This window comes from Brevibacillus sp. HB1.4B, from assembly GCF_013284285.1.
GTDB classification, from domain to species: Bacteria; Bacillota; Bacilli; order Brevibacillales; family Brevibacillaceae; genus Brevibacillus; species Brevibacillus porteri.
Genome location: NZ_JABSUT010000013.1, coordinates 55504 through 170846, shown reverse-complemented (window position 1 = coordinate 170846; position 115343 = coordinate 55504). Strand labels below are relative to the sequence as shown.

At 48.6% G+C, this 115343-nt stretch carries 105 protein-coding genes, 1 pseudogene and 4 riboswitches (2 of these 110 only partly in view); of the genes and pseudogenes, 77 read left to right on the top strand and 29 right to left on the bottom strand.

Features of this window, described 5'->3' with window-relative positions:
• On the bottom strand, positions 1 to 167 hold the start of the coding sequence (locus HP398_RS26695; protein ID WP_017247165.1) for a MarR family winged helix-turn-helix transcriptional regulator. 280 nt of this gene lie to the left of the window's left edge; the window shows 167 of its 447 coding nt (coding positions 1-167); its start codon is at positions 165 to 167; its stop codon lies beyond the left edge, outside the window.
• A gap of 187 nt (positions 168 to 354) precedes the next feature.
• Between HP398_RS26695 and HP398_RS26690 the strand changes: the two genes are divergently transcribed.
• The 8 genes from HP398_RS26690 to HP398_RS26655 all read left to right on the top strand — a co-directional run bounded on the left by HP398_RS26690 (position 355) and on the right by HP398_RS26655 (position 10475).
• Positions 355 to 1455, top strand: coding sequence for a carbohydrate kinase (locus HP398_RS26690; protein WP_017247166.1), 1101 nt, complete (start codon positions 355 to 357; stop codon positions 1453 to 1455).
• A 3-nt stretch (positions 1456 to 1458) separates the two neighbouring features.
• The gene (locus HP398_RS26685) at positions 1459 to 2385 is read left to right on the top strand and encodes a pseudouridine-5'-phosphate glycosidase (protein WP_017247167.1); all 927 of its coding nucleotides are present in this window, start codon (positions 1459 to 1461) and stop codon (positions 2383 to 2385) included.
• A gap of 698 nt (positions 2386 to 3083) precedes the next feature.
• Positions 3084 to 5504, top strand: coding sequence for a heavy metal translocating P-type ATPase (locus HP398_RS26680; RefSeq protein WP_173624137.1), 2421 nt, complete (start codon positions 3084 to 3086; stop codon positions 5502 to 5504).
• A 64-nt stretch (positions 5505 to 5568) separates the two neighbouring features.
• Positions 5569 to 5769 (top strand): cation transporter, encoded by a 201-nt coding sequence (locus HP398_RS26675; protein WP_017247169.1) that lies wholly within the window; start codon positions 5569 to 5571, stop codon positions 5767 to 5769.
• A gap of 755 nt (positions 5770 to 6524) precedes the next feature.
• Positions 6525 to 6671, top strand: a riboswitch (cyclic di-AMP (ydaO/yuaA leader).
• Positions 6672 to 7065: 394 nt separating this feature from the next.
• Positions 7066 to 8292 carry a quaternary amine ABC transporter ATP-binding protein gene (locus tag HP398_RS26670; RefSeq protein ID WP_017247170.1) on the top strand — a complete coding sequence of 409 codons (1227 nt, stop codon included), beginning with the start codon at positions 7066 to 7068 and terminating at the stop codon, positions 8290 to 8292.
• Positions 8276 to 9115, top strand: coding sequence for an ABC transporter permease (locus HP398_RS26665; RefSeq protein WP_069851933.1), 840 nt, complete (start codon positions 8276 to 8278; stop codon positions 9113 to 9115). The genes HP398_RS26670 and HP398_RS26665 overlap by 17 nt, the downstream gene beginning before the upstream one ends.
• Positions 9112 to 10047 (top strand): glycine betaine ABC transporter substrate-binding protein, encoded by a 936-nt coding sequence (locus HP398_RS26660; RefSeq protein WP_173624135.1) that lies wholly within the window; start codon positions 9112 to 9114, stop codon positions 10045 to 10047. The genes HP398_RS26665 and HP398_RS26660 overlap by 4 nt, the downstream gene beginning before the upstream one ends.
• A 17-nt stretch (positions 10048 to 10064) precedes the next feature.
• Entirely contained in the window at positions 10065 to 10475 is a 411-nt protein-coding gene (locus HP398_RS26655; RefSeq protein ID WP_017247173.1) for a hypothetical protein, read from the top strand.
• A 56-nt stretch (positions 10476 to 10531) separates the two neighbouring features.
• Here the strand turns inward: HP398_RS26655 and HP398_RS26650 are convergent, their stop codons facing one another.
• The gene (locus tag HP398_RS26650; RefSeq protein WP_017247174.1) at positions 10532 to 10900 is read right to left on the bottom strand and encodes a Na-translocating system protein MpsC family protein; all 369 of its coding nucleotides are present in this window, start codon (positions 10898 to 10900) and stop codon (positions 10532 to 10534) included.
• Positions 10901 to 11067: 167 nt separating this feature from the next.
• Here HP398_RS26650 and kdpB (HP398_RS26645) point away from each other — a divergent pair, with 167 nt between their 5' ends.
• From kdpB (HP398_RS26645) to HP398_RS26575, 15 genes are all read left to right on the top strand, one after another.
• A complete protein-coding gene (gene kdpB, locus HP398_RS26645) occupies positions 11068 to 13068 on the top strand; it encodes a potassium-transporting ATPase subunit KdpB (RefSeq protein ID WP_069851937.1) in 2001 nt (666 codons plus the stop codon).
• Between the two features lie 37 nt (positions 13069 to 13105).
• Positions 13106 to 14431, top strand: a complete 1326-nt coding sequence (locus HP398_RS26640) for a methyl-accepting chemotaxis protein (RefSeq protein WP_173624134.1) — start codon at positions 13106 to 13108, stop codon at positions 14429 to 14431.
• 9 nt (positions 14432 to 14440) lie between these two features.
• A complete protein-coding gene (locus HP398_RS26635) occupies positions 14441 to 16378 on the top strand; it encodes a putative bifunctional diguanylate cyclase/phosphodiesterase (RefSeq protein ID WP_173624133.1) in 1938 nt (645 codons plus the stop codon).
• 161 nt (positions 16379 to 16539) lie between these two features.
• Positions 16540 to 16686: riboswitch (cyclic di-AMP (ydaO/yuaA leader) on the top strand.
• 559 nt (positions 16687 to 17245) lie between these two features.
• Positions 17246 to 17323 carry a K(+)-transporting ATPase subunit F gene (gene kdpF / locus HP398_RS31455; protein WP_111914364.1) on the top strand — a complete coding sequence of 26 codons (78 nt, stop codon included), beginning with the start codon at positions 17246 to 17248 and terminating at the stop codon, positions 17321 to 17323.
• Positions 17324 to 17381: 58 nt separating this feature from the next.
• Entirely contained in the window at positions 17382 to 19055 is a 1674-nt protein-coding gene (gene kdpA, locus HP398_RS26625; RefSeq protein WP_017247180.1) for a potassium-transporting ATPase subunit KdpA, read from the top strand.
• 210 nt (positions 19056 to 19265) lie between these two features.
• A complete protein-coding gene (kdpB, locus tag HP398_RS26620) occupies positions 19266 to 21305 on the top strand; it encodes a potassium-transporting ATPase subunit KdpB (protein ID WP_017247181.1) in 2040 nt (679 codons plus the stop codon).
• Positions 21306 to 21340: 35 nt separating this feature from the next.
• Positions 21341 to 21904 carry a potassium-transporting ATPase subunit KdpC gene (gene kdpC, locus HP398_RS26615; protein WP_106834889.1) on the top strand — a complete coding sequence of 188 codons (564 nt, stop codon included), beginning with the start codon at positions 21341 to 21343 and terminating at the stop codon, positions 21902 to 21904.
• 21 nt (positions 21905 to 21925) lie between these two features.
• Positions 21926 to 24256 carry a universal stress protein gene (locus tag HP398_RS26610; RefSeq protein WP_017247183.1) on the top strand — a complete coding sequence of 777 codons (2331 nt, stop codon included), beginning with the start codon at positions 21926 to 21928 and terminating at the stop codon, positions 24254 to 24256.
• Positions 24257 to 24268: 12 nt separating this feature from the next.
• Complete coding sequence (locus tag HP398_RS26605) at positions 24269 to 24994, top strand: hypothetical protein (protein WP_173624132.1); 726 nt, start codon at positions 24269 to 24271, stop codon at positions 24992 to 24994.
• Between the two features lie 50 nt (positions 24995 to 25044).
• The gene (locus HP398_RS26600) at positions 25045 to 25899 is read left to right on the top strand and encodes an arginase family protein (RefSeq protein ID WP_173624145.1); all 855 of its coding nucleotides are present in this window, start codon (positions 25045 to 25047) and stop codon (positions 25897 to 25899) included.
• Positions 25900 to 26056: 157 nt separating this feature from the next.
• The gene (locus HP398_RS26595) at positions 26057 to 27388 is read left to right on the top strand and encodes a DUF4179 domain-containing protein (RefSeq protein ID WP_173624131.1); all 1332 of its coding nucleotides are present in this window, start codon (positions 26057 to 26059) and stop codon (positions 27386 to 27388) included.
• A gap of 122 nt (positions 27389 to 27510) precedes the next feature.
• Positions 27511 to 28077 (top strand): RNA polymerase sigma factor, encoded by a 567-nt coding sequence (locus tag HP398_RS26590; protein WP_173624130.1) that lies wholly within the window; start codon positions 27511 to 27513, stop codon positions 28075 to 28077.
• Positions 28070 to 29716 carry a DUF4179 domain-containing protein gene (locus tag HP398_RS26585; protein WP_254476389.1) on the top strand — a complete coding sequence of 549 codons (1647 nt, stop codon included), beginning with the start codon at positions 28070 to 28072 and terminating at the stop codon, positions 29714 to 29716. Before HP398_RS26590 ends, HP398_RS26585 begins: the two co-directional genes overlap by 8 nt.
• A 191-nt stretch (positions 29717 to 29907) precedes the next feature.
• Positions 29908 to 30474 carry an RNA polymerase sigma factor gene (locus tag HP398_RS26580; RefSeq protein ID WP_017247189.1) on the top strand — a complete coding sequence of 189 codons (567 nt, stop codon included), beginning with the start codon at positions 29908 to 29910 and terminating at the stop codon, positions 30472 to 30474.
• The gene (locus HP398_RS26575) at positions 30467 to 32119 is read left to right on the top strand and encodes a DUF4179 domain-containing protein (RefSeq protein ID WP_254476387.1); all 1653 of its coding nucleotides are present in this window, start codon (positions 30467 to 30469) and stop codon (positions 32117 to 32119) included. Before HP398_RS26580 ends, HP398_RS26575 begins: the two co-directional genes overlap by 8 nt.
• Before the next feature lie 59 nt (positions 32120 to 32178).
• Here HP398_RS26575 and HP398_RS26570 read toward each other — a convergent pair whose 3' ends face one another.
• On the bottom strand, positions 32179 to 32808 hold the full coding sequence (locus tag HP398_RS26570; protein WP_173624127.1) for an HXXEE domain-containing protein: 630 nt from the start codon (positions 32806 to 32808) through the stop codon (positions 32179 to 32181).
• Between the two features lie 19 nt (positions 32809 to 32827).
• Positions 32828 to 33418, bottom strand: coding sequence for a TetR/AcrR family transcriptional regulator (locus tag HP398_RS26565; RefSeq protein WP_017247192.1), 591 nt, complete (start codon positions 33416 to 33418; stop codon positions 32828 to 32830).
• 166 nt (positions 33419 to 33584) lie between these two features.
• Between HP398_RS26565 and ytaF the strand changes: the two genes are divergently transcribed.
• The 4 genes from ytaF (at position 33585) to HP398_RS26545 (ending at position 39023) form a co-directional block, all read left to right on the top strand.
• Complete coding sequence (gene ytaF / locus HP398_RS26560; protein WP_017247193.1) at positions 33585 to 34277, top strand: sporulation membrane protein YtaF; 693 nt, start codon at positions 33585 to 33587, stop codon at positions 34275 to 34277.
• 108 nt (positions 34278 to 34385) lie between these two features.
• A complete protein-coding gene (locus HP398_RS26555; protein ID WP_017247194.1) occupies positions 34386 to 37190 on the top strand; it encodes a calcium-translocating P-type ATPase, SERCA-type in 2805 nt (934 codons plus the stop codon).
• Between the two features lie 30 nt (positions 37191 to 37220).
• The gene (gene yunB / locus HP398_RS26550) at positions 37221 to 37922 is read left to right on the top strand and encodes a sporulation protein YunB (RefSeq protein ID WP_017247195.1); all 702 of its coding nucleotides are present in this window, start codon (positions 37221 to 37223) and stop codon (positions 37920 to 37922) included.
• A 126-nt stretch (positions 37923 to 38048) separates the two neighbouring features.
• Entirely contained in the window at positions 38049 to 39023 is a 975-nt protein-coding gene (locus tag HP398_RS26545) for a copper amine oxidase N-terminal domain-containing protein (RefSeq protein ID WP_017247196.1), read from the top strand.
• A 47-nt stretch (positions 39024 to 39070) separates the two neighbouring features.
• Here the strand turns inward: HP398_RS26545 and HP398_RS26540 are convergent, their stop codons facing one another.
• The gene (locus HP398_RS26540; protein ID WP_017247197.1) at positions 39071 to 39586 is read right to left on the bottom strand and encodes a GNAT family N-acetyltransferase; all 516 of its coding nucleotides are present in this window, start codon (positions 39584 to 39586) and stop codon (positions 39071 to 39073) included.
• 161 nt (positions 39587 to 39747) lie between these two features.
• Here HP398_RS26540 and HP398_RS26535 point away from each other — a divergent pair, with 161 nt between their 5' ends.
• The 5 genes from HP398_RS26535 to HP398_RS26515 all read left to right on the top strand — a co-directional run bounded on the left by HP398_RS26535 (position 39748) and on the right by HP398_RS26515 (position 44023).
• Positions 39748 to 40818 carry a PAS domain-containing sensor histidine kinase gene (locus HP398_RS26535; RefSeq protein ID WP_026042944.1) on the top strand — a complete coding sequence of 357 codons (1071 nt, stop codon included), beginning with the start codon at positions 39748 to 39750 and terminating at the stop codon, positions 40816 to 40818.
• Positions 40793 to 41449, top strand: a complete 657-nt coding sequence (locus HP398_RS26530) for a response regulator transcription factor (RefSeq protein WP_069851973.1) — start codon at positions 40793 to 40795, stop codon at positions 41447 to 41449. The genes HP398_RS26535 and HP398_RS26530 overlap by 26 nt, the downstream gene beginning before the upstream one ends.
• A gap of 226 nt (positions 41450 to 41675) precedes the next feature.
• Positions 41676 to 41843 (top strand): hypothetical protein, encoded by a 168-nt coding sequence (locus tag HP398_RS26525; RefSeq protein ID WP_017247199.1) that lies wholly within the window; start codon positions 41676 to 41678, stop codon positions 41841 to 41843.
• A 23-nt stretch (positions 41844 to 41866) separates the two neighbouring features.
• The gene (locus HP398_RS26520) at positions 41867 to 42334 is read left to right on the top strand and encodes a cytochrome c oxidase subunit II (RefSeq protein ID WP_017247200.1); all 468 of its coding nucleotides are present in this window, start codon (positions 41867 to 41869) and stop codon (positions 42332 to 42334) included.
• Between the two features lie 15 nt (positions 42335 to 42349).
• On the top strand, positions 42350 to 44023 hold the full coding sequence (locus tag HP398_RS26515) for a b(o/a)3-type cytochrome-c oxidase subunit 1 (RefSeq protein ID WP_173624126.1): 1674 nt from the start codon (positions 42350 to 42352) through the stop codon (positions 44021 to 44023).
• Between the two features lie 222 nt (positions 44024 to 44245).
• Here the strand turns inward: HP398_RS26515 and HP398_RS26510 are convergent, their stop codons facing one another.
• The gene (locus HP398_RS26510) at positions 44246 to 45001 is read right to left on the bottom strand and encodes an SDR family NAD(P)-dependent oxidoreductase (RefSeq protein ID WP_173624125.1); all 756 of its coding nucleotides are present in this window, start codon (positions 44999 to 45001) and stop codon (positions 44246 to 44248) included.
• Positions 45002 to 45128: 127 nt separating this feature from the next.
• Here HP398_RS26510 and HP398_RS26505 point away from each other — a divergent pair, with 127 nt between their 5' ends.
• Positions 45129 to 45761 (top strand): nitroreductase family protein, encoded by a 633-nt coding sequence (locus HP398_RS26505; RefSeq protein WP_017247204.1) that lies wholly within the window; start codon positions 45129 to 45131, stop codon positions 45759 to 45761.
• A 112-nt stretch (positions 45762 to 45873) separates the two neighbouring features.
• On the opposite strand, the gene HP398_RS26500 is transcribed toward HP398_RS26505, so the two are convergent.
• From HP398_RS26500 to HP398_RS26490, 3 genes are read right to left on the bottom strand one after another with little or no spacing between them, the layout of a single operon-like run.
• Positions 45874 to 47268, bottom strand: a complete 1395-nt coding sequence (locus HP398_RS26500) for an ATP-binding protein (protein ID WP_026042945.1) — start codon at positions 47266 to 47268, stop codon at positions 45874 to 45876.
• Positions 47255 to 47962: a response regulator transcription factor gene (locus tag HP398_RS26495; protein WP_017247206.1), complete on the bottom strand. Its 708-nt coding sequence runs from the start codon at positions 47960 to 47962 to the stop codon at positions 47255 to 47257. Before HP398_RS26495 ends, HP398_RS26500 begins: the two co-directional genes overlap by 14 nt.
• 37 nt (positions 47963 to 47999) lie before the next feature.
• Complete coding sequence (locus HP398_RS26490; RefSeq protein ID WP_026042946.1) at positions 48000 to 49364, bottom strand: VCBS repeat-containing protein; 1365 nt, start codon at positions 49362 to 49364, stop codon at positions 48000 to 48002.
• Between the two features lie 254 nt (positions 49365 to 49618).
• On the opposite strand from HP398_RS26490, the gene HP398_RS26485 reads away from it, so the two are divergent.
• The 6 genes from HP398_RS26485 (at position 49619) to HP398_RS26460 (ending at position 56056) form a co-directional block, all read left to right on the top strand.
• Positions 49619 to 50575 carry a hypothetical protein gene (locus tag HP398_RS26485; protein WP_173624123.1) on the top strand — a complete coding sequence of 319 codons (957 nt, stop codon included), beginning with the start codon at positions 49619 to 49621 and terminating at the stop codon, positions 50573 to 50575.
• Positions 50576 to 50824: 249 nt separating this feature from the next.
• Positions 50825 to 52039: a GTP-binding protein gene (locus HP398_RS26480; protein WP_017247209.1), complete on the top strand. Its 1215-nt coding sequence runs from the start codon at positions 50825 to 50827 to the stop codon at positions 52037 to 52039.
• Positions 52040 to 52063: 24 nt separating this feature from the next.
• Positions 52064 to 52213: a 50S ribosomal protein L33 gene (rpmG, locus tag HP398_RS26475; RefSeq protein WP_007726139.1), complete on the top strand. Its 150-nt coding sequence runs from the start codon at positions 52064 to 52066 to the stop codon at positions 52211 to 52213.
• A gap of 137 nt (positions 52214 to 52350) precedes the next feature.
• Complete coding sequence (locus HP398_RS26470; RefSeq protein WP_173624122.1) at positions 52351 to 53478, top strand: glycosyltransferase family 4 protein; 1128 nt, start codon at positions 52351 to 52353, stop codon at positions 53476 to 53478.
• A gap of 2 nt (positions 53479 to 53480) precedes the next feature.
• Complete coding sequence (locus HP398_RS26465; RefSeq protein WP_017247211.1) at positions 53481 to 54479, top strand: phosphotransferase; 999 nt, start codon at positions 53481 to 53483, stop codon at positions 54477 to 54479.
• A gap of 17 nt (positions 54480 to 54496) precedes the next feature.
• On the top strand, positions 54497 to 56056 hold the full coding sequence (locus tag HP398_RS26460; RefSeq protein WP_173624121.1) for a glycosyltransferase family 4 protein: 1560 nt from the start codon (positions 54497 to 54499) through the stop codon (positions 56054 to 56056).
• A gap of 27 nt (positions 56057 to 56083) precedes the next feature.
• On the opposite strand, the gene HP398_RS26455 is transcribed toward HP398_RS26460, so the two are convergent.
• Together HP398_RS26455 and HP398_RS26450 are read right to left on the bottom strand one after the other, a co-directional pair.
• Positions 56084 to 57217, bottom strand: coding sequence for a glycerate kinase (locus tag HP398_RS26455; protein WP_173624120.1), 1134 nt, complete (start codon positions 57215 to 57217; stop codon positions 56084 to 56086).
• A 91-nt stretch (positions 57218 to 57308) separates the two neighbouring features.
• Positions 57309 to 58472 (bottom strand): cation:proton antiporter, encoded by a 1164-nt coding sequence (locus HP398_RS26450; RefSeq protein WP_017247214.1) that lies wholly within the window; start codon positions 58470 to 58472, stop codon positions 57309 to 57311.
• 230 nt (positions 58473 to 58702) lie between these two features.
• Here HP398_RS26450 and HP398_RS26445 point away from each other — a divergent pair, with 230 nt between their 5' ends.
• Entirely contained in the window at positions 58703 to 59047 is a 345-nt protein-coding gene (locus tag HP398_RS26445; protein ID WP_017247215.1) for a cupin domain-containing protein, read from the top strand.
• 50 nt (positions 59048 to 59097) lie between these two features.
• Here HP398_RS26445 and HP398_RS31260 read toward each other — a convergent pair whose 3' ends face one another.
• From HP398_RS31260 to HP398_RS26435, 3 genes are all read right to left on the bottom strand, one after another.
• Positions 59098 to 59232, bottom strand: a complete 135-nt coding sequence (locus HP398_RS31260) for a hypothetical protein (RefSeq protein ID WP_017247216.1) — start codon at positions 59230 to 59232, stop codon at positions 59098 to 59100.
• Between the two features lie 26 nt (positions 59233 to 59258).
• Complete coding sequence (locus tag HP398_RS26440; RefSeq protein ID WP_017247217.1) at positions 59259 to 59549, bottom strand: hypothetical protein; 291 nt, start codon at positions 59547 to 59549, stop codon at positions 59259 to 59261.
• A 98-nt stretch (positions 59550 to 59647) separates the two neighbouring features.
• Positions 59648 to 60061 (bottom strand): Lrp/AsnC family transcriptional regulator, encoded by a 414-nt coding sequence (locus HP398_RS26435; RefSeq protein ID WP_173624119.1) that lies wholly within the window; start codon positions 60059 to 60061, stop codon positions 59648 to 59650.
• Positions 60062 to 60179: 118 nt separating this feature from the next.
• Here HP398_RS26435 and HP398_RS26430 point away from each other — a divergent pair, with 118 nt between their 5' ends.
• From HP398_RS26430 to HP398_RS26395, 9 genes and pseudogenes are all read left to right on the top strand, one after another.
• Positions 60180 to 60938 (top strand): MBL fold metallo-hydrolase, encoded by a 759-nt coding sequence (locus HP398_RS26430; protein ID WP_173624118.1) that lies wholly within the window; start codon positions 60180 to 60182, stop codon positions 60936 to 60938.
• Between the two features lie 151 nt (positions 60939 to 61089).
• Positions 61090 to 61683, top strand: a complete 594-nt coding sequence (locus HP398_RS26425; protein WP_173624117.1) for a winged helix-turn-helix domain-containing protein — start codon at positions 61090 to 61092, stop codon at positions 61681 to 61683.
• Positions 61680 to 61937: a hypothetical protein gene (locus HP398_RS26420; protein ID WP_069851996.1), complete on the top strand. Its 258-nt coding sequence runs from the start codon at positions 61680 to 61682 to the stop codon at positions 61935 to 61937. Before HP398_RS26425 ends, HP398_RS26420 begins: the two co-directional genes overlap by 4 nt.
• A gap of 35 nt (positions 61938 to 61972) precedes the next feature.
• Positions 61973 to 62554 (top strand): ATP-dependent Clp endopeptidase proteolytic subunit ClpP, encoded by a 582-nt coding sequence (clpP, locus tag HP398_RS26415; RefSeq protein ID WP_017247222.1) that lies wholly within the window; start codon positions 61973 to 61975, stop codon positions 62552 to 62554.
• Positions 62555 to 62570: 16 nt separating this feature from the next.
• Positions 62571 to 63584 carry an NAD-dependent epimerase/dehydratase family protein gene (locus HP398_RS26410; protein WP_173624116.1) on the top strand — a complete coding sequence of 338 codons (1014 nt, stop codon included), beginning with the start codon at positions 62571 to 62573 and terminating at the stop codon, positions 63582 to 63584.
• Between the two features lie 140 nt (positions 63585 to 63724).
• Complete coding sequence (locus tag HP398_RS26405) at positions 63725 to 65410, top strand: methyl-accepting chemotaxis protein (protein WP_173624115.1); 1686 nt, start codon at positions 63725 to 63727, stop codon at positions 65408 to 65410.
• 291 nt (positions 65411 to 65701) lie between these two features.
• Positions 65702 to 65897 (top strand): annotated as a pseudogene (locus tag HP398_RS31050) (IS200/IS605 family element RNA-guided endonuclease TnpB); the annotation flags it as partial.
• 157 nt (positions 65898 to 66054) lie between these two features.
• On the top strand, positions 66055 to 66417 hold the full coding sequence (locus HP398_RS26400) for a cupin domain-containing protein (protein WP_173624114.1): 363 nt from the start codon (positions 66055 to 66057) through the stop codon (positions 66415 to 66417).
• 89 nt (positions 66418 to 66506) lie between these two features.
• Positions 66507 to 66941 (top strand): metal-dependent hydrolase, encoded by a 435-nt coding sequence (locus HP398_RS26395; RefSeq protein WP_173624113.1) that lies wholly within the window; start codon positions 66507 to 66509, stop codon positions 66939 to 66941.
• A gap of 134 nt (positions 66942 to 67075) precedes the next feature.
• On the opposite strand, the gene HP398_RS26390 is transcribed toward HP398_RS26395, so the two are convergent.
• The gene (locus tag HP398_RS26390; RefSeq protein ID WP_026042948.1) at positions 67076 to 68722 is read right to left on the bottom strand and encodes a DUF6583 family protein; all 1647 of its coding nucleotides are present in this window, start codon (positions 68720 to 68722) and stop codon (positions 67076 to 67078) included.
• Between the two features lie 213 nt (positions 68723 to 68935).
• Between HP398_RS26390 and HP398_RS26385 the strand changes: the two genes are divergently transcribed.
• The 9 genes from HP398_RS26385 to HP398_RS26345 all read left to right on the top strand — a co-directional run bounded on the left by HP398_RS26385 (position 68936) and on the right by HP398_RS26345 (position 79534).
• Positions 68936 to 69850, top strand: coding sequence for a LysR family transcriptional regulator (locus HP398_RS26385; RefSeq protein WP_026042949.1), 915 nt, complete (start codon positions 68936 to 68938; stop codon positions 69848 to 69850).
• 97 nt (positions 69851 to 69947) lie between these two features.
• The gene (locus tag HP398_RS26380) at positions 69948 to 71036 is read left to right on the top strand and encodes a DUF418 domain-containing protein (RefSeq protein ID WP_254476385.1); all 1089 of its coding nucleotides are present in this window, start codon (positions 69948 to 69950) and stop codon (positions 71034 to 71036) included.
• Positions 71037 to 71135: 99 nt separating this feature from the next.
• Positions 71136 to 72239: a citrate synthase/methylcitrate synthase gene (locus HP398_RS26375; RefSeq protein ID WP_017247230.1), complete on the top strand. Its 1104-nt coding sequence runs from the start codon at positions 71136 to 71138 to the stop codon at positions 72237 to 72239.
• Positions 72240 to 72888: 649 nt separating this feature from the next.
• Positions 72889 to 73917 (top strand): NADH:flavin oxidoreductase/NADH oxidase, encoded by a 1029-nt coding sequence (locus HP398_RS26370; RefSeq protein ID WP_173624112.1) that lies wholly within the window; start codon positions 72889 to 72891, stop codon positions 73915 to 73917.
• Positions 73918 to 74064: 147 nt separating this feature from the next.
• Positions 74065 to 74655 carry a TetR/AcrR family transcriptional regulator gene (locus HP398_RS26365; RefSeq protein WP_026042950.1) on the top strand — a complete coding sequence of 197 codons (591 nt, stop codon included), beginning with the start codon at positions 74065 to 74067 and terminating at the stop codon, positions 74653 to 74655.
• A gap of 73 nt (positions 74656 to 74728) precedes the next feature.
• A complete protein-coding gene (locus HP398_RS26360) occupies positions 74729 to 76108 on the top strand; it encodes an MFS transporter (protein WP_173624111.1) in 1380 nt (459 codons plus the stop codon).
• Positions 76109 to 76178: 70 nt separating this feature from the next.
• A complete protein-coding gene (gene pdxR / locus HP398_RS26355; protein ID WP_017247234.1) occupies positions 76179 to 77564 on the top strand; it encodes a MocR-like pyridoxine biosynthesis transcription factor PdxR in 1386 nt (461 codons plus the stop codon).
• Positions 77565 to 77667: 103 nt separating this feature from the next.
• Positions 77668 to 78426 carry an HAD-IIB family hydrolase gene (locus HP398_RS26350; protein ID WP_173624110.1) on the top strand — a complete coding sequence of 253 codons (759 nt, stop codon included), beginning with the start codon at positions 77668 to 77670 and terminating at the stop codon, positions 78424 to 78426.
• A gap of 415 nt (positions 78427 to 78841) precedes the next feature.
• Entirely contained in the window at positions 78842 to 79534 is a 693-nt protein-coding gene (locus HP398_RS26345) for a M24 family metallopeptidase (RefSeq protein WP_173624143.1), read from the top strand.
• 68 nt (positions 79535 to 79602) lie between these two features.
• Here the strand turns inward: HP398_RS26345 and HP398_RS26340 are convergent, their stop codons facing one another.
• The 10 genes from HP398_RS26340 to HP398_RS26295 all read right to left on the bottom strand — a co-directional run bounded on the left by HP398_RS26340 (position 79603) and on the right by HP398_RS26295 (position 90721).
• On the bottom strand, positions 79603 to 80418 hold the full coding sequence (locus HP398_RS26340) for an ABC transporter permease (RefSeq protein WP_017247237.1): 816 nt from the start codon (positions 80416 to 80418) through the stop codon (positions 79603 to 79605).
• Positions 80415 to 81401: an ABC transporter ATP-binding protein gene (locus tag HP398_RS26335; protein ID WP_017247238.1), complete on the bottom strand. Its 987-nt coding sequence runs from the start codon at positions 81399 to 81401 to the stop codon at positions 80415 to 80417. The genes HP398_RS26340 and HP398_RS26335 overlap by 4 nt, the downstream gene beginning before the upstream one ends.
• A 17-nt stretch (positions 81402 to 81418) precedes the next feature.
• Positions 81419 to 82228, bottom strand: coding sequence for an ABC transporter permease (locus HP398_RS26330; RefSeq protein ID WP_173624109.1), 810 nt, complete (start codon positions 82226 to 82228; stop codon positions 81419 to 81421).
• 1 nt (position 82229) lies between these two features.
• The gene (locus tag HP398_RS26325) at positions 82230 to 83327 is read right to left on the bottom strand and encodes an ArsR/SmtB family transcription factor (RefSeq protein ID WP_173624108.1); all 1098 of its coding nucleotides are present in this window, start codon (positions 83325 to 83327) and stop codon (positions 82230 to 82232) included.
• Positions 83328 to 83479: 152 nt separating this feature from the next.
• Positions 83480 to 84793: a DUF4129 domain-containing protein gene (locus HP398_RS26320; protein ID WP_254476383.1), complete on the bottom strand. Its 1314-nt coding sequence runs from the start codon at positions 84791 to 84793 to the stop codon at positions 83480 to 83482.
• Positions 84794 to 84804: 11 nt separating this feature from the next.
• Positions 84805 to 85995, bottom strand: a complete 1191-nt coding sequence (locus tag HP398_RS26315) for a DUF58 domain-containing protein (protein WP_173624106.1) — start codon at positions 85993 to 85995, stop codon at positions 84805 to 84807.
• A 4-nt stretch (positions 85996 to 85999) separates the two neighbouring features.
• Positions 86000 to 86938: an AAA family ATPase gene (locus HP398_RS26310; protein WP_173624105.1), complete on the bottom strand. Its 939-nt coding sequence runs from the start codon at positions 86936 to 86938 to the stop codon at positions 86000 to 86002.
• Positions 86939 to 86986: 48 nt separating this feature from the next.
• Complete coding sequence (locus tag HP398_RS26305) at positions 86987 to 88213, bottom strand: MFS transporter (RefSeq protein WP_173624104.1); 1227 nt, start codon at positions 88211 to 88213, stop codon at positions 86987 to 86989.
• Complete coding sequence (locus tag HP398_RS26300; RefSeq protein WP_017247245.1) at positions 88210 to 89259, bottom strand: ArsR/SmtB family transcription factor; 1050 nt, start codon at positions 89257 to 89259, stop codon at positions 88210 to 88212. The genes HP398_RS26305 and HP398_RS26300 overlap by 4 nt, the downstream gene beginning before the upstream one ends.
• Positions 89260 to 89416: 157 nt before the next feature.
• Positions 89417 to 90721, bottom strand: coding sequence for a homocysteine synthase (locus tag HP398_RS26295; protein WP_173624103.1), 1305 nt, complete (start codon positions 90719 to 90721; stop codon positions 89417 to 89419).
• Positions 90722 to 90810: 89 nt separating this feature from the next.
• Positions 90811 to 90917, bottom strand: a riboswitch (SAM riboswitch).
• Between the two features lie 312 nt (positions 90918 to 91229).
• Between HP398_RS26295 and HP398_RS26290 the strand changes: the two genes are divergently transcribed.
• Together HP398_RS26290 and HP398_RS26285 are read left to right on the top strand one after the other, a co-directional pair.
• On the top strand, positions 91230 to 91541 hold the full coding sequence (locus tag HP398_RS26290; RefSeq protein ID WP_173624102.1) for a rhodanese-like domain-containing protein: 312 nt from the start codon (positions 91230 to 91232) through the stop codon (positions 91539 to 91541).
• Between the two features lie 81 nt (positions 91542 to 91622).
• Positions 91623 to 92249, top strand: a complete 627-nt coding sequence (locus HP398_RS26285; RefSeq protein WP_238144610.1) for an SCO family protein — start codon at positions 91623 to 91625, stop codon at positions 92247 to 92249.
• On the opposite strand, the gene HP398_RS26280 is transcribed toward HP398_RS26285, so the two are convergent.
• A complete protein-coding gene (locus HP398_RS26280; RefSeq protein ID WP_173624101.1) occupies positions 92246 to 92584 on the bottom strand; it encodes a YqzG/YhdC family protein in 339 nt (112 codons plus the stop codon). The two genes, HP398_RS26285 and HP398_RS26280, sit on opposite strands and share 4 nt — an antisense overlap.
• Before the next feature lie 103 nt (positions 92585 to 92687).
• On the opposite strand from HP398_RS26280, the gene HP398_RS26275 reads away from it, so the two are divergent.
• The 4 genes from HP398_RS26275 to HP398_RS26260 all read left to right on the top strand — a co-directional run bounded on the left by HP398_RS26275 (position 92688) and on the right by HP398_RS26260 (position 96558).
• The gene (locus HP398_RS26275; RefSeq protein ID WP_173624100.1) at positions 92688 to 93458 is read left to right on the top strand and encodes a hypothetical protein; all 771 of its coding nucleotides are present in this window, start codon (positions 92688 to 92690) and stop codon (positions 93456 to 93458) included.
• A gap of 98 nt (positions 93459 to 93556) precedes the next feature.
• Positions 93557 to 95227: a ribonuclease J1 gene (gene rnjA / locus HP398_RS26270; RefSeq protein WP_017247251.1), complete on the top strand. Its 1671-nt coding sequence runs from the start codon at positions 93557 to 93559 to the stop codon at positions 95225 to 95227.
• An 80-nt stretch (positions 95228 to 95307) separates the two neighbouring features.
• Positions 95308 to 95736 carry a BrxA/BrxB family bacilliredoxin gene (locus HP398_RS26265; protein WP_017247252.1) on the top strand — a complete coding sequence of 143 codons (429 nt, stop codon included), beginning with the start codon at positions 95308 to 95310 and terminating at the stop codon, positions 95734 to 95736.
• A 120-nt stretch (positions 95737 to 95856) separates the two neighbouring features.
• On the top strand, positions 95857 to 96558 hold the full coding sequence (locus HP398_RS26260) for an SDR family oxidoreductase (RefSeq protein ID WP_173624099.1): 702 nt from the start codon (positions 95857 to 95859) through the stop codon (positions 96556 to 96558).
• A gap of 89 nt (positions 96559 to 96647) precedes the next feature.
• Here the strand turns inward: HP398_RS26260 and HP398_RS26255 are convergent, their stop codons facing one another.
• The gene (locus tag HP398_RS26255) at positions 96648 to 97898 is read right to left on the bottom strand and encodes an MFS transporter (RefSeq protein ID WP_173624142.1); all 1251 of its coding nucleotides are present in this window, start codon (positions 97896 to 97898) and stop codon (positions 96648 to 96650) included.
• A gap of 346 nt (positions 97899 to 98244) precedes the next feature.
• Here HP398_RS26255 and HP398_RS26250 point away from each other — a divergent pair, with 346 nt between their 5' ends.
• Positions 98245 to 98748 (top strand): hypothetical protein, encoded by a 504-nt coding sequence (locus tag HP398_RS26250; RefSeq protein WP_173624098.1) that lies wholly within the window; start codon positions 98245 to 98247, stop codon positions 98746 to 98748.
• Positions 98749 to 98807: 59 nt separating this feature from the next.
• Here HP398_RS26250 and HP398_RS26245 read toward each other — a convergent pair whose 3' ends face one another.
• The gene (locus HP398_RS26245; protein ID WP_173624097.1) at positions 98808 to 100040 is read right to left on the bottom strand and encodes an MFS transporter; all 1233 of its coding nucleotides are present in this window, start codon (positions 100038 to 100040) and stop codon (positions 98808 to 98810) included.
• A 186-nt stretch (positions 100041 to 100226) separates the two neighbouring features.
• On the opposite strand from HP398_RS26245, the gene HP398_RS26240 reads away from it, so the two are divergent.
• The 8 genes from HP398_RS26240 to HP398_RS26205 all read left to right on the top strand — a co-directional run bounded on the left by HP398_RS26240 (position 100227) and on the right by HP398_RS26205 (position 109773).
• Positions 100227 to 101213: an LCP family protein gene (locus tag HP398_RS26240; protein WP_017247258.1), complete on the top strand. Its 987-nt coding sequence runs from the start codon at positions 100227 to 100229 to the stop codon at positions 101211 to 101213.
• A 71-nt stretch (positions 101214 to 101284) separates the two neighbouring features.
• Positions 101285 to 102736, top strand: coding sequence for a spore germination protein (locus HP398_RS26235; protein ID WP_173624096.1), 1452 nt, complete (start codon positions 101285 to 101287; stop codon positions 102734 to 102736).
• Between the two features lie 11 nt (positions 102737 to 102747).
• The gene (locus tag HP398_RS26230) at positions 102748 to 103872 is read left to right on the top strand and encodes a GerAB/ArcD/ProY family transporter (protein WP_173624095.1); all 1125 of its coding nucleotides are present in this window, start codon (positions 102748 to 102750) and stop codon (positions 103870 to 103872) included.
• Positions 103872 to 105032: a Ger(x)C family spore germination protein gene (locus tag HP398_RS26225; protein ID WP_173624094.1), complete on the top strand. Its 1161-nt coding sequence runs from the start codon at positions 103872 to 103874 to the stop codon at positions 105030 to 105032. Before HP398_RS26230 ends, HP398_RS26225 begins: the two co-directional genes overlap by 1 nt.
• A 106-nt stretch (positions 105033 to 105138) precedes the next feature.
• A riboswitch (SAM riboswitch) is annotated at positions 105139 to 105255 on the top strand.
• A gap of 101 nt (positions 105256 to 105356) precedes the next feature.
• Entirely contained in the window at positions 105357 to 106370 is a 1014-nt protein-coding gene (locus HP398_RS26220) for a methionine ABC transporter ATP-binding protein (RefSeq protein WP_106834825.1), read from the top strand.
• A complete protein-coding gene (locus HP398_RS26215; protein WP_017247263.1) occupies positions 106371 to 107036 on the top strand; it encodes a methionine ABC transporter permease in 666 nt (221 codons plus the stop codon).
• Positions 107037 to 107095: 59 nt separating this feature from the next.
• On the top strand, positions 107096 to 107935 hold the full coding sequence (locus tag HP398_RS26210; RefSeq protein ID WP_017247264.1) for a MetQ/NlpA family ABC transporter substrate-binding protein: 840 nt from the start codon (positions 107096 to 107098) through the stop codon (positions 107933 to 107935).
• Between the two features lie 188 nt (positions 107936 to 108123).
• Positions 108124 to 109773 (top strand): peptide ABC transporter substrate-binding protein, encoded by a 1650-nt coding sequence (locus tag HP398_RS26205; protein WP_017247265.1) that lies wholly within the window; start codon positions 108124 to 108126, stop codon positions 109771 to 109773.
• A 56-nt stretch (positions 109774 to 109829) separates the two neighbouring features.
• Here HP398_RS26205 and HP398_RS26200 read toward each other — a convergent pair whose 3' ends face one another.
• The gene (locus HP398_RS26200) at positions 109830 to 110279 is read right to left on the bottom strand and encodes an SRPBCC family protein (protein ID WP_017247266.1); all 450 of its coding nucleotides are present in this window, start codon (positions 110277 to 110279) and stop codon (positions 109830 to 109832) included.
• Between the two features lie 115 nt (positions 110280 to 110394).
• On the opposite strand from HP398_RS26200, the gene HP398_RS26195 reads away from it, so the two are divergent.
• The 4 genes from HP398_RS26195 to HP398_RS26180 all read left to right on the top strand — a co-directional run.
• The gene (locus tag HP398_RS26195; protein ID WP_017247267.1) at positions 110395 to 111204 is read left to right on the top strand and encodes a helix-turn-helix domain-containing protein; all 810 of its coding nucleotides are present in this window, start codon (positions 110395 to 110397) and stop codon (positions 111202 to 111204) included.
• Between the two features lie 242 nt (positions 111205 to 111446).
• On the top strand, positions 111447 to 113072 hold the full coding sequence (locus HP398_RS26190) for a peptide ABC transporter substrate-binding protein (protein ID WP_017247268.1): 1626 nt from the start codon (positions 111447 to 111449) through the stop codon (positions 113070 to 113072).
• A 423-nt stretch (positions 113073 to 113495) separates the two neighbouring features.
• A complete protein-coding gene (locus HP398_RS26185; protein WP_173624093.1) occupies positions 113496 to 115148 on the top strand; it encodes a peptide ABC transporter substrate-binding protein in 1653 nt (550 codons plus the stop codon).
• A gap of 136 nt (positions 115149 to 115284) precedes the next feature.
• On the top strand, positions 115285 to 115343 hold the 5' portion of the coding sequence (locus HP398_RS26180; protein WP_173624092.1) for a peptide ABC transporter substrate-binding protein. 1537 nt of this gene lie beyond the right edge of the window; the window shows 59 of its 1596 coding nt (coding positions 1-59); the start codon lies at positions 115285 to 115287; its stop codon lies beyond the right edge, outside the window.

The window sequence follows — 115343 nt, the reverse complement described above, 5'->3', positions numbered from 1 at the left end:
AATGGTTGAGGACCTTTATGAAATAATACCTCTAGAACCCCGAATTCGGTTGGATTAAGTCCATGCTCGCGAATGTGACGATTGGAGTGAGCGGTAACCCAGTTGTATGACCTCGATAAAACTACAAAAAGATCGAGGGGATCATTTCGCAGTGGTTTGTCAGACATATGGACCCTCCTATTCATCGAAACTTCGATATCTTTAATTTAAGATAATCCTACCTCTCGTATTTACATTTGTCAAATTGAGATAAAAAATAAAATGAAAAACACGCCTGTACAAACAGTTGTCTTCGTGATAAACTTTTGTTTGTAAACAAGCTGTGAAAGCGAAACAGAAGAAAGGAGGATGACCGTGGAAAAAGACATGCAGATCCTTCATCATATCCGGCAAAATCCTTTTATCACGCAACAGGAGCTGGCTGATCTGATTGGCATCTCACGTTCAGCGGTAGCTGGCTACATTGCACAGTTGACCAAACGCGGGGAAATCAAAGGACGGGCTTATGTACTTCGTGATGAAGGAATGATTGCTTGTATCGGTGGGGCCAACCTGGACCGCAAAGCACGCGGCAAGCAACAGGTGCGTCTACAGTCATCCAATCCAGTAACGATTATGGAATCGTGTGGAGGGGTGGCACGGAATATCGCGGAGAACCTCGGTCGTCTTGGCTGCAATACGTCACTCATCACCAGCATTGGTGAGGACAAGGAAGGCGAATGGCTCTTGCAGGAGACGAAAAAGCACGGGGTACACATCAGCCAAGTGTGGAGACTGCCTACACAGCGGACAGGAACGTATACCGCTCTTCTCGATATTGATGGCGAGATGGTTGTTTCCTTGGCAAACATGGATATTTACGATGCTCTTACACCAGAGATGTTCGCGGAGAAGTGGTCGCACATTGCAGCAGCCCATGTGGTTTTCATCGATACAAACATTCCGGCGGACTGCTTGGCCTACATCATCGAACGTTGCCGGGAGGAAAACATCCTGCTCTTCGTTGACCCGGTCTCTTCCATTAAAGCTAAGAAGCTCCCACAGCAATTGGACGGAGTAGAAGCGATTTTGCCAAATCGCGAAGAAGCCGAGCTGATGGCTGGCATGAAGATCACGACGATCGAAGAATGCGCCGAGGCTTGCCGCAAGATCAGGGAACGAGGCGTCAAGCACGTCATCGTGACCTTGGGCGAAGAAGGAATTTACTATCAATCCGAGGACGTGGAGGAGCATATGTCTCCATACCCAACGGAAGTGGTAGATGTAACAGGTGCGGGAGATGCGTTCGCGTCGGGACTCTTGTATGGCATTGTAAACGGAGAGTCTTTCCAGAGAGCGTGCCGCCTTGGATTGGCAGCATCCGCTCTGACATTGCAAACAGAGCAGTCCGTATCTCCTCTATTAAAAGCAGAACAATTGGAACTGGCCGTAGAACAATTCGAAAAGGAGCGATAAGAGATGAAACAATATTTGACCTTTACTGAGGAAGTACGCCACGCACTGGAGAACAACCTGCCGGTAGTTGCGCTGGAGACGACGATTATTTCGCACGGTATGCCATATCCGCAAAACATTGAAATGGCAAAAGAAGTAGAGCAAATCATTCGCGACAACGGTGCCGTTCCAGCTACGATCGGGATCATGGACGGCAAAATCAAAATCGGTTTGACTGACAGCGAGCTGGAGGAGTTTGCGACGAACAAAAATGTAGCAAAAGTAAGCCGCCGCGACTTCGCTTACATTTTGGCTAGTGGTAAAATCGGTGCGACTACAGTAGCCGCTACCATGATCGCAGCTGAGATGGCTGGCATCCACATGTTTGCAACTGGCGGTATCGGCGGGGTACACCGTGAAGGTGAAATCACTTGGGACGTATCTGCTGACCTGACTGAGCTGGCGCAAACAGATGTAGCTGTAGTATGCGCAGGGGCGAAATCGATCCTCGATATCGGTCGCACACTCGAATATTTGGAAACGCAAGGTGTACCAGTTGTGGGCTACCGCACAGATGAATTCCCATCCTTCTTCGCTCGCGAAAGCGGATTTGGCGTAGACATGCGCATCGATACACCGGAAGAAGTTGGTAAGATGATGAACACCAAATGGGATCTGGGACTCAAAGGCGGTATGATTATCGCGAACCCAGTACCAGAATCTGATGCACTGAATCACCAGGAAATCGAGGCAGTGATCCAAAAAGCACTCGCAGAAGCAAAAGAAAACAACATTGCAGGTAAACAGGTAACGCCATTCATGCTCGATAAAGTGAAAAAGCTGACAGAAGGCAAGAGCTTGGCAACGAACATCGCGCTGGTGAAACACAATGCTGAAGTAGCTGCGAAAATCGCGGTAGCTTATCAGAAAGAAGCGAATCAAGGTAAATAAGAGAGAGCGAAGATCGAACAATTGCTCCCGGTTAATCCGGGGGCTTTTTTTGTTTTTTAGCGGCTGTAGTGGGGGAAGAAGCGCATTTCCGTCTACGCTTCGGCCTACGCCCCACAAGGGGTTGGACTGTCCTCTTCGGAATAAATGTCGGGAGCGCTTCAAAAGTAGAGTTTCGATGATGTATTCGCAGAGGTTGAAGCTGAAAACCCCCGCCATTTATTCCGAAGCTGGGTCGGGCTCCAGAGGCGCTAGGACTGGAAATGCGCTTCTTCCTGCGCAGCTGTGGTTAACATCTTGAAAGCTGTCTTAAGAGGGTTACTTAGAAGACTCTCTCCAATTCAAAAAATTATCTTGGTTGTAACTCCTCCGTACAAACTCGCATTATGGTTTAAAAGCGCGGCCAAAATCTTCGCTGTTAAGAAGTACTGCCATATGTTTGGAAGGAGACCGCCCGAACGCAGTGAGGAAAAAGGCGACTGGAAAACATGTGGCAGGGCTTCGTCCGGCACCAAGGATAGAGGACCAACCCCATCATTTTTCCCTGTGTTTTCAGCACGTAAAGCCCATTTAGAAAAAAATTGAAAAAAGTGCTTGATATACCCTGAGGGGGTATTGTATAGTAAGGGTGTGAACAGGAAACAACGTAAGGGAAACGATACGATAAAATATACCCCTTGAGGGTATTTGGAGGGATTAATATGAGTGCCAAAACAGCAGAGGCAACAGTCGCAATCTCAGGGATGACTTGCGCAGCTTGTGCACTGCGCATCGAAAAGGGCCTGGGAAAAATGGAGGGAGTGGAGACTGCCAACGTCAATCTGGCCTTGGAAAAATCCACAGTCGTGTTCGATCCATCGAAAACGAACATAGACGACATCCGCTCCAAAATTGAATCGCTCGGCTATGGTGTCGTCACTGACAAGGTGGAGCTAAACATCTCGGGAATGACATGTGCGGCTTGCTCCACACGGATCGAAAAAGGCTTGAACAAAACAGCTGGGGTTCTGAAGGCAAACGTGAACCTGGCGATGGAAACAGCCACTGTTGAGTACGATTCATCACAGGTAAGTGTGACGGACATTATTCAAAAGGTAGAAAAGCTAGGGTATCAGGCGGCTCGCAAGGAAGAAGGCAAAGAAGAAGAAAAAGTAGATCGTCGCCAGGAAGAAATCAAACGGCAGACCCGCAAGTTCTGGATTTCCGCGATTCTGTCGCTCCCGCTGCTCTGGTCGATGGTGAGCCACTTTTCCTTCACCTCGTTTATCTGGCTGCCTGAAATCTTGATGAATCCGTGGGTACAGCTCGCATTGGCAACACCGGTACAATTCATCATCGGAGCACAGTTTTACGTGGGAGCTTTCAAAGCCCTTCGCAACAAGAGTGCTAACATGGATGTGCTGGTTGCTCTCGGTACCTCAGCTGCTTATTTCTACAGTTTATGGGTCGCGATCAACTCCATCGGTGCTCATGGCGGCCATATGCTGGAGCTGTATTTTGAGACGAGTGCGGTACTGATCACGTTGATCGTCTTGGGTAAACTGTTTGAGATGAAAGCAAAGGGACGCTCTTCGGAAGCGATCCGCAAGCTGATGGGCTTGCAAGCAAAAATAGCAGTAGTCGTGCGGGATGGCGTCGAAATGACCATTCCTGTAGAAGAAGTGAGACTGGGCGACGTCGTTCACGTGAAGCCGGGCGACAAAGTACCTGTCGATGGCATCGTCATGGAAGGACAGTCCGCAGTGGATGAGTCCATGCTGACTGGTGAAAGTATTCCGGTGGATAAAGCCGCAGGCGATACCGTCATCGGCGCCACCTTGAACAAAAACGGCTTTTTGAAGGTCCAGGCAACCAAAGTCGGAAAAGAAACGGCTCTGGCGCAAATCATTAAAGTAGTGGAAGAAGCACAAGGAACAAAAGCACCGATTCAGCGCGTAGCTGACAGCATCTCGGGGATTTTTGTCCCAATCGTCGTAGGGATTGCCATTCTTACCTTCTTGATCTGGTACTTCTTCGTTATACCTGGCAATTTCGGTGAGGCTTTGGAAAAAGCAATTGCTGTACTCGTAATCGCTTGCCCGTGCGCCCTCGGTCTGGCAACACCGACCTCGATCATGGCGGGCTCTGGACGCGCAGCTGAGTTGGGTATCCTGTTCAAAGGCGGGGAGCATCTGGAGACTGCTCACCACCTGGATACGATCGTCCTCGATAAAACAGGGACTGTAACCAAAGGCGAGCCAGAACTGACAGACGTCATTACCATTGATATCGAAGAACAAGAGCTACTCTCTTTGGTCGGCGCCGCTGAGAAAAATTCCGAGCACCCATTGGCTCAAGCCATCGTTCGCGGAATTGCAGATAAAGGAATCACCTTGACGAATACAGATTCTTTTGAAGCCATTCCTGGTTTCGGTATCCAGGCAACCGTCGCTGGCAAAGAAGTACTCGTCGGTACCCGCCGCTTGCTGGAAAAACATCAAATTTCGTATCAAGCAGTGTCTGATACCATGCTGGCACTGGAGCGCTCCGGTAAAACGGCGATGCTCGCAGTCGTCGAAGGCAAGCTCGCTGGCTTGATTGCCGTAGCGGATACGATTAAACCGACCTCCAAGCAAGCTGTTCAACGCATGAAAGCAATGGGATTGACTGTGATCATGATGACCGGTGACAACCGTCAAACTGCTGAGGCCATTGCCCGTGAAGCAGGAATCGATCACGTCATCGCAGAAGTCCTGCCTGAAGGCAAGGCCGCAGAAGTGAAAAAACTGCAAGAACAAGGCAAAAAAGTTGCGATGGTCGGCGATGGTATCAACGATGCTCCTGCACTCGCTACCGCTGACGTCGGTATGGCAATCGGTACAGGTACAGATGTGGCTATGGAAGCAGCCGATATTACCTTGATGCGCGGCGAACTGACCAGTGTCGCAGACGCCATCGAGATGAGCAAACTCACCATCCGCAACATCAAGCAGAACCTGTTCTGGGCACTGGCCTACAACACCTTGGGCATCCCGATTGCCGCAATTGGCTTCCTCGCTCCATGGCTTGCCGGTGCTGCAATGGCCTTCAGCTCCGTATCCGTTGTACTCAACGCACTGAGACTGCAACGAGTGAAGCTGTAACAACAGTAACAAGCGGCTTTGTCCGCCTTACCTATACAACATAAAATGTAAGGAGAGATTGATCATGACAAATATCACATTGAACGTAGAAGGTATGTCTTGCAACAAATGTGTAGCGCGTATCGAGAATACATTGAAAGAACTGGGTGCAGAAGGCAAAGTGCACTTGGCTGATAAAAAGGTTGATGTTTCCTACAATGAGAGCACATTGACACTCGAAGCAGTAAAAGAAGCAATCGAAGACCAAGGCTACGACGTCGTTTAAGCATCGTGCTATTACTATCGAAAAAAGCTCCTGCCTGATTCCATGAGGCGGGAGCTTTTTGGCTGTTTTGCTTGGAGTAGCTGTAGGGGATGGGAAGAAGCCCATTTCCAGTCTACGCTTCGGCCTACGCCCCGCAAGGGGTTAGACTGTCCGCTCCGAAATGAATGTCGGGAGCGCTTCAAAAGTAGAGTTTCGAAGATGTATTCGCAGAGGTTGAAGCTGACAACCCCCGCCATTCATTTCTACGCTGAGTTGGGCTCCAGAGGCGCTAGGACTGGAAATGTTCTTCTTCCCAAGCGACTATTGTTTACATCTTGAAAGCAGCATTCAAGGGGGTGCTTCATTAAATGCATGTAGACTCCCAACAGCTCGTAGAGGAAACAGGAGAAATAAGCGAAGATCTTTGGACACACCTACCGAGGCGCAGTGAAAAAAAGAGAAACTGCCTTTAGCGTCCACCTCTGAGCCACATCCTGATGGACTACTTTGGACGCGGTTTCGCTTTTTTTCACGGAGCCGGGCACCGATGCTCCCTCGCAGGTGTTCCAAGAAGCTGAGCGTTTTCTCCTGTTTCCTCCCCACCCCACATGCGAGAGAGAATAACGCACGATTCCTTTAATCGAATGAGTAACCGAGAGCTAATCCAATCCGATTCATAAAGAAAGACAAAGTCCGGTTAAAACCGTGCTAAACGAACGTTCACAATAACTGGAAGCGAGCGTATAATCAAATCACAATCAAGCTTAATCAAGAAACAACACATACGGCCTAGTTCCGAGATTTTCGGAAGCGGGGGAACCAATCTTTTGGGGTTAATCCTGAGTGATCAGGAGGGATGAGGAAAAGTCTTCTCTGCCATCCTACCCGTCAGCTAACCTCGTCGGCCAAAGCAGGGAAGGTCATGGATGGATAAAGTCTAGGCATATAATACGCAACAAGGGGATTCCTTGCGGGCGTGTGATAGGCCGATGCAGGCTTTTTCTTTGGGACCTTTGTTCTGGAGAAAAAGGATGGATCGGCCTATTTTTTATGGAAATACCGATGAGCAGCTTACGCCATACAGACGTTATCGAAAAACGTGTGGATCGCTGGGAGGCAGTCGGTACGAGATAAACCGCTGACAATCGAAATCAGGAAGACAGAGTACAGGGAGTCCTGAAAAGGGATGCCAGGTATTACGTAAGCCTGCGGATTTTTTACACGAGTATAAATCAAGCGTGCCTGCTTGGTTTTGCTGGAGTGTGGAAACTTCGCAGGCTTTTTGCATTTACGAAAAAACGAAGGATGAGGGATACCATGCCCAAAATGAAGGTCCATCAACTGACAAAAGTGTTCGGCAAGCAGCCCGAGCTGGCCTTGAAGCTACTGGCAGAAGGACGTACGAAAGAACAAATTTACAAGCAAACGGGCCAGTCTATCGGGGTGAATCAGGTCAGCTTTGAAGTCGAGGAAGGTGAAATCTTCGTGATCATGGGCCTGTCCGGCAGCGGCAAGTCAACCTTAATCCGACTGTGTAATCGACTGATTGATCCAACGAGTGGAAGCATCGAGATCGACGGGGAAGAGATCGTGGACATGAAGGCATCGGCTTTGCGCGAGGTGAGGAGGAAGAAGCTCGGGATGGTTTTCCAAAACTTCGCCCTGTTTCCGCAGCGGACGGTACGAGAAAACGTCGAGTTCGGTTTGGAGATTCAACAAGTACCACCAGGACTCCGGCAAGAAAAAGCACGGGAAGCGCTTGCGCTCGTTGGATTAACCGAGTGGGAAAATGCGTACCCGGATCAATTGAGCGGAGGGATGCGCCAGCGAGTCGGATTGGCGCGGGCGTTGGCTAATAATCCAGATATTCTCTTGATGGACGAAGCGTTCAGTGCACTGGACCCGCTCATTCGAAAAGACATGCAGGATGAGCTACTGGAGCTTCAGATGACGATGAAAAAGACGATCCTGTTCATTACACATGACTTGCACGAGGCGTTGAGGCTGGGTGATCGGATTGCCTTTATGAAAGACGGACAGATCATTCAGATCGGCCGCCCGGAAGAAATCATGGCAGACCCAGCGGATGAATTCGTGCGGAAGTTCGTCGAGGATGCCGACCTGTCCAGAGTGCTCGTTGCTGAAAATGTGATGAAACGGGCAGAAGCAATCACGCCTGACAAAGGGGCGCGAGTGGCGCTGCAACTCATGATGGATAACGGTGTGTCCAGCTTGTACGTCGTGGACAAAAAGCGCACACTGCTCGGCTTGATTACGGCGTATGACGTATCACTCGCGATCGGTACGGGGGATTCACTGGAGACGATTATGAAAACCGACCTCCCTACTGTTTCACCTGACGCACGTCTGCACAGCTTGTTCCCGATGATGGCAGACCTGCACGTCCCGATTGCGGTAGTGGGCGAGCAGCAGCGTTTGTTGGGTGTCATCGTAAAAGGAGCGGTGCTAGGCGGGCTGGTAGGCAAAGTCAATGTCCAAGAACACCAGAGAGCAGAGGTGATGAGTGATGGACGTCGTGCCTAAGCTGCCGATTGGCGAATGGATGGAAGGGTTCGTGGAGGTGCTGGGCCAGTACAAAGGGGTATTGTTTGATCCAGTGTCTATCGTCATTTCTACGATGGTGACTTACTGTTCCACGGTTTTGGCAGAGATACCTTCGCTGATTCTCATCTTGCTGCTGGGGGCCGCTGCGTGGGTTTTTGCAGGGAGAGCGTCTATGGTCTTTACGGTTGTCGGACTTTCTCTCATTCACAACCTGGGGTACTGGGATGAAACGATGGAGACATTGGGACTCGTCCTCACTGCCACCATGATTTCGATCGCCATCGGGATTCCGGTGGGCATTCTTTGCGCGAGATACGATACGTTTCGCAATCTGGTCACGCCAATACTGGATTTGATGCAGACGATGCCAGCGTTTGTTTACTTGATTCCCGCGATCTTTTTCTTTGGCTTGGGTGAGGTGCCGGGAGTCATTGCCTCCGTTATTTTTGCTTTGCCGCCAATCGTGCGTCTCACGAACTTAGGCATACGTCAGGTGCCAGCGGAAATGGAGGAAGCAGCGGATGCCTTTGGCGCAACTGGGTGGCAAAAGCTCGTGAAAGTGCAACTGCCGTATGCGAAATCGACGATCTTGGCGGGAGTCAATCAGTGTATCATGCTCGCCCTGTCGATGGTGGTCATAGCGGCTATGATCGGGGCGAAAGGCTTGGGTGCAGACGTATATCGCGCCGTATCGCAAGTGGATATAGGAAGAGGATTCGAGGCGGGGCTATCCATCGTGATCATCGCTATCGTCTTGGATCGGCTTACTCAACATGCAGGAAAAAAGGAGAGAAACATATGATGAACAAAGCGGTTCCAGCTTTACTGGCAGTGATGATGGGAGCGACAGCTTGGCTCGCAGGCTGCTCCAGTCAAAACACAAACACACAAATACCGACAGCAACGGTAGTCGGTCCTATTCCTTCTGAGACGTCGGACAACGCGCTAGGAGAAAAGCTCGACTACAAAATCATCGGAATCGACGCAGGAGCAGGCTCGATGGTGAAGACAGAGGAAGTCATGAACTTGTATGGCTTGGATAAATGGCAGCTTGTTGAAGGCTCCGATGCAGCGATGACAGCAGCTTTGATCAAGGCGTACGAAGCGAAGGAACCGATTATCATTACGGGCTGGACGCCGCATTGGATGTTTAAAAAGATGGATTTGAAATATTTGGAGGACCCGAAGAACGGCTTTGGCGGAGCGGAACAAATCCATACCATCGTGCGCAAAGGGCTGAAAGAGGATCAGCCTGCTGCCTATCAATTTCTGGATAAGTTCTGGTGGGAGCCAGCCGATATGGAGTCAGTCATGGTCCAAATGATTGACGGAAAAGATCCGGAAGTGGCCGCTGCGGAATGGGTAAAAAACAACGAAGCCAAAGTAGCGAAATGGGTGGAGGGCATCCAGCCTGTCCAAAAAGAGAAGCTGACTCTCGCTTATGTAGCATGGGATTCCGAGATTGCCAGCTCGCACGTTGTAGAGCATGTGCTGGAGCAGAAGCTGGGGTATGAAGTCGAATTGAGTCAGGTGCAGACTGGACCGATGTGGGCAGGAGTGGCCATTGGGGATGTAGATGGGATGGTTGCGGCTTGGCTGCCGTCTACAGATACGAGCTATTTGAAAAAGTTTGGTGGGCAATTCGAGGATTTGGGTCCGAATCTCGACGGAACCAAAATAGGACTCGTGGTTCCTTCGTACATGAACATCTCGTCCATTGAGGATCTCCAATAAGGAAGGGAGGCGCTGCTATGAAGCATTATCTCGTAATGGGCAAGGGGGAAGCTTTCACTTCTTTTGTCCAGACACTAAGCTGTGACAGTTTGCCTGCTTTTTGGGGAAGGAATCCCGGTGCCTTTTCATTGACAGCGGGGCCTTGCGACAAGACGATTCAGCGTTTTTTGCCCATCTCATTTGACGAGTGCTACCGCGATCAGGAATCCTTGCTGCTCTACCATTCCGTCTACATCTTTCCCGATGAGTGGGCGGAGGGACGCGACTTCATTACACTGTTCAAGCAGCTTGGCACCTGCCGGATTTTTGTGATGACGCAGGAACATCGGAACGCGATGTTATACAAGGCGCTCGGGGCGAATCACGTCATTGTGAGCCAGCCCGGGTATAAAGGCTACGGCTGGTTGGCCGAACAGATGAGTGGGTAAGAGAGGAATAGAAAAGGCTCCGCCTGCAAATGAAGGCGGAGCCGCGCTTTGTAAAATTAGCCTAATATTTTTTCGAGGTCCTTGTCCAATACATAAACCTCGATCCGTTCACCCATTTTCGTGCTGATATCACTATGGCTGGATAGTACCTTGCAGCTTGTCAGCTTTTCTACGATTTCTTCCGATTCTTCGCTGTACATCTCACGGAGAACCTCGCGCATTTCTTTGACGATGCGGCGACCTTTATCGTGACTGGACAGATGCTTTTCTTCGACGGTGAGAACACCTTTAAATCTGACGATGACCATATCACCGACGATGTAGGTCTTCGCTTCCTGTGGACCTCGTCCAATCAGATCGCGCTGAAATTTTATGAATGCTTCGCTGATTTCGGCTTCCAGCTTTTTTTTGTTAGAGATGGCCAAACGCCATACCTCCCATAATTTATCATTGTGCCTAATATTACTCAGCCGTCTTGGGGCTGTCAACCTACGAAAAAAGAGGGGGGAGACATTCCTGTGGTGATCGTCTCCATTTTTGCTGTTGGTATTTTTCTCTATTTGATCTATGCGTTATTGCATGTGGAGGAGCTATGAAACAATTGATAGGAAAGGCTCTACTTGATAGTTTTCGCAAGCTGAACCCGTTGGTCATGAAATCGAATCCCGTGCTGTTTGTCGTAGAGCTCGGGACGGTTCTGATTTTGCTGATGCTGTTGTTTCCGAAGTATTTTGGTACGGAGGATCAGGTAGGGTGGAATACAGTCGTTTTTTCCGTTTTATTATTCACGGTGTTGTTCGCGAATTTTGCTGAGGCATTGGCAGAAGGACGCGGGAAAGCACAAGCAGATACATTGCGAAGGGCCAAGCGGGATACGGAAGCCAAGCGACTCAAAGCCGATGGCAGTGTGCAGGTGATTTCATCTGGCGAACTGCGTAAAGGTGATCACGTCTTGGTCGAAACAGGAGATATCATCCCAGGAGATGGTGACATTATCGATGGCTTGGCCTCCATTGATGAATCTGCGATCACGGGCGAGTCGGCTCCGGTCATCAAAAGGGCGGGCAGCGACCAGACGTCTGTAACGGGTGGGACACGTGTCATTAGTGACTCTATTATCGTGAAAATTACGACGAACCCCGGGGACTCTTTTTTGGATCGGATGATTATGCTCATTGAAGGGGCCAAGCGTCAAAAAGCACCGAATGAAATTGCCTTGAATACAGTTCTTATCGTCTTTACGCTTATTTTTTTGATTGTCGTCGTCACGCTGGTTCCGATTGCTTCGTATGTGGGTATCGAGCTGGATATCTCCGTCTTGGTCGTTTTGCTCGTTTGTCTCATTCCGACCACGATTGGCGGCTTGTTATCGGCCATTGGCATTGCGGGGATGGATCGTGTCACCCGCTTTGGTGTCATCGCGATGTCGGGTAAGGCAGTAGAAGCGGCTGGTGATGTCAACACGATCATTTTGGACAAGACAGGCACGATCACGTATGGTAACCGACTGGCGGCAGAATTCGTTCCTGTAGCGGGAGTCGACCAGAGGGAGCTGATGGAAGTCGCAGTGCTCACTTCGCTGTTCGATGATACGCCAGAGGGAAGCTCCGTCATGATGCTCGCCCAAGCAAATCAGGTTGTCTGCGATGTCAAAGCGTACGAAGGAGAGATTATCCCGTTTACTGCTGAGGAGCGCATGAGCGGTTTGAATTACAAAGGCGTCCACTATCGAAAAGGAGCAGTTAGCGCCATTAGTGCCTATGTCAGGGAGCGGGGGGGCATGGTGCCACCAGATCTTGAAGAAAAAAGCGCGCGAATCTCGCTGCAAGGTGGTACTCCACTCGCTGTATGCAAGGACAGTCAGGTTCTTGGCCTGATTTACTTGAAGGATACGGTGAAGCCCGGGATTCGTGAGCGTTTTGAAGAATTGCGGAAAATGGGCATTAGGACCGTCATGTGCACAGGCGACAATCCACTGACAGCGGCCACCATCGCCAAAGAAGCTGGGGTCGACGATTTTATCGCCGAGAGCAAGCCCGAGGACAAAATCAGAATCGTCCGGGAAGAGCAGGCACAAGGGAAAATGGTTGCGATGACCGGAGATGGCACGAATGATGCGCCAGCGCTGGCCCAAGCCGATGTAGGCATCGCGATGAACAGCGGGACAACGGCTGCGAAGGAAGCGGCCAACATGGTCGATCTCGATTCAGACCCGACGAAGATTTTGCAGGTCATTTCCATCGGGAAGCAGCTTCTCATGACCCGCGGCGCATTGACGACCTTTAGTATCGCGAACGACTTTTCCAAGTATTTTGCGATCATCCCTGCGATGCTGGTCGAGCAAGTACCCGAGATGCAGCTTTTGAACATCATGAACCTGCAGTCTCCGTCTAGTGCTGTTCTATCCGCACTTTTATTCAATGCGATTATTATCCCACTCTTAATCCCGCTGGCATTGCGGGGAGTGCGCTATGTGCCCATGAATGCGAACCAGCTTCTCGTCCGGAACTTGTTGATTTACGGCGTAGGAGGAATCATTTTTCCGTTCATCGGAATCAAGCTGATTGATATGGGACTGCAACTGTTCTGGTAACCAAACAGCTATGAATGACATACGGAGGTGTACTCACGTGAACGTATCGTTGCGTTCCAAAATCATGTGCGGCTTTGTCGCTACGGCCCTGCTAATCGGAGTGCTGGGGCAGCTCTATTACACAAAGCTGGTTGAAATCAATGCGCGCTATGATGCCAGTTTGGGACTTGGAGAAGAAGCAATCAGGCAAGTAGAAAAGAGTGTGCTTGAGGAGCTTTCCTACATTTATGTGACGAGTGTTGGGATGTTTGTTTTGATCATCGGATTGGGCTGGATCATCTCTGGAAAAATTAGCCGATCCATTCGTGTCATTGCCGATGCGACAGAAACAATGGCAGCAGGAGATTTGACAGGAGCAGAGATTCAGATCGCCACGCAGGATGAGGTGGGGCAGGTAGCCCAAGCGATTAACCAGATGGCGCGGAATTTACGCAATTTGATCGGGCAAATCAGTACGGGAGCGGATCATGTTGCGAATGCTTCTGAGGAGCTGGCGACGAATGCCTTGCAAGCAACGGAAAACAGCCGATCGGTTGTCGCAGCGATGCTAGAGCTGGTGGATGGCGCTGGGGAGCAAATGAAAGGCTCCGATCAAACCGTCGATTCGATGGAACACGTAGAAGAAGCTGTGAAACAAATGGAGGAGTACGCGCAGCATGTCTTCGGATCAGCCAAAAGTGCCTCTGCGGCGGCCGAAACAGGAATGGAAGTCATCTCAAACACCGTGCAGCAGATGGCAGACATTGCGGCTGCTTTTACCACAACAGAGAAAGCTGTGATGCAGCTGGGCACGCGATCAAGGGAGATTGAAGCGTGTGTGGCTATCATTAAGGCGATGGCGAATCAGACAAATCTTTTGGCGATCAATGCTGCGATTGAAGCGGCACGAGCGGGAGCGTCAGGCAAAGGCTTCGCCGTCGTAGCCGGTGAGGTGAGAAAGCTCGCAGATCAATCCAGGCAAGCGGCGGAGCAGATCGCTGACATGCTCGAACAGATGCGACAGGACGTTGCCCGGGCAGTAGGGTCTATCGAAGGAGGAAATACAGAGGTCGCTTCTGGCGTGACGGTCGTAAAGGAAGCAGGGGATGCGTTTGCAAAAATTAGTCTGGCGGTCCAGCAAGTATCCATGCACATGAACCAAGTCGCGACAGGTCTGGATCATACCGCGGGCAAAACGGTGACAGTGACAGCCCAAATGGGTCAGCTTGCACATATCGCGAAGGCGGCGTCTGAGCGGGCTGATCAAGTGGCACAAGCGGCCTATCAGCAAAACAGTGCGGTGGAGGCGTTTCGTGAGTGCCTTGATTCACTCAGCAAGCTGGCTCACCAGCAAAAAAGTTTGATTCGCAGATTCAAGACATAGGTGATGGGTATGGGACTATGGCTAGAGCAGCAACGGATCGAGAGGCAAAAACAAACGGCGCTAAAGCTGGCTGCTGCGGTTGCCGCGCTCATGCTTGTCATCGTCTTGTTGCTGCTCTTCTTGACGGAGGAAACGCGAGGAGGTGTATGGCTGGCTGGGTTAGTGCCTATCTTGATCATCACGGCTATCTGCTATCGCATGGCTCTGAGGTACGCCTGTGATACGCATCAGCTGGAACAAACGTATTGGGAGAACGAGGAAAGGAAGATTCACTCGATATTGGAGAGCATCAAAGACGGTTATTACGAATTGGACGAGCGAGGTCGGTTTCTCGCTGTGAATCCTGCACTCTCTGAAATACTTGGAGCACCTGCGCATGAGTTGCTGGGAGCAAGCTATCAGGAGTATGTGGGCAAGCAAGATGCCCTGAAGCTAAAGCACGCGTTTCGGTGGGTGTCGCATACCGGGACGCCTGTCCAGCAAATTGACTGGGCGTTTGTCCAGCGTGACGGTCAGAGGCGCTTAGTGGAGGGCTCCATTGTGAAAATTAGCGAAAAATCGGGCGGTGTCACCGGGCTGCACGGGATTATCCGCGACGTGACGGATCGCAGGCAGGCAGAGCAGACAATCAATCACATGGCGTACCACGATGCGCTGACTGATCTCCCGAACCGTCGACTTTTCGAGGCGGAGCTGACGATTGCGCTATCCCAGGCGAAGCAGCAAGGACAGATGATGGCAATCCTGTTTTTTGATTTGGATCGTTTTAAATACATCAACGACTCCTTGGGGCATTATTTCGGGGACTGCTTGCTCCAGTCACTCTCTCATCGATTAAAGGAAAATGTCGGCACGACAGGCATATTGGCTCGCATGGGCGGAGATGAGTTTACGATGATCTTCCCTGCGATTTCTGACGAGACAGAGGTGATTGCGTTGGCAGATCGGATCATTGCGTCCTTGCAATCGCCGCTTCAGGTGGAGGATCGGGAATGCATTGTCACGACAAGTATCGGGATCAGTATTTTCCCGAGAGATGGAGAGGATACGCAAACCCTCATGAAGCATGCAGATGCCGCCATGTACAGTGCCAAAGAAAAGGGCAGGAATCGGTACAACCTGTACTCGTCTACGATGAGCCTTCATGCGGCGGAACGGCTGGCAGTCGAGCAGGAGTTGCGCAAGGCGTTGGAGCGCAATGAGTTTTGCCTGCATTATCAGCCGCAGCTCGATTGCAAAACAAATCAGGTGGTCGGGGTGGAGGCACTGCTCAGGTGGCGGCATCCTGAATGGGGTATGGTCTCGCCAGCCGAATTTATCCCCTTGGCGGAAGAGACTGGCTTGATTGTGCCCATTGGGGAATGGGTGCTTCGAACGGCTTGTCAGCAAAACAAAGCATGGGCAGAAGCGGGCTATCCTTCCCTGCGCATAGCGGTGAATCTATCAGCCCGCCAATTTCAGCAGGAGAATTTGGTTGGCATGATCAAACAGGTGCTCCAAGAAACGCAGATGCAACCGCAATTTCTGGAGCTAGAGATTACAGAAAGTGCCGTCATGCAAAACGCCACGCGGTTCATTGGAATCCTGCATGAGCTGAAAAATCTGGGGATATGGCTGTCCATCGACGATTTTGGGACAGGCTACTCCTCGCTAAGCTACTTGCGCGATTTTCCCATTAACCGCTTAAAGATCGATCGGTCGTTTGTGAATGATATTACAGAAAACGAAGATGCCGTCATCGCCAAGTCGATCATTGCCATGGCGCACAGCTTGCAAATGAACGTACTGGCGGAGGGGGTGGAAAACGAAGTTCAGCTAACCTTTTTGCGTGAGCAGCAGTGTGATGAAATGCAGGGCTACTACTGTAGTAAGCCATTACCTGCGGAGCAATTGGAAGAATGGATGCAACAATCAGGCACGACTGCTCTTGCAGTATGGGGAAAATAAATGAAAAAAGGAGAGAAACGATGAAATATCATGATCGGATGAGGCCTGATAGGTTTAAATCGCTTACACGGATAAAGAACGCAAAAATCGTGTGAAAAAGACTGAAATAGGACATTAACATCCGATTATGCCGGACGTATAATGAGACTCGTAACCAACAATTGCAAATATGGCCAAATCCCGAGGCACTCGGGAACGGAGGACCCAATCAGTAGGGGTTAATCCCACGCATGAATCGTGGGAGGGATGAGAAACTCTTTCGCCATCCTACCCGTCAGCTAACTTCGTCGGCTAAAGCGAGGGAGGTCTAAAGACCGCCTGTTTGAGGAGGCCTTTTTGTTATCCATTGAGGGACGACAAGGGTTGACTCGAAACGTAATGCAGGTCTTTTCGTTTTGCTCAAAAACGGTCAATGACCGTTGTTACTTACAAGTAAATAACTGTTTTCGGAAAAAGGAAACGGGAGACAAAACGCAAAGAAGGCAACTTCAAGTCGGCTGGGCGTTAGGTAGACCAATGAGTACTTTTTCTCCGATACAAAGGATCGTTTTATTTGCCGCGGGATGCGGGCGACTTCGTTCGTCTGTCCATCTTCAGTTCGGTCAAATGCGGCGGTCTTTCGGGGAAATCGTAAGCATTGGTCTATTTTTTTCCCAAATGGCAGGTTTTTTCAAAAAAGGAAGCCTGTGCAGGGGGAAGCGAGAGAGACGAGTCGGCCAGACTTCACGGAATAGTTAGTACGGCAAAAAAGGAGGGACATTGCATGGACGTGGTTTCCATACTGCTCTTGGCGCTTTCATTCGGTGTATTTTTTGCACTCATCAAGTTTTGTGACGCCGTGGTAAGAGAACAGGGAGGGAAAGAGAAATGATCTGGTTGCTGCTGATTGTGGCAGGGCTTGCGATGTACCTGTGCCACGCATTGATTTACCCGGAAAAATACTAGGGGTTAGAATCATTCGTTTATTGGGAACCATTTTTTAGAGGGAGTAGGAGGAACTGTCGTGGACTTTTTACAAATAGCGTTGGTTTTGGTGGTGCTTTTCGTGCTCGCCATACCGATGGGAAAATATTTGGCACGCTCCTTTTCGCTGGAGACGACCCGATTGGACCGTGTTTTTGGCGGGGTGGAAAAAGCGATATACAAGCTGTCTGGCATTCGTGTAGCAGATATGACCTGGAAGCAGTACGCAATGGCTGTTCTGGTCAGCAACATTTCGATGGTAGCCATTGCCTATCTCTTGCTTCGTTTGCAAGGGATGCTGCCTGGAAACCCAAGTGGAATTACGGCAATGGAGCCGTTGCTTTCCTTTAACACGGCCATTAGCTTTTTGACGAATACGAATCTTCAGCATTACAGCGGGGAGAGCGGATTGTCGTACCTGTCGCAAATGCTGGTCATTATTTACCTGATGTTTACAACGCCAGCAACAGGGATCGCGGTCGTGATGGCCTTCATGCGCGGGCTGACAGGGCAGCGCAGCATCGGTAACTACTACGTAGACCTAGTACGTGCTCATACACGTGTGTTGATTCCGCTGGCGATTGTCGTGACATTGCTCTTGGTGTCCCAAGGCGTGCCGCAGACAATGGAGCCGACGGCAACAGCGACAACTATTAGCGGAACGGAGCAACAAATCGCTCGCGGTCCGGTCGCTTCACTCGTATCCATTAAGCATTTGGGAACAAACGGAGGCGGATTCTTCGGGGTAAACTCCGCGCATCCATTTGAAAACCCGACACCGCTAACAAACGTGATCGAAATTATGTCGATGTTTTTGATCCCAGCGTCACTGCCATTCACATTCGGCTTCATGGCGAAGAGCCGCAAGCAAGGCTGGGTTATTTTTGGAGCGATGTTCGCGATGTTCCTGGCGTTTCTGGTCACGGCGTATGCCAATGAAGTAAACGGTAACCCGGCGCTGGAACGGGCTGGCCTGTCACAAGTAATGGGCAGCATGGAAGGAAAAGAAGTCCGTTTTGGTATCGCACAAAGCGCCTTGTTCACTGCCGTGACAACAGCGGCAACGACAGGAACCGTGAACAACATGCACGATACACTGACGCCACTTGGCGGTTTGGTTCCGCTCGGTGAAATGATGCTCAACTGCGTATTCGGCGGAGATGGCGTCGGAACGATTAACATTTTGATGTATGCGATTTTGGCTGTATTCTTGGCGGGCTTGATGGTAGGGCGTACGCCTGAATTCCTCGGCCGCAAGATCGAAGGTAAAGAGATGAAGCTGATCGCCATCGCGATTCTCGTTCATCCCCTGATCATTTTGGCGCCAACCGCTATTGCATTGGCGACAGAAATGGGATCATCCGCAGTGTCGAACCCAGGCTTCCACGGCATTTCACAAGTGCTGTACGAGTACACTTCTTCGGCAGCCAACAACGGTTCCGGTTTTGAAGGATTGGGCGACAACACACCTTTCTGGAACATTTCTACGGGACTCGTCATGCTGTTCGGTCGATATGTTTCGATCATTACGATGCTGGCGGTAGCAGGCTCCTTGCTCGCAAAAACGCCGGTACCAGAAACGATGGGTACACTGCGCACAGACAATAGTGTATTCACGGTGATTTTGATTGCGACTGTGGTAATCGTAGGCGCACTGACATTCCTGCCTGTGCTTGCTCTTGGCCCAATCGCCGAGTGGCTCACGATCCGTTAATTAGAGGAAGTTCAAAAAGTCGACTTTTGATCACGATGTAATCGTGGAAGCAAATTCGGCATGGAAAGTAGCGTTCACCTTCGAAGTCCGGTGCTCATGTAGGTCCCCTACACTCCGCTCCTCCTTCTTCAGGTTCTCGCCACTTTCTCGGTGCTGAAAAGCCGACTTTTTGAACAAATATCCATACTAGAGGCAAAGGAGTAATTTTCCATGAGTAGAACGCGCACGGTTGCGCTTCCTAAAGATTTGTACCAGCGGGCCTTTGTCGAGTCTTTCAAAAAATTGGACCCGCGTGTGATGATGAAAAATCCTGTCATGTTCGTGGTAGAGATCGGATTCTTCATTACGCTCCTCCTGACGTTTGCACCCAATTTGTTTGGGGGGGCTTCGGACCCGTTTTTCAACGGCGTTGTCAGCTTTATCCTGTTCGTGACGATTTTGTTCGCCAACTTCGCAGAAGCCTTGGCAGAAGGGCGCGGCAAAGCACAGGCAGAGAGCTTGAAAAAAACGAAGCAGGACACGCAAGCAAAAAAAGTGGGGAAAGATGGACGCATTCAAGTCGTCAGTTCCACAGAACTGCGAAAAGGCGATCTGGTCATAGTGGAAGCAGGCGAGCTGATTCCATCCGACGGGGAAATCGTCGAGGGTGTCGCCTCTGTGGACGAATCTGCGATTACGGGTGAATCTGCTCCGGTCATTAAAGAAGCAGGTGGCGATTTCAGCTCCGTCACGGGAGGTACACGTGTCGTCAGTGACCGCATCCGCGTCCGCGTGACGACGGATCCCGGCGAATCGTTTTTGGATCGCATGATTTCGTTGGTAGAGGGCGCGAAGAGACAGAAGACCCCGAATGAAATCGCGTTGAATACGCTGTTGGTTAGCTTGACGTTGATTTTCCTGATCGTCTGCACGACCTTGCAGCCTATTGCGAACTATGTGAATGCAGCCATTCCAGTTGCAACACTGATTGCTTTGCTCGTTTGCTTGATTCCGACCACGATTGGCGGACTCTTGTCAGCGATTGGGATTGCGGGTATGGACCGGGTCACACAGTTTAACGTCATCGCCATGTCTGGTAAAGCCGTAGAGGCATCCGGTGACATCAACACGATTATTTTAGATAAAACGGGAACGATCACGCATGGTAACCGGATGGCTGCTGAGTTTGTCACTGTAGGCGACAGCAAAAGCACAGAATTGAACCGTGTAGCTGCACAAAGCTCCATCCATGACGAAACACCGGAAGGACGCTCTGTTGTAGAGCTGGCGAAAAAACAAGGTCTGGCACCTGCTGAACTGGTATTGCCTGGTTCCGAGGGTGTGGAGTTCCGCGCAGAAACAAGAATGAGCGGGACGAATCTAGCAAGCGGCGTCCTCATTCGCAAAGGGGCAGTCGATGCCATCAAAAAATATGTAACAGAGCAAGGGGGCAACATCCCTGCTGACTTGGATGAAAAAGCAAACCGGATTGCGACGGCGGGCGGCACGCCATTGGCTGTAGCAGAAGGCAATACGATTCTCGGATTGATTTACTTGAAAGATACCGTAAAGCCAGGCATGCGCGAACGCTTTGAAGAGCTGCGCCGCATGGGAATTCGTACAGTCATGTGCACGGGGGATAACCCGCTGACAGCAGCGACGATTGCCCGCGAAGCAGGTGTGGACGATTTCGTAGCCGAAGCCAAGCCGGAAGATAAGATTGCACTGATCCGCAAAGAACAAGCGGCAGGCAAACTGGTCGCCATGACAGGTGACGGTACGAATGACGCGCCAGCTCTCGCACAAGCCGATGTCGGTTTGGCGATGAACACGGGTACGGTAGCAGCGAAGGAAGCAGCGAACATGGTCGATCTGGATTCTGACCCGACTAAGATCATCGAGGTTGTGGCGATTGGCAAGCAGCTTTTGATGACACGCGGTGCATTGACGACGTTCAGTATCGCCAATGACGTAGCGAAATACTTCGCGATCATTCCTGCGATGTTCATGCTGGCGATCCCACAAATGAGTGCGCTCAACATCATGGGTCTGGCTACACCGCAAAGTGCGATTCTGTCCGCGTTGATCTTCAATGCGATCATCATCCCGATCCTGATTCCGTTGGCGATGAAAGGCGTGAAATACACGCCAATGAGCGCGACAAAGCTGCTTAGCCGCAACCTGGTGATCTATGGCTTGGGAGGAATTATCGTTCCGTTCGTGGGCATCAAGCTGATTGACTTGATTTTGGTCGGATTGAATCTGGTGTAACTCATATTGAAAAAAGAAAGCTCAGGTGAACCGATATGATATTGAAAAATTTGCGTCTCAGCCTCGTTTTGCTGCTGATTTGCGGCATTGCCTACCCGCTGGCGATGACAGGGGTTGCACAGGTTATCATGCCTGCGCAAGCAAGTGGTAGTCTCATCACCGATGCGAGCGGCAAGGTGGTCGGCTCCGAGCTGATTGGGCAGACCTTCACCGATCCGAAGTACTTCTGGGGACGCATTTCTTCTATTGATAACAATGCGTCAGGCTCTGGCTCGAACAACTACGCGCCATCCAACCCGGCCCTGATCGAACGTACGCAAAAGGATATCGCCGCATTTCTAGCAGCGAATCCTGGCGTGAAGCAGGAAGACATTCCGGCTGATTTGCTGACCAATTCCGCTTCCGGTTTGGACCCGCATATCTCGCCAAAAGCTGCCCAGATACAAGTAGCGCGTGTAGCCAAGGCGCGCAATCTCGAACCGGTACAACTACAGGCACTGATTGAAGCCAATACAGACGGAAGAAGCTTGGGTGTTTTCGGGGAGCCGCGTGTCAATGTGGTGAAGCTGAATTTGGCCTTGGACGAATTGAAGAAGTAAAGATAGAAGGAGGGCTGCGAGATGGTAGAGCAGTTTCGGCGAAAGTCCCCGGAGGAAATCTTGCAGTCCATCTCCAGAATGCACCGGGGCAGGCTGAAAATCATTCTGGGGGCAGTCAGTGGTTCAGGGAAAACCTATCATCTGTTAATGGAAGGACAGACGCTTAAGAAAAAAGGGATTGATGTGGTTGTAGCTGGCTCAGGTGAGGCCACTCATCCCAAGCTGGCGCAAAAGCGGGAGGGCTTGGAGCAAATCCAGCCAATCATCTGGTATTCCCTCGGGGAAGCGAGACATGATCTGGACGTTGCAGCGATTATCGAACGAGATCCGGAAGTCGTGCTCGTAGACGGTTTGGCTCATCGCAATCGTCCAGATGCCCCGCGACCAACCAGCTTGGACGATGTTCAGTATTTGCTGAACCACAATATAAGTGTGATTGCGACGGTCAACATTTACGAGTTGGCCGGGATGAAAGAGATGGCAGAGCGACTGACGAAGGCAGAAGTGCGGATCGACCAGTGTGTCCCGGAAGATACGCTTGCCATGGCAGACGAGGTGAAGCTGCTTGACGTCACGCCAGAAGCCATTCTGAAACGGCTGCAAGAAGACGATCGCAACCCGACTCGAACCAAGCATCCGTTGTTTCGCAGAGACAATTTGCATATGCTGCGGGAACTCGCGCTGCGTTTTGTTGCTACGGGCGTAAACGAGGATTTGGAGGATTATCGGGAGAAGCACGGCATGGTGGGGGCTTCAGGAGCCACAGAGAAGGTGCTGGTTTCTGCCCAGTATCATTGGAACGGCTCGATATTGGTTCGGCGCGGACAACAGGTTGCCAAGAGACTCGGCGGAGAGCTCTTGGTCGTCTGTTTTCTCCCTTTATCTAAGAAGTTGACGAAGGAAGAAGCGACTTTTAAGAGATCCATCGGAAAGCTCGTGGACAAAGTCGGAGGTACCTTTGAAGAGCAGATGCTTGCACGTGAAAAAGACGTAGCAAACGAGCTCGTCGCTTATGCGATGGAGAATAATGTGACCCGAATCGTCATGGGGCAGTCCAAGCGTACGCGCTGGGAAGAGATATGGTATGGCTCCATCGTTCATAAGATTCTTCGGCAAACGAAAAATATCGATATCTTGATCGTGGCAGATCGTTCTGAGCGGGACGGTGAGCGCGTCATGCCGACCAAGCGAGAACAAGCGGTAACGGCCAATCCGTACCGACGCCTCTCCGATGAGGAGATGCAGGAGGAAATCGGGAAAATCAAGCGTGGGACGCTAAAAGTATATGTAGGAGCCGCACCTGGTGTCGGCAAGACGTACACAATGCTGAGAGAAGGAAACGAGCTCGCCGAAAATGGCATTGACGTGGTGATTGGGCTTTTGGAAACGCATGGACGAAAAGAAACCATTGAGCAGGTAGGGGGACTTCCTCTTATCCCGCGCAAGCGCATTCCATACAAAAACGTGACGCTTGAAGAAATGGACACGGACGAAATTATTCGGCGAAATCCGGAGGTCGTATTGGTAGATGAGCTGGCACATACGAATGTGCCGGGGAGTGCCTATGAGAAGCGATACCACGATGTCGAGAAGATTTTGGCTGCGGGTATTTCCGTCATATCCACGATGAATATTCAGCACCTCGAGAGCTTGAACGACAGCGTCGAGCAAATCACGGGAATCCGCGTGCGAGAGACGGTGCCGGACCATATTCTGCATCAGGCAGATGAGGTAGAGCTGATTGATATTTCACCGAAAGCACTGCGTCAGCGGATGCGGGAGGGCAATATTTACGCGATGGAAAAGGTGGAGCAGTCGCTGACCAACTTTTTCAAAACAGGGAATTTGATCGCATTAAGAGAGCTGGCCTTGCGTGAAGTGGCTGACGATGTCGATGAACGCTTGGAGGCGTGGGAGCGACGAACGTTGCGCGGGCCTTGGCGGCAGCAGGAAGTCATTTTTGTCTGTGTGAATTTGCGCGCAGACAGTGAACGATTGATTCGCCGAGGGTTCCGCATTGCCTATCGGCTGAAGGCGTCCTGGCATGTCGCTTACGTGCAGGATCATCCGTCGCTGACAGAAGAGGAAGAGACACAGCTGGCGAAGCTGAAAGCACTAACAGAGCGGCTCGGAGGTCGTTTCGAACGATACGAAGCCCCTTCCCGACGTAAGGTTTTCACCAAGCTGGTCTTGCATATGAACGAAAAAGGAACGACACAGGTCGTCATCGGGCAGTCGGCGCGGACTCGCTGGAAAGAAATTCTCGAGGGTTCGGTCATCCAGCGATTATTGCGGGAGGTCCGACACATGGATGTGCTGGTCGTGGCCGATCACGCACCCGATATGATGTGAGGGAGGTTAATGATGGGCACAGAAAAAGAAGGGCAATGGGACCAAAGCGTGGCAGACGCCTATAGCCGTTTGGAGTGCCTGATACTAGGGTCAACTAGGGAGGCAGATTTGTTTTCCAGGCTGATACGGGTCTACCTGGAGGAAGAAGAGGTGCGCATACGGCAAAAATTAAAGCGCAAATCCTCACAGCGAATCTCTCGCGTCATGCATGAGCGGGTGGGTGAGTTTTTGTCTGGGCAATTAGCCGGGCTTTCGTTTCAAGTGATTGACGGTCTGTTGTTTATGAAAAAAGACGAACAACTGGTAGGAGCACTCAAATGCATCCCTGATCTCGGCAGCTACGATACGCCGTCTTGGAATGCGACACTTGCCCGTTTTGCCAAACAGTATCAGAAGCGATTCAAGCTGGCGCCAGAGAAGCTATTGTTCGTTGTCTGCTCGCTCGCAAAAAGCTTGGATGCAGCCCATGCCAAGGCGTTGACCGGAATTGACGTGTGGTGTGGCGCGGCACTAACCACTCCAGCCTATCGGGATGCGTTGCAAGTGTATGTCAACAAATATGTAGAAGTCATGGACGCACTCCCGCAACCTGTAAACCAAGTGTATTTCTTAAGTGCAGATGTCCATCCGAATGCGCTTGCTTGCCAATTGCTACGCGGGGAAAAAGCATCCATGCCAGATCGTTGGTTACAGCCGTCTGTCAGTGATCTCATCCAATTATTGCAAACGAAGCTGTGATATACTTTTAGGGATGTTCATACGATGAATTTCCTTGGGAGGGACTGTTTATAAACGTAAAAGTAGCTGGTATCCCGCATTTCACAGGAGCATATGTCTCTGGTACAGAATTAGCTCCGGACGCGCTTCGTACAGCAGGATTGATCGAGCAGTTGCAGCAGCGTGGCTTGGATGTGCAGGATGTAGGTAATCTGCATCTTCCCGATGATTTGCCGCGCCATAATATTCCACCGGTTCGTAATTGGCCGGCTCCTCGTATGCTTTGGGATGTGCTACAAAAGGACGCGCAAGAGTGGCTCGATACAGACGACTTTGTCTTGATGCTCGGCGGCGATTGCAGTTTGGTCGTTGCAACGGCGCAGGCTCATCGGGCTATTCATCAAGAGAATGCGTATCTGCTGGTGCTTGACGGTCATCTGGATGCAGTAGTGCCATCGGCTTCCCGCTGTATTGGGGCGGCAGGGATGGGATTATGGTTTTTGCTTCAGGATCACGGACAATGGATCGAACCAAGCGGCTGGGATGCAGAGCGAATCCGCCTTGTCGGCTGTCAGCAGATGCCTGGAGAGACATTTGGCGTAGAGGTCATGACCTTGGCCCAGCTCACAGAAGGAAGCATCGTGGAACGAGTTTCTCATCTGCTCCAATCGATCCCGCCTGATGCGAAAATCCTCGTTCATTTCGACGTAGATATCATGCACAAAGACGCGATGGCGGCTGCCTATTCGCCAAGTGAGATTGGATTGTCCCTGTCGGAAGTGGAGGCATTGCTGGCAACTGTCTTACGAGATTCACGCGTGACAAGTATGGAAGTAACGGAATTCTCAGGGGCAAGGGATACCACAGGCGAGTATGCGCGGAGACTGGTAGAGTTGCTCGCCCGGGTACTAGCTGCACGTGTTTAAAGTACTCCCATCCATGAAATAAATTTGATAGCAAGTGAGCTCGGTAATCCTGATTCGTTCAGGCTGTCGGGCTCTTTTTTTGCGTGCTCCTCGTGAACCGAACGATTGTTTCTCGTGAATATAGAGTGAATCTAGGAAAACAAGGAGTGGAGCAGTTATGAAAAAGATGGCATTAAGTGTGGCAGCATTGGCAGTCGTTGTATCAACGGGAATCCTCGTGTCCCCGGCGCTTTTCACAAATAGTCAGGCAACAGTGGTGAATGCAGCACCGTCTGTGAATACTAGCTTGTTTGTCTCGCAAAAGGCTGGAGATCCTGGAATTTTGCAAGCCGCTCAAAATGGATTTGCCCAGCCGCTTGATCTGAAAGTGACCGATCAAGGCTTTACCTTGGAAGCAAAAGAGGTTCTAGCAGATCCGCTGCGCATCAGTATCATCGCCGGGGTAAAAGACAAAGACGGCAAGACAACAGATGTGTATTGGGATAATTTCCACGCCCCCACCCATGAATATCAAGAAATCACGATCAAGGATAAAGCGGGCAAGGTTTTACATAGCTCATCCCCTAATCAAGTGTCGTGGAAAACAAACCAGATAGGGGATTACATCCTGTTTGAACATGAGCTCAGAAGCTATTTTGACGATGGGAACAAGCTGCCGAACGAGCTGGTCGTAGAGTTCCACATGAAAAAGATGGGCAGTACCAAAGGCAACTGGCAGCTGTCGGTACCCGTGAACTTGAAAAAAGCAAAGGCTGCGACGAAAACAGTGGCTGTCAATCAGTCCTATACCTCTGCCCAAGGATTTCAGTTCGATTTGCGAGAGATTACCTTTGCACCGAGTGGAACAGAAGTGGTGATTGATTCGAATAACAAGGACTTCAGCTATCAGCTTGTCAATGAAAAGGGAGTCGTCCTTGGCGCATGGGACTCTGCAGTTGCTATCCATGATGAGAGCATTCAGAAAAACGTAATCAATACGATGAAATGGCGCGAGTCTGCTCCAGTGGAAAAAGGGCTGCGACAATTTCATTACTTCCACGACCTGAAAGAATCGAATGGTCTAACCTTTAAGCTGCAAGCTGTTTATACAGAGGAAGAGCCAGGATTCAGCGTAAAACTGGACCCTGCCAGTGTGGGAGCAAAACCAGTTACGGCAGAAAAGAATGGGACTCGCTTCACGTTTCACAAGGTATCTAAGGGAAGCAGAGAGGATCGCCACAACATCGAATTTGAGGGGACGCTAGCGGAAGGAGTTGTGGGGATCTTCCCGTTTGATACATGGTACGTGACGGACGAAAAGGGCAAAAAGTACAGTGCGGTATACCATGTCGAGGAATCCGCCAATCAAAATGGAAGGATGAAAGTAAGCGGGAATTTGGAAATCGAGGAGATGAAATCCTTGCCGAAGCAAATGACGATCACCTTTGACAGTATGTTGAAGGAGCATCGCGATGTGAACGTTGAAGTACCTCTTTTGACAGGAAAATAAGATTTTTTTAAAAACAGGAGAAAGGATTTTCCAGCAAATTCGTATTAGTGGTGAATCACCCAAAACGGAAGCTGCGCAGCATTCCCCTAGGCTGATCGGTTATAGATGGAGGAGTAGTAAAAATGCCGGACGATCGGGAATTGATCGAGCAAATCCTGGCTGGCCATCATCAGTTGTACAGTCAGATTATCGACAGGTACAAGGGTAAGATCGTTACTTACTTGTACAAAATGATCGGTAACATGCCGGATGCACAGGATTTGGCTCAAGACGTGTTTACCAAAACCTTTTACCAATTGAAAGACTATCGGCCTGAGCACAAGTTTTCTTCATGGCTGTATCGAATCGCGAGCAATCACTGTCTCGATGAAATGAGAAGACGCAAAAGGACAGAGCAGACGGCAATCGTGGAGGAACAGATCATTGATCCAGAGACACCAGAGACCGCCCTGTTAAAAAAGGAACGGGACGCCCATCTGGAACGAAGTATCATGCAACTGGATGAGGAGTATCGCGAGGTATTTGTCCTGCACTACTTGCAGCGTCTGTCGTATCGGGAAATCAGCAAGCGATTGTCTCTTACGGAGAGCGCTGTTCAAATGCGCTTGTTCCGTGCCCGTAAAGAGCTGAAGAAAAGCCTGACGAAAACAATGGGAGGGGGAGATGTTTATGACATGCTTCATGTTTAATCAATGGAAGCTCTATGAAAATGGCGAGCTCTCCCCTTCCGAAAGCAAAGGATTAGAGCAGCACGCAGAACAATGCCCACAATGCCAAAGAAAGCTGCAAGAGTGGGTAGATCACATGCTGGAAGAGGAATTTTCCACCTATCCGGAAGTTCCTGTACCCGATACGTTTACGAACGAGGTCATGAGTAAACTGTTCGAAGCGATTCCCACACGTACGGCACGGAAGCACTCCTCCCGAACCAGAAGACAAAGGGGCTGGGATATTGTGAAGAAGACAGGATTGGTAGTAGCAGGACTTACGGCGTTAGTAGTGACAGGAACCGTTGTATCACCGACGTTTGCGAATTATGTGAATAGCTTGTTCCAGATTGAAAAGGATGCGGATAGTGGCATGAAAAATGCCGTCCATAAAGGCCTTGTCCAAAAGCTGGAGCAAAAGGTAACGGATCAAGGAATTACTTTCGAAGCAAAAGAGCTGATGGCTGACTCGATGCGGATTGCGGTCATCTATGATGTGTACGACCAGTCCGGCAAACAGATTGATGAAGAAGACCATATTATGGAGGTTCAATTGATTGATTCAACCGGAAAGGATTGGTTGGAAAAGGTCGGAAAGAGGGATCGAGAAAGTAAGCATGGACAGTTTTTCATCACAGAGCTTCTTTTGAACAATATTTTTGAATCTGTTGAGGCTACTCCGGACCAACTGACTTTACAATTAAAACAGGTAGAACTCGAAGAAAAACCAGGAAAATGGGCATTGGAAATTCCCATTGATATGAAGAAAGCCAAGGAAGCGACCAAAACAGTTGCTTTCAAGGATACCGTATTTCGATCACCACTGGGACTCAATATTGAAATGAAAAAAGTCGAATTTTCCCCAAGTGCTACGCGGGTCATGCTAGATACAACCATCCCAGAATCAGCTTATGTAGAGAGTCAACGGACAGTGATTCAATACGATAAGGATCATCCGAAAGGCATTAATACCACGCAAAAAAGACGTGAACCTGCTTTTTCGGGAGAGGGTATTGCGTACGAAGTTACCAACGAAAAAGGTGAGGTTGTAGCAGCTTGGGATATGAACTTATTGGATGAAGGACTTAGGGAAGTAAAAAATATACTTCCGGTATCTGGAACTTTCGGCAAAGAAGAAGGCGATGTTATGAAGTGGTGGCATACATTTGCCCCGATACAGGGTGAACAAAAATTAAAGCTTCAGCTCAAAAAAATATACGAGCAAAAACTGGCTTCGTCTAAATTCGATCTGGTTCCAACAGAACGAAACAAGAAAGCAGCCACATTCAAGGATGAGTCAGGCAGTACCTTTACGTTTTCTTCTTTTGCATGGGAGCCCGGTAAAGACGTGGAACCAGGTAAAGCTGTGGTGACAGTAGAGGGTACGTTAGGAAAAGACGTAGTCGAAACCAACTTTTGGTCTGCAAAGGATGAACATGGGAGCTCCTACCAAGCGGACTTGGATGCAGAATACAATAGAGACAAAGACGGACGCGTACACTTCAAAGGCACGTTGGAGATTCCGCGCATGGAGCAACAACCGAAAAATCTCTCTGTATCTTTTACTGAATATACGGTGGAACACGACGTGAATTGGGAAGTACCGATTGAAATCAAATAGATGAAAGACAGACAGGGGAAGAGGGCTGACAGAGGCCTCTTCTTTTTTTATTTGAATAACTGATTCTAGAATCTTTTAAAAGTAGAGAAAGGTTTTCCTATTTATACCGTATTAGCTTATGATTCAACCAAAACGGAAGCTGCGCAGCATTCCCCGCTGGCTTGATCTGTGATAGATGGAGGAGTAGCAAAATGCCGGACGATCAGGAACTAATCGAGCAAATCCTGGCTGGCGATCATGAGCAGTACAGACAAATTGTCGACAGATACAAGGGCAAGATTGTCGGCTATTTGTACAGGATGATCGGCAACATGCAAGACGCACAGGATTTGGCTCAAGACGTGTTTATCAAAACCTTTTATCGTTTGCACGACTATCGGCCTGAGTATAGGTTTTCTTCATGGCTGTATCGAATTGCGAGCAATCATTGTTTCGATGAAATGCGAAAACGCAAACGAACAGAGCAGGTAGAAATCGATGAGGAGCAGCTAATTGACCCAGACACGCCTGAGACGACTTTGTTGAAAAAGGAGCGGGACGCCGAACTGGAGCGCAGCATCATGCTGCTGGATGAGGAGTATCGGGAGGTATTCGTCCTGTTTTACCTACAGCGACTGTCGTATCGGGAAATCAGCGAGCGACTGTCCTACTCGGAGAGCTCCGTTCAGATGCGTTTATTCCGCGCCCGCAAAAAGATGAAGGACAGCTTGACGAAAACGATGGGAGGGGGAGCTATTTATGAAATGCTTCATGTTTAATCAATGGAAGCTATACGTAAACGATGAGCTTGCCCCTGCCGAGAGCAAAGGATTGGAGCAACATGTGGAAAATTGTCCACAATGCCAGAAGAACCTGCAAGAATGGGGAGAAGGCATGCAGGATGAGGATTTTTCCGCCGTTTTGGAGGCTCCTGTACCCGATACGTTTACAGATGAGGTCATGGATAAGCTGTCTGATGCAGTTCCTGCACGTTTTAGGAGAAAGTGCTCCTCCCGAACCAGAAGACAAAGGGGTTGGGATATTGTGAAGAAGACGGGATTGGTAGTAGCAGGACTTACGGCATTGGTGGTAACAGGAACCGTTGTATCACCGACATTTGCGAATTATGTGAATAGCTTGTTCCAGATTGAGAAGGATGCGGATAGCGGTATGATAAACGCCGTCCATAAAGGTCTTGTTCAAAAGCTGGAGCAAAAGGCAACCGATCAAGGAATTACTGTCGAGTTAAAAGAGCTGTTGGCTGACTCGATGAGGATCGCAGTCATCTATGATGTATATGACCAGAGCGGCAAGAAGATAGAAAACCATATTTTGAATGCGAAGCTGATGGATCAGAACGGGAAGAATTGGTTCGAGGATGATGAAGGAGATAATTGGGGAAGTCATGGAGAGTTTTTCATCACAGAGCGATATTTGAATGAAATCTTCGAATCATCTGAGGCTATTCCCGACAAACTGACCTTACATTTAGAACAGACAGAAATCGCAGGTAAGACAGGAAAATGGTCATTGGAAATTCCGATCGATATGAAGAAAGCCAAGGAAGCGACGAAAACGGTTGCCTTCAAGGATACTGTTTTTAAATCGCCGCAAGGGCTCGGGATTGAGCTGAAAAATATCGAATTTTCCCCGAGTGCGACACGGGTCATGCTGGATACCACTTTCCCAAAATCAGCTTATTTGGACGTTGAACGAACGTCGATCCTGTACGATCAGAAAAATCCGCGAGGCTCCATTATCACAGAAAAAGAGCGTGATCCTGCTTTTTCGGGAGAGAATATGATGTACGAAATCACCAATGAAAAAGGGGAAGTGGTAGCAGCTTGGGATATGAAATCATTGGATGATGGGCTTGATAACAAGGAGAATGTTCTTTTCACACCGAGAACAGAAGAAGAAGCGGAAGAAGGACCAGAAGGCGATGTCTTGAATTGGTGGCATACATTTGGCCCGATACAGGGAGAACAAAAATTAAAGCTTGAGCTTCAGAAGATTTATGAGAAAAAACTGGCATCGCCTAAATTTGATCTGGTTCCAACAGAACTAGACAAGAAAGCTGCGACTTTCAAGGATGAGACAACAGGCAGTACCTTTACATTCTCTTCTTTTGCATGGGAGCCAGGTAACGGCGAAGATCTAGGTGAGGCCGTAATGACCATAGAGGGTACATTAGGAAAAGGCATAGTTGAGAACCACGATTGGTTTGTAAAGGATGAAAATGGGAAGGCTTACTCTGCGGGAGTGAGTACGGAAAGCACCAGAGACAAGGACGGACGGGTACAGATCAAAGGCAAGATCACCATCCCACGCTTGAAGCAAGAACCGAAAAAGCTCACGGTATCCTATGCTACCTATATGGTGGAACATGACGTGAAGTGGGAAGTACCTTTTGAAATCAAATAGTTCAAAGAAAAAGAAGAGGCCGACAGTGGCCTCTTCTTTTTCATCACAGGAGCTGGTTTTTATGATTTGTGTACGTAAGGCCCCAACTGCTGACGAGTAAAGGTATAACGCGAATTTTCGTCCTTCAGCCACATATTCCCCTTCACAATGAGAATGTACACCGCAACGATGAAGTAGCCCGTTCCGATGATCCAGTCTGACGTGGTTACCATGCCAGTGGAGATGATATGCCGGATATACCATACCCCGATCGGGATGTGGAAGAAAATCACGGCGAACAAGCCCGGATTGTAGAGCGTTTTCGCTTTTAGATTCGCAAAAATTCCATGCCAGATAAACTGGAAGAAGCCCATGAGAATCGGTGCCAAGCCGAGCCAGACGACCGTCGGGAAGAAGAGGGGAACTAGATAAAAGATATAGGCAATGACGAGGTTGATGATCATCGCAGACTGTGGATTCAGCGGGTATCGTTCTGGATGGCTGCTTTTGAAAATCAAACCATTAATCAGTCCGGCAAAATATCCCGGCCAACGGTACTCTTCATACTGATGCACAAGGATGGCGATGAAGCTTAGCCACAACAGCCGCTCAATAGCAGGAATGGTGCTCCATTGAATCATCAAATACAGACCAACGCCAATTGCCACTAACAGACCGAGATCAGACCAATATTTTCGCAAAAAGTCCATCTGTCTCTCCCCCTATTTCCTATTTTTCATGAAAATAGCGTGCGAATAACAAATCAATCTGTTGTTCTACGGAAGCGACCTCGATGCCAGCGCCAGTAGACAATATCGACTTGAGCAAGGCTGGCAGAAAAATCGCTCCAAACAGCTGCATGATCATCATCATGAGAACTTCGTGGTTTTCTTCGTGGGTCATTTCCTTCAAAACTCCCTCAATCTTCACAAACCCGATGCTTTTTAGGAATTGGCCGTACTCATATTGCGAGGTAAATACAGCTCCGCCCAGCGAAAAGATTCGGGAAACCAGCTCGGGATATTGCTGGATGATCTGCACGTAGCTCATGAAAAACTGCTTGAGTCGTTCTTGGGGAAGCAGAGATGTGTTTTCCAAGATATCAAATGTGGCTGTAAAGCTTCCTAAAAATGCACTGAGGGCTTCATTAATGAGCTTATCCTTGGAACCGAAATAGTAGTTAACCAAAGCTACGTTAGTACCAGAGTCGGCTGCGATTTTCCGCACCGTCACACTCTCGAAGCCCTCCATCTTGATCAAATCCAGTGTCGACTGCAAAATTTTCGCTTTCGTTTCGCTGTTTTTATCTACCTGTGACATGACCAACCTCCTTTTTATTGGAAGCAAAACGTTTGTGTTAAACGATGTTTTAAACATTGTTTAATTGAATAGTATCACTTTCCAACTGAGAAGACAATGATTTCTTGGCACATCAGCGGAGCTTTTCGCGTATACCTAATAGGCAATGGGAAAGAGGTGACCACATATGAGCGGATGGCTCGCACTCCTGCTCGTTTCCCTGGCCATCAGCATGGACAGTGTCAGTGTAGGATTGACGTATGGTTTACGGAACATGAGAATGCCCTTTTTGTCGCTCGTCGTCGTTTCCGGTTGTTCGTTTGCTGTTGTATATGGTGTCATGCTTGTAGGCTCATCCCTCACCGAATGGTTAACCCCCGAGATCGGCAAGTATATTGGTGCCGCGGTCTTGATCCTCATGGGTTTGTTTACACTGTGGCGGCTCATTGCGACACGTTCGGGGACAGAGGCTCAGGAGTCTACTGCTGCGAGCAGCGGTGCCGTTGTAGCCGCAGAAAAACAGGAAGAGCAGGAACCCATCGTATTATTGTCGCAGTTCCGCATTTTTGGTGTCATGATTCAGATTTTAAAAGACCCCTCCAAAGCCGACGCTGACCGCTCTGGGCATATTATGGGCTGGGAGGCCGTCATGTTGGGGCTTGCCCTGTCTTTGGATGCTTTCGGGGCAGGCATCAGCCTTACGTTTTTGGGATACTCGCCACTGCTCGTCGCTCTCTGTATCGCGGTGATGAGTGCCTTGCTTCTTGTGGTAGGAATTGCCCTCGGCAGGCGCGCAGGAAAAGCCAGCTGGTTGACGCGACTCACCTGGCTGCCGCCGATTTTGTTGATTTGCATTGGTGTAGCCAAAAGCTTGAAATAACCGACAAACCAATCACAAACCCGTCCAGATAAATGGACGGGTTGTTTTATTTTCTAGCTCGTCTGCATACACATGAAAAGGAGTGAGATGTGGATGGAGGAGATGTAGGTGGATACACAGCCAATTCGAAAATGGTACACGCTGGCGGCGGCCGACGTGACCGAAGCCCTTCATAGTGATGCTGCGCAAGGGTTGACTCAGCAGGAGGCGGAGCGGCGACTGGCTAAACAAGGTGCCAACCAGTTGGCTGAACAAAAGCGAAAGCCTCTCTACTCGGTCTTTGTTGATCAGTTCAAGGATTTTATGGTACTCATCCTGTTCATCGCAACACTGATCTCATACTTCCTCGGAGAGTACCTGGATGCGATTGCGATTATCGCGATCATCCTCATTAACGGTATCCTCGGTTTTATTCAGGAGGCCAAGGCTGAGCGATCCTTGCAAGCGCTGAAGGAGCTGGCATCCCCGATGGCGCGCGTCATCCGGGGCGGGCACATTTCCATGATACCGGCTTCGCGGCTGGTACCTGGTGATCTGGTGCAATTGGAGGCTGGGGATCGTGTTCCCGCAGATTTGCGTTTGCTTTCGGCCAATCGGTTAGAGGTGGAGGAGTCTGCGTTGACAGGGGAGTCTGTCCCCGTCGGTAAAAACGTGAAAAGACTGGAGACAGCCCAGGCATCTACTGTACCGCTTGGCGACCAAAAAAATCTCGCGTTCATGGGCACGATGGTGACCGGAGGAACAGGGAGCGGCCTCGTTGTAGCGACAGGGATGAGCACGGAAATTGGGAAAATCGCGCACTTGATGAATACAGCGGAAGAAGCAGAAACCCCTTTGCAGCTACGATTGGAGCAAATGGGTAAAATTCTCGTGGTCGTTGCACTGCTGTTGACCATTGTGGTCATCGCTGCTGGTGTCTGGCATGGTCATGAGCTATTTACGATGTTCCTCGCCGGGGTGAGTCTCGCAGTGGCGGCGATTCCGGAAGGCTTGCCGGCGATTGTGACTGTCGCGCTAGCGCTTGGCGTCCAGCGTATGATCCGGCGCAATGCGATCGTACGCAAGCTCCCATCAGTCGAGACACTGGGCTGCGCCTCTGTCATTTGCTCTGATAAAACAGGCACCCTGACTCAAAATAAAATGACCGTTACGCAAGTGTGGCACAGCGATTCCACGTATGAAGTGAGCGGTAGCGGCTACGCACCAGAGGGAGCCTTTCACTATCTAGGGAAGATGGTATCTCCCGCCCGTGACGGAGCGCTCTCGCAAATGATCCGAATCGCGGACCGATGCAACAACGCCCGATTGACATGCGAGGAGCAAAGCACGCGCAATTTGCTTGGAATGGGCAAGACGTCACGCTTTTGGCAAGTCGTAGGCGATCCGACAGAAGGTGCTCTCAAGGTGCTTTCTGCGAAGGCATTGGGCGGCAATACAGAGCGTAGCAACCAGAAGAATCAGGGACAGCGTGTGGAGGAGCTCCCCTTTGATTCTGACCGCAAAATGATGTCGGTCGTTGAAAAGGGGACGGACGGTGTGTATTCCCTGCTGACCAAAGGCGCAGCGGAGGCATTGCTGGCGAGATCGACACACGTTTTGTGGAAGGGAGAGCTCATTCCACTCTCTGCGACGCTTCGCCACCAAGTACTGGAGCAAACGGAAAGGATGGCAGGCAAAGCGCTGCGTGTACTGGGCTTCGCGTATAAGACACTGCAAGGCTATCGCCCGGGACAGCCGATCGGCACCCTGGAAAACAATCTCGTCTTTGTCGGATTGGCCGGGATGATCGATCCACCACGTGAAGAGGTGCGTCCAGCGATCAATCTGTGCCATCAAGCAGGAATCAAGACGGTCATGATTACAGGCGACCACAAGGTAACAGCAGAGGCAATCGCCCGGCAGATTGGCTTGATGCGTGGCTACGGAGAGGTGCTGGAGGGACGTGAACTGGACAACATGTCAGATGAGCAGCTCGCAGAGTATGCGGAGCGAGTGACTGTCTATGCCCGTGTATCCCCTGAGCACAAGCTGCGGATCGTCCGTGCCCTGCAAAGCCAAGGCCATGTTGTTGCCATGACCGGAGATGGTGTCAATGATGCTCCTGCGATCAAGACCTCAGACATTGGGATCGCGATGGGGATTACCGGTACAGATGTGACGAAGGAAGCGGCCGACCTCGTGCTCCGCGACGATAACTTCGCCACGATTGTCGCCGCCGTCGAGGAAGGGCGTAACATCTATGACAACATTCGAAAATTCATCCGTTATTTGCTGGCGTCCAACGTAGGCGAAATTCTCGTTATGTTTTTTGCAATGCTCCTCGGGCTTCCTTTACCTTTGGTTCCGATCCAGATCTTGTGGGTCAATCTCGTGACAGATGGTTTACCGGCCATGGCGCTGGGCGTCGATCAGGCGGAGAAAGATACGATGTATCAGAAGCCGCGCAACAAGGCAGAGAACATATTCAGCCGGGGGTTGGGCTGGAAAATTATTAGCCGTGGCTTCCTCATCGGGGCCATGACGCTCTTGGCCTTCTGGCTGACTCTCAAAGAGAATCCGAATGACTTGGTGCATGCCCAAACTGTCGCTTTCGTCACGTTGGTTATGGCGCAGCTGATTCACGTTTTCGATTGCCGGAGTCAATACAGCGTTTTTCACCGCAATGTATTTGAAAACAAATATCTCGTCTGGGCCGTACTTTCGTCGATCGTGCTCGTGATCGGTGTCGTATACATGGAGACACTCCAGCCGATCTTCAAAACAACGGATCTGAATCTGCGGGATTGGGCATTAATTTTAGTCGCGGCGGGAGTTCCTACGTTTGTCGCGGGAATCGGTGGGGTGCTTACCAGCGGCAGACAGCGCACAAGCAAAGAGAAACGCCCAGCTATGCGTACGGTTCGTCCTGACTAACCGAGCCGCCAAAGGGGAGAGGAAGCCATTGTGCGCTTGAGAAGGGGAGGATGGAAAAGACGTAGAAGGAAAATTTTCGCTGGGATCCTGCTGATCATGGTGGTATTGATCGTTTTGTTTATCGTTGTGGAACGCAGGGTAGAGCCGACGTTGATGTTGATTGCCCAGGCCAAGGCAGAGCAGGTCGCCAAGCTCGCTATTACCGATGCAGTCACCAAACGCATGTCCCAGCAGGGTCTCGACGTCAACGAAGTTGTCATTATGGAGAAAGACGAGAATGGCAGCATCAAAGCGGTGAATTTTAATTTCAAAGAGTACTCCCGGATTGTGGGAGAAACGACAGCCCGTATTCAAAATCGCTTGAAGGAATTCGAGCAGGAGCACGTCCGCACAACCATACCACTAGGCTTGGCTACCAAAAACGTCTTTCTGGAGCACTTTGGGCCTGATATCCCGGTGTCGTTCGTTCCGATTGGAGCCGTCAAAACGAAGCTGGAAACAGGCCTGAAGCAAGCCGGGATCAACATGGTGCTGGTGACTGTCTACATTCACGTCGAGGTCGATTTGCGGGTCATAATCCCGTTTGCGACCAAGCAACAGACGGTCACCACACAAATCCCGGTCTCCGAAGCCCTGATCGTCGGCAAGGTACCGACTTATTTGTACGATAACCCGTCAGGCAAGCCCGATGTGCCGATGCCACGAAACAACCAAATCCCAAGCCAGCCGTGATGTTTTTCGCTTATACGCGAACGATTTACACATCTATGAAAAATTTATTGAAACGTTTCTGAAATGGTGCCGTCCAATGAATAGAGACACACAAAAACAAGCAAGAACATTGGAGGCGTAAACAACATGAAAACAATCCGTACAGGCATGATGACAATCGCGGCACTGGCCGTTTTGGGAACTAGCGTGGTATCTGCAACCTCCGAACCAGTAAAAGAACTTTCCGTTAACATTAACGGTCAAGCAATCGCACAAGATGCGATCTTCGATAAAGGTCAACAAACCGTACTGGTTCCACTTCGTCCCGTTGCTGAAGCCCTTGGCTTCAAAGTAAGCTGGAACGACAAGGAAAAAGCAGCAGAAGTGCAAAGAGGCGCGATCACCAGCTACGCAAAAGAAGGAGAGGATCGCTATCCTTTCGCAAAAATGTACAAAACATTGGGAGCGGAGCCGCGTGTACTGAATGGCAGTACATATGTGCCAGTTAAATTCGTAGACGAAATCCTACAAGCAGAAGTGAATGTAACCGATGATGCAGTAACTGTAGTGGAAGACGAAATCGCTCCTATGCGTACAGGTACCATTACTAACATCAGCAAATCCGACAAAGGCTACTCGGTTACACTGAACATTTACGAGTCTGGCATCATCCTGCACCTGACGGAAGATACGAAAATCACGGATGAAGCAGGTAAAGTACTGAAGCCAGAAGACTTGAAGCTGGGTATGGCTGTAGATGCTACTACCGAAAAATTCATGGCGATGAGCATGCCGCCACAAACGAGTGTGCTCAGCATCACGGTAAAGGGCGGCCTGGAGACTCAGGACATCCTGGCAACAGCGGGAAAAGTAGCGAGCATCTCTGCTGATAAAGATGGCAACTACAAAATGCTCGTAGAGGGTCGCGGTATTACCGAAACCTCCCAAGAAAAAATCAACCTGAACATTACCGAGAAAACGGTTATCATCAATGCACGAGACAACAAAGTACTCTCGCCTGCAGATCTGAAAGAAGATATGCAAGTAGTTGCCTTCTACGGCCCAATGATGACAAAGAGCCTGCCGCCTATCGGCACTGCTGAAAAAATCGTAGTAGAATAAGAGAAAGAACGGGATGGCATTTGCTATCCCGTTTTTTGCGTTCATGACTAGATCGGGTATTTCATACAGATGACGCGACCGAGTTTTTCCGTCTCTCTTTCCTCGTAGACAACAAAACCGTATCTCTCGTAAAAAGGTACGACCCGGCTATTCTTCTCCAAAACGGCCAGATGCAGAGAGGTGTAGCCGTTTTCCCGGTACCAGGCGATTAACGTATTCAGGAATTCTTTAGCGTAACCATGGTTTTGGTAAGCATTGTGCAGCATGATGAGACCTAGCCAAGGGTGGCCATCTCGCGGATTACACAAAATGAACTGGGCGATCCCGATGATCTCGGTACCATGGACTTCTCTTATCGAAAAGCTGTAGGAGTCCGCAAACGCCAGATTATCTTGATGGTCATCTGCTATTGTCTGTAAAGTGACGACCCGTTGTCCAAAGGCAAACTCCATATAATCGGGGTTTGAATTGTACACCGTCAGCAGCTCGGGGAAATCGTGTTCCGTGACGGGCTGAAACACCAATCGAGCGCTATGGGCTGGGAAGGGAGTAGTGCTTGGCATGTCAAAAGCTCCTTTCAGTATATTTTACATTCATCTAATTAGATGATATTCTAATTTAATAAAATGTCAATTCGAATGATGATAAGGGAATTCCCTGATACACTTTCTTTTATGGAAACTTTACAATAACGATAGAATGATTGTCTCAAAAGGAGGAGCGCATGGGTACGTCGAGTGAAGTGCTCTCCCTGATGCAGTCCATCTTTGCCAACGCTAGCGATGCGATCCTGGTAATGGATCATGAGGGACGAATCGTAAAGGCCAATGCTGCGTTGGAGCAGATGACGGGCTGGACAGAAGAAGAGCTGATTCGAGATAAACATATTTGCGAGCTGTGTCTCGGAATGGCAACGTGTATGGAAGAAACGAGCTGCACGGATTGCTTTTTTAAGCGCGTGCAAATGCCTTCATTCGAGATGAGGCTTCGAACGAAATCGGGTGTGGATTACCCTGTCGCTGCCAGCTCTGCGAGACTAGAGGATGAATCGCAGGGGAAGCTGGTCATGATTTTGCGTGATATGTCTGCGCAACAGCGAGTGGAAAAAGAGCGCTACCAGTACAAGCTGACGAATTTTGCAATCCAAGCACAAGAAGAAGAACGAAAGCGCATCGCCCGGGAGCTGCATGATGGCGTAGGGCAGGCGCTTTATAGTATTTTAGTGGGACTAAACGTAGTCAGACAACGAGAATTGAGCGAGCCGGTTATGCAGCATGTCACGGAATTGGTGAATATGACTTCCAAGGCGATGGAGGAAGTGAAGCGCATGGCGCTGGAGCTGCGTCCGTCTGCACTGGATGATCTCGGTTTACTCCCTGCATTACGTTCGTTGATGAAACGGGTGGAAAAGACGTTTCACATCCAGGTGGAGCTGCATGTTCAGGGGGAGAAACGCAGATACTCCGCTGCGATGGAAACAGCGTTATACCGGATTGTACAGGAAGCCATGACTAATACAGCAAAATACGCAAAGGCGAGCCATCTGGGAATCATGTTCGAGAATAGGGAGAAGGAAATTGTCGTCACGATTGTGGATGACGGCGTAGGGTTTGAAGTAGAGAAAACATTGAACATCGGCAAAGGTCTCGGTGTGTTTGGCATGAAGGAGCGTGCCCAGCTGCTTGGTGGTACCGTTGATATTCGCTCCGCACCCGAGGAAGGAACGACGGTGATCGTCCGAATTCCGGTGCCGAAGGAGGGGGTAGGGAATGACCATTCGCGTCTTGATCGCTGATGATCATGCGATTGTACGCTCTGGGCTGGGGATGCTGATCAACGCCCAGGAGGACATGGAAGTCGTCGGTTATGCAGCTGACGGAAAAGAGGCATGTGAAAAAGCATGGGAAGTCCGGCCCGACGTCGTTTTGATGGACTTGAGCATGCCGCCTGGGGAAAACGGCTTGACGGCAACTGCCAGACTGAAGGAAACGGCACCCGACATTCAGGTGCTCGTGCTTACGATGCATGATGACGAGGAATACCTGTTTCGGGTACTCCAAGCCGGTGCTGCTGGCTATATTTTAAAAAGCGCCCCTGACCTCGATTTGATTACGGCGATCCGTTCGGTCAATCAAGGCATGGCCTATTTGTATCCATCTGCGACGAAATCTCTGATCGAGGAATTTCTGCAAATGGTCAAGAACGGTGAGGAGCAGGCCAAGTACGACATCCTGACTGATCGGGAAAAAGAAGTGCTGGTCTTGATTGCCAAGGGCTTTAGTAACAAGGAAATTGCGGAGCAGCTCACTGTTTCCGTCAAGACGGTAGAATCGCATAAAGCGCATATTATGGAAAAGCTCCACTTGCGTACACGCCCTGATTTGGTGCGGTATGCGATTAAGAAGGGCTGGCTTGATTTTGAGTAGAGTACGATCTCTTGTATTTAGTAAACCAAAGACGATCCCAATAAGGGCTCGTCTTTTTTTGTGTCGAACCTGTGACCAAAAACGGTCATAAAACGGTCGAAATCAGGGGTTTCCCGGAACATTTTAGGGGATTTCCCCGAATTACTTCAAAGGGGTCCCAGCGGTAAAATGAAGGCGTGAATACTACACCGCGCCCATGAGGCACGTAGGAAAGGAGAAGAGCGCGATGGAGACGCAAGTTGACAAGGCGGAGAAAGGCAAGAAATCTAAATCCAGCAAGCTGCAAACGAACCAGGAAGACTTGAAGGGAACGTTTGTCGCGGTTCTGATCGTCGGAGGTATTATTCTAGTCGGTTGGTTAGGTGTATTCGGGCTTTTCCTGGATAGGGCGTAATTAGGAAGTAAAGGAGGGTACTTATGCATTTGCATCGATATGAAAAAATCTGGTTGATGCTTGGCGCAGGTGGTTTGGCCTTATTTATTGTATTGTTGTGCGTCAATGCGTTTGCCATGGGGATGGCTCCGCCAAGTAATATGGAAATGATTGATCCGGAGAAGGTTACGGAGACGCCTCCTTTTGATAAACCAGGCTTGAAACAGGTAGGAGACAACGAATACGACGCTTACATGACAGCATTTGCGTTCGGCTTCGCTCCGAACAAGATGGAAATACCAGTTGGCGCAACGGTGAATTTCCACGTCACGAGTCCAGACGTTATTCACGGATTCCAGATTCCAGAGACCAACATTAACTTCATGGTTCTGCCTGGACACATCAGCTCGGCGACACACACGTTTGACGAGCCAGGTGAGTATTTGATCCTTTGTAACGAATACTGTGGCGCAGGTCATCAGGTAATGGCGACCACGATTATTGTGAAATAAAGGTAGGTGAATCCTATGGTAATCGCACGGAAGATCGACGATACACTCCCCCATGTTCCGGTTCAGCGTTCTGCGGCAACACTTAGTTTGGCCTATGTGTGGGTAGCTTATATTGCATTCGGATTGGCAGCTGTGGCAGGGATGGTACAGGGCATGGTTCGCGGTGGAATCATGGAACTGCCGAGCTGGACAAATTACTATCAAATTTTGACCGCCCACGGCGTATTGATGGCACTTATTTTTACCACGTACTTCATCGTCGGATTTATTTTCTCAGGAGTCGCCCGCACAACAGGTGGTTCCTTGCACGGAGCCGCGCTAAAATTTGGATGGGCCGGCTGGATTCTCATGACGGTAGGGACGTTGATGGCTGTTGTCACTATTCTGCTGAATGAAGCCTCTGTCCTTTATACGTTCTACGCACCACTGAAAGCATCTCCGTACTTTTACATTGGTTCTGCCTTGCTCGTAGTAGGTAGCTGGCTAGCGGGATTCGGGGTTTTTGCCAGCTATCGTAAATGGAAACGTGAAAATAAAGGGAAAATGTCCCCGTTGTTCGTCTTCATGGGTGTGACTACCTATGTCTTGTGGATTACAGCGACAATTCCTGTAGCGGTTGAGGTTCTGTTCCAACTTATCCCGTGGTCACTCGGGCTGGTTCCAACGATTAACGTCATGCTCAGCCGTACGCTGTTCTGGTTTTTCGGTCATCCACTCGTTTATTTTTGGCTACTGCCTGCTTATATGGCGTGGTATGTATGCTTACCAAGAATCATTGGCGGTCATGTCTTCAGTGATTCGCTCAGTCGACTTGCCTTTCTCAGCTTGCTCTTGTTCTCCATCCCAGTCGGGTTCCACCATCAATTGATGGAGCCAGGAATTTCGCCAGCATGGAAAATGATACACGTGACATTGACGCTGATCGTCGTTATCCCGTCGTTGATGACAGCCTTCTCGATGTTTGCGGTTTTTGAAACGACCGGACGTAAAAAAGGTGGTGTTGGTCTTTTCGGATGGTTGAAAAAACTGCCGTGGACAGATGTACGCTTCTTCGCTCCATTTGTTGGGATGCTGTTCTTCATTCCTGGCGGAGCTGGGGGAATTATTAACGCAAGTAACCAGATTAACGCGGTCGTACACAATACGATTTGGGTTACGGGTCACTTCCACATCACCGTAGGAGCTGCGGTGGCGCTCACTTTCTTCGGCGTCAGCTTTTGGCTGATACCTGCATTGACTGGACGTCAGTTGACCAAGACTGCGAATCGCATGGGAATGGTACAAACGGTATTCTGGGCAGTAGGAATGTTCCTGATGTCGCTCGCCATGCACGCAATGGGCTTGCAAGGGGCTCCGCGCCGCACAGATTACACGACGTATATGGACCACCCGTTAGCTTTGGGCTGGATGGATTATCAACGTGTAATGGCGTTTGGTGGCGGACTGCTGTTCGTATCCGCGATTCTCTTGATCGCCATCTTGCTGTATCTGACTTTCTACGCACCAAAAGGGAATACAGAATATCCGATTGCCGAGACAGAGACAACGCAAGAGGTTCCAAAAATTTTGGAGCGTTGGCCTGTATGGATCGGACTCGTTGCCTTCCTGATAATTCTCGCCTACGGTTATCCGATTTTGGAACAAATTCAGCACCAGGCACCAGGCTCGCCGCCTTTTGTGACTTGGTAAGACGATACGTACGAAAAAGCCGCTCATTCCGTTTGGAAGCGAGCGGCCCTTCTTTTTTAAAAAAGCTCTAGCGCTGCCAATTCGGTAAAGGCAAGAATCAGATACCCGATTGCCAAAAGCCATAGGGCGAGAATTCTGAGGTCTTCCTCTTCAAATGGCATACAACTCCTCCTTTTTCTCTTGTTAGCACAACATATTCAAGAGGGAGGACATTGGTTTAGCTTATGGCTCATATATCATCTTGCGGGTCATTCCGCCATCTACAATCAGCTCAGTACCCGTAATGAAATCGTTGTCCTTTTGCGTCAAAAATAGGCACGCACGGGCAATATCATCGGGTGTACCTACGCGACCTGCCGGATGCTGGGCATGATCCCCGGGGCGAAGAGCGGCATAATCGCGATGTTCAATCCAGCCGGGAGAGATCGCATTGACACGAATTCCATCGGGGCCGAGTGAGACACCAAGCGCATGGGTTAAGGATAATATGCCTCCTTTGGAAGCCGCGTATGCCTCTGAATGTGGCTCGGACATGTGCGCCCGCGTCGAACAAAGATTAAGGATAGCGCCTCCACCATGGCGACGCATGATTTTGGCTGCTTCTCTCGATGCGAGAAAGACACTCCGCAAATTCGTGTTCAAGATATGGTCCCACGCTTCGACGGTCAGTTCATAGGGGGATTCCCATACGGACAAGCCCGCGTTGTTGATCAAAACATCGAGGCGTCCCCAGCGTTCATCGACGGTTCTCATCAATTGTTCGATCTGCGCTGGCACGCTGACGTCAATGTGCTCGAAGTGGGCTGTGCCTTTCACTGCTTCTGTCGTGTTGATTAGCGAGGCCGTTTCTTCTCCCGCTGCGCGATTGTATTCGGCGATGACGACATGTGCACCTTCGGCAGCATACATGGTGGCAACAGCCCGTCCAATGCCTTGGCCACCGCCAGTGACGATGACAATGTTATCCGTGTATTTCATCGAGAGTGCCTCCAAACAATAGAGTATGAAGCGAAATGAAAAAAGTAATTGCAAAATGTTCGTAACGATAATAAAGTAAGTAGTATCTTTTTAACAGCGTACTATACAGTATGGAGGAGATTCAACCATGAATACAGAACTGAAAATTACCGCTGAACAGGTAATGGAAGCCCGTCACAGCGTGCGTAAATACGATCCGAATGAAAAAATTCCACAAGGCGAGCTGAACGAAATCCTGCGTCTTGCAGCAAGTGCGCCATCGTCCTGGAATTTGCAGCATTGGCGTTTTCTTGTCGTGACTGATCCGGCTATCAAAGAAAAACTGCTCCCAATCGCATACAATCAGCAGCAGGTAGTGGATGCTTATGCTACCATCATCATTCTCGGCGATCTGGAGGCTTATAAGTCTGCTCGCCCTGTTTATGATGAAGCATTGGCAAAAGGATACGTTACAGAGCAAGTGCGTGAGACTATGATCGCGCAAATCGAAGGGGCTTACAATAACAACCCAGAAATCGCGCGTGATGAAGCAATCCGTAATTCATCCTATGCAGCGATGCAGCTCATGCTGGCGGCAAAAGCAAAAGGGTACGACACGTGCCCAATGGGTGGCTACAACCGCGATGCGCTCATTAAAGAGCTGAACATCCCATCCCGCTATTTGCCAACACTCATGCTGACTTTGGGGAAAGCAAGCGTGCAAGCTTATTCAACTTCCCGTTTTGGCCTGGACGAACTGGTCATTCAAAACAGCTTCTAATATCGATATCGTGTTCCAACAGCAAAAAACTCATCCACGCCTCATATTCAATGCGGCAAGGGTGAGTTTTTTTGTCAAATCTTCTCCAGGAGAGCTATTCGCTCTTCCTGCCTTATTGATTCGCCAACAAAGGTAAATCCACCATAATCGATGTTCCTTGACCAAGGGCGCTGCTGACCGAAAACCGCCCGGCATGGAGTTGAATGATCTCTTTGCAGATCGCCAATCCCAGACCACTACCGGAGAGCTTGGAGCGTCCCTTGAAAAACTTTTCTGTGACATGCGGCAGGTCTTCCGGGTTAATGCCTTCACCAGTATCCGTGACGGTGACAAGGAGCCTATCGCCTGACAAGGAAGCTGCGATGACGATCGAGCCATTTTGTGGCGTGAATTTCAATGCGTTGTCCAATAGATTCACAAAAACTTGCTTCAGCCGATTCGGGTCTCCCAAAACCATGAGTGGGGTAGGGGGAGTCTCTAGCTTCAACTCGATTTGTTTCGCATTGGCACGTACTGAAAATTGAAGATGCAAATCATTGAGAAGCTCTCGGACATCCATGCGTTCGCGGGACAATTTCATCTCACCGGATTGAAACTTCGAGAAATCGAGCAATTCCTCGACGAGCCCGATCAAACGATCTGTCTCCTTGGAGATGACTTCCAGACCGAGCATCGTCTCTTCAGGCTCTTCCAGACCGCCCGAAATGAGCGTTTCGCCCCATCCTTTAATCGACGTAAGTGGGGTACGCAACTCATGGGAGACAGAGGAGATGAAGTCATTTTTCAGCTTTTCGTTTTTCCCGATCTCCGCTGCCATGTAATTGAAAGTGTCCGCGAGGGTTCCTACCTCATCATCGAATCGTTTTGGCGCGCGGACAGCGAAATTTCCTTCCGCCATTTGTTTAGCCGCATTCGTTAAATCTTCGATAGGGTCGACGATTCGTTTTGCCATGAGTAGGCTGAGCGCAAAAGCGAGGACGACTACGCTTGTCCCAACGCCTGCCCCGTACAAGGCAATGCGATTGACTGCTTGATAGAGCGGTTCAGCGGAGATCGTGTATCGCAGAACACCTACAAATTCTCCGCTGTACGTTAGTGGATTGGACACCGCGATGACACGCTCCCGCGACTGTGGACTTTTCCCGATGTAGAGACCACTTTGTCCCTTGATGGCATCCATGACGTCAGGGGTATTGATGATCTCGCTGGTCTGAAAGCCGTAGGAGTTGAGAATGACTTTTCCTCCTGGGTCCAAGACCTCAATTTTGGCGTATTCCTGATTCGAAACATTTTCCAAGATGTAGCGTGCTTTGTCTTTTAACCGATAGCCAGTGGCGTACTTGTTAATAAAATTGGTGAAGGTCGTGCTGCGGGTCACTAATGCTTCGGTCGCAGTCCCGATGTAATACGTATGAACGGCCCAGTAAAACAGTCCTTCCAAGAGCAGTACGATTAAAAGGAGGATCAGGCCGAAATGAAGAACCAGCCTACTCTTAATGCCTTTCATCGGGGACGTCCTTTCGCCACAGGTAGCCATACCCCCAGACTGTCTCCAAGAAAGCTGGATGAGCTGGATCGTCCTCAATTTTTTGCCGGATTCTGCGGATATTCACATCCACGATTTTTAAGTCCCCGACAAAAAATTGACCCCAAACTGCTGTCAAAATCTCGTCGCGACTGATGGCTTTGTTCGCATTTTCAGCGAGTAGTTTGATGATGGCAAATTCTTTTGGCGTGAGGTCAATTTCTTGTTCCACCCGAATCAGCTTGCGTTCATCGAGCAACAGCGTGAAGGGGGCAATGTTAATTTCATTTTTGTCCTCAGCCTCAGGAATGGGTGTCAATCTGCGGTGCAACGCTTTGACACGGGCTAGCAGTTCCGCAGGGCTAAATGGCTTGGAGACGTAATCGTCTGCTCCGAATTCGAGACCCATGACTTTGTCCAGCTCCTGGCTTTTAGCTGTCAGCATAATGATCCCGAGACGCGGATATTTTTTGCGCAGCTGCCCGCATACTTCGAAGCCATCAATGCCGGGGAGCATGACGTCGAGAATGGCAATGACGATGTCCGATTGTTGATCTGCGAGATCAAGTGCCTCTTCTCCGGTGCCAGCCTCGATTACCTCATAGCCCTCGCGTTTGAGATTAATGCGCACAAAATCTCGGATGGATTTCTCGTCTTCCAGTAATAGAACCTTCATAGGGCAAATCTCCTTGATAAGGATTTACTATTTCACTTTATTCCCGGCTCGTTATCGGTTTGTAGAGCTGACGAACTTCCTCTGCGGTAAGCTGCATCGATCGATATTCCGCGAGAGCAGCCTTTCCAAGGGTAGGTGTCGTTTGCGGTAAAATGGCGATTAAGACTTGTTTTCCCTCTTCCTTCAGCAAAATGTAGGGAACTTGTTTTTGCTTCAATCCGTTTTCAAATTTCACCCATTCGTTTTGGGGGATGCTTTGCAGAGTTAGTAATTCTGCCTTATTTTTTCCATTCGCTCCGTAATAAAGGAATCGGACGAGAAACGGATTCGTATCATGGTTGATGGAGATGGTGTATTTTTCGCCCCATTTTGCCGGAATCTTGAGGTCAAACCCTTGTGTGTAATTTTGATAATGATCCTCGATGTGTTTCAAGCCCGTTTTCCCGTCCCATTGGAAGTAGGAGGAGACCCAAGGGATTTCTGCCATGGCCAAATCCTCTGTCCCAGCGGGTTGTATTTTAGTGCCGATCTCGATGATGCCGTCACCGTTGATATCTTCACTTTCCAAAGAATATGGCTTGAAGGTCAGATCCATCTCTCCTTCTATTTTTGCCAAAGGGTTGGAGAGTTGTCCATTGTCCCAGAGGAGTAGTTCAGTAGAAGCAGAGTGAGCACCTAATCCAGCATCAATAAATAGTCCGTTTCGGGTTGGCGATGCTTTTCCGATGATAGCCTGATAGTAACCATTTACATATCCGTCTAGGGCTAACTCAGTCTTTTTAGCGATTGTGCCGCTCGCCGCCCCATACAGCTCGGCTTTGGATGTGAAGTTATTTTTATCGAGAACAACGAGAGCGAGATCCGCGTGATCATCTCCTGTCAAATCACCTACTGCCATAATGGAATAGGGCTGCTTCATCAATTCCTGAGTCATATTATTCGCTAGCGAATAAACGGAGAGTTCCTTGTTCAAATCTTCGCCGCCACCCATTCCAATCAGCATATCCGGAACTTTGTCACCTGTGAGATCTTGAAAGGAGACGTAATCCAATTCGCTGCCGACACCAGTAAAGGAGGAGAGCTTTTCCCAGTTTCCTTGCTTTTGGGTAAGCACAAGCACACCGATTTCGTAGTCGGTTTTTTCTGTTTTGTAAAAAGCGACGACCTCCGCAATCCCATCTCCGTTTAGATCCTGTAGGGAGACGGCACTAGCTTCTGCGGGATGTAGAGGAACAGATAATTGTGACCCAGCCGGCAAAAATTGCATGACGGCCTGATTGATCGATTTTTGATCGCCGTCTGCTGACGGGGCGCGCATCAATTCATTGGGTGTATCTGTGAGTCCGCAACCGCTAACAAGCGAGGCGCAGAGTGCTGTCGTTACGAGCCAAGCCTTTTTCATTTCAAATGTTCCTTTCTGTTGCTGCATCCATTTGACTATATTGTAGCTTGCCCATCCAGCAAAATTGTTGCAAAACGGTAAAAAAACCCGTTTTCGAGCTTTTCATGAACGAACGAACGTGCTCTTAGCTTCCTTATACAGGAAAAAAGTGCGAAAGAACAGGGAGTATATTACTAGCAACAAATGACCTAACAATTTCGTTTAAAAATGTAGGATCGGAGTTGGATGTTATCTATACGAAGGAGGAGAATAGGATGAAAGCATGGCACAAAACGATGGCGGCAGTTCTTTGCAGCGGCGCAGTTCTCATGGCTTCGGGCGTTGGGGCTGACCCGGTTCAAGCGAGTGGAATCCAATCGCAAGCGTACGCGCCAGTAGTTTTATTGCAACCAGAGCAAAATATCCCGTTCAGCATACAATTTATCGATGGATTTGTGGCAAAAGTAACGAATGCAAAAACGAAAGCGACGAGTACAGTAGATATATCGGACAATAAGGCTACGTACGTGAGGCAAGGGATTTATCATGCCAATGGAAAGCTGCAAAAGGCAACCGATGGATATACGCAAAAGCTGGTGGAGTTGGTGCCATTCCGGGATACGAAAGGCAACCTGCGTTATATAGGCAAGCAAACCTTGTGGGGGCTGAATACGGAGGATCGCTTGGCAGTGGCGACCAGTGTGTGGAACATCGTCAATAAACAGCCGCAGCTTTTACAGGTATCGGTTCAAAAAGCAGACTGGGACAATATGCCGTCGCCAGATGTGACGATCAATAGCGGCTTCAATTTGGGCAACGATAGTACCTTTGTCCTTGATTCGAAGTATGCAGATGTGACCGGAGACAATATTAAGGATCACATTTTGCTCGTAGGCGATAAGATGGGCGTATCGATGAATCAGACGGCCCATAACCTGCGTGTCGTGGTTCGCGGAGGGAAGGATAATCACCAGACGTTTATCTCTGTAGGAAAACGAGACAGCGGTGTTCTTCCGAAGCTCGCCATCACGAATGGCAATGACGATCAGGTAAAAGACATCCTCGTCACGATGCCGACTGCGACAGGTCATGTATACAGTCAGCTTACATGGAAAGAAAATAGCCTGCAGCCAGTCGTCGAGCAGGGGAAATTAAATGATCGTGAGGCGTACCAGCCAGTTATTGGGGTTTATGGGGAAGCGATTGGGATGAATAAGACGAAAAAACAATAATGGAGTAGGTGTGGAGGAAATCAGTCAGAGTGAAATCTGGCTGATTTTTTTTAATACAAATTTGCAGGTATTAGCCATCTTGCAGGATTATTCGTGAAAAGTCATTCCGAAAGGAGAAATAAAGGTTATTCTCCGGTATTTAAATCGTAATCATTACGATTTGTATTGACTTCGGATAATTTGATGCGTTATGATAACAAACAAATCGTAATGATTACGCTTTGAGTAAAACAAAAAGGAGAACCCAGCATGAACATGAACGAAACGAAAATCCCCGTCACAGTCCTGAGCGGGTACTTGGGAGCGGGAAAAACGACGCTACTGAACCATGTCCTGAACAATCGGGACGGGCTACGAGTCGCCGTGATCGTTAACGACTTGAGCGAAGTAAACGTAGACGCCTCTCTGATCCTCTCGGGCAGTGGTCTTTCACGCGTGGACGAAAAGGTCGTGGAGCTCTCGAATGGCTGCATTTGCTGCACCTTACGAGAGGATTTGCTGACAGAGGTAGAGCGTCTGGCTTTGGAAGGACGGTATGACTACATATTGATTGAATCGACGGGAGTAGGCGAGCCGGTTCCAGTCGCCCAGACTTTCACATACGTTGACGAAGAAAATGGCATCAATTTATCGTCGCTGTGCCGCTTGGACACGATGGTGACCGTAGTGGATGCATACCGCTTCTGGCATGACTTTTCGTCTGGCGAAAACCTTTTGGACAGAGGGCAGGCAGTTGGCGAAGAGGATACCCGTGAGGTGGCGGATCTTTTAATCGACCAGATTGAATTCTGTGATGTGTTGATCCTGAACAAATGCGATCGTGTCGCTCCAGACGATTTAATACAGCTGGAAGCCGTTCTGCGCAAGCTACAGCCAAATGCCCGCTTCATCCGCGCTGTTCGTGGGCAGGTAGACCCGCAAGAAATTTTGAATACCAACCTGTTCGACTTCGAGGCTGCCAGTCAATCAGCGGGATGGATTGCTGAGCTGCAAAAGGAAGAGCATACACCTGAGACGGACGAGTACGGAATTTCCTCCTTCGTTTATCGCAGTCGCAGGCCGTTTCATCCAGCCCGTTTAGAAAAGTGGTTGGAGGAGTGGCCTGAGGAGGTCGTGCGTGCCAAAGGCTTTTTCTGGTTGGCGACACGGAATGACGTGGCGATGTCACTCAGCCAGGCGGGGCCATCCATTGAAATCGGAACGGCTGGCTATTGGACAGCAGCGTTATCGGCAGAAGAGCAAAAAGCCATTCTGGTAGAAGAGCCAGACTGGCAGCAAACATGGCATCCCGTACATGGGGATCGAACTATTGAGCTCGTCTTTATCGGGATCGATCTGAACCAGGAGCAAATCGTAAAGCAGCTCGATGCATGCCTCCTGAACGATGAGGAATACGAGGCGGACTGGAGTAAGCTGCCCGATCCACTCCCAACAGCAGATGCTGTAATCGAGACGACATTGTAACCAAAAAAGAGGAGGCTGACATCCATGCGCGTGAACGTTACCCTGCAATGCACTGAAACCGGAGACCGCAACTATATCACATCCAAAAACAAGCGGAATCATCCCGAACGATTAGAACTGAAAAAATACTCCCCGCGTCTAAAACGCTATACCCTTCATAGGGAAACAAAGTGATTCTAAAAAATGTCTGAAGACCATAGGCACCCTGCCCAACACCTTCTTATCAACCGGACATAAAATATATTTGTGTCATGATGAATTCTTCCCGGATGCGCGATGCGATAAAAGCGAGTATACGAGGAGGGTACTATTTGGAGAACGAAAACAAGCTGAAAGTGTTGGTCATGACGAATGAGTATCTGCCCAAAATAATCGGAGGGCTAGGGATCGTCGCTACTCACTTGTCTAGAGAGTTGAGTAGGAATGATGTGGAGGTAACGGTTCTATGCACCGGAAAATCCAATCGATTGACGATATCAAAGCCGAACGAAAATTTGTGCATTCTTCGATTTCCAAAAGCTCCTCGTTACTTTAATCGCACAAAACAATCTTTCAAAGCGAAATCCGTCTTGTACGCGATGTCCAAAGTGGGATTCGTCAAACCTGATATCATTCATGTGCATAGTACGGAATTTGCGGATACTTCCAAAATAGCCAAAGCCCGGTTTCATGTGCCAGTTGTCTATTCATGCCACTCTCTAGCCTCTCAAGGTATCTATTCGCCGTTTGGGAAAAACCAGACAAAATTGATTCGGAGTGCAAGTCAAATCATTGTGCCGAGCAGGTGGCAAATAGGTGCAACAAGGAGACGTTATCCTCATACTACTATCCATAAATTTTCTGTTATCCCGCACGGTGTGAAACCGATAACCAAGCAGTCAAAATCTGCCCCGACTAAATTGCTGTACGTAGGTAGACTGATTCCTTCCAAAGGGATCGATGCCTTAATAAAAGCCATTGGCCTCCTGTCACGAGAACATAAACGGGTACATTTGACCATTGTAGGAAGCGGAAATGCCAGCTATCAAAGAAAACTCAAAGCCCTTACAAGACGAGTTGGCGTTACAAAGAGAATTCGCTGGGTCAAACAGAGCAAATACGGAGCCGTGCAACAGATGTACGCTTCTTACGGTGCCGTTATTGTTCCAAGTAAAAAAGAATCGTTTTGCTTGGTTGCATTGGAAGCGATGGCAAATGGTGTACCACTTATTTCGACCTTGTCGGGAGGATTAAAGGAATTTGTAAACGATCAAAATGCCCAAATTATTTCCACAGTCAATAGCACCAGGATAGCTCGAGCCGTTAAAGCATTTTGGAATAATCCGGACCTAGCGGAAAATAGAGTACGCAATGCCCAGTCAACTGCCGCACGATATAAATGGTCTTCGATTGCACTTCAATATCAATCATTGTTTACAAACCTGAACAAGGCGGAATGACAATGAGCAAACAAGCCATTACCGGTATAGCCAAACAGTTTGGGGTTCGGGTACGCCAACAAAAGAAAATTCGAGGAGGAATCTATCGGATTGTAACGCCAGGGGGCCGGACGTTCAGCTTAAAGCGGATGCCAAAAGGAGTGGCTCGAATACGGTGGGTTGACCGGATGCTGATACGGGTCCGGCAGGAAGGATCGCTTTTGGCGTGGCGCAACCCTAAGATGCCAGAGGGCCGCAATACCTATCAACTCTCGAGAAAAGGAGAGGTTTTTGTACTAACTCCCTGGATTTTGGGGAGGAAACCCTCGCCGCGCAATTTAGCGGATATGAGGGGATGCGGTGCTGCGTTGGCACGTTTTCATGAGGCTGGACGTACAGCTCTAATTGGGAATTTTGCTTACAGTCAGATTGGGACATGGTACGCCACTTTAGGTAACAGGCACCGATATATACAAAACAAGATGGCAAAAGCGAAGAGAAATGGCTTTAGCCTGCCTATTAACCGTTTTCTCAAACAGCACCGGGCGGAAATCATGCGTTACTCGAGACAAGCGGAAGCATTATTGAATAGCAGCGAATATAACAATTGCCGTCGCAATCCGCGTAAACATGGAGTCCTATGTCATGGTGATGGGGGACCGAGCAATTTTATTCTCAATGATGAAGGTACCTACTTGATCGACTTTGAAACCTTGCATGTCGATCTGCGAGCCTATGATTTATATCGCATCATTTATAATTCATGCAAAGATTATCAATGGGATTTTTCCATTGCCAAAGCTATTCTGGATGGTTATCGTCAGGTTACCACACTAAACAAAAGCGAATATAAACTGATTGGTGCCTGGCTGCGATTTCCGTTCTCGACATTTTTAGTACTGTCCCCATTCAAAAGAATCCCGTTTACCATGAAGCGGTTACGATGGGCACTTGATTCAGAGAGGAGAATCGGCCCTTTTTTGCAGGAACTTGATGAGTACGCTGCCAGTCATAGCTCTTAAACAGGAGAGTGTTCGGTATGAAAATCGTCATCATCGCCCCCGAGCAAATCCCCGTTCCCCCCATTCTTGGGGGGTCCGTCGAGATTACAATTCTGGCGATTGCCAAGGAATTGAGTAAATGGCATTCGGTCTCGATTATCAGTAGAGCGCATCCTCGTTATCCGAAGTATTCTTTTATAGATGGGGTGCACATTTATCGCGTTCCTACCGGCAGTCCTGCGAAATATTTGACCCATGTGAAAAAAATCCTAATAAAACGCCGATTTGACGTTTTGCAAATTGATAACCGTCCGGAGTTCGTCAGGCAGATTAAATCGATGTTTCCGAATGCGACTGTGTCCTTGTATCTTCACTCGCTGACTTTTGTCAATTCTCCCCATACCAGCCGGGCAGAGACCTTGGCCGGATTACGAAAAGCGGACTTGATTATCACCAACAGTTCATCGCTTGAAAGTCGGCTTTCTGCTCGTTTTCCTAGCATGTCGAGAAAAATCCGGGTTGCATGGCTTGGAGTCGATACATCTCGCTTTTCCCCTATTCAAAAAACCTCTCATCCCCGTGCCTTCACCTTATTGTTCGCGGGCAGGCTTATTCCACGTAAAGGCATTCCCGTATTGCTTCAAGCAGCTAAGCTTGTGAAAAGGCAGATAGCCCAGCCTGTCAAAGTAATGATTGCAGGAGGATCACCAACAAGTAAATATGCAAGGCAATTGCAGTCGCTCTCTCGTAAATTTGGCGTACATGCCGAATTTCTAGGTACGGTCCCCCATCGTAGTATCCACCGCGTTTTTAGAAAAGCCGATCTGTTTATTTGTCCTTCGCAAAAACATGAATCGTTCGGCCTTGTTAACGTCGAAGCGATGTCCTCCGGATTGCCAGTCGTAGCCTCGAAAAACGGGGGCATAAAAGAAATCATTGAGCATGGCCGTTCTGGATTGCTGATCAAACAATATAAAAATCCGCAAGCCTTCGCCGATGCGATTTGTTTGCTGATCATGAATAAGCCCCTGTATTTGAAAATGAAGCAAGAAGCTCGTCAAATTGCCTTGGAAAAGTTTAGTTGGAGTGCCACAGCTGCTAGACTTAACCAGATTTACGAGTCTGAAAAAGCTTTACAACAGGATGAGCTCCAAAAAGGCAACCACAACAATACCTTCCACAAGTTTGACCAATTTCTGGACACGATACGCGGTAGTCAAGTTCATGGTGGAGAAGTGGGATACAACCCCGAAATACGTGGCGTTAACATGACTGACGACCATTGCAACGTTGCCGATAGCCCTGGCCATCAAGATTTGCCAGATCAGCACGGTACCCAGCCTGGCGTTCAACCCGAGCGACGGCAAGAGGGGCCTGACAATGGGGAAGGTAATGAAGAGAGCGGCAGTCGATCTGGGTTGAGCTGTTTTAGCACCCGAGATTTCCAAAATCTTGCCGATCTGCGTACCGAAAATGATGACGAGTCCGATGGGAGTGACGATCCCGCCGAAGTCACTTTCGAATTCTTCTCCGATATTGGATATCAAAGGCTTGTCGATGCACTCATATACGGTCAACAAAATGCTGATGAGGAGTAGTAGCACAATAATAAAGGAAGTGGCCGATCAGGATTTCAGGCTATAAATCCGCATAACTTGTTCGGCTGTCTGCTCCAAGAGCGAGGCAGCTTCGCGCATTGATTGATCCAGCGTCATCGGTTTGTTGGTGATGCTGACAACGGCAGAAACGCCTTTTTCATAAAGGGCGTCGATGCCAGTTCCAATGGAACCAGCGAGGACGATGACGGGAATGCCGTATCGTTTTGCGACTTGGGCAACTCCACATGGCGTCTTTCCTTGGGCCGTCTGGAAGTCGACTTGTCCCTCACCTGTGATCACCAGAGTGGCTTTGTCCATGGCTTCCGCGAGTCCGGTCGTCTCGATCACAATCTCAATCCCAGAACGCAGCTGGCCATTCAGAAAAGCAAGAAGGGCACCAGCGACACCGCCCGCAGCACCTGTCCCAGGCAAATCGTGAATGGCGATGCCGCGGGTCTCTTCGATCAAGTCAGCGAAATGGCGCAAATGATCATCTAATTGCAGGACCATTTCCGGTGTGGCTCCTTTTTGCGGGCCGAAAACGTGAGAAGCGCCATTGGGTCCAACAAAAGGATTGGTGACATCACACGCAATGACGAACTGACAGTCAGTCAGCCGCATATCAACCTGACTCGTATCAATACGGCTCAGTCGTGATAATTCACCACCTCCAAAAGAGAGGGGCTGATCGTCTTGATCGAGTAGCAAAAATCCGAGAGCTTGGAGCATGCCAGCGCCTCCGTCATTGGTAGAGCTGCCACCCAGTCCCAGGATGAACTTGCGGCAACCTTGATCCAGCCCGGCCGTAATCAATTGACCAAAGCCATAGGTCGTCGTGACAAGCGGGTTGCGATCTGCGGCAGAAATTAAGTAAAGACCAGAGGCAGCAGCCATTTCGATCACACAGGTTACACCGTCACCCAAAATGCCGAATTCAGCAGAAATGTCCTGTCCGAGCGGGTTGTTTACGGTGGCGGTCAGTATTCTTCCGTCTGTGGCATCGACCAGGCATTGCATGGTACCTTCGCCGCCGTCAGCCATCGGTTTCACGAGGAGTTCACTTTGCGGGAGTACGCGTCGAATACCTGAGCGAATGGCTTCGCCTACTTGTTTGGCAGTCAGGCTACCTTTAAAGGAGTCCGGAGCGATTACAATTTTCATGCCAGTCTTCCTCCTATCAGTAAAGAGGGTATTTTTTCCATCATAAAAAAGACTGTCCCCCGCGTCTAGGCGAGAAACAGTCTTGATTGTGTTAGGCGTTCTTTTTCAATGCTATTTCTTCTGGCTGTGCCGTTTTCGAGAAGAACCATTTCATCATCGGTGGAGTGACGATGGTCGTCAAGAGTACGACGACAATCAGGACGGCAAACATGTCTTGTGTGAGCAAATTGCTCTCCAGACCAATTGCGGCGATAATGAGTGCCACTTCCCCACGGGATACCATCGCTGCACCAATGGCCATCGAGTTTTTCCATGGGAAGCCTGTGATTTTTGCACCAAAAGCACCACCGATGAGCTTGGAAACAATCGCGATGACGCTCAGGAGCACAATCAGTCCGAGATTGTCCCAGATACCAGAGAACTGTGCCGTTACCCCGATTGAGGTGAAGAATACTGGCACGAAAACCGCGTAGCTGATGGTCTCAACCTTGTGCGTCACTTCTTGCTTGTAATTGGTCAAGCTGATGGCAACACCGGCGATGTAGGAACCGATGATGGCGGCAACCCCTGTATATTCAGCAAAATATGCGAACAGGAAACAGATGATAAGCGCTGCGGAAATGACTGATTCTGTGACCTGCAACGGAGCAAATTTTTTCAAAATCCAAGGGACAACCTTCCAAGAGAGAACGATAACGATGGCAAAAAACGCGACCTTTTTCAAAACCACCATGCCGAGATTTACGTCGCCGCCAGCAAAGCTCATCAAGAAAGCGAGTGCCAAGATAACCAAAACGTCATCAATAACAGCGGCTCCCATGATCGTTGCACCTTCTCTTGATTTTAGCTTGCCCAATTCCTTCAACGTTTGTACGGAAATACTCACGCTGGTAGCAGAGAGCAATAGGCCCAGGAAGATCGCTTCGATGTTGGAGAGACCAATCGCAATCCCGGCACCATAACCGAGTGCAAGCGGCATGACAATCCCTGCGACGCCTACGCTGGTTGAAGACTTGGCGGTGCGTTTGAACTCATCAATATCAGTCTCTAAGCCCGCGATAAACATGAGCAGGATAACCCCGATTTGGCTAATTTCCTTGAGGATTTCTGTGTCTGTGACCAGCCCGAGAACCGTAGGACCTAAAACGATACCGATGAGCAGTTTCCCCAAAACGGATGGCTGTCCCAGCCGCACGCTGATGTCACCAGCGATTTTGGAGGCGATCAAAATGACAGCCAGCTGAAAAATAAGCATGTGGTTTCCCCCTTTTTACGAAATAAAAAAGAGCCCGCGATCACAGCTTTCTTTTTGTCGGCTAAAAAAGACAAAAAGAACCCTATGATGACAGGCTCCTCCAGTAACGAATCAAATATTCACTTACAATACACAAATATTTTAACATACTGGGCCGAAAAAGTAAACACTTGGTGACAAATGCTCCTCAGCGTGTGAAGATAGAGCAAAAAACAGGAGGAGGAGCAGGCATGGCGAAAATCAGCAAAGAGAATGCAGAGCATTATCATTGGGGCGATCAATGCGATGGCTGGCATCTGGTCAAAGGCCAAGAGCTCAGCGTCATTCATGAGCGGATGCCCGGAAATACCGCAGAAGTGCGCCATTATCACGAGCGGTCGCGTCAGTTTTTCTTCGTACTGTCAGGACAGGCTATGCTGGAAGTGGATGGCGTGCGTCATGTGTTGGGCAGGCAGGAAGGCGTAGAAGTGCCACCGGGAGTCAAACACCAGATGAAAAACGAGGGAGCAGAGGATGTAGAGTTTCTTGTGATCTCGCAGCCGACAACAAGAGGAGACCGCATCCAGACAGATTAAAGAAAGCCTGACCGTCAAAAGAAGCGGTCAGGCTTTTATATGCGTCAAGCTTATTTGAAATTGGTGAAATCGGACATTTGTGCGAAGATATCTGCCAATGCGTGCATTCCTTCGAATGTTTGATAAGCGAAAATAGGCAGACCCACAACAAACAACAAAACTTCTCCGATATATTTGGCGATCATATGATCAACCTCCTTTTGGATGTTTGTTACGCTACGCGATCCAAAACGAAGGAACCATATGTATCCATTTCGCCGTCTGTATGCTGTATGCGCCTGAATAAGCGAAGGCGCTGCGGTTGCCTTGCCGCCATTGGATAAGTCTCCACCAACAACGTGTTAATGGAAGGTCGGTACGTATCCGTGACGTTCTGATGTAGAGCCCGGTTTTGCAGGTAGCACTGTCTGAGACAATAAGCAGAAGTGAAGCATCCTACAAAAAGCGCGACCAAGGCGAAGAAATCTTCCAGCGAAAACAGCAGCAATAGCATATCTTCCATGGCGATTCTCCTCCTTTCGTATTCATCATTCTACTCTTGTTCACAATATCGAGCAACCCCGAAAATTCATGAGAGCGGATACATTGCCAAACTGCCAACTATTTCAATTTGTTAATCGATAGGTTGACACGGTAGTTCCCAAAAGGAAGCAGGGCATCTAAAAAATGATTGAGGGCCTCTTGATCTGGCACATGTACCATCATGGTATAGCAGCCTTCTCCGCTAGTGCGATGGGCTTCGACGATCTCGCTGCGGCTTTTGATAAAACGAGTGAAGAGTGAATGATCGGTAGTGGTCATGAACATGGTGACCAGAGCAGTGAGGACTGGGGCGATTTTGGCTTCATCAATGAGCGCTGTATAGCCTTGAATAATGCCCTGCTCCTCCATTCGTCTAATGCGGTTTCCGACGGATTGACCACTTAGATGGACCTGTTCGCCGATGTCCTTCCACTGCAATCGGCTGTTTTTGCGTAGTAAGGCAAGGATGGAGAGATCGGTTTGATCGAGCATGTGTATCTCCTTTCACGGCGAAAGTTGGTAGCCAGCAATCGTTTCGCGGCAACCGTTCACGGCCTTATACAATAAACGTACATCCATTATATCGATAACGAGGAAAGGAAGAAATGACATGGAGATTCAGCTTGTAAGACATGCTACCTTGCGCGTGAAATATACAGGGCTGACATTTTTGATCGATCCAATGTTTAGCTCTAAAGGCGAAATGCCAGCAGTACCGAATACGCCGAATCAGCGCCCGAATCCAGGAGTAGAATTGCCCATATCCGTGGAGGAAATACTCGCTGGCGTGGACGCCCTCTTGGTGACGCATACCCATTTCGATCATCTCGATGAAGCGGCCCTACGCCTTCTCCCGAAGCATTTACCTGTATTTTGCCAGCCACCTGATCGAGACAAGCTGGTGCAGCATGGCTTCGAACAAGTCATTGCCATCGAAGAGGAATATAAATGGCAAGGAGTTCACCTGCATCGGACAAGTGGTCAACACGGAACAGGGGAAATTGGGCAGCAGATGGGGCCAGTATCTGGCTTCGTTCTGGAGCGAGCTGGTGAGCCGACGCTGTATGTGGCGGGTGATACGATTTGGTGTGAGGAAGTGGAGCAGGCTGTTGCAGCGTATCGTCCTGACGTGATCGTCGTTTTCGCAGGTGCGGCCCGTTTTTTGACGGGAGATCCGATCACGATGACGAAGGAGGATATCGTCCATGTCGCAGATACTGCGCCTGACAGCCGTATTCTTGTTGCCCACATGGAGACATGGAACCATTGCTTGCTCAGCCGTCAGGAATTGAATGAATGTTTGCAGGAAAAACAGCTATCTGGTCGCGTACATGTTCCGCAGGATGGCGAAACCATCTCTTTTCAATGAGCGAACTGAATATAGATGAAAACCAAAAGCTCCGCAGGTCATAGCGGGGCTTTTGACGTTGTCGAAAAAAAGGCTTATCCATCATTTGACAAACAAAAACGAACGTAATAAACTATTTTTACGTAAATGATTAATGTCATGAGGTGTTGTTGTGGCGCACGAACAACTGGAAACATATGTAGTCGAGAAGCCGGAACAGGCGATGGCCTTATTGAACCCGCTCCGTGCCGAGATATTAAGCCGTTTGGCAGAGCCTGCTTCAGCAGCAGAAGTCGCACGTGGTATCAATGAAATCCCGCAGCGTGTCAATTATCACTTGAAGGCCTTGGAAAAGGTCGGATTGGTCAGACGGGTAGGAAGTCGACAAGTTCGCAATCTTGTCGAGGTACTTTATTTGGCGATTGCGCGGACGTATGTGCTCTCGGAAGGACTGAACTGGGGCAACGATACCATTCAGCAAATGAAGGATCAAGGATCGTTGTCTCATCTGGTCCAGACAGCAGAACGGATCAAGCGGGATGCCATGCTCTTGCTGGAGCGTTCCGATCAAGAGGTGGAGGTTCCGAGTGCCTCACTGAACGCGAGTATTCAGCTTGCCAGTGCGGAACAGCGCAGTGCTTTTGTAGAGGAGTACGTCCAGCTGGTGAATCAGCTTGTGGCAAAGTATCAGCCAAAAGAAAAGGGACAAGAGACGTATCAGGTCGTTCTCGCGGTTTATCCAAAACAAGGAGGAGACGAGGTATGAAGGCACAAGTGACAGAGTCTAACAAGTCCAAACCCGTAGTCATTTGGGAAAATCGTATCCAGCCACAAGCTGATCAGGTTATTGTCATGCCAGCCCGAAGCGGAAATGGGGTTGCGGTCGAAAGAGAAGCAGCTGTTCAGACATGGTCAGTAGGTCCGGCGAGTAATCCCGCAGTGGTGACGCAGGTTTCATCTGGATTTAACAAAAAATCAGTGGCAATGCCACAAGCAACCAGCATGCGTATGGCCGCGTAAAAACTCAAGCGTAAACAAGCGAAGGAGGGTTTTTCATGAATCTCATTCCGGTAGTAGTCGAGCAAACGAGTTATGGAGAGAGGTCTTATGACATTTACTCCCGGTTGTTAAAGGATCGCATCATTTTTCTCGGCAGTGCCATCGATGATCAGGTAGCCAATGCAGTGGTAGCTCAGCTGCTGTTCCTGGCAGCAGAAGACCCGAAAAAAGACATTCACCTTTATATCAATTCGCCAGGAGGCTCTGTCACAGCAGGGATGGCGATTATCGATACCATGAAATTCGTAGCACCTGAGGTGTCCACGATCTGCACGGGGATGGCAGCGTCTATGGGCGCGATGCTTCTCGTAGCAGGAGCGCCGGGCAAACGGTATGCGCTGCCTAATGCAGAAGTCATGCTCCACCAGCCGTGGGGAGGCAGTCAAGGACAGGCGAGTGATATCAAGATCGCAGCAGACCGTATCATGCGACATCGCAACATGCTGTATACGATCATCGCGGAGCGCACGGGAAAGACAGTCGAGCAAATCGAAAAAGATGCAGACCGCGACTATTTCCTTACCGCCGCAGAGGCGCTCGAATACGGCTTGATTGATAAAGTGATCGAAAAATTGTAGAGCTGGAGGTGCCGGGGTGAAGATCCTATTTTTGGGGGGAACGCGTTTTATCGGTCCACATGCAGTGAAGCGCTTGGCAGAAGCAGGTCATGAGGTTGCTGTATGTAATAGGGGGCTTTCCCTCGGCGCAGCCTCTCTTCCACAAGGTGTCGTCTCTATTACGGGAGATCGTGCCCGCCTGGGTGAATACCGGGAGACTTTTCGCTCCTTTGCACCTGATGTCGTTATTGATCTATTTCCGTACACAGAAGCAGATGCCCGCCTGCTGATAGAAACGTTTCAGGATATAGCAGGTCGTGTCGTAGCGATCAGCAGTTGTGACGTGTATCAGGCGTTCGGACGGGTGAACAAGATCGAGTCCGGTCCGATTACGACTGAGCCGCTTACGGAGCAGTCTCCACTTTGCGAGAAGCGCTATCCGTTCCGAGGGGCCAGACCAGATCGCGAATACTATGACAAGGTGCTCGTGGAGGGAGTCGTGATGGGGCAGCAGAGTCTACCGGGCACGATTTTGCGCCTGCCGATGGTGTATGGCCCGCATGATTACCAGCATCGCGTCTATCCGTACCTTCAGCAGATGCGTGATGGACGTCCGTTTATTTTGCTCGAAGAAAGCTTTGCTTCTTGGCGTTGGGCACGCAGCTACGTAGAAGACATCGCGCATGCCATTTGTCTGGTGGCTACCGACGATCGAGCAAAAAATCAGATTTACCATGTAGCAGAAGAGCAATGCTTGTCGATGCGAGCGTGGATTGAACGAATCGGCAGCGTTTACGGTTGGAATGGCAAAGTGATTACAGCGCCTTCTACTGAGTTGCCAAATGAGTGGGTTCCGCAGATCGAATCGAAGCAGCATGTTCAGCTGGATTCAGCAAAAATCAGGCGAGAGCTAGGGTATACGGAACAAGCCACCGCAGAGGAGTCTATGCGACGTACGATTGCATGGGAGCTTGACCATCCACCTGAAAACATGTTGCAAGAAAACAACTATATAATAGAGGATAAACTGCTCGCGAAGCTCGGTGTCTAGTATGTAGCAGGGAGTTTCGTGCATAGTCTGTTTGAACCGTCAGGATGGTATCTGGCGGTTTTTTGTTTGCACATCAAAGTGTTTGAAGGAAGGAGGAGCTGGGTATGAACAAGAGTAGCAAATGACGGGAGGCTCACCTTGTGAAAATCAGAACAAAAATCATCCTGGCTTTTGGTATCATATTGGCAGTCATGTTCGGTTCAGGTACGTATATGTACGTGCAAATGCTAGCAATGAAGGCATCCTATACAAAAATTATCGAAGAGGAAGAATTATTGACAGACCTGCGAGAAATGCAGTTTATCATGACGGGTCGAAATAATGACGAACGAGCCTATTTGTTAACGGGCGATGAAGAATTTCGGACGGAATTGAAGGAAAAGGCAGCAAAGGTGGACAGCCTGTTTGCTAAAATGAACAGTTCTCTTGAGTCTTCTCACCATCTTGAAGAAATGGGGGAGGCAAAGAGACTATACAACTCCTATCTGGAGTCGAGTGATAAAGTGGTAGAGGCACTGGATAAAGGATTACGTGAAGAAGCCATCTCTCATCATTTCGGTCAGGAACGGCAAGCGAGAAAAGAAATGGATTCGGTTGTGAGTGGATTGGTTGAAGAGGTGCGTAATGAAATCAAGGTAGATCAACAGGAGCTGGCGGAGAACGAAGGAATTTCGGCCATGATTCAGTTGTTTTTTAATATAGTGGGAATTCTCGTTGCGATTGTGGTTGGGGGTCTTCTGATTCGCTCGATTGTGGCACCGCTGCATCGGGTGAACAAACAGCTCCATGATATCGCTGACGGAAAAGGAGATTTGACGCAAGAGTTGACCGTCTTTTCAAAAGATGAGATTGGACAGTTGGCAGGCTCATTCAACCGGATGCTAGCCAATTTACGAGAGCTGATTTCTCAGGTTCGCGAGCATGCCCAGCAGGTTGCAGCCGCAGCTGAACAACTGACAGCGAGCTCGAAGCAAACGAGCCAAGCTACGGAACAGATCGCCATCACGATCCAGGAAATGACGGAAGGAACGGACAGGCAATCCCAAAACGTAGAGGAGAGTCAGCAGGAAGTCGAAGAAATTTCAGCAGGAATTGAAAAAATTGCAGCACGTGCGCAAAGTGTGTCTGCTGCGGCTGCAAGTACCTCAGAGCTGGCGACAGAAGGGGATCGAACCATCCAGTTGTCGGTTTCCCAGATGGACGGGATCGGAGAAACTATGGAGCATTTGACTACACTGGTAGGTGGTTTAGGAAAACGCTCCCAACAAATCGGCCAAATCGTCGAAGTCATTACGCAAATTTCAGGTCAAACGAATCTCTTGGCATTGAATGCCGCCATCGAAGCGGCGAGGGCGGGTGAGCATGGTAGGGGCTTTGCTGTCGTGGCTGATGAAGTGCGAAAGCTAGCGGAGCAAGCATCTGCATCAGCACAAGAAATTTCCCAGCTGGTAGCGTCGATCCAGATGGAGACGAACGAAGCAGTCCTCACGATGGAAAAAGGTTCTCAAGAAGTATCAGATGGGATGGGTGGCGTCGCAAGAGCAGGAGAAGCGTTCTCTCAAATTCGCGATGCAGTTGTAGGCGTGACGAATGAAATTCAAGAAGTATCGACTGCTGCACATACCCTGACAGAAAGTACAGGCAAGGTCGGACAATCGATGCAGATGATCGCCACTGTAGCACAATCGGCAGTCTCTCTCTCGGTGGGAGTCTCGTCTGCTACAGAAGAACAGCTGGCTTCCATGGAGGAAATTCACGCCTCGGCTGCATCGCTGGCGAGCCTCGCCGATGATTTGGAAAAACTGATAGGCCATTTCAAGGTATAAAGCTTCACCACAAGATACACCCCTTAGAATCGAGAGAAAGATTCTGAGGGGTGTTTTTCGTTTACGCTAATTTCCACACGATTCCTGCTCTCGACCCTGCTTTGTCAACAGGCGTATAGAATCGCATATGGTGAATCATAACAGCCGAGAATACGCCCACTGCTAAGCCTTGCCTAGCTTGGCGAAAGTGGGGGATAAATCTGCCCCGAGAGGTAAGTGCTTTGTTGCTTTTTTAGTTAAATTTCTCAATATTTTTGTAGAACATACGTTCCTGTTGTGATAAACTCCTTCTGTGGGGTTCAACTGCCACTGTTAAAAAAGGAACTGCCCTGTCCAAGAGATAGATAGCACCGTCCTTCAATCCTCCCTCCAAAACCTCGCAGATGCATTCACCCGATTTTTCAAAAAACAAAATGAAGCACCGCGTTTCAAAAGTAAGAAGAATAAAATCCAGACTTGTACGACGAAGCATGCGAATGCAAACATTACGAAGGAATCCGACTGGGGATATTTCTGCTTACCATTTTGGTCTTGTCGACTACCAAAATATATGGTTTCGGCAGTAATCGTGGGAGATGAGTCTGTCACAGCGCCTCTAGTTGCGCTATGATAAGGCTTACATGTCAAAAAGCGGAGGCGAAAGTATGAAACGATTCCGATTTGATCAGCAAGTAGGCAAAACGATTGATCGCTATAATTCCGTCCATGCGACGATTTCTCGTGTCTTGCGCACACCTGATTCAGTTTCGATTGGGTGTATCCATTTGGAGGCAGGCGGGATTGTTGGCTATCATCCGGCACCTTGTCCTCAACTCTTCCTTGTCGTGAGTGGAGAAGGCTGGGTACGCGGTGAGGGTACAGCGCGCATCCCGATCCAAAGTGGACAAGCAGCATTCTGGATCATAGGAGAAGGGCACGAATCAGGCAGTGAAACCGGAATGACGGCAATCGTGATCGAAGGAGATGGACTCGATCCGGAGAGCTTTATGTCCTTGTTGGAGACGTAGCATCCGTATGTATGAAGGTATTGGTTTGCCATTCCACCAACCGTACATAAGCTCATTAGACTATCTTAGAAAGACGGTGTGAAAGGCGAATGAATTGGAAAACACATATGGCACTTGGTGCCATCGCAGGCTACTGCGCCTATCCTTCATGGAAGGGCAGCGTCATTGGCGCGACAATGGCACTCGTACCTGATATCGATCAGGCAAATAGCAAGCTCGGAAACTTGATGGGACCTGTATCCAAAATGCTGCAAAAAGGATTCGGTCATCGAACAGTGACACACTCATGGGTAATATTGTTCCTTCCATTTCTACTATTCGGTGATTCTCCGGCCTCAATGGCAGCTCTGTGGGGGATATTGTCCCATCTGATCAGCGATATGCTGGTGGGCCGCATTCAGTTATTGTGGCCGTTACGAGTGGGATGGCTCGGTATTCGGGTGTCCAAATCGATGTATCGGACTGTGGATCGAATCGTGTTTTATGTAGCGATTGTGTATATCGTGATCAGAGGTTATCAGTAAGAAGAATGGACATTGAAAAAGGACTTCCCTTCAGGAGGTCCTTTTTCATTAGAACAAAAAAGCTGACACCGGTTTAGGACCGATGCCAGCTTGCCAGTAATGATTATGAGCAGATTCTTCTTATCACGAAACAACTAAGGCATCATGAACTGTTGCACGAGTTCAGCGTTTTCAGTCATGAATTTTTCTGCGTTTTGCATGACCTCTTGTTGTGCTTCCATCATTTGTTGGTCAGTCACAGTAGCGAAGTTGATGGAGTTGTCAGCAGTCATAGCTGGAATTTCCAGTGCTTTGCCGAATTCTGCTTTGGACTTCAGCTTGAAGCTAAAGCCTTTTGGCATATCTGGAGTAGGGTTCGAGAAGTTCACTTTTACCGTGCCATCAGAATCTACACCATTGTCCGTCTTCGTCTCGTTCACGGTAACATTACCGGTCAGAGCAACAGGGTTGGAGGAATATTCGTCTGCTGCTACGAGTGCAAAGTCATACTTTCCGGTTTTTTTCTTGTCTTGCTTGGTTGTCTCGAAAGTAGTCGAGAAGTCCAGAATTGGCTGGTCGGTTTCTTTCGCCAGGATGCTGAACTTGCCCTTTGTCTTGTCTTTTTCTTCTGTCGCTCTGTAGGTGAAGGACATTTCGCCACTTTGCAGATCAGACAGGTTGTGCAGGGAGTAACGGTAGTACGTTTCTGCACCTTTATCGTAGGAAACACTGCTGTAGACCAGCTGATCTTTTTTCTCTTTGTCATCGAACAAGAGCTTGCGGGACAAGATTTGATGGTCGCCGTCCACCAGCACGACCATTCTCAATTGATCGGTTGATTTCGTGTCGGTGTCTTGTGTGTCCTTGATGATGTCATCAAAGGCTTGCTCGTAATTTTTCTTGAATTCTTCTTTGCTAATTTCTTCTACTTTGTAGCCGCTGTCGAGCATCAGTGTAGCCACATTGTGGTAGCGACTGTAGATCAGGTCAAACAACTTTTGGTCAGCTTTTGCCTTCTCTGCGATTTGCTTCGCCAGAGCTGCGCCTTCTGCATCATTAAAAGTAATCGTGATCTCACGTGCATCTTCCTTGAGTCCTTCTTCGGAGAAAGGAACACCTTTTTTGATGCTTACCTGGCTGTCTTTGATGCTGTCAGCATACAGCACGGCATACGGAGTCATTACTGTTTTGAGTTCATCTTGATTAAAATTGATCGCTTCATACAAATCGCTATAGCTTACAATGCGTTTTGGCAGTTCTTCGCCCATCTTTTCCTTAAGAGCATCGCGATCTTTCAGGTCCATATAAGCGTATTTCGAGTAAAACTCTGGGAGCTTGAAGCCCATCACGGAATCATTCATGAAGTACTCAAGAGTAGCCAGCTTTTTATCTTGAAGGTGAACTTCCAGGTTACCTGATTGCTGATTTTTCTGTTCATCGATATTGCTTTGCATCACGAGCTTCGCTTTGCCCAGCATGTCGAGAATTTTTTGTGCTTCCGGGTCTGGGATCGTTGCATCTAGGGCAATTTCACTCACCTCAGCAGTGGAGTGAACTGGTTTTTCCAGGTATGGCTTCATGTAGTCTTGGTATTCCCCGTAAGCTTTGGATACGTCGCTGGAAAACTTCATCATGCTCTCCGCTTCCGCTTGCAGGTAAATCGTTTTAGCGCTCTTGAACAAATCGTACTTGGCATAGGCGGTACCTAATCCACCCAACACAACGACAGCCGCTGCCCCCGCGATCAACCATACTTTTTTCTTACTTTTGCGCGGTGGGTTCACGTTTGTTGCAGTTTCCATCTTTTCTCTCCCCTTTTTGCTCTCTCTTTGGTGAGTACGATGTGCGTAATGATTTTGCGCACTCGATTTTGTATTGTACCATAAGGAGGATGAAGGGGAAGGATTTCCAGTAAATTTCTTCAAAAAAGAGGAAGAAAGACCCAAATGGTTGCATTCTGCCTTCTTTTGTATGCATATAGAACAAAGAAAAAGCGACAGCAGGGGGGAGATCACGTGGATTTTCGCGTGCTGCAAACGTTTATGGTGGCGGCCACGACAGAAAATTTTCACCAGACAGCAGAAGCGTTGTTCATTGCGCAGCCTACTGTCAGCCAGCATATACGACAATTGGAAAAGGAATTGGGGATCAAGCTGTTTGAACGGGTTGGCAAACGCGTTCGGTTAACGGCTGCGGGCAAACGCTACCTGCCACATGCAAAAGGACTCCTTCAACAGTGGCATAACAGTATGGAGGATTTGCAGGCTTGGAGACAGGGCTATCGGGAAAAGCTGCAACTGGCTGTTTCACCGATTATTGCCCGTGCTCGTTTTTCTCATTTGCTGCACCGTTACACCAAGCTGTATCCCGATGTAGATATCTCGATTAAAATTGTCGACTCCGTGGAAATTGGCCCGCTGGTTCAAAATGGACAAGCTGATCTGGGCTTAACCCGGATGGTGCCGGGAGAATTCCAGTTGTCTACTTATCTTTTGTACGAAGATCCTGTCGTTTTTGCAGTCCCTCACAGTGGCGGAGATATGGAGGCGCCCTTGCCTGATTGGGAGCAAGAGGTGCAAGCGAACCGTCTGCTGACCCACAATCACCCGGGTTATTGGGATGAGGTGCTGTTGCTTTTGCGTCAGAGGGGGCTTTCCTTGCGTACGATGGCTGTTTCGCAGGTAGACATTACAAAGCGATTCATCGAGGATGGATTGGGCGTTTCCTTTTTGCCTCGGACGGCTGTCGATCGGGATTTGTTTGAAAACCGTTTTATTGAACTGCCTACACCTGGCCTTGTTTTGCCGAAGGTTGCTTCCTATTTGCTGGTGCCCAAAGCAGGGATTAGCGAGCCAGCGCAGCATTTTATAGATATCTTGCAGTCTTTGTATCCACCGATGCCACTTGTTCAGTCGGGGGGACGGACATAAAAGATAACAAGCCTGTAAGGTAGATGTAAGGTGAATCGATAGTTTTGACCAGTATATGTAACCTATACTGAACCCTGCTAGATGACAGCAGGGGGGAATGACGAATATGCAGGCTGAACCAATCGCACAGAAGGATCGGATTTATTCTATTGATATTGTAAGAGGATTGGCTTTGTTCGGGATTTTGCTGGTGAACTTGCCGGGCTTTATCATGTATTCGGAAGACGTTCGTATGCCAATAGAGGCAGGGATCGATGTATGGATTCGCTTAAGCTATGATTTATTCATTCAGACGAAATTTTTCGGGATCTTTTCGTTTCTATTTGGCTTAGGTTTTTACATTTTTATGTCACGGGCTGAACAGCGTGGACAAAAAGTATTTCGTCTCTTCAGCAGACGGTTGTTCGCGATGTTTTTCATTGGTGTGATTCACGTCATTTTGTGGTTTGGCGATATTTTGACGGTGTACGCATTGCTTGGCTTTTTCCTGATGCCTTTTTATCGAAGAAAGTCTTCTACGATTCTGGCTTGGGCAGCCAGTTTGGGCGGAGTGTACATGCTCACTCAAGGTGTGGCGCTCGTACAGACGCTCAATGGTCAAGAAGTCTATCCGTTTATCGCATCATTACAGTCGACAATGATACCGATTTTCGTGATGTTCCTGTTTGGTTTGTATGCGGGAAAACGAGGTTTGATTGCTCAAATTCGCGAGCATAAGCCGTTGTTGAAACGAATCGCTGCTACTACTCTTGTAATCAGTCTTCCGATCGCAGCAGGGATTGTTTGGGCTAGCGGTGTCGGCTTTGGTCCAAAGCTTGAACAGGTGAATAAAATATTGGTTGATCTGAGTACGCTGCCTATGGCGATGTGTTTGATAGCCAGCTTGTTTCTGTTGTTGGATCGTGAGCCGGTACGGAAGGTTCTCCAGCCATTTGCCTACACGGGACAAATGGGGTTAACGACTTATTTGGGTCAGACCGTCATCATGACCATTCTGATTCCTTTGTTCGGTATTACGGCAATGCCGCTTTCTTCTTGGTTTTTGCTTGCGCTGCCGATCTATGCGTTTCAATTACTCGTAAGCTGGCTGTGGCTGAAGCGTTTTAACCGGGGGCCGATGGAAAAGCTATGGCGCTTCCTGACGTACGGACGTAAAAAGAAGTCGATTCCAGCTCCTGCTAACTGATTGTAAAACGTGATCAAAACTACGGTTTTCTTCTATTTCCCTTCACGATTATGAATCGATTATACTGAAGAGAAAAGAGACGAAAATGGAGTGGTGATGATGACAAAACAACATCCTTTGGCTATCGGCTTGGATGGTATCGCCGTAGCAGAAACAGACCTTAGTTTGGTGGATGGGATTAATGGACTGCTGGTGTACCGCGGTCATTGGGCGCGTGATTTGGCTATCCACCACACATTTGAGGAAGTGGCACACCTGCTCTGGTTCGGACATTTGCCTAGCGAGCAGGAGTTGACTGATTTAAAAGATAAGCTCAAAGCAAACCGTGAGCTGCCGGAGCACGTAAAGGGAATCCTGAAGCTGATCCCGGCAGATGTAGATATGATGAGTGTACTGCGTACAGGTGTTTCGGCGCTGGGCAGTTCCTCGCATGGCTTCCCGCCGACCATCGATGAGGTGATTGCGCTGGCTGCCAAGATGCCGACAATCGTTGCGTATCGCTTCGCTTGTCTGGAGGGCCGCGAGCCGTTGGCACCGAATCCGGAGCTGGATCATACAGCGAACTACCTGTATATGCTCAAGGGGGAAAAGCCAAAAGCGGCACACGTACGTGCACTGGATGCGTACCTGATTTTGACGCAGGAGCATGGCATGAATGCATCCACATTCTCCGGTCGTGTTGTCAGCTCGACCGAATCCGATCTGATTTCTTCCATTACGGCAGCAATCGGCACCTTGAAAGGTCCTTTGCACGGCGGAGCGCCATCTGAAGTGACGGAGATGATCGAGGCTATCGGCACGAAGGAAAATGCAGAGCCGTGGCTGCGCAACAAGCTGGAGAGCGGCGGACGCTTGATGGGCTTCGGACACCGCGTCTATAAAACGGTTGATCCGCGAGCAACGGCTCTGCGCGTTGTTGCATCCGAGCTGTCGTCCAACGATCCGTGGTTCGATCTGGCGACACACGTAGAAAAAGTAGGCTTGCAACTGCTGGAAGAGTACAAACCAGGCCGCAAGCTGAATACAAACGTAGAGTTTTTTGCCGCAGCTGTGATGCGTGCGGTGGGCTTGGACGACAATTTGTTTACACCAACATTTGCCGTGAGCCGTGTAGTTGGTTGGAGTGCGCACATTCTGGAGCAGGCAGGCAAAAACCGCATTATTCGCCCGCAATCCAATTACATTGGCACGATGCCAGAATAATCGAGACGTGAATCATGAAAGCTATCCGTTATGCGGGTAGCTTTTTTTCGTGTTATGGATGTGGCTGCGGTGGGGAGAAGAATATTTCCAGTCTAGGCTCCAGGCTCCGTCCCACTGGGGGATTAGACTGCCCGCTCCGAAGGGATTTGCGGGGAAACGCAAAAGTGGTAGCCGCTTCGTCGCGTGGTTGCGTTTCTGTTGCCCGCAAATCCCTTCTCCGCTCGGTAGGACTCCACAAGTCGCTACGCCTGGAAATATTCTTCTCTGGCGTTACTGATGAGGTTCTTCCATCTCTTTTAAGTCATTAAAAAATCGGATCACACGGAAAGCTCGTAGAGGAAACAGGAGAAATAAGCGAAGATCTTTGGTACACCGACCGAGACGGAATGCAAAAAGCGAAACACGCTCTTAAGCGTCCACCTCTGAAAAACATCCTGAAAGAACTACTTTGGACGCGGTTTCGCTTTTTGCATGGAGGCGGGCAGTGAATCCCTCAGCGGGTGGGACAAGAATCTGAGCGTTTTCTCCTGTTTCCTCCCCACCACAACAGCCGGACAAAGCATGATATCGTCTTCACAAAGTGCAACTTGGGATTGCAGAAGATGCTTACTTTTGGCATGATAATAAAAAAAAGTAAGGAGTGGAGCAAATGGCGTTGTTGTCTACCCCGTTTCAGTTTAAAGGACTTAGCTTGAAAAATCGGATTGTCATGCCGCCGATGTGCCAATACTCTGTGGATGCACACGATGGAACACCAACGGACTGGCATTTTGTTCATTACGTTTCTCGTGCAGTAGGCGGAACAGGTCTGATTATCGTGGAAATGACCGATGTCGAGCCTGATGGCAGAATTTCCAACGGCGATTTGGGCTTATGGTCTGACGAACAGATTCCGGCGTATGGACGAATCGTCTCCGAGGTTCATAAGTATGGGGCCAAAATTGGCATTCAGATTGCTCATGCGGGCCGCAAAGCGGAAGACGCAGAAGTGCCTGTATCGGCGTCTGCGATTGCTTTCCCAGGGGCGCGCTACAAAACGCCACGGGCGTTGACGACAGAAGAAGTCAAGCAAATGGTCGTCAAGTTCCAGGACTCAGCGAAACGTGCGGTGGAAGCCGGGTTTGACACCATTGAAATCCACGGTGCGCACGGATACTTGATACATCAGTTCCACTCCCCTTTGACAAATCAGCTAGACGATGAGTACGGGCGGGATAAAGCGCTGTTTGGCGTGGAAATTATTCAGGCGATCAAAGAGGTCATGCCAGCTGACATGCCGCTGATCATGCGCGTTTCTGCCGTAGAGTACGTGGATGGTGGATATGGGCTGGATTACAGCACAGAGCTGTGCCGCCGTTACAAGGAAGCAGGCGTGGATATTTTCCATCTATCCAGCGGCGGGGAAGGACCGATTGGTTCAGCAGGCCGTCCAGGTGTTCATCCTGGCTATCAAGTACCATTGGCACGCGCAATTAAGCAGGCACTGGATGTACCAGTTATTGCAGTCGGCAATCTCGATGATCCAAAAGTGGCGGAAGCATCAATTGGCAATGGCGATACGGATTTGGTAGCAGTCGGACGCGGCATGCTGCGTGATCCTTATTGGGCACTGCATGCGATTCATGAGCTGTCGGCGGATGAGTTGCAGCCACCGAAGCAATATTCAAGAGCGTTTTAATCGAGTAAAAGAGCAAGGGGCTTTCCTTTCGACTGAATGAGTCGGAGGAGAGCCCTTTTTTACCGTGAGTCCTTGACACTTTTTTACAGTCCGTTTACTATAAATGTCAGTCAGTACTGACAATCACTTCTGGGAATGAGGATCGCAATGAGCAGCAGCAAAAGTCTTACAAGCAGCGAAAAACTGATGATAGCCGCAATCGATCTCATCGCGGAAAGAGGCTACAACGGCGTAACCACGCAAGAAATTGCCACTGTGGCAGGATTGAGCGAGAAGACGTTGTTTCGCCACTTCGGCAGCAAGCGGAATTTGCTTGAGTGCGCCTTTGACCGTTTTCATTACACGGAAGGGCTGACACAGCTTTTCGCGGAGAAGCTTGTGTGGGATTTGCGCGAGGATTTGCTTTTAATCAGCCGAACATATCACGAAATGATGAACCGCAATCGGAAAATGATTTTGATTAGTATTAAGGATGAGGCCCATTTGCCTGGATTCCGCGAGCGGACCCAAAAGCACCCGCGACAGTTGATGGTACTGTTTACAGATTACTTCAAAGAGATGGGCAAAAAGGGCAAGATGATCCAAACGAATCCGGAGGCACAGGCGACTGCCTTCATGGTCATGAATTTCGGGGCGTTTTTGAACGATCTGGATGGCACTAGCAATTTTTCAGGGGTATCTCTGGAGGCATTTATCGAAGAGAGTGTAGAGGTTTTCGCTAGGGGTTTGACTCCCTAGTTTTTTTATCACTCAAATGTCAGTCAGTACTGACAGTCAAACTACGAATAAAAAGCGAAGGGAAAGATGCGGCATGGAAGCGACAAAAACGCAGCAAAACAGGGACATATTAATCCGGATTTTGATGTTTACCTTAGTCATTTCCTCCATGAGTGTTTTGGTGTTTAACATTGCACTCCCCGAAATTAGCAAGGAGTTTGGTTTGAGCATAGCGCAGGTGAGCTGGCTATCGACCGCATATGGATTGTTATACGCGATCGGAACCGTGACGTATGGCAAGCTGGCAGATCGATACAAGCTCAAGAATTTGTTGACGTTTGGACTCTTGGTGTTTACGGCGGGTTCGTTTTTCGGTTTGGTCTCCGATTCCTTTGCGATGGCTCTTTTCGGTAGATGCTTGCAGGCAGTAGGGGCGGCTGTCATTCCGGCTACTGCGATGCTCATTCCTTTGCGATACTTCCCGCCTGAGCGCAGGGGTTCTGTTTTAGGTAGAACGGCAGTAGGATTGGCTCTTGGCGGTGCACTCGGTCCTGTGGTCGCGGCGTTAATCGTCAGCTTTGCCCATTGGCGCTGGCTGTTTTCCATACCGCTCCTGATCTTGCTTACACTGCCGTTCTACCGCAAATATTTGGAGGATGAGGAGACAGCGGCTGGTGGGAAGTTTGATTGGGTGGGCGGCTCGCTACTTGCGATCAGCGGGACGTCATTGCTTTTGGGAGTAACGAATGGATCTTGGTGGTCTGCATTGGGCAGTTTGGTTACTTTGCTCCTGTTCGTTGTACGAATTCGTTCGGTAGCTGATCCATTTGTCCAGCCGAAGGTTTTTGCCAACAAGCAGTATACAATCGGGATTCTGATGGCATTTCTCATCAATGGAATGGGGATATCGCTTTATTATCTCAGTCCGCTGCTCTTGGCTCAGGTGCAGCAGCTATCGACGAGCTGGATCGGCTTTGTGATGGTTCCCGCGGCTATCGCTTCGGCATTGCTTGGTCGCGTGGGAGGAAGGCTCGCGGACAGGCGGGGGAATGTTTTTCTGTATTTCGTTGCATCTAGCTTACTGATTGGCTGCTTTGGCTTGCTGTCTACTTTCACAAGCACCTCGGTTATCGGCATTGCGCTCTTCTTGATCCTAGGCAATGTGGGGCAGTCTTTTATGCAAATCTCGATGGCGAACTCGATCTCGAGGACGTTGACGAAGGAGCAGGCGGGAGTAGGCATGGGAATCTTTTCGATGCTGAGCTTCATTTCCATGGGGATCGCGTCTGCGGTATACAGCAAGGTTATCGATCTTGGCGCGACTACCAATTGGAACCCGGTAAATCCGTATACGAGCGGCTTCATTTACAGCAATATATATTTGATGATGGCCCTGATGCACGTGTGTCTTATGGTCTTCTACTACTTTCAGTTCGGTAGGGCCAAGAGACAGAGCCTTCTGGCGGATAGCTGACCCTTTGTTCATTCAGGCTTCATACAATATGTGGTAGACTAAAATAAAAAAGGAAGGGGGTTCCTGTTCGTTGCGAGAGCTTTCTTCCATTCGTTTTACAGAGGGAGAACCACTGTTCATCCAAATCTATCACTTTATCAAAGACGAAATATTGCATAACCAAATCACGCATGAGGAGTTTCTCCCCTCAATCAGAAGCTGTGCCCAATCACTTGCTGTCAGCAAAAACACGGTGGAAGTTGCCTATCAGCTACTAGTATCGGAAGGGTACATCAGCAGCATTCCGAAAAAAGGGTATCAGGTGACGTACAAAGCAGGACCTCCTTCTGGGCAGTACGCAGCGGAACGAGAAGACTCTCGTATACCGTCGATTCACTATGACTTTCGCTATGGCAACATCGAGCTCGGAGCCTTCCCTTTTCATCCATGGAATAAGCTGCGCAACAAGCTCATCTCCTACCATCAGCGCACGTATATGGTGGAGGGGCTGGCTCAAGGCGAATACGTATTGCGAAAGGAACTCTCGAAATTGCTGCATGAAACGAGAGGAGTCCTCGCCACGCCGGAGCAGATCATTATTGGAGCCACCCCACAACAGTTGGTATCGATTGTCGTCCAGCTTCTGGACAGAGAGAAGCATGTGATTGGCGTAGAAAATCCGGGCTATGATGGTGCGAGAAATACGTTTCTCAACGGTGGATACCGTGTACACGGCATTTCCTTGGAGGCAGACGGTGTTTCCATAGATGAGCTGAAGAGAAGCGGGGCAAGCATCATGTACGTGAGTCCTTCTCAGCAATTCATCAACAAAATGACGATGCCTTTGGAGAAAAGAAACCAATTGACCCTGTGGGCGCAATCCTTATCGCATTCTTATCTGGTAGAGGATGACTACGAATGGGAGTTCAAATATCAAGAGAGCTACATCCCTTCGATCCAGAGCCTGTCTCCCCAAAAGGTTGTTTACATTGGGCGGCTCTCCAAAGCATTGCTGCCGCTCGTAAACGTCAGCTACGTCGTCCTTCCTTACGAGCTGTTATCGCGTTTTCACCAGCGCGTGCCTGAATACGATCAGCCTGTTTCCCGCTTGGACCAGTTGACGCTAGCGACGTATTTGTCCGATGGCTATTGGCATAGACACTTGCAGCACATGCGAAAAAACTACATGGAAAAGCGAGAGGTATTTCTTCAGGCAGTCGTTCGTTACATGGACGGACGTGTGGAAATAGAAGGGAAGGATACGGGGCTGCATGTATTTTTGACCGTAAAAAGTCAGCGTACGGAAGCGGAACTCATGGAGCGTGCCTATCAAAAAGGCGTAAAAGTCTACGGAACTGCCCGATACTGGCTGCATGATACAAGGGAGCATCCGACGGTATTGTTAGGATACGGAGCATTGACCCCCGACGATATTCAGGAGGGCATTCGCTTGTTGGCTAGCGCCTGGTTTGAGTAACAGATCAGCTTTCTGTCCCACTCATCTTGAACGATCTGTCCCTTTGGCCCCAGACGGCTATCCATTACGATGGACAGGACAGCGATTAGAAAGGGTGGGAAAAATGAAGTTCATTTTTGATCTGGACGGGACGATCTGCTTCAAGGGTCAACCGATCTCAACAAACATTTTGGATAGCCTGCTTGCACTCGAACAAGCGGGACATACGGTGGGTTTCGCCTCCGCAAGACCGTGTCGTGACATGCTGCCTGTCCTCGATGAGCGGTTTGCCAACCATCTCCTCATTGGCGCGAATGGAGCGATGACGCATCACCAAGGAAGCTTGCAGGGCTGCGTGCCGATCCCGGATCGTTTGGCACATGAAATCATCAGCATTCTCGATGATTATCGCGCGCAGTATTTCATCGATGACTCGTGGAATTACGCACATAATTGTGTGTCGACCCATCCTTTTTTGAGCTATATCGATCCCAATCGGACAGCCAGCCGCGTGGACGTAGATCAACTGAATGCCGTGCTGAAAATCCTGATTTTATCGTGTGACCGTTATGAAGAATTGATGGCGAGAATCAAGGAACTTGATGTTACGCTGCATTTTCATTCGGCAGAAGGCATTCTCGACCTCACTTATCGGGGAGTGAATAAATGGGCGGCCCTGAATCGGTTCGATGTGGCAGGGGAGCCGTTCATCTGCTTTGGCAATGACATGAATGATTTGCCGCTATTTGAAAAAGCGCATTATTCCGTATTGATTGGCGAGTATGAACCGCTGCTTTCACTGGCAAAAGAAAAAATCACCATGGATGATCATGTGGAGCAATCTATTATCGCAAAATTGCGAGAGCTGGGCGCGAACAACTGAATGATGAAAAACGTCCGAATGGTGGAGATCCGGACGCTTGTTTCCATCAACGATTATTGGATCATCTCAGCACAACACCAACCGCATACACTTTGCAGCCGATCAGGATCTTCCCAGCAACAGGCTCTGCATCTCATGCTTCTTTCTCTGGGAGGATTTTGTCTAGAATAAGGATCACGATCAGGATGACGAGGAGTAGAATACTGCACCAAACGACCATTTACTTTCTTGAATCCTTTGTTGCGGGATTTATTCCTTCTCAATGATGATCACTCCTTTTGATGGGATACGTTAGGGTATGCTCAAAAATTTCTATGGAATAGACATGCATCCCCAATTACAAAAAATGGGATCAATCACTTGTTCTTCTAAATCCATCTGCGGGTTGCTACATTTTCTAGGAGGCTATGACATGATGAATCCATCATTGGAAAAGAGACATCAGGCACTGCGCGAAGCAGAGACCAAAGCGGAGTTTTTATTTGCCACAATCGAAGAGAAGGGCATTATTCGCAGCGGCGTGACGGAAAAGGATATCAACAAGGAGATTTACGAGCTGGCCTTTCAATTGTTCGGGATCAAGAAATACTGGCATAAGCGAATTGTGCGAGCGGGAAGAAACACGTTGTTTCCGTACCGAGAAAATCCACCGAACTTGACTGTCACTCCCGAAGATATTGTCTTTCTCGATTTCGGGCCTATTTTTGAGGACTGGGAGGCTGATCTCGGGCGGACGTATGTGCTTGGAAATGATCCGGTAAAACAAAAGCTGCGCGACGATATTGAAAAAGCGTGGGACGAGGGCAAGGCTTACTTTTTGTCCAAGCCGGATATTACGAGCAGCGAGCTGTTTGCCTACATGTGCGAGCGCGCTAAAGCATACGGCTGGGAGTACGGTGGTCCGCACGCAGGGCATCTCATCGGCGAATTCCCGCATGAAATAATTCAAGGGGAGGATATCGTCAACTATGTTCACCCTGACAATCACAAGCCAATGAGAGAGCCGGATCATAACGGACGCCCGCGCGATTGGATCCTGGAGGTTCATTTTATTGATCGGGAACGAGAAATTGGGGGATTTGTAGAGAAGCTGTTGACGGTGGAGTAAGAGGGAAATAAGAAAACGCCTTTTCCAATTAGGAAAGGGCGTTCTTTATTTACCTATTCTTTGCCTTACTAATACATCACCATGTTCCCGGTCTTTTTCATATGCTTCTCCGCTTGCTTCAACAACACGACGGTCGCTGTCACGAGCACCAGCAAGACGGTGGCTAGCAGTCCCATACTCGGCAGCAGTGTTTGCAACGATGCTCCCTCCATCAGCAGCTCACGAATCAACTGAAGTGCGTAGGTCAGGGGAAAGCAAAAGGAAATGACCTTGGCCCAAACCGGAAAGGCCATCGGGGGTAGGCGGACACCGGAAAAGATCAGCATCGGCTCATCCAGCACGGTGTACAAAAAGCTCGAATCGCGTGAAAACAGAAAGAGTACACAGAGAAAGCCGCCCCAGACAATGGCCGATACCAGCAAAATGAGGAAGGCGAGTGGAGGTGCCCACCAGCCGCTCAGCTGAATGCCATCGACAAAAAACAAGGCTAACAGGACAAAGCAAAAGAACAGCCAGACCCCCTCGATCAGTGAGGAAAGCGAACGCCCGTACAGAAAAGCGAGCCGGTTGACCGGGCTGATGAAGATCATTTCCATGGTTCCTGCTTGTCGTTCAAAGCTCATTTGCCATGACGACTGTACCAGGCACCAATAAAAGATATAGCCTAAATAGCCAGTCAACAGGAACAACGGCAACTGCTCGTAGCTGATGAACCGGGCTAGAGGGGAATCAGCTCCCATCCGAAACGGGGCAAACGAATAATATGCGGTTACAAAATTGATAACGGGCCAGACCAAGAGCGAGAAGTAGATCATTTTGCTGTGAAACGAATGGCGATGCTCCTTGATGATTTCGGCCAAAAGCAGACTGCCTAGCTGTTTCATGCCCCCCTCCGATCTGCCATGTGCAGGATGACGTCCTCCAGAGATGGCTGTTGCGTGGAGAGACGCAAGACAGGGGATTGGTGGGCAGCCAAGAGGGAAAGTAATGGCGTCGTCATATCCGTTTTGCCTCGTAACGTCACTTCCCAGGTCTGCTCGTCTGTTTCTGCGATTTCCCGTGAGCCGCCATAATCCAGAGCCAGCTGGCGCAGATCGTAATCGAGCGAGTCGGAGAGAGAGGGGATCACTACCTGTAAGGCTGTATCTAGATGGAGCGATTTGGTCAGGTGCTCCGGTGTATCATGCGCCACGAGCCTTCCTTTATCGATGATGTATACCTCGTCGCAAAGCTCTTCTACCTCATGAATGTAGTGGCTGGTCAGCAGAATGGCTTTTCCATGTTGAGAAGCGAGCTCACTCACATGCTTGCGAAGCTGCCGGGCAATGGGGGCGTCCAAGCCGAGAGTCGGTTCGTCAAGGAACAGGTAGTGCGGATCATTGATCAGGCCCCGAGCGATTTGTAGTCGCTGCTTCATGCCTTTGGAATAACGCTCGACTGGGGTGTTGGCCGCCTCATACAGGCCAACCTGCAAGAGTAATGAATCGATCCGATCGCGCAAGGCCTGCCCTTGCAAACCGTACAGACTACCGAAGTATTGCAGGTTTTCCCGCCCTGTCAGCCGCCAGTACAGCATGCGCTCGCCTCCTGCGATCATGTTGACCTTGGCTTTGACGAAACGATCGTCCTTTACCGCGTCGTACCCGTCTACCGTGATTGTGCCGCTGGTTGGGGTGAGCAGCGTGGAGCACATCTTGATCGTTGTTGTTTTTCCTGCCCCATTAATACCTAACAATCCAATGATTTTGCCGGGTACCATGCGAAAGGACAGATCAGCGACTGCCTCGACCTCTGTCCATTGCTGGCGAAACCAGCCTTTTTTCTCCTTCACCCGGTATACCTTCCGTACATTCTCTGCAATCAGCATGATCGTTGTCCTCCTTGTTATCCAAAAATCGATTCCATGACGCGTTTTTCCATCTTACGAATGCCCCACACCCCGATGACGAGATAGACGAGGGACAGGGCTGCCATATGAAACAGCTGTGGTGAAACAGCATGCAGCGGCGCTCCTTGAATCACACATTGCCGAAAAGCATCCAGCGCAGGCGCGAGCGGCATGATGAGACAGAGCGGTTGCAGCCATTCAGGTAAATATGGAATCGGAAACGTGACTCCACTGACAAAGGCCATCACGGCAAACAGCGTGTTTTGTGTGATGTACGTATCGCGGAACCAAAGCATGAGACTGCCCAATACGAGCGCTTGGCAAAAGAAAGCCCCTGTAGACAATATCCAGACAAGAACGGCGCTCCATACGTTCGTATGAGAGAGCGTGAGTCCAAACAACGCCCCTACAAGCACAATCACCGAAAATTCGAACAAAGTACGCATGAGTTGTTGGGCGACATTCCCCAAAAAGTACCCCCTGCGCAAGGAAGGGGTGAGCAAAACAGCCTCCAAGGTCCCTTCCCGAAGCTCCGTAATGAGTGAGCGGCTGACATTCATCAAGGTCGAGACGGCAAACGCATAAAAAGCTCCGCCGAGGATGGCGTACGACAAGTAATCGGACGAGCCGGTGAGATGTGCGAAATTCTCGTCCAACTGTCCGGCAAAAACATAGTGATAGGCGAAGAAGGCGAACAGCACCGTATACACCCCGGAAAAAATGTGGCCGATGACAAACGACCACGGATAGGCACGAATCATCACGCGGGTATTGCGGATAAAGGTAGCTTTGGCGACATGAAACACGTTATTTCCTCCGTTCTGGGGGATGTGATGAAGTAGGTGGAGCGAGAATTCCGGGAACAGGCATATCGATGAACTCATGCAGATCGACGGCGAGTTGTTCCAGCCGTGATGCAATCGCGCGGTAAAACACATACCGTCCCCGCCGTTCACTCCAGATAAACCCTGTGTCTACCAACAGATTCAAGTGCTTGTTGACGGCAGGCTCACTGATGTTGTGCAGGTCAGCCAACTGCTGCGTGCAGTAAGGATGAGCCAATAACGATTTGAGAATCGCTGTCCGCGTCGGGTCACTGAACACCTTCATTTTGCTGATAAAGTCAGCGGGAATCACTGAGGTAGCTCTGGTGCCGGGAACGTCAACGGTTAAGCACACGGAGATATGGTCGTCGTAAATGCCTAGCAACAAATGCGGCGAGACAAACGTTGAGACACGCAAATGGATACGAGCCAGCTCCGAATAGCCAAATGTGTACGTTTTTGCCTTGTGAAATTGCAAGAAGTCTTCGTGCACCTTCAAGCGCGGGTGTACCTGCGACAAAAACGGAATCGGATCAAGCTTGATCTGCTCTTGTGCTTCATGTACGGCGCGGATGAGCCACGGTTCAATCCGCCGTTCTTCTGCCTGGAAAACAGGCAGGTAGTCGTAGCAAAACTCTAGAAAACTGCGCTTGGTCGAGAGTGGATGGCGCAAAAGCTCCCGATGCTCCGGTTTCAGCTCATCAAAAATCTCGTCTGTACGTCCTTGCATCCAAGTGTGAAGTTGTCTGGGATGATAGACGGGACCGATCATGAGTTGGGCAAACTCGCCAGCATCCATCGCCTGTACACGCTCCAATGCGGCCTCAACAGAATGCTCAAAGCACTCCTCCCAAGGTGCTAGGAAGTCCATAGCATCGAGAAACTGATTGGACATGGAACTAAAATAGTGGAGCTTTTTCAAGAGCGGGGCAGGTAAAGCAGTGAGCAATTTCTCCGCCCAATGCAAGCGGGAGGTGTGATGCTCCGGCTTAGCAAGCACATGGAGACTTAAGAAAAACTCATAGCCAGGTATGTATGCGACATGAAGATGCTTACGCAGCCAGTCAGGTAAATCTTGCACCGAGCATCCTCCTTTCTTATTCAATTAACCATTTGGTGAATTTAATTTGGGAGTGGGCAAAATTGAAGAAATTATGCCGGAGGGACATCCCGATGTCAAGAGAAAAAGAAAACAACCACGGCTAACGGGTAGCACGTGGTTGTGGGACAGTATTACGTCTCAGAGAAACGAGAGCCGAGCGTCTGCACGGCTTGCTGCATCGCTGTCAAATTGGCTTCGGGAAGCGACTTTTCCTGATAGCGATATTGCTGATAGTAACGTGTGATGCGAGCGACTGCATCCAGTTGACCTGCATCTAGCAAGGACTTTTCGTGCAGCCGATTGAAAAACTCTTGGGGTGTCTCGTGCAGCTCGATTGGCATGCCTTGCTTCTCCATGAGGACGAGAAATTGATAGTAGGCGTACCTGGTGGGGTCATCCTCTGGACCAACAGGCTGTTTGAACCATTTGGCAGAGCCATCTTCTGTGCTTTCTTCACTGGAAGAGGGAGGAACAGTGGTCAATACGGTATTTTGTACAGCCGCCACTTCTTTTTCCAGCGTAATCGTCCCCTTGAAGCGCTTTTTCCATATGTACCTGCCGAGCAGGATCACACAGGCGAGGATGAAGGCAATGATTAAGTATGGCTGTAGAACAGAAAAGAGTGGTTCTCCGAGCTGTATTTGCACACTGGGGTTATCTGGTTTTTGTCCTGTATTTTCCGTTAATAACTGAATCGCTGCTTGTTTTTGGCTCGCCCTCTCGTACAAGCGTTCAAACAATTCCACAATGAAAATAAGCACAGGCTCAAAGAGCGTATACAGACCATCGCTGACAGGTCCTTTAATCCAACTCCAGATCCAATAGATGAGACCAAGTACGATAGAACCGACAGCCAAATAACCTGCGATCAAAAGAAAACGAGTGCCAAGCACTTGACTGCCGAGTAGCATGCTAATGCGAACAGGCAGCCTCGTAGAAAGTGATCCTTCCCGCAGTACAAACGCCCCAATCGCCACCAAAATATAGCTGAGAGTAATGAGGACAAGCATGGAAAAAGAGGCTGCGAGCGAATAGGAACCCGGGTCAACGATGGAGGTGTAAAGTACCGCTAACACAAGCTGTATCAGGCCCGCCATCAGTGCCAGAACAAATCTGCGTTGCAGACTGTCATGTCGATAACCTTCCGATGCAGCACTTTGTACTCTCCAAAAATAAACAGCAGCCAGTATAAGCGCGATGAGCCAGGAATCGTAGAGGTAGAAGCTGCTCATTCCTATGACAAACACAATGGGATATAGCAACAGATGGAGCATCAAGCGACCGCCACCACCATGGTACAACCAGCTCCCAGCCATGAGCAGTGGCGCTGCGACTAGGCAAAACGAGAGAAGTTGACCAAAACCTGCTGTCATATACCCAAACAAGATCAGGAAAACGCCCGTCAGCATGGCCTCCAGCCAAAACGCGAGCGTCCAGCGCCCCATCAAGGAGAGTGTCATCCCATCATCACGCTCCTTTTTTTCAAACGAGCATGCTCAAAACGCTGGATGATGACAGGGTCAGAAGAAACATCCAGTACCGCAACCTGATGACCGCGTTGAACAAGGCGCTCCGCGGAGGCTTGTACGGATTGGTCCATTCGTGGTGTCACAATGAGAATGGCTTCCTTCCCATGGGCTTCCTCTAACCGGCGAAGAACAGTCGTCAGTGGCGTTGTCACAAAATGATGCATTTGCGCCAGTTGACTCATGACGTGCAGGTGGTGCGCCTTGCCACTTCCCGCAGGCAAATGAAAATGCTCACGTCCTCGTTGCTTCACGGTTAGGTACAGCTCGTATCCGACTGATTTTCTCCTGCACTGGCCAGCTAAAGCCGCAAGACAGGAGATCGTCCGTTCATTGGTCGTATCGTTATACTTTTGCATCATCGGTTCATAGGAGGGTAGGATATGCCCGACGATTCGCCAGTTCGGATGGGCTGTATACTCGAAAAGGCGCGTTTCCAGTGAGCCTGTTTTGGCGGTTGCCTTCCAATGGATGTGCTTGAAACGGTCGCCTGGCATATACGACCGAACGCCACGCTGAAAAGTGACATCGTCTAGTTGGCGCTGACGAGAAATCCGATTCCCATCTGGTTCCGTTTCAGCAAGCACGACAGGAGAAAGAGCAAGAGGCAACGGATAGACCAGCAAGGAAAAGGAAATCGACAATGTCATAGCGGTAGGCTCCTCGCCCAATAACGGCAATGTCTCGGATTGCACATCCGTCAGCCAGACCGTGCCTCGCTTGTTCGGGATGAGAATCAAGGTGCGTGTAGCACTTTGTCGCATCGGCAAATCAAAGCGCAGGCGAACGCTCGTCCGATGATTGAGGAGTCGCACCTCGTCTGCACCTTCCACCGAGACATGCTCTGGCAATGTGAAGCGAAGCCAGGTAGCAGGCAAAGGCAGCCACGAACGATTGTGCAAGCGAACTGTAATGTGCACGGGGGTCCCTGACAGGACGCGCGTTTGATCACTGGACCATTCGAATGACACCCATTTGGACATGGATTTGACCCACCAGTCTTGTGCAGCGGGGAGAAAAAAGAAAAAGCCCCCAAACAGAAAGAAAAACCAGTGGCCGGAAAAAACGGCGAAGAGTAGCAAGACAAAACCGATTACGTGAAAGGTTTGCTTGGTGATCATAGCGCTACACGCTTTCTTCGACGGGAGCGGGGACGCTAGTCAAAATTTGCTCTACGACTTCCTGCTCCGTCACATGCAGCTCTGCTTCCATGGAGAGGCGAATGCGGTGAGCTGCCAGACTGGGGAACACCACTTTCACATCATCCGGCAAGACATAAGTACGACCAGAAACGAACGCGTAAGCCTGGGCGGATCGCAACAGGGCGAGCATGGCACGCGGACTGATGCCCACCTCGACCGAACGATGCTGGCGAGTCGCTTCCGTCAGATCGATGATATAGTCTTCCACCGGTTGACTGACATGAACGGTCGTGACCTCGCGTTGCAGAGCCGCAATTTGCTCGACAGTGATGACCGGCTCGACGGCCTCTAATGGGGAGCCACTGCGGAATCTCCGCAAAATTTCTTTGGCATCCTCTCGCGTACCATAGCCAAGAGACAGCTTGAAAAGGAAGCGGTCCAACTGTGCTTCTGGCAATGGATAGGTTCCTTCCGATTCAATCGGATTTTGGGTCGCAATGACCAGCATGGTCGATGGAAGTGGCAAGGTGACGCCTTCGATCGTGACCTGGCGTTCCTCCATGCATTCCAGCAAGCCGGATTGAGTCCTGGGAGTGGCTCGGTTTATTTCATCTGCGAGCAAGACATCTGCAAAAACAGGTCCCTTGCGCAGTTCGAATTCACTTGTTCGCTGATTGAATACGTGTAGACCGACGACATCAGATGGCAGTAGATCCGCAGTAAATTGCAGGCGGTTGTAAGAACCGCCAATCGCTTGCGCCAATGTTTTGGCAAGCACGGTTTTTCCCATTCCGGGCAAGTCCTCCAGCAATACGTGACCACGGGCGAGCAAGGCCGTTACCAATAGGCGGATCTGACTTTCCTTGCCCACGATAACGCTGCTGATAACATGCTGAAGGTTATCCGATGTCGGATGAGTCATGAAAATTCTCCTTTTCCCATTCAAAATTTAGGAGCCATACGCTTTTTATTATATAGGGAATATCCTGTTATTTACAAATTTTCGAAATAATATTCCCCCCAGCGCGGCGAGCACGATGACGGCACCTACAGAGATGTAAAGAGGGCGAATCCCTACCTGATCGCTTAGCTGTCCGCCAAGCCAAATACCGACGGGCATCGTCGCACGCACGATGAGCAGGCGGACAGACAGTACACGCCCCATCAACTCGGAAGGAACGTGAAGCTGATACAAGCTCGTGCTATGTACTTGGAAAAAAGGAGCAAACAGACCAGCCAGTAGTTCGATGGTGATGGCAAGCCAGATGTCATGGGTAAAGCCTATCGCAACAAAGCTTAAGCCACCTAATACCAGTGATCCCAACATGATCAGGGGCTGACCAAGGCAGTTACGGAAGCGTGGCACGAGCAAGGAGCCGAAGAAATATCCCAACGGATAACCAGCCAAAAACAAGCCTACATGAAACGAGGTGCCTTGTAGCTCGCCGACTACAAAAGGCAGGTTTAGTACGAGTGTGACTCCGACAGCAAATTGGACGAGAGCTGAGTACAGGCCAAGCCAGAGTAGAAGGGGCTTCTGCCAAAAGATCGCAAGACCAGCCTTAAACATGACAAACCACGATTGCTTCTTGCTGGCGGTATCTGCTGGGGCGATTGGACAAAGAACCAGAAAGAAACCGCTGAGCGCATAGCTGATCGCGACCAATGCGAGTACTGACTCGCCGCCGATACTGGCTACGAGAATCCCAGCCAAAGGAGGACCTGTAATCAAGGCAATGCGCAGGACACTATCCAAATAGGCATTGGCTTGGAGGAGCTGCTCTCTTTTGACCAGAACAGGGAGGAGCGATTGGCTGGCTGGCACATATAGCGGTTGAACGAGACCGTTGATCAAGGCAGTGAAATACAACGGCCAGAGCGATTCTGTCCCAGAAGTAATGACCACAAAGGACAAACAAAACGCAGCAGCTCGCATCCATTGAGAAAAAAGCATGACACGCTTCTTGTCGAATCGGTCGATGTACGGTCCGGCTACCAACTGAATAGCGAGCGACGGTATGAAATACAGCAGCCACATCTGTCCGACCGCACCTTGTGAGCCTGTTGCCTGATAGATTAACCAGCTATTGGCGAGGGTACCGAGTGAGGCCCCGAGTTCGGAAATGAGCTGACCAAAAAGAATCCAACGATAAGAACGCTGCTGCCAGACAGAGGCTTGTACCGCAGTTTGGTTCATGGGGCGCTCCTGTCCAGGAATTCATCCCATATCAGGGGTAGTTTGTCCAGAGTATGACGGCGGAGTCTGTAACGGGAGCCGACTGTTTCAACGAGATGGGCAGACCGCAGCATGGACAGGTGATGGTGCACTGTCGATTTTGCCATAGAGAGTTGCTCTGTTATTTCTTGCAGACTCAGGTCCTTTTCCGCGAGCATTTTGACCATGCGCAGCCTGTGCTCATCTCCGAGTGCTTTTAAGGCTTGCACCAGTGAAGGGGGTGGCTGATTTGGATCTACAGCATCGTGCAAATTTTCGTCGGCAACAGAGTAATAAAAAATTTTCGTCCCGACAGCATCGGCCTGTACGGTCCACGGGCGATAGATCGCTTGTGGGATCAGCAGCACGCGTGTCACGGCAGGCTCAGGGAGGTAGCTCGATCCTGTCGCATACTCCACCAAGGCTTCCGGGGTGAGCTTCCCTAGCTTGTTTTGCTTTTGCGACCAATCCCGTTCTAGCATACGAACGATTTCTTCCTCATGCGGCTTGATGTGGGTGCCATACCAGCCTTCCATCAATCGGAGAATATGACTCCGCAGCTCTTCTGCATCAACGGAAGTAATATGTCCGATATACGATTCAAAAAAGAGGTGCGCGCGGCACGCTTCCTGTAAAGCGGCGCAATCCTCTTTGCTTCCTTGTGCAGCCTTCCAACGTGCTTCTTGCATATTCTCACCTAGATAAGGGAGGGCCTCGTATCGGAGCTGTTCTGTTGAGAGCTCTCTGACATACGAGAGAAATGAATCCAGATCAGCGAAAGGGCAAAGATCGAGCAGTTGCAAAAGCGTCTTCCACGTGTTGTGCTCCTTCGCATAGTCGACCTCTTGCCGTACAGAAGGCGATAGCTCGTCCAACAGTTGACGCCAGTAGGCAGGGGGGTGTTCCATCGTGTGATGCAATTGATCGTAGGTAGCAGCAGCGATTCCCAAGGCAGCTTCGAATAAAGGAGAATACGAGATCTCCACGCGATACGTTGTCCGTTCACTTCCGATGTTCAAAACTTTCACGTCTATTCATCCTTCCAAAATTTGTACATCATTATGTATTTTATAAATAACGAATGTAAAATTCAATATTTTTCGAACGTGAATAAAAAAATAAAAAAGAAGAATCATAAATCTCTATCCAGAGAGATCATGATTCTTCTTTCTTTTGAAGGTACGGTTAACCTACCGTGGATAATTGCAACGCACGCTGCAATGCCTGCTCCAGATCAGAAATGATATCGTCGATCGATTCTGTACCGACGGAGAGGCGAATAAGTCCGGGGGTCACTCCGGCTGCTGCCTGCTCTTCTTCTGTCATTTGCTGATGTGTTGTGCTAGCTGGATGAATGATGAGTGATTTGGAATCCCCGACATTTGCGAGATGGGAGAACAGCTTCACGGACTCGATCAACGTTTTTCCTGCCTCAACGCCACCGCGAATTCCAAAGGTCAGGATCGCGCCAGCACCTTTTGGCAAATATTTTTGTGCCAACTCACGCTGGGAGTCTGACTCGAGTCCTGGATAACTCACCCACTCTACGGCAGAGTGATTGGCGAGGAATTGGGCTACTGCCAAGGCGTTCTGGCTATGCCGTTCGATGCGCAGATGCAGTGTTTCTAATCCTTGCAGGAACAAGAAGGAATTGATCGGGGCGACGGCAGCACCAATATCGCGCTGGAGCTGGACGCGCGCCTTGATAATATAGGCGAGCGGACCGACTGCCTCTGTATAGACAACGCCATGGTAGCTTGGGTCTGGTGTAGTCAGACCTGGGAATTTTCCGTTGTTCCAGTCAAATTTTCCAGAGTCTACGATAATACCGCCAATTGCTGTTCCGTGGCCGCCGATGAATTTGGTGGTGGAGTGCACGACAATATCGGCCCCGTGCTCAAAAGGACGGCACAAAATCGGAGTCGCGAAGGTGTTGTCCACGATCAAAGGTACGCCATTTTCGTGGGCAATATGGGCGATCGCCTCAATATCAGCGACATCAATGCGTGGATTGCCGATCGTCTCGCAAAACACGGCTTTTGTCTTTTCATTGATATAAGCACGGAAATTTTCCGGATTGGATTGATCAGCAAAATGAACGTTGATACCGAGGCGGGGAAGCGTGTGGGCGAACAGGTTGTAGGTACCGCCATAGAGACTGCTGGAAGCGACGATCTCGTCTCCTGCATGCGCAATATTTAAGATGGCGAATGTAATGGCAGCTTGCCCGGATGCGGTCGCTAATGCACCAACACCACCTTCGAGCAGGGCAACACGCTTCTCAAACACATCCTGGGTCGGATTCATGATGCGTGTATAGATGTTCCCAAACTCTTTTAAGCCAAACAGATTGGCTGCATGCTCCGTATCGCGGAAAACGTAGGAGGTCGTCTGATAGATCGGAACAGCACGTGAGCCTGTTACAGGGTCAACCTCTTGCCCACCGTGTACCGCAAGCGTTTCTGGCTTCCATTGTTGTTGATCGGACATGTTCATCTCTCCTTCTACTATGAAATCGACTAATAAAAAAACGGAGCATTCTCCTGAGAAGAAGAAGGCTCCGATCATGCACGGGCTTGTGTTCATCTCTCAGAATCACTGGATTCTGCAGGAATTGGCACCATGCAGCTAGTCTGCTGGTTGCCGGGCTTCGTAGGGCCTGTCCCTCCACCGCTCTTGATGAGAAAAGTTGTTGTCGTAATTGTATGAAAATAAAACCTTGCTGTCAATGTGGAATTTGTAGTTATCAGGGAGGTTTTTGTGTATATATGGATGAAAGGTGTTTCACTCATGCCATTAATTTGTAACGCTTTTGCCTCAAGCTGTTCACATCCCGTGTGGCTACTGCCACAGCGAAATAGGAGATAATGGTAGAAAATAGGGAGCATAGATGCAGGGTAAAGCCAAGTGCTCTTAGCGTTAGAAAAGTAAAAAAGCGTGTGATATCATGGAGGTGGTTACAACTGATCTGATCGTACATATAGGAGGATAAATAGCGATGAGCCATGGAGTAAAGGAAATGACACCACAAGAGCTGTTGGAAAAGCTGGAAGCCAAAGAGGAGCTGCAAATCATTGATGTACGTGAAGTTGATGAGTGGAATGCAGGTCACATTAAAGAGGCGAAGCTGATCCCACTCGGCTTTTTGCCACATCGTATCGATGAGCTGGATAAGAACATTCCGATTGTGATGGTTTGCCGTAGTGGTGCCAGAAGCCATAATGCTACAGCGTATTTGAGTGAACAAGGATATGACGTGGCGAATATGGTTGGCGGCATGCTCGCATGGCCAGGTGAAGTAGAACAGTAAGAAGTGATAGAAACAGTGTGAATGCCTCCCGCGTGTAATCAGGAGGCATCACGCATGGGACAAGCAGGGAGGAAGCAACCCGTGAGTGAAGGAACACAATTGCAGCAGGAATCTGGGATAAAAAAACATTGGTTTCCTGTGTTAGCTGGTATTATCCTTTTGGCTATCGTCGGAGTATTTGGTTATAAGTACATGACACAAGAGAAGATCGAAGTATTGAAGCCCATCGCGGACTTCACCTTAGACAACAGTAACGGAACAACCTATACCTTTAATGAAAGTGCTGGTAAGGTACGACTGGTTGAGTTTATGTTTACCAAATGTCCGGATATTTGTCCGGCTACCACGTACAACATGGCCAAGCTGCAAGATCAGTTGAAGGAAAAGGGACTGTTTGGAGACAAAGTTGAGTTTATCTCCATTTCCTTTGACCCTGATAACGATACGCCAGAAGTCTTGCAGGAGTACGCAGCCAAGTTCAAGGCAGATCAGAGTGGCTGGAAGTTCCTGCGCGGTGACGCTCAGGCTGTAGAGAAAGTGACGAAGGATTTTGGTCTGATGGTAATGAAGCAGCCAGATGGTTCTTATGCGCATACGGCTCGCATGTTCCTTGTGGATGGAGATGGAAACATGCGCCGCGCGTACGGGATGGCAGCTGACATGGACATGGAAGTCATGATGAAAGAGATGGAACAGCTCGCTGACTAGCGGGTCTCCTCATAGGAGATGTTTACGACTTCTTCTGTCTGATTCACAAATTCAATATGAACGAGTAACGCCCACCTGCGATTGCTTTCTTGAAGCAAGAGCTTAAACGTCTCTTCTGACGTGGTGGGCGTTTTTTGTTTTCGTCCCACGTGCAGGTAGTCCACAATTTGAGCGTTTGGATATCGCTTCATCGTTTCCTGCATCGCGAGCCTGCCCCATTTTGCATAGGGAGGCTGGGCATAGGTAGGAAACGTCTGAAATAGAAGAAGGAAAAGTACGGGACAGAGAAGGGGCATCATGTTCCGATAGCGAAATAGGCGACGAGCGGTTTGCATTTGCTAATCCCTCTCCTTTTCGAAATGGTTTGCCATGTATTTTGAAGACTTTTCGGAATATCATTCGTAGAAAATAATGACAATGAAGTGAGGGAGGTTTTCGATGCATTACTTGCTGATTCCCTTATTTGGCGTTCCTGTTTTGGTGGGGGTTCTTGCGGCAATATTCCAAAAGCCTCCTTTCTGGAAAAAATGGGGGCCCACGATTGCTTCAGCCATATTGATTTACGGAGGTTGCTTCGCTGCGAATGTACATTGGCAAATGAAGTATGGTATTCCGGTGTTACCTACGGCGGCCGACTTGGAGCTATTTTTATACTTTTGTATCCTGTTGGTGTTTGTTTGTATCCTCATGTATATTGGCTTCTTGATCACGATGAGAAAACAGTTTTGGAAAATGAACCTCGTTTTTCTATGCACAGCCTTTGGCTTGTTTAGCTTTTTTGCTGCTGCCTTTTTAGGTATGGGACCCTTTTTGAAAAAAGCGGAGTACGTCACCGTCGTACAAAAAGCAAAAGACAAGTGGAGAGCGGCGAAGATGGACAATGAGAAGCCCATTGATCTCGCCATCGTATACAGCAGACAAGATTGTACCAAAAATTGTGCAGGGTATCCGTATACAAGTCTCATCCTGGTACGGAATCAGTCGGATCAGCCGGTGGAGATTGATTTGAAACTGCGATTGCAAAACAAAAGTGGCGTCGTAGTAAAAGAAATCGAAGCCGTACCACTAAAGCTCTCTTCAGGAGAAATTACGGAGGTATGGACGGGCGATTCCTATGCAAAGGACGACTTCTGGGCGAGAGCCAGTGTCGTTACCGATGAAAGAGTTGCTGATTTGGAGTATCAGTATTCAATTATTGACCGAAGATGAATGTGTGGAATAGACAAGACTGTGTGAAACGAACGTCATACGTTGTGATATAATAAGAATGGCATGCTTGGTTCGGATTCCCATAATCATGCACGACGATGTTAGGAGGAAAGAGTTTGAGCGACGTTAAGATTTTCGCGATGGGCGGCCTCGGCGAGATCGGAAAAAATATGTACTGCGTCGAGTATGAGGACGAAATCATCATCATTGACTGCGGGGTGAAATTCCCTGAGAATGAAATGTTTGGTATTGACCTGGTTATCCCGGATGTTTCCTATTTAGTGGATAACCAGCACAAGATTAAAGCACTTTTATTAACGCACGGACATGAGGATCACATTGGTGCGATTCCTTATATTTTACGGCAAATCAAGGTGCCGATTTACGGTGGTCGTCTGACCCTGGGCTTGGTCAAGGCGAAGCTGGAAGAGCACCGTTTGCAAAATGAAGTGAAGCTGATTCCGATTTCGGAAGATACGGAAATTCCTTTTGCGAAGCTGAAGGCGACATTCTTCCGGACGAACCACAGTATTCCTGATTCTTTGGGAATTGTGCTCCATACACCAGAGGGAATGGTCATTCACACAGGTGACTTCAAGTTTGACATGACACCAGTCGGACAAACAACAGAGTACGGAAAAATTGCACGCATTGGTGCGAGCGGTGACGTTTTGGCGCTTTTGTCTGATAGTACGAACAGTGAGCGTCCTGGATTTACGATGTCAGAGAGAGCGGTAGGGGAAGGGATTCTCGATGTGGTACGCAAAGCGCGTGGTCGCATCATTCTGGCTACCTTCGCTTCCAACGTACATCGCCTCCAACAGGTGGTAGATGCTGCGGAGCAATGCAATCGCAAAGTGGCGGTTATTGGCCGCAGTATGGAAAAGGTTTTCTTGATTGGACAAGAACTGGGCTATATCCAGATGCCAGAGGGCATGCTGATTGATATTAAGCACATCGACAACTACGCAGACAATCAAGTGCTGATTATTTGCACAGGCAGCCAAGGTGAGCCGATGGCAGCGTTGACCCGGATTGCAGCCGGTTCGCATCGTACCGTTTCCATTTATCCGGAAGATACGGTGATCATTTCTGCATCTCCGATCCCAGGAAATACGATCAACGTAAGCCGCACGATAGACAAGCTGTTCCGTGCAGGTGCCAACGTAGTATTGAGTCACGAATTTGATATTCACGCATCGGGTCATGGCAGCAGCGAAGAGTTGAAGCTCATGCTCAACTTCATTCGTCCGAAATATTTCATCCCGATCCACGGGGAATACCGGATGCTCAAGACTCACTCCAAGCTGGCCCAACAGGTTGGGATCGAGGAGAGCAACATCTTTATTATGGACAACGGCGAAGTACTGAATTGCAACCGCGAAAAAGCGTGGCTCAGTAAAGTGCAAGCAGGGATTGTCCTCATTGATGGCAGTGGTATCGGCGACGTCGGCAATATCGTTCTGCGCGATCGCAAGCATTTGGCTGAGGATGGCTTGATGGTCGTGGTTGTCAGCCTCGATATGAAGAACTTCAAAATTTTGACGGGCCCAGATATCGTGAGCCGTGGCTTCGTATACGTACGCGGTTCGGAATCCTTGATTCAGGAAGCGACACAGCTCGTTCGTGGTCGTCTGCAGGAAGCATTGGATAAGAAAATCAAAGAATGGTCTGAGCTGAAGTCACAGATTAATGAAGTGATCAAGCCGTTCATTTACGAAAAGACAGGCCGTAATCCAATGATTCTTACCATTTTGATGGAAGTGTAGCTCCTGCTTTCTCGGGTAGGTGTGATCGGGTTATAATAATAAGTAAGTTGAACTTCGTGATATAAAGGAGAGGTTGCCCAATGATGTCTTATGAAGCATATATGAGCCAAGTAATTCAACCGATGCGCGATGAGTTGACTCGCAACGGTTTCCAAGAGCTTCGCTCTGCTGAAGAAGTAGAACAAGCATTGCCAAATGCAAAAGGCCTGACACTGGTAGTCGTGAACTCTGTTTGTGGCTGCGCGGCAGGACTCGCTCGTCCAGCAGTTGTACATTCCTTGAATCACGCTACAAAGCCGGATAACATCTTCACTGTATTCGCAGGTCAAGACAAGGAAGCGACTGCAAAAGCACGTGAGTATTTCGAAGGCTATGCACCGTCTTCCCCATCCTTCGCGATCATGAAAGACGGCAAAATCATGACCATGGTTGAGCGTCATCAGATCGAGAACAACGAGCTGGCAACAATCGCTGGACTGTTGACCAACGCTTACGACACTTACAAATAAAAAAGCACGAAGCATCACCAGGCGCTCGGCAACGGGCGTCTTTTTTGTGCGCTGGGATTGATTTCCTTTTGTTATTATACTAAAATGTTTAATAAGTATAATAACGGAGGGGAAGAGAGAATGAGCAAGCTGGTAGTGATTACAGGCGTGACACGTGGTTTAGGCAGGGAAATGGTCGAGCGTTTTCACGAAGCAGGCTGGACGGTTGCAGGCTGCGGTCGTTCGGAAAAAGAGGTGCAAGGACTGCGTCAGCAATTCGGAGAACAGCATCATTTTTCTGTCGTCGACGTTTCGATAATGGAGCAGGTGGAAAAGTGGGCAGAGGAAATCAAAGCCGAGGTGGGCGTTCCCGATTTGTTGATTAACAATGCCTCCATTATAAACCGGAATAGCCCTGTCATTGGGCTTGCGGCAAGTGAGTTTTCGAGAGTGATGGACATCAATGTAAATGGTGTTTTCTATGTCATTCGTGCCTTTTTACCGTTTATGGTTCAGCGCGCAAATGGCGGAGTCGTCGTAAATATCAGCTCGTACTGGGGAAGACACGGGGAAGCGTTTTTATCGCCTTACTGCGCATCGAAGTTCGCCATCGAAGGATTGACGCAATCATTGGCAGCTGAATTACCTGAGGGAATGGCAGCAGTGGCGCTTGATCCAGGAGGCAGTATCGATACCTCCATGCTCCAATCATGCTCGCCAGAAGAGGTGGACACTGCACCGAATCCGGCAGAGTGGAGCCGTGTAGCGGTACCGTACATTATTGGACTTGGTCCGCAAGATAACGGAAAGTCACTCACCTGCCCACCAGTGAGAAACAACTGAACATCGTTGCCATTGTTTTACCACGCTGCTGAGAATTCCTCGGCAGCTTTTTTGGTATGAAAAAATCTCCCGTCGATGGGAGACTTTATTCATGGAGACTCATTCAATGTAGGCTTTCCAGCTTGAATTAAAACCTTATTTTTCCCTAATAACATAGCCAGTATCAAGATGAATAACCCCGTTACAACCAGAAGCCACTCAATCTTAACAACATCTGCGATCGGTCCAAAAATAAGCATACCCATTGGCATCATCGAAGTAGAAATCATGCCGAACACACCAAATATTCTTCCCAAATAGTTTTCATCCACTTTTTCTTGAACCAAGACCATTGTCGGGGTATTGAAAATGGGCATGGCTACGCCAAATAGAGCCATGAAGACTAGATAAATCCAAAAGTTCGGAATGATACCAAGGGCTAATGTGCAGGCGCCCATGATAAAGCTCGCGAATGTCATGGTGTGCACTCTGTTTGTAAAGCCTCCCCAAGAGGCAATAATTCCGCCGCCAGCCATCATCCCAACTGAAAAAGCAATTTCGATTGCCGTTAACCGCCAAACCTCGTCGCCGAAACTCCGTGTAACCTGCAGTGGGGTCAAAAATGCAGCCGGGGCCATCAAGATAAAGAAGAAGGCGAAGAATAAAAAGAACTTCTTCAGAAAATCATTGTTTTTAATGTAGACTAATCCTTCTTTAAAATCGCTGAAGTAGCTCGTTTTTTGTATTTCGGAAGCTTTTGCGTGTAAAGGAATCTTGAGAAAGACGAGCAGTGTACCAATAGCAAGCATTGCAGTTATGACATCAATAAAGAAGATCATTTCAATGGTGGACATAGTAAGTAAGGCAGCACTCACCATCGGGGATACGAACATAATAACAGCCTGTAAGCTTCCGTTTATGCCATTTATTCTGGTCAGTTGGTCGCTTGGTACGATTTGCGGCAAAATAGCTCCAACAGCAGGGGTTTGAATACCGGCTCCGACTGCACGGATAGCAGCCATGAGAAAGAGTAGCCAGGTCGCATTGTATCCCATTAAAAAGACGACTGCGAGTATAAGCGTTGCAAAGGCGATCATAGCATCTGCATAGATGATCAACAGTTTGCGATTGTAGCGGTCTGCCCAAACTCCGGCAACGGGGGATAAAAGAAAAGTAGGGATGAAACCGCAAATGATATATAACGTCATCATGATACCGGATTGCGTATTCAGCGTTATATACCACATCATCGCATATTGAACGAAAGATGATCCAAAAAGTGAAATCGCCTGACTGCTTAGAAAGAGAATAATGTTCTTTTTCCAATGTGGATTTGGCGCTACATGATCATTCGCTTCCATCACGTATGTTTGCCCTCTCTTTCTCTCGTTCTCGAAAGACATTCCTATAGTAGCATAGGACGTCTGCAGTGATTTCTTCTGGATTGCTATTTAGGCTACCCGAATGCCGCAAATAACTCTTAGGTAATACAAACCTCCACTGCCTCCTTCGACTTTTTACACTTACATAAAGTTTTTCAAAAAAGTTGCGATCTTTTTCCATCATTTTCCGTCGTACTAAAGTGTACAAGCAAAAAGGCGATAGCTGCGCAGCGTACCTTTTTGAACCTGTAGCCCTCGATACAGGTTTTGGATATGGGGAGGAAGACAGATGCAGGACGACAGATGCAGGACGACAGGCTGATCATTGAGGAGGTCCTCCAAGGGAACAAGGAGGCGTATTCTCAGACCGTTAGATCCTGCAAAGAACCTGACACTGAAGCTCGATGGAGTCTACACAGTAGAAAAGTCTACGTTCCAGGCAAAGCTGCCACTGGCTGAGATGGAAAAGAAACCGATTACCGTCAAAAGCGACGGAAATGAGTTTGCTTTCAAATCCGTGAAGAAGGAAACCGACGACGAGGGTAACCTGTCTTACCTGATTGAAGTAGAGGGCAAGCTTGCCAATGATATGCTCGGAATTCCAGACTATTGGGATGTGTCCACTGATAAGGATAAGGGTGATGATGTGGAAAGGGGCGTATTCACTTTCGATCAGAAGGTTAAAGAGGGCAGCACACTCAAATTCACAGGCGAGCTAAAGGTTTGGAGTGAAAGTCCAAATGTGAAGGAAATGACCGTTAGTTTCGACTCGATGTCCAAAGAGCATAAGGTTAATTGGGAAGTACCCATTATTAAGGAAAAGAAATAGTCCCATTAAAAAGCCGCTCGGTCCTGTAAAAGGATCGAGCGGCTTCTTTGCAGATGAAATCAGTATTTAGCTTCAACCTCAGTTCGGTTTTCTCGATGAAAATAAGCATGTAACAGACAGAGCAGGACCGAACCCGCAGAGACAAGCGTTGCCAAGAACAGGGTTGGATTAATTCCACCTTGATCGTACATGAACCCCATAGCCAAAGGCCCCAGCAGTCTCCCGCCAGTTGTAATCGCCCCTACGACTCCCAAATAAAACGGTGCATTCTCCCCAGTTTTTTCCGATATAAAAGTAGGAATAGTGGGCGAGATGAGCATTTCTCCAAATGTAGTGATAACCATTCCGACAACAAATGCGTAATAACTACCGTGGTAGGCGAGCATACACCCAAAACCGACAGCATACGCGATAGCACTAACGACGAGTTGAGCAGACAAGCTCTGATTCACGAGCCGCTTGATCCAGGACGTGATGGGTTGCCCAGCAAAAATGATGATACCGTTGATGGTCCACAGCCAGCTATATGAAGACAGAGGCATCCCCTGCTCGGTAATATAAGGGGCGACGCCTGTGTTCCATACCGTATTGGAAAAGAAAATGAGTGCTGCGCCTAATGCCATAAACAAGTACAATTGGTAGCGCAATAACAGGGTAAAGTTGTTTTTCTCGCGGTGTTTTTGCTTTTCTTCCTGTTGCTCTCCGACCAGCTCTTGATGAGAAATATTCTTCATAAAAAGGAAGAAGAACAGGGCAAACAATAAGGTGCTCGTACTGTTGAACCAAAAAGTAAGCTGGAAGGATAAAGTGGCAATGACTCCAGCCAACGCGGTACCGATTGCCATCCCTAGATTGTTTCCGACATAGACGATGTTAAACAATTCTCGACGCTGTTCTTTCCAGCGAAAACCGATAAATGCCTGAATGGCAGGAAACGACAGGTTGAACGTAAATCCAAGCCCCATCATGAGTATCAGGTAGACAGGCCAGCTCTGAACGAAAGGAATGGAAAATTGAATAAGTCCTTGAATAATCAATGCGCTGACGATAAGACGCTTGGCACCTAGTCGATGAAACAACGATCCGCCGATAAATTGGCCAAAGATTCCGGCCAGAGATTGGATCATCAAGACGAATCCAGCTTCTGTCATCGAGCGTTGCAAAATGGTATGTACGTATAAGGTAGTAAGTGGCCACATGAAGGCGCTCCCGGAGGAGTTAATGAAGCTGGCGATGAGGAAGAAAATGGCCTCACGTGGATAGCGATTGAGGAAAGCTGATGGTGATATCACGCGAATACACCCCTTACCATTAAGGATAAGAATAGTATAGCGAACATTCTAAACTTTGTAAATTAAAATGTATGTAATGTCACAGGTACCCAAATAAAGGCTGCTCCACTTTTGTCGAATTCGAGTATACTAGACAAAGTGGAGAGATGACATTAACTGAGGATATAGAGAATAAAGGTGGACTTTATGAAAATATGGAAACGAGTGTTGCTTCTTCTGCTTGTCGTGATGGCTACGACAGCTGGATACTACGGATACTCTTTTTATCAATTTGCTCAAAATATTCAAGAGCCTAACATCGCACCGCCTAGTGGTGGGAATCCCACCAAAGCAGCAGAAATACCAGAGTGGGATGGCAAGGAACGTGTCAATATCCTGCTGATGGGAGTAGACCGCAGAGGAATGAAAAATAACGGGCTTCCTCGTTCTGACTCCATGATGCTGGTCAGCATTGATCCTACGGGGAAACGTTATGACATGTTTTCAATCCTGCGTGATACGTATGTAGATATTCCCGGAAGAGGTAGCTCGCGGATCAACTCTGCGATTGTAGAGGGTGGACCTGAGCTGGCAATGGAAACGGTTAGTCAGTTCACTGGAATTCCAGTAGATCGTTACGTGATTACTGACTTTGAAGGCTTCAAGGCTCTGATTGATGCAGTGGGCGGAGTCGAGATCGATGTAGAAAAAAATATGTATTATCATGACCCGACAGACAAAGGTGCGTACGATATTAATCTGAAAAAGGGTCTGCAAAAGCTGGATGGAGACAAAGCCTTGCAATATGTTCGTTTCCGTCATGATGCGACCTCCGATTATACACGGACAGAACGTCAGCGGAAATTAATGACGGCAGTCGTCGATCAGATGAAGAATGGTACGACGCTGATGCAGCTTCCTACGATTTTGAAGGAAGTAACACCATATGTGCAAACCAATATTAGCTCAATGGACATGCTGAAGCTGTCTTCACTCGGATTAAAATTGAATACGTTAGAGCCAGGCAATTATCAATTACCACCAATGGGGATGTTCCGTGAATCGCATAAAGCAGGCTCCGTTCTGGTTCCGGATGTCGATCAGGTTCAGACGTTTGTCCAAGAAAAAATCGCACCTCCTACAGAAGCAACAGATCAACCTGTGGGAGAAAAGAAAAGCAGCACGCAAAACTAAGCGTGCTGTTTTTTTTGTGTTTTTTAGGAAAGACTAACCATGATTTTCTACGTGCTGAGGTGACAGTGTCGATGGATCGGGAGAGTGCACGCAATTGGTTTACACATACAAGCGACTTGGTCACTGAACATATCGATGAGCCTGAAGACCGCGTGCGACTTTTCTATTTATCGACCATGGCGGATGCCAAGGTTGTTTACAGTGAGCTCATCCCGAAGCTACGTGAGATTTGTTTGGAAGAAAGCGGAGTGGAGGAAATTGCTCGGCACCTAGGAGCGTCTAGCAGTAACCGGGTTTTTGATGAAGGGGAAGCCATTGAACGTTTACTAAGCGGTCATATTGTCATTCAAGTGGAGGACTCGTCCTATGGCTTGTCGTTCCCTAGTGATGGCACGGTTGGCAGAAGCATTCAAGCGCCCGAAATCGAAACCGTTGTACTAGGCCCACAGATCGCCTTTGTAGAAGAACTGAACGTGAACATCTGCATCATTCGCAAATATATGTCTACCCCAAGGTTGTTCCATGAACGATTGAGCGTGGGAAAAAGCATACCGATGAATGTATCGATACTGTATTTGAGCGGGACGGCCGATGAGGAAAATGTGAATACGGTGCGTCAACGGATTGATGATCTGGAATTGGACACCAGTCTGGATTCTACCATACTGGCTCAGCATATCGCAGACAATGAGAAATCATTATTTCCTACTCTTCAGCAAACAGAGCGTCCAGACCGTGTCATACACGGTTTGCGCCAAGGACAGATTGCCATACTCGTGGAGGGGAGCCCGTTCGCTTTGCTCGGGCCAACCACCCTCTTGCAATTTTTTCAGTCGCCAGATGACTATTACTTGCGTTGGAGTCTCGCTACCTTCAACAGGCTCATGCGCATCTTTGCCATGATTTTGTCCCTGATGCTGACACCGATTTATGTGGCAGCTCTGACCTATCATTACGAGATGATTCCGGCTGATCTGTTACTTTCGCTCGCGCAATCGCGCTCTCGGGTACCTTTTCCACCACTGTGGGAGGCCATTTTGATGGAGTTGATCATTGAGCTTTTGCGGGAAGCGGGAGCGAGGCTGCCGACCAAGGTTGGTCAGACGATTGGTATTGTGGGCGGTATTGTTATCGGACAAGCTATCGTACAGGCCGGATTCACCAGCAATATTTTGATTATTATCGTTGCCCTCGGAGCTTTGTCATCTTTTATCGCGCCTAGCTATATGATCGGTTCTACAATCCGGGTGGTTCGTTTTCCGATGATTTTACTGGCGGGGGTGCTGGGTGCATTAGGGATTGTAGTTGGATTTAGCTTTCTAGCTAGCCATTTGCTACGTCAGACTAGCTTGGGGCGTCCGTATATGTACCCCATTTACCCCGTGCGATTTACTGATTGGAAGGATGGCTTTATTCGTGCTCCCTTATCCTCCCTTTCGGAACGCCTCAAGTTTTTTAATCCAAAACGAATATCGCGTTTTGACAGAGACAAAGCCAAAGAGAAGAAAGACATTGACGAGTAAGCGAGGCGGCTATGAAGATCAATTTGAATGTAACGAAGAGCAATACGATATCAGCATTTCTTGCCGGGATTCTGGTGCATGGCACTCAAGTTGGGATGGGTGTTCTGGGCTTTCAACGAGTCATTGCCAAAGAAGCAGGGCATGATGCCTGGATTTCGGTCATACTTGCTGGCTTGGTTACTCATGTAACGGTCTGGATCATTATCAAGACCTTACAAAAATACCCTTCAGCCGATCTGTACGGGATTCAAGAAGATGTGTTTGGAAGGTGGCTTGGAACAGGCATTAGCCTCCTTTATTTGACTTATTTTTTTATATCGGCGGGAGTTATTCTACGCAGCTACATCGAAGTGGTCCAAACGTGGGTGTTTCCGAATTTGCCTACGTGGATTTTGTCTGGAATTATCCTTTTTCTCGTGTATTACACCATTGTAGGAGGAATTAGAGTTATAGCCGGTTATACATTTTTTTCGATTATGGTAACGATATGGCTCTTATGCGATCTATATTTTCCTTTGCAATACGCGCATTGGGAGTATTTGTTTCCGATTATGGACAGCAGTTTGGAGAACCTTTTCAAAGGAATGCTGGCCATGTCTTTGACCAGTGTTGGCTTTGAGGTGATCTACGTGGTTTACCCCTTTGTAGAAAATAAAGATAGGGTCAACAAAAGTACCCAGTGGGCGGTGCTGGTGACGTATCTGGCGTATTTGCTTATCATGCTCGTGTCCCTGGTCTTCTTTAGTCAGGGTCAGCTTATGCGGACGATCTGGGCGACACTCAATCTGCACAAGATGGTGTACCTCCCCGTTCTGGAAAGGTTCGAGCTGGTTGTCATTTCTTTGTGGCTCATCGTCATCTTGCCCAATATTATGTTGTATTTGTGGTGCTCTGCACGTGGACTCAAACGCCTCTTCGGATTCAACTTGCGAACATCGTTGAATTGGATTATGCCCCTGATCTATATTACTTCATTGACGGTGTTTACAAGGTTGGAGATGAATATGATCAATGATTGGTATGGGAAAACGAGTATGTATGTTGCATTCCTGTACCCCTATTTTTTGTACATCATGGTTCTGCTAAAGCAGCGAACGCAACCGGCGAAATCGACGAGCAAAGGGGAAAGTGCCTGATGCGACATGATCGAAAATACGCGATGCCCTTGTTGAAGCGGTTTTTGGCGCTGTGGTGTTCGGGCATCTTGATTGTAACAGGCTGCTCGGATCGGCAAATTTTCGATGAAACAGGACTTGCAACGGCTGTCGGCTATGATCTGTTAAAAGATGGCAAAATTCGCGGGACGTCTGTCATGCCTTCCATTAATCCAGAGGCAAGGCATAAGATACAGATCTTATCAGCCACAGGGGAAACCAGCAAAGGAATCCGGGATAAGATGAATTTGCAATCAGACAAAAGAGTATTGGGTGGGCAAATTCGTGTTGCCCTCTACAGTGAAAACTTTTCAAAGCAGGGACTTGGCAGCATCATTGACACGTTGTATCGGGACTCGTCCCTTTCTAGCAGGATTTATCTTTGTGTGTTTGCAGGCGAAACATATGATATGCTGACGTATCCTTATTCAGAACAAGGGAATATTGGAATCTACCTGTATCGTTTGATTGAGCAAAATATCCGTGGGGAAAAAATTCCTTCTTCAACCATGCATGAGTTTTTCCGGGCTTACTATGAAAAAGGGATCGACCCGGTCATGCCGTACATAGAAAGAAAGGGAGATGAACTGAAAATCAAAGGCATCGCCTTATTCAAAGGTGATCGTTATGTGTCATGGGTTACACCCAAGGAAGCCTTTCTACTCAAACTTATCCACGGAAAGTTCCGCATCGGCAGCTATGATACTTCTGTTCCTACTGCTATTTTTGGGGAGTCACCCAAAAACCACAACAGCAAAAAAGACCAGGTGCAGCTCGTTTTCGATACAATTTCCAGCCATGCGAAAATCAAATTAAGCCAAATATCCCCACCAATCTTCGATATTCATGTCAAGTTGCATGCCCGAATTTTGGAGTTAACCATCCCGCTAAAGCTAGAAAATGCCAAGTTGCTGAAAATCATGGAACATGCACTGGAGAAAGAGCTTGAAAAAGAATTGCATAAACTCATAAGCAAACTGAAGAGCCTCGATGTTGACCCAATTGGCTTCGGCTCGATCTATCGTTCAGAGAAAAGAGGAATGGCCAACATGACGCAGGCTGAATGGCGAAAGATGTTTCAGGATGCAACGTTTCGCTTCCACGTAAAGTCAAAAATCATCCGCAACGGCGTCATGGATTAAAAAACTTTTCCTTCTATTACTATTGACGTGATATTTCCGAAAAGGATATAATCCGTTTTGTATCATCATGAAATAGAAAAGACGAACATAATATACGTAGATATCTTTCTTATCAAGAGAGGCGGAGGGACAGGCCCTATGAAGCCCGGCAGCCGGTTCATTTTCGGATGAACGTCGCGGTGCCAATTCCTACAAGATCGTTTGGATCTTGTATAGATGAGAAGGGTGGATGCGAACGTATAACATTGCGTTGCAGCCCCTTTTTCGTTTATGAAAAAAGGGGTTTTCTGATTTTATTTAGATTGTGGTCGGGAGGTGGATGCGTTGATCCAACTGCGTCATTTGCATAAAAGCTATCAAGTACAAGGGAAAACCATCCCAGCGTTAACGGGGATCGACCTTTCCATAGAGCAAGGAGAAATATACGGGATTATCGGACACTCTGGTGCAGGGAAGAGTACGTTGATCCGATGCATCAATTTGCTGGAGCGTCCAACTTCAGGGGAAGTTATTGTGGACGGCGTCGATTTGACAAAGCTGGATGAAGGGAAGCTGCAAGCAAAGCGCCGCGCAATCGGCATGATTTTTCAGCACTTCAACTTGCTGTCTTCTTCAACAGTCGGCGAAAATGTTGCTTTTCCGCTCAAGCTGGCAAAGCGTCCGAAGGCAGAGATTGATAAGAAAGTGAACGAGCTGCTAAAGCTGGTTGGCTTGGAGGCACATAAGGACAAATATCCGTCCCAACTGTCTGGCGGACAGAAGCAGCGTGTAGGGATTGCTCGGGCGCTCGCGAATGATCCAAAAGTGCTGCTCTGTGACGAAGCTACATCGGCTCTCGATCCGCAGACGACGAACTCCATTCTGGCACTCCTCTTGGACATCAACCGTAAGCTGGGCTTGACCATTGTGTTGATTACCCACGAGATGCACGTCATTCGCTCCATTTGTGATCGTGTTGGCGTCATTGATGGAGGAAAGATCGTCGAGTCGGGTAACGTACTGGATGTATTCCTTCGTCCGCAGCATCTAACGACACAAGAATTCGTGGAACAAGTAGCGGATTCTACAGAGCTGCGTGAAGCAGTCGCGCACGAAAAGGCCTCGGGGAACCGCACGATTGCTCGTGTCACCTTCCTCGGAGAAAAAACGTACCAGCCGATCCTGTTCCAAACGATGCAAGAGACCGGTACGGTATTCAGCATTTTGCAGGGAACAATCTCCCGCATGAAGGATACACCGTATGGTCAGTTGGTGATCGAGCTGGAAGGCGATGTCGCACAGAATCAAAAGACCATTGAGACGCTGCGCCAACGTGGCTTGGAAGTAGAGGTGATATAAATGGACTGGACATTCGAAAATGTGGATTGGGCTGAAATCGGCGTAGGCACGATGGATACGCTCACGATGCTCGGCTTTTCCACCCTGTTTACCGTCCTGATTGGTTTGCCGCTGGGAATCATTCTATTTTTGACCTCACGCGGACAGCTTCTGCAAAACCGCACTTTTTATTCGATCGCATCATTCGTTGTCAACGTATTGCGTTCGGTACCGTTTATCATTTTGATGATTTTGCTGATTCCTGTGACGAAAATGATCGTAGGAACCTCACTCGGCGTACTGGGTGCTATTCCGCCACTCGTATTTGGTGCCGCTCCGTTTTTCGCACGGTTGGTGGAAACCTCTCTGCGTGAGATTGATAAAGGCGTGATTGAGGCCGCACAATCCATGGGAGCTTCCAATTGGCAGATCGTCTGGAATGTCCTTTTGCCAGAATCTAGATCAGGCCTGATCGCGGGTATTACGATCACGACGGTTACGTTGGTATCCTACACTGCAATGTCTGGGGTAATTGGCGGTGGTGGTCTGGGTGACTTGGCGATCCGATACGGTTATCAACGTTTCCAAACCGATGTCATGATTGTGACTGTTGTTATTTTGCTGGTGATGGTACAGATCTTACAATCGCTGGGGGACCGTCTGGTTCTCAAGTTCAGCCGTAAGTAGGATTTTTCCATAAAAGTTATCAAAGAATAAGACAAATACATGCAAGGGGGAAATCATTCATGAAAAAGCTAGTCGTATCTGTACTTTCTACTGTGTTGGCATTTTCTTTGGCAGCTTGCGGAGGCAAAACCGAAACTGCACCTGCTCCAGCTGAAGGTGGCGCACAAGGCGGACAACAGGAAGTAACATTGAAGGTAGGCGCTTCTCCCGTTCCACATGCAGCAATCTTGAAATTCGTTCAACCAAAACTGAAAGAACAAGGCGTGAACCTGGAAATCAAAGAGTTCACCGATTACGTACAACCTAACGTTCAAGTGAACGAGAAACAACTCGACGCAAACTTCTTCCAGCACAAGCCTTACCTGGAAGACTTCAATAAAGGACAAAACATGAACCTGGTGCCAGTAGTGGCTGTACACATCGAGCCATTCGGCGCTTACAGCAAAAAAGTGAAATCAGTGGATGAATTAGCTGATGGCGCAACTATCGCGCTGCCAAACGATCCAACAAACAGTGGTCGCGCACTCGCACTCTTGGAGAAAAACGGCGTGATCAAGCTGAAAGAAGGCGCTGGCATCAGCGGTACAGTGAAAGACGTTGTTGAGAACAAGAAAAACCTGAAGTTCAAAGAAGTAGAAGCAGCGATGTTGCCACGCGTTCTGGAAGAAGTAGATCTGGCGTTGATCAACACCAACTATGCGCTGGAAGCAAAACTTGTTCCAACCAAAGACGCTCTGTTTATTGAAGATAAAGATACTCCATACGCAAACTTCTTGGTAGCTCGTCCTGACAACAAGGATTCCGAAGCAATGCAAAAGCTGGCAAAAGAACTGAACTCACCTGAAGTGAAAAAGTTCATTGAAGATGAATACAAAGGCGCGATTATTCCAGCGTTCTAAATCAACAAATAATTGATCGATCAACGAAACCCAACTGGCCGAAAAGCTGGTTGGGTTTTACTTTTATTTATAATGTAGTGAATTTTCATAAAATTAAATTAAATCTATACGAACCCCGTTTTCAACCCAATTCCCGTCGAGTATATTGTGTTTGAAATGAGAAAATATAGATAAGGGGGAATTTTCTGATGAAAAGAAATCTCAAGTTGTTTCTTGGCGCGATGCTGGTCGCCGGAAGCGTGTTAGCTGGATGCTCCACGAGTACGCAGCCATCAACGACAACCCCTCCAACTGAGGGAACCGCGGCGCCAGCTGAAAAGTCTGCAAATGCAAAGCCGCAATTATTTCGGGCGAACATTATGAGTGAGCCTGCGACAGCGGACCCTGGTCTTGCGAAGGATGCCACTGCGGGAGCGATCGTTCGTGCTACGTTTGATGGCTTGACTCGCTTTGATGCAAACGCAAAGCCAGTGAATTCAGTAGCATCCGATGTGAAAATCTCGGATGACAAACTGGTGTATACGTTCACGCTCCGCGACTCCAAATGGAGCAATGGTGATCCAGTCACTGCCCATGACTTCGTGTATGCATGGAAGCGTGCACTCGGCAAGACTTTTGGGGCTGAGTATGCTTATCAGCTGTACTACATTAAAAATGCGCAGCTGATTCACAAAGGCCAGGCGAAGCCCGACGAACTCGGTGCGAAGGCAATCGATGACAAAACACTGGAAGTCACACTTGAGAATCCAACGCCTTACTTCCTGGAGCTGACGGCTTTCTACACGTACTACCCGGTTAACCAAAAAGTAGTGGAGGCCAATCCAAAATGGGCAAACGAAGCGGCGACGCACGTAAGCAACGGTCCATTTAAGATGAAAGCGTGGGAGCACAAGAGCAAGATCGTGCTTGAAAAGAACGAGCAATACTGGGATAAAGACGTCGTGAAGCTCGATCGCATCGAGATCGCGATGATCGAGGACGATAATACAGCCCTGTCCATGTTCGAAAACGGTGAGCTGGATTGGGCAGGTCAGCCACTCGGTGGACTTCCCACCGATGCGATCCCGACACTGAGAGACGCGGGCAAACTCGTTGTTCATCCAAAAGCGACGATGTACTGGTACAAGTTGAATACGACAAAAGGGCCGCTCAGCAATGTGAAAATTCGTAAAGCCTTGGCATACTCGGTTGACCGTAAAACCATCGTGGATAACATCACACAAGTGGGCCAAGTGCCAACGATGGGGATGTTGCCGCAATCCATGATTATCAAAAAAGAAGGCTACTTCAAAGATAATGATGTAGAAACGGCCAAAAAGCTGTTGGAAGAAGGTATGAAGGAGCTTAACGTGACAACGCTGCCTCCGATCACCTTGACGTACAACCCAAGCGACAGACATAAGAAAATTGCCGAGGCGCTTCAGGACCAATGGAAACAAAAACTTGGCATTGAAGTAAAGCTCATGGTGAAGGAGGCCACTGTTCACATACAGGATATGCATCAACTTAATTACGAAATAGGCCGTATCGGCTGGAATGCAGACTTTAATGATCCAATGAATTACCTGGAAATGTTCCGGGATGGTAATACAGGCAACAACGACACGGGCTGGGAAGACCCACGCTACCAAGAGCTGCTGAAACGGGCATCAGTAGAAATTGATCCAGAGAAGCGCAAGCAGCTGTTTGGAGAGGCTGAGCAAATCTTCATGGATGCCATGCCTTTGATCCCCATGTTCACGGATGTCGATGTCTGGGTACAAAGCGACAAGGTGAAAGGCGTTCAAGTGGACGGACTCGGATTTATTGACCTGAAGTGGGCAGAAATGACGGAGTAACAAAAAAACAAAAATCCCGAGGCCAACGAAATTGCTGGTTTCGGGATTCTTTTCTATTAGTAGCCAAAATCAAGTGTCTTGCCTGTCTCCGCATACGTCTTGATCGATGAGAGCATCATTGGCCAATTGTTGCTGGCACTTTCGTGGGAGGGGTGGTTTTCTGTCCATTGATCCTGAATCAAAGTCAGCTTGGTGCAGCCGCCAACCGGTTCTAAGGTAATGGTGACACGAGACTGTAATTCCGCATGATTCTTGTAATAGGCAGGACCAGGATGTTCAGTGAAACTGAAAATATGATGAGGTTCGAGCTGCAAGATCTTCCCGTATACATGAACCGTGTCGTCACCGTCTTTCCCCGGACCAACGTAAGCCATCTCATCGCCTACTTGAAAAGTCGACTGAATCGTACAGCCAAAGAAGGTGCTCTTTACGCCTTCATCGGAAGTAAGGACATGCCAGACTTGCTCTGGCGTAGCACCAATGTAGAAATCGAAGCGAAGATCCATCGTTTTACCCCCTGATTTTTTCATTTGGGAATTGTAATCAAGTCTCCCAACTACTACTCTTACTATAAGAAGAATTCGGTAGTGTGTATTGTAAAAACACGACAGGAGGCGCACCTTGGAAAATCAGACTGCCAAGCTCCCAAAGGGTGTACTGCATGCCATGATTGGGCAGAAGAAATTTTCGCTGGACAGATACGAGCCATCTGCCGAAATTAGCTACTTCGTGCAGCACTACTGGGTCGTCAGGTGGGATTTGCGTACACAACTTCCTTACTCGCAAACCGTACTGGCTCATCCTAATGTGAATCTCGTGTTTGAAAAAGGAGCAACTGGCATTTTTGGTGTAGCCCGCACGACTTCCTCGCATCTTTTAGCGGGACAAGGCCAAGTGTTTGGAGTGAAATTCAGGCCAGGAGGTTTTTATCCGTTTCTGAATGCCCCGGTATCAAAGTTGAGTGGTACTTCTTCGAGTCTGGAAGCCTTATTTGGTGTTGGTGTTTCAACCGAGCAGCTTGAGAAAGAAGTGCTAAGCCTGCCAGATGATGAGCAAATGATAAAAAGGGTAGAAGCCTTTCTATTCGAATATTTGCCGGAGCCTGACCCGAATGTAGCGCGCATCAGTGAAATTGTCAGGATGATCCAGGCAGATCGATCCGTACTCAAGGTCGAGGATGCGGTACAGTTGACCGGAATGAACATGCGGACGATGCAGCGTTTGTTTGATCGTTATGTAGGTGTCAGTCCGAAGTCGGTCATCCAACGATACAGACTGCATGAGGCAGCAGAGCAGATTGACCAGGGAACAGTCCAAGATTGGCTGGACCTGTCTACCTCTCTTGGCTACTACGATCACTCTCACTTCATTCGAGATTTTCGAGCAATCGTTGGTGTAGCGCCGAACGAGTATCGACGAGCCCAAATTTAATCATAGTGAACCCCTTCGCCTTCTGGCCGGAGGGGTTGTTTCATTCCTGCATAAATTTTTATATACGAGGCATACTTCATCATGATGAAAATACCAAATTTATTTCCTTTAATAGAATTTGATGTTTGAATAAAACATAATTAATTTTACTTAAAATGTCTTCAATATTACTAAAAATGCAGTATATTTGTGGAGTAGCTTGCAATGAAGTTTTACCGATAGAAAAATAGGGGGTCAACACCGTGAAAAAAAGCGTTTTTGCAGCAATGAGTTCTATCCTGGTTCTGAGTGCGGCGCTGGCAGGTTGTGGCGGCGGCGGTGAGAAAGCAGGCGAGCAAGGGAATGCTTCTAAGGAGCAAACAAGCGGTCCTAAAGAATTGAGAATGAACATGATGTCCGAGCCACCAACTGCTGACCCTGCATTGGCTGAGGATTCTACTTCCAGTGCGGTTCTGCGTGCAACATTTGATGGTCTCACTCGTATTGGCGAAGATGGCAAACCACATCCATCTGTAGCAGAAAAAATTGACGTATCTGAAGATGGTCTTACTTATACATTCACCCTGCGTGACAGCAAATGGAGCAATGGGGAGCCAGTTACTGCAAAGGATTTCGAATTCGCTTGGAAGCGAGCGCTCAATCCGAAAACAGCATCTAACTACTCCTACCAATTGTATTACCTGAAAAATGCAGAAGAATACAACAAGGGTAAAGCAAAAGCTGAAGATGTTGGCGTAAAAGCGAAAGACGATAAAACACTCGTCGTGACTTTGAAAAACCCAACACCATTCTTCTTGGAGCTGACTGCGTTCTATACGTACTACCCAGTTAACCAAAAAGTAGTGGAAAGCAGCGATAAATGGGCGGGCGAAGCAGCTACACACGTAGGTAACGGTCCATTCAAAATGGAAAAATGGGAACATAAGAGCAAATTGGTTCTCGTGAAGAGCGATACCTATTGGGATAAAGACGTTGTAAAACTCGACAAGCTCAACTTCTCCATGGTTGAAGATGCAAATACAGAGCTGTCCATGTTTGACAATGACGATTTGGATTGGTCCGGAGCACCTTTGAGCTCACTTCCTACCGATGCGATTCCTGCATTGAAAGAATCTGGCCAAATGCAAACACGCCCGATCGCGGGTACGTACCTGTACAAATTCAATACAGAAGTTCCGCCGTTCAACAACGCGAAAATCCGTAAGGCGTTTGCTTATGCAATCGATCGTAAATCTATCATCGACAACATCACGCAAGCAAACCAAGAACCAGCAATGGGTCTGATCCCGCCAACAATGGCAGTGGCAACAAGCCCGTACTTCAAAGACGGCGATGCAGAAGTAGCGAAAAAATTGCTGGAAGAAGGTATGAAGGAAGAAGGCATTACCAAAATGCCGACCCTTACTCTTTCCTTCAACACGTCTGAAGGTCACAAGAAAATTGCCGAAGCGATCCAAGACCAATGGAAGAAAGCACTCGGCGTAGACATTAAGCTGGAGAACAAAGAATGGAAAGTATTCTTGGAAGATGTAAACCAAGGTAAATTCCAAATCGCACGTTCCAGCTGGACTGGTGACTACAACGATCCATACACGTTCTTGGACCTGTTCAAGGACAAAGATGGCGGAAACAACGACACGAAATGGGAAAATCCGAAGTACAAAGAGCTGCTGAACCAGTCTGCTTTGGAAAAAGACCCAGAAAAACGCAAACAAATCCTGGCACAAGCAGAAGCCATTTTCATGGACGAAATGCCAGCAATGCCAATCTACTACTACACTCATTCTTATGTGAAAAAAGACAAAGTAAAAGGTGTAGTACTCGACGGTCTCGGTTTCGTAGACTGGAAATGGGCAGACATTCAATAAGAAAAAGCGCATAACAAGTTGTAACAAGAGAAGAGTGCTACGGCACTCTTCTTTTTTTATAAACCATTTATAAGAGAGAACAATTGAGCAGAGAATTGATGATGATGTTAGGAATTATAAAATTATAAATTAAATTACTATTGCGATTTTACTGACTGTGGATAAAATTGGGTGAGTGAAAAAATAGATCGATAAATGATGGTTGAATCCTCAACTCTAAAAAAGCTTGATATTATGCGGTTTTTCGTAGGGATATCGAGATAGGGATGTTCTGGAAAATTTATTTATCGATCAATATATTTTATAATTCATTAATTCTCTTTATAAATAAATAAAAATTTATTAAATCATTCTAAAACATATTTAAAAAATATATAAAACCATGTATATTGATAAAAGATTTAGAAAAGGGGGATTACTTGTATGAAAAAGAATGTTTTCGTGGCAATGAGTTCTATCCTCGTTCTTGGTGCGGCACTCGCAGGATGCGGTGGCGGAAACCAGGCGGCACCAGCAGATAGCAATGCATCGGCAGGAAAGACAGAAAATTCTGCACCAGCAACTGGCCCTAAATTACTGAAACTGAACCTGCACTCCGAGCCACCAACAGCTGACCCAGGTATCGCGGAAGATACAACTTCCAGCACAATCATCACAGCTACCTTCGAAGGTCTGACTCGCGTTGGTAAAGACGGTAAATATGCTCCAGCAGCAGCAGAGAGCTATACTGTTTCTGAGGACGGTAAAAAATATACATTCAAAATCCGTGATAACAAATGGAGCAACGGCGATCCTGTATCGGCTAAAGATTTCGAATATGCGTGGAAACGCGCTCTTAATCCAAAAACAGCTTCCAACTATGCATACCAATTGTACTATGTGAAGGGCGCAGAAGCCTACAACAAAGGCAAGGGTAAAGTAGAAGACGTTGGCGTAAAAGCAGTTGACGATAAAACACTCGAAGTAGAATTGGCGAACCCAACTCCATTCTTCCTGGAGCTGGTTGCATTCAAAACATACTTCCCAGTTAATCCAAAAGTAGTAGATGGCAACGAGAAATGGGCTACCGATGCGAAAACAGTTATTGGTAACGGTCCATTCAAAATGGATTCTTGGGAGCACAAGAGCAAGCTCGTAGTTTCCAAAAACGACAACTACTGGGATAAAGACAATGTAAAATTGGACAAAATCGAATTCTCCATGGTAGAGGATGAGAATACTGAGTTGTCCATGTACGAAAACGGTGAACTGCACTGGGCAGGTGCTCCAACATCTGCGTTGCCAACAGACGCGATCCCGGCTTTGAAAGAATCCGGCAAAATGACAACTCAACCAATCGCGGGTACTTACTTCTACCGTTTCAACACAGAAAAACCACCGTTCAACAACGTAAAAATCCGTAAAGCGTTTGCTTATGCGATCGATCGTCAAAGCCTGATCGACAACATCCTGCAAGCTGGTCAATTGCCTGCAACAGGCTATGTACCACCAAGCATGGCACTGAACAAAGACGGTTTCTACAAGGATAATGACATCGAGACAGCGAAGAAATTGCTCGAAGAAGGATTGAAAGAAGAGGGTCTCAGCAAATTCCCGGCACTTACTCTTTCCTTCAACACTTCCGAAGGTCACAAAAAGATTGCTGAAGCAATCCAAGACCAATGGAAGAAAAACCTCGGCGTAGACGTGAAGCTCGAGAACAAAGAGTGGAAGGTATACCTGGATGACGTACACCAAGGTAAATACCAAGTGGCTCGTGCAGGCTGGCTGGGTGACTTCAACGATCCAATCAACTTCCTGGAAATGTTCAAGGAAAAAGACGGCGGAAACAACGATACTCGTTGGGAAAATCCGAAGTACAAAGAACTCCTGAACCAATCCGCTCTGGAGCTAGACCCAGAAAAACGTAAAGCAATCCTGGCACAAGCGGAGCAAATCCTGATGGATGAAATGCCAATTATGCCAATCTACTACTACACACAATCTTGGGTGAAAGACGACAAGGTTCAAGACGTAATCATCGATGGTCTGGGTGCTGTAGACTACAAATACGCAGATATCGCAGAAAAGAAATAATAGCTATGCATGTAAAAGAAGAGCGGTGTTATACTCACCTCTCTTCTTTTTTTGTCTATATGATATCCAAATTTTTACACTTTTCATGTATACTAATTTTTGGAAGATTTTCATTAAGGAAATAGGGGTGTGTATGATGAAAAAGAGTGTTTTTCTGGCTTTGAGTTCAGTCCTCGTTTTCGGTGGAATGATGAC

What these genes read in the sequence shown, in the direction of transcription:
- HP398_RS26685 (WP_017247167.1), top strand. Translation starts at nt 1,459, where the DNA reads ATGAAACAATATTTGACCTTTACTGAGGAAGTACGCCACGCACTGGAG.
- HP398_RS26680 (WP_173624137.1), top strand. Translation starts at nt 3,084, where the DNA reads ATGAGTGCCAAAACAGCAGAGGCAACAGTCGCAATCTCAGGGATGACT.
- HP398_RS26675 (WP_017247169.1), top strand. Translation starts at nt 5,569, where the DNA reads ATGACAAATATCACATTGAACGTAGAAGGTATGTCTTGCAACAAATGT.
- HP398_RS26670 (WP_017247170.1), top strand. Translation starts at nt 7,066, where the DNA reads ATGCCCAAAATGAAGGTCCATCAACTGACAAAAGTGTTCGGCAAGCAG.
- HP398_RS26665 (WP_069851933.1), top strand. Translation starts at nt 8,276, where the DNA reads ATGGACGTCGTGCCTAAGCTGCCGATTGGCGAATGGATGGAAGGGTTC.
- HP398_RS26660 (WP_173624135.1), top strand. Translation starts at nt 9,112, where the DNA reads ATGATGAACAAAGCGGTTCCAGCTTTACTGGCAGTGATGATGGGAGCG.
- HP398_RS26655 (WP_017247173.1), top strand. Translation starts at nt 10,065, where the DNA reads ATGAAGCATTATCTCGTAATGGGCAAGGGGGAAGCTTTCACTTCTTTT.
- kdpB (WP_069851937.1), top strand. Translation starts at nt 11,068, where the DNA reads ATGAAACAATTGATAGGAAAGGCTCTACTTGATAGTTTTCGCAAGCTG.
- HP398_RS26635 (WP_173624133.1), top strand. Translation starts at nt 14,441, where the DNA reads ATGGGACTATGGCTAGAGCAGCAACGGATCGAGAGGCAAAAACAAACG.
- kdpF (WP_111914364.1), top strand. Translation starts at nt 17,246, where the DNA reads ATGATCTGGTTGCTGCTGATTGTGGCAGGGCTTGCGATGTACCTGTGC.
- kdpB (WP_017247181.1), top strand. Translation starts at nt 19,266, where the DNA reads ATGAGTAGAACGCGCACGGTTGCGCTTCCTAAAGATTTGTACCAGCGG.
- kdpC (WP_106834889.1), top strand. Translation starts at nt 21,341, where the DNA reads ATGATATTGAAAAATTTGCGTCTCAGCCTCGTTTTGCTGCTGATTTGC.
- HP398_RS26610 (WP_017247183.1), top strand. Translation starts at nt 21,926, where the DNA reads ATGGTAGAGCAGTTTCGGCGAAAGTCCCCGGAGGAAATCTTGCAGTCC.
- HP398_RS26605 (WP_173624132.1), top strand. Translation starts at nt 24,269, where the DNA reads ATGGGCACAGAAAAAGAAGGGCAATGGGACCAAAGCGTGGCAGACGCC.
- HP398_RS26595 (WP_173624131.1), top strand. Translation starts at nt 26,057, where the DNA reads ATGAAAAAGATGGCATTAAGTGTGGCAGCATTGGCAGTCGTTGTATCA.
- HP398_RS26590 (WP_173624130.1), top strand. Translation starts at nt 27,511, where the DNA reads ATGCCGGACGATCGGGAATTGATCGAGCAAATCCTGGCTGGCCATCAT.
- HP398_RS26585 (WP_254476389.1), top strand. Translation starts at nt 28,070, where the DNA reads ATGTTTAATCAATGGAAGCTCTATGAAAATGGCGAGCTCTCCCCTTCC.
- HP398_RS26580 (WP_017247189.1), top strand. Translation starts at nt 29,908, where the DNA reads ATGCCGGACGATCAGGAACTAATCGAGCAAATCCTGGCTGGCGATCAT.
- HP398_RS26575 (WP_254476387.1), top strand. Translation starts at nt 30,467, where the DNA reads ATGTTTAATCAATGGAAGCTATACGTAAACGATGAGCTTGCCCCTGCC.
- HP398_RS26570 (WP_173624127.1), bottom strand. Translation starts at nt 32,808, where the DNA reads ATGGACTTTTTGCGAAAATATTGGTCTGATCTCGGTCTGTTAGTGGCA.
- HP398_RS26565 (WP_017247192.1), bottom strand. Translation starts at nt 33,418, where the DNA reads ATGTCACAGGTAGATAAAAACAGCGAAACGAAAGCGAAAATTTTGCAG.
- ytaF (WP_017247193.1), top strand. Translation starts at nt 33,585, where the DNA reads ATGAGCGGATGGCTCGCACTCCTGCTCGTTTCCCTGGCCATCAGCATG.
- HP398_RS26545 (WP_017247196.1), top strand. Translation starts at nt 38,049, where the DNA reads ATGAAAACAATCCGTACAGGCATGATGACAATCGCGGCACTGGCCGTT.
- HP398_RS26540 (WP_017247197.1), bottom strand. Translation starts at nt 39,586, where the DNA reads ATGCCAAGCACTACTCCCTTCCCAGCCCATAGCGCTCGATTGGTGTTT.
- HP398_RS26535 (WP_026042944.1), top strand. Translation starts at nt 39,748, where the DNA reads ATGGGTACGTCGAGTGAAGTGCTCTCCCTGATGCAGTCCATCTTTGCC.
- HP398_RS26530 (WP_069851973.1), top strand. Translation starts at nt 40,793, where the DNA reads ATGACCATTCGCGTCTTGATCGCTGATGATCATGCGATTGTACGCTCT.
- HP398_RS26525 (WP_017247199.1), top strand. Translation starts at nt 41,676, where the DNA reads ATGGAGACGCAAGTTGACAAGGCGGAGAAAGGCAAGAAATCTAAATCC.
- HP398_RS26520 (WP_017247200.1), top strand. Translation starts at nt 41,867, where the DNA reads ATGCATTTGCATCGATATGAAAAAATCTGGTTGATGCTTGGCGCAGGT.
- HP398_RS26515 (WP_173624126.1), top strand. Translation starts at nt 42,350, where the DNA reads ATGGTAATCGCACGGAAGATCGACGATACACTCCCCCATGTTCCGGTT.
- HP398_RS26510 (WP_173624125.1), bottom strand. Translation starts at nt 45,001, where the DNA reads ATGAAATACACGGATAACATTGTCATCGTCACTGGCGGTGGCCAAGGC.
- HP398_RS26505 (WP_017247204.1), top strand. Translation starts at nt 45,129, where the DNA reads ATGAATACAGAACTGAAAATTACCGCTGAACAGGTAATGGAAGCCCGT.
- HP398_RS26500 (WP_026042945.1), bottom strand. Translation starts at nt 47,268, where the DNA reads ATGAAAGGCATTAAGAGTAGGCTGGTTCTTCATTTCGGCCTGATCCTC.
- HP398_RS26495 (WP_017247206.1), bottom strand. Translation starts at nt 47,962, where the DNA reads ATGAAGGTTCTATTACTGGAAGACGAGAAATCCATCCGAGATTTTGTG.
- HP398_RS26490 (WP_026042946.1), bottom strand. Translation starts at nt 49,364, where the DNA reads ATGAAAAAGGCTTGGCTCGTAACGACAGCACTCTGCGCCTCGCTTGTT.
- HP398_RS26485 (WP_173624123.1), top strand. Translation starts at nt 49,619, where the DNA reads ATGAAAGCATGGCACAAAACGATGGCGGCAGTTCTTTGCAGCGGCGCA.
- HP398_RS26480 (WP_017247209.1), top strand. Translation starts at nt 50,825, where the DNA reads ATGAACATGAACGAAACGAAAATCCCCGTCACAGTCCTGAGCGGGTAC.
- rpmG (WP_007726139.1), top strand. Translation starts at nt 52,064, where the DNA reads ATGCGCGTGAACGTTACCCTGCAATGCACTGAAACCGGAGACCGCAAC.
- HP398_RS26465 (WP_017247211.1), top strand. Translation starts at nt 53,481, where the DNA reads ATGAGCAAACAAGCCATTACCGGTATAGCCAAACAGTTTGGGGTTCGG.
- HP398_RS26460 (WP_173624121.1), top strand. Translation starts at nt 54,497, where the DNA reads ATGAAAATCGTCATCATCGCCCCCGAGCAAATCCCCGTTCCCCCCATT.
- HP398_RS26455 (WP_173624120.1), bottom strand. Translation starts at nt 57,217, where the DNA reads ATGAAAATTGTAATCGCTCCGGACTCCTTTAAAGGTAGCCTGACTGCC.
- HP398_RS26450 (WP_017247214.1), bottom strand. Translation starts at nt 58,472, where the DNA reads ATGCTTATTTTTCAGCTGGCTGTCATTTTGATCGCCTCCAAAATCGCT.
- HP398_RS26445 (WP_017247215.1), top strand. Translation starts at nt 58,703, where the DNA reads ATGGCGAAAATCAGCAAAGAGAATGCAGAGCATTATCATTGGGGCGAT.
- HP398_RS31260 (WP_017247216.1), bottom strand. Translation starts at nt 59,232, where the DNA reads ATGATCGCCAAATATATCGGAGAAGTTTTGTTGTTTGTTGTGGGTCTG.
- HP398_RS26440 (WP_017247217.1), bottom strand. Translation starts at nt 59,549, where the DNA reads ATGGAAGATATGCTATTGCTGCTGTTTTCGCTGGAAGATTTCTTCGCC.
- HP398_RS26435 (WP_173624119.1), bottom strand. Translation starts at nt 60,061, where the DNA reads ATGCTCGATCAAACCGATCTCTCCATCCTTGCCTTACTACGCAAAAAC.
- HP398_RS26430 (WP_173624118.1), top strand. Translation starts at nt 60,180, where the DNA reads ATGGAGATTCAGCTTGTAAGACATGCTACCTTGCGCGTGAAATATACA.
- HP398_RS26420 (WP_069851996.1), top strand. Translation starts at nt 61,680, where the DNA reads ATGAAGGCACAAGTGACAGAGTCTAACAAGTCCAAACCCGTAGTCATT.
- clpP (WP_017247222.1), top strand. Translation starts at nt 61,973, where the DNA reads ATGAATCTCATTCCGGTAGTAGTCGAGCAAACGAGTTATGGAGAGAGG.
- HP398_RS26400 (WP_173624114.1), top strand. Translation starts at nt 66,055, where the DNA reads ATGAAACGATTCCGATTTGATCAGCAAGTAGGCAAAACGATTGATCGC.
- HP398_RS26395 (WP_173624113.1), top strand. Translation starts at nt 66,507, where the DNA reads ATGAATTGGAAAACACATATGGCACTTGGTGCCATCGCAGGCTACTGC.
- HP398_RS26390 (WP_026042948.1), bottom strand. Translation starts at nt 68,722, where the DNA reads ATGGAAACTGCAACAAACGTGAACCCACCGCGCAAAAGTAAGAAAAAA.
- HP398_RS26380 (WP_254476385.1), top strand. Translation starts at nt 69,948, where the DNA reads ATGACGAATATGCAGGCTGAACCAATCGCACAGAAGGATCGGATTTAT.
- HP398_RS26375 (WP_017247230.1), top strand. Translation starts at nt 71,136, where the DNA reads ATGACAAAACAACATCCTTTGGCTATCGGCTTGGATGGTATCGCCGTA.
- HP398_RS26370 (WP_173624112.1), top strand. Translation starts at nt 72,889, where the DNA reads ATGGCGTTGTTGTCTACCCCGTTTCAGTTTAAAGGACTTAGCTTGAAA.
- HP398_RS26365 (WP_026042950.1), top strand. Translation starts at nt 74,065, where the DNA reads ATGAGCAGCAGCAAAAGTCTTACAAGCAGCGAAAAACTGATGATAGCC.
- HP398_RS26360 (WP_173624111.1), top strand. Translation starts at nt 74,729, where the DNA reads ATGGAAGCGACAAAAACGCAGCAAAACAGGGACATATTAATCCGGATT.
- HP398_RS26350 (WP_173624110.1), top strand. Translation starts at nt 77,668, where the DNA reads ATGAAGTTCATTTTTGATCTGGACGGGACGATCTGCTTCAAGGGTCAA.
- HP398_RS26345 (WP_173624143.1), top strand. Translation starts at nt 78,842, where the DNA reads ATGAATCCATCATTGGAAAAGAGACATCAGGCACTGCGCGAAGCAGAG.
- HP398_RS26340 (WP_017247237.1), bottom strand. Translation starts at nt 80,418, where the DNA reads ATGAAACAGCTAGGCAGTCTGCTTTTGGCCGAAATCATCAAGGAGCAT.
- HP398_RS26335 (WP_017247238.1), bottom strand. Translation starts at nt 81,401, where the DNA reads ATGCTGATTGCAGAGAATGTACGGAAGGTATACCGGGTGAAGGAGAAA.
- HP398_RS26320 (WP_254476383.1), bottom strand. Translation starts at nt 84,793, where the DNA reads ATGGGGCGCTGGACGCTCGCGTTTTGGCTGGAGGCCATGCTGACGGGC.
- HP398_RS26315 (WP_173624106.1), bottom strand. Translation starts at nt 85,995, where the DNA reads ATGATCACCAAGCAAACCTTTCACGTAATCGGTTTTGTCTTGCTACTC.
- HP398_RS26310 (WP_173624105.1), bottom strand. Translation starts at nt 86,938, where the DNA reads ATGACTCATCCGACATCGGATAACCTTCAGCATGTTATCAGCAGCGTT.
- HP398_RS26305 (WP_173624104.1), bottom strand. Translation starts at nt 88,213, where the DNA reads ATGAACCAAACTGCGGTACAAGCCTCTGTCTGGCAGCAGCGTTCTTAT.
- HP398_RS26295 (WP_173624103.1), bottom strand. Translation starts at nt 90,721, where the DNA reads ATGTCCGATCAACAACAATGGAAGCCAGAAACGCTTGCGGTACACGGT.
- HP398_RS26290 (WP_173624102.1), top strand. Translation starts at nt 91,230, where the DNA reads ATGAGCCATGGAGTAAAGGAAATGACACCACAAGAGCTGTTGGAAAAG.
- HP398_RS26280 (WP_173624101.1), bottom strand. Translation starts at nt 92,584, where the DNA reads ATGCAAACCGCTCGTCGCCTATTTCGCTATCGGAACATGATGCCCCTT.
- HP398_RS26275 (WP_173624100.1), top strand. Translation starts at nt 92,688, where the DNA reads ATGCATTACTTGCTGATTCCCTTATTTGGCGTTCCTGTTTTGGTGGGG.
- rnjA (WP_017247251.1), top strand. Translation starts at nt 93,557, where the DNA reads ATGTTAGGAGGAAAGAGTTTGAGCGACGTTAAGATTTTCGCGATGGGC.
- HP398_RS26265 (WP_017247252.1), top strand. Translation starts at nt 95,308, where the DNA reads ATGATGTCTTATGAAGCATATATGAGCCAAGTAATTCAACCGATGCGC.
- HP398_RS26260 (WP_173624099.1), top strand. Translation starts at nt 95,857, where the DNA reads ATGAGCAAGCTGGTAGTGATTACAGGCGTGACACGTGGTTTAGGCAGG.
- HP398_RS26255 (WP_173624142.1), bottom strand. Translation starts at nt 97,898, where the DNA reads ATGGAAGCGAATGATCATGTAGCGCCAAATCCACATTGGAAAAAGAAC.
- HP398_RS26240 (WP_017247258.1), top strand. Translation starts at nt 100,227, where the DNA reads ATGAAAATATGGAAACGAGTGTTGCTTCTTCTGCTTGTCGTGATGGCT.
- HP398_RS26235 (WP_173624096.1), top strand. Translation starts at nt 101,285, where the DNA reads ATGGATCGGGAGAGTGCACGCAATTGGTTTACACATACAAGCGACTTG.
- HP398_RS26230 (WP_173624095.1), top strand. Translation starts at nt 102,748, where the DNA reads ATGAAGATCAATTTGAATGTAACGAAGAGCAATACGATATCAGCATTT.
- HP398_RS26225 (WP_173624094.1), top strand. Translation starts at nt 103,872, where the DNA reads ATGCGACATGATCGAAAATACGCGATGCCCTTGTTGAAGCGGTTTTTG.
- HP398_RS26215 (WP_017247263.1), top strand. Translation starts at nt 106,371, where the DNA reads ATGGACTGGACATTCGAAAATGTGGATTGGGCTGAAATCGGCGTAGGC.
- HP398_RS26210 (WP_017247264.1), top strand. Translation starts at nt 107,096, where the DNA reads ATGAAAAAGCTAGTCGTATCTGTACTTTCTACTGTGTTGGCATTTTCT.
- HP398_RS26205 (WP_017247265.1), top strand. Translation starts at nt 108,124, where the DNA reads ATGAAAAGAAATCTCAAGTTGTTTCTTGGCGCGATGCTGGTCGCCGGA.
- HP398_RS26200 (WP_017247266.1), bottom strand. Translation starts at nt 110,279, where the DNA reads ATGGATCTTCGCTTCGATTTCTACATTGGTGCTACGCCAGAGCAAGTC.
- HP398_RS26185 (WP_173624093.1), top strand. Translation starts at nt 113,496, where the DNA reads ATGAAAAAGAATGTTTTCGTGGCAATGAGTTCTATCCTCGTTCTTGGT.